Origin of the sequence: Nitratidesulfovibrio termitidis HI1 (genome assembly GCF_000504305.1) — a bacterium.
Lineage (GTDB): Bacteria > Desulfobacterota > Desulfovibrionia > Desulfovibrionales > Desulfovibrionaceae > Cupidesulfovibrio > Cupidesulfovibrio termitidis.
Window position 1 is genome coordinate 861,431 of sequence record NZ_KI632512.1, and the last position, 81,642, is coordinate 943,072.

Here is an 81,642-nt window from a genome sequence, read left to right on the forward strand (position 1 = left end):
CGTTGTTGCAGATGCGCCACCCGCCCGATGAAGGGCACGACCTCGCTGTGCGATTCCGTATACTCATTCGTGGACAAGGCAAGACAGAAGGCTTCCATGAACGTACCATCCCCATTCCCAAGGCTGCCGAGGTCTTCGCCTTCGGGCCCAGAACGCCGGACGCGGCGCGTCTGTGCCAGGCAATGGTCGAGCTTGCTTCTACGGCTCAGAACAAAGTGCTCAAGCCTGCCCTGCTCCGCTTCATGCAAGCCGCGCGCGAACGCATAGAATTCAAACAACCGGAAACCGCCGCCTGGGCAGAGACGTGGACCAGGCGCCTGGATCAGGAGGTTGACCTGCACTTCTTCCCCACTCTGTGGGAATGTCTGCCCCTGCTGAAAGAAGGCGAAGATGCGGTGGTCCAAGCCCCCTGGCGCGAGAGACTGCGAACACTCGCAATGACCGTCTTCACGGAGGCGACACAAGCCTTGCCCGTGCCGCTGACAATGCGGCCACGCGCGGTGGCACTTGCTGAAGAGCAGTTCCAGCGAGCAGTTCGCGAACATCTCGCTCCTAAAAGGATCAAGGAGGACGTCAGGTCATGACGCACGAAACGACTACGGCCCCGGAAACATCCCCCCTGGCCCGGAGCGTTGCGTCCGTGGCTGCAACATTGTCCCACCCGAACTTTCCCAAAGGCGATCTTGCCGCGTTGCGACGCGGCGGTCCGTCCCTCGTCGCCACGCCCGGATTCTGGCGCGTGCTCCTGGACCGTGTGGATGAAGGACTGCGCGCCACTGACCAGGCAGAACGCGCATGGGCCGTCATATTCCAATCCATGTCCATCATGGCCCCGAACATCCACACCCCCAACCGCACCCTTGGCGCGGTGCTGGCGGACATGAGCAAAAGCCTGGAACACAGGTTTCTGCGGTTACTGCGCTGTCGGGGAGAGCAGTTGGAGGACCAGATACGACTGATGGCCCGCCTGCTTGCCTCAAACGGCACTTCCGTGGACTGGGTTTCTCTGGCCGGGCTGTTGCTGCCCGGAAATGATGACGCCAAAGACCGCACCATGCACCGACTTGCCCGCGACTATTACGGAAAGAAATAGAACGGTTCGTACCCCCCCATGACAACGCGAATGCAAAGGAGGACAATCATGCCCCTTCCCCGCTTCATTCAGATATCGACCCTGACCAGCTACCCCGCAGCCCTGCTTAACCGGGACGATTCCGGACTGGCCAAGCGCATTCCCTTTGGCGGTACCGTGCGTACGCGGATCAGTTCCCAATGCCTCAAGCGACATTGGCGGCTGGCCGATGGCGAACACAGCCTGCGAAATGTTTCCCCGGAGCTAGGGCTGGCGATCCGTTCGCGCGCCTTGTTCAGGCTGCGTTTGCAGGAACCGCTTGTCGGCGATGGCGTTCCTGAAAAGGTTGCGGAAACCGTCTTGAGCGCCTTTGCCAAAAGCCTCTATGAGGGCAAGGACAAAGATGGAACAGACGACAAGGACGGCAAGAGCAAGGACGACGCCAAGAGTCCGCTGGACCGCAGCGAACTTGTGGTGCTTGGCGAACCTGAGATCGCCTTTCTCCTGCGTGAGGCACGCGGAATTTGCGCCCAGGCCGGGGGCGACCCCAAGAAGGCAGCCACGCTGGCCAAGGACTACCTGAAGACGCAAAAGGATAATTTTCGGGCCATCACCTGCGGCGCGGGCGTGGACGGCGCCATGTTCGGTCGGTTCATCAGCGGTGATCCCGGCGCGCGCGTTTCGGCGGCGGTGCATGTGGCCCATGCCTTTACCGTGCATCAGGAATCCTCGGAAACCGACTACTTCACCGCCGTGGACGATCTGCTGACGCGAGAGGCGGGGGGCAGCGGGCACCTGGGTGCAACAGAACTGACCAGCGGCCTGTACTATTCCTACGCCGTAATCGACGTGCCACTGCTGGTTTCCAACCTGACCGGATGCCGCCCCGAAGACTGGCTCGACCAGGATCGGACCCTTGCGGGCAAGGTTGCGGCTAACCTCGTGCATCTTATGGCTACGGTCACTCCCGGCGCCAAGCTGGGCTCCACCGCGCCCTACGACTATGCGGCCCTTGTGCTGGCAGAGGCGGGCGAGCGGCAGCCCCGTACGCTGGCCAACGCATTTCTTGATCCCGTCCGGCTCGGCACCCCTGACCTGATGGGCCGCACAGTCGCTTCTCTGGCCAACTACGTTGGTGATGTGGACGCCATGTACGGACCCGGCGAGATGCGCTGGCTTGCCAGTCGGCTGCCCGGCGTTCAGGTACCCGGTGCCGTGCGCACGCCCTTGCCTGAACTGGCGCAGGCCCTGTTGCAGGCCGTGGCCACGGCGGGGAGGTCGTAATGCGCTTCCTCGTTCTGCGCCTGGAGGGGCCGCTTATGTCCTTTGGCGACGCAGCCGTGGACGAATTGCGCCGTACTCGGGAATTACCGGGCCTATCCATGCTCACGGGACTTGCAGCCAATGCCCTGGGGTTGCGTTTTACTGACGATTACAAGTTGGAACGCCTGCAAACGAGGCTGGTTTATGGTGCGCGACTCGATAGGAGTGGAAAATGCCTAGTAGACTACCATACGACTCAACTGGGCAAAAACGACAGCATGTGGCGCACCTCATACGGGCCAGACAAGAGAAAAAGCCAATTCAAAAGTGACACCCTGACCGCCGAAAGCAAACGCCATTACCGCGCCGACTCCCGTGTCTGCGTCGTTCTTTCTCTGGTTCCGGAGGACGAATCGCCAACTCTGGACGACTTGGCCGCCGCCTTTGCCAGGCCGTTCCGTCCGCTCTTTCTGGGCAGGGTGTGTTGCCCTCCTTCCGGCCCCTTGCATCGGGGCGAAGTCGTCGATGCTCCGGATGCATACGACGCTCTTGAACGCGCCGCACCAGGGGAACAAAGCGACCCCGCTCCGCTCACCGCGCTCTGGCCCGCTGATGGTCCGGGCGCACGCCGCCCGGTGGACATGGCCGCAGGCAGGATAGTGGAGCTCCATGATCTTCGCGACTGGCGCAACGATATGCATTCCGGCTCCCGATACGCGGTTTCGGGGCCGGTCCATCCATGCGGAGTGTTCGCCAAGGGGGAGGTACAATCATGACACAAACAATGTCCGAGCCACTACGCATGATCCAACTCGCCATAGTCCCGGTTCGGCTCTATGCATGGGCGCGTCTTTCCGGAATGACACTCCGGGATCAGGGCTATCTGGTGCATGCGGCGTTGCGCAAGGCATTCGGAACGGCGGCCCCACAGCCTTTCGTGGTCCTTGAGCCAAGTCGTTCAGCGAGCGCCCCGGAATTGCTGACGGTACTGGGCTATGGCCGGGCGGATAAACACTTGCTTGCGCAACACATGGCCGAAGTGGCGCAACCGTTGTTGTCCGAGGCTCTGCCGGGCGATTACATGGCGCACAAGGACATGCCCCAGGCTTGGCCTTCCGGCAGCCGATTCGGATTCCGCGTGAGCTGCTGCCCCATCGTTCGAACTTCGGGCGGCGCTGAGAAGGATGTCTACCTTGCAGCAATGGAACGCGCCCAAGACGGGGAACAGCCCGACCGGGAAGCCGCATATACCGCGTGGCTGCGCCGCGAACTGGGCCGAGGCGATGCCGCTGAGCTACTGTCCGCCTCCATGCGGGCCTTTCGCCTGGTGCAGCCCATGCGCCGAAAGGAGCGAGGTGCCCCACCCAGCACCATCAGGACACGCCCGGAAACGGTGCTGGAAGGAACGCTGGCGGTCAGAGACGGAGCAGGGTTTGCCGCCCTGCTGGAACGTGGTGTAGGCCGTCACCGGGCTTTCGGCTACGGCATGCTGCTGCTCTCGCCAAGCAAGGAGTAGTAATGTTTGGGCGCCTGGGGCTTGAAACCGCTCGAATCCCGCATGCGGACCGCCATGGCTTGCTGTGGCTTGGCAGGGGGCAACTTACCGTGCAGGCGGGCACGCTGCGCTTCGCCACAGCGGGCTGCGAGGGGTTGGAGCCTGGGGAATACGACATTCCCTACCAGCAAGTGTCCTGCATACTGCTGGGGCCGGGATGCTCGATGACACACGACGTCCTGCGACTGGCCGCACGCCATGGAACAATGCTGATGGCCGTGGGAGAAGACGGGGTGCGGTGTTATTCCGCGCCGCCGTTCGGTCCGGACGAAAGCCGTCTTGCACGAAAGCAGGCCATTGCATGGGCCGACCCCGACGAGCGCATACGGATTGCCCGGCGTATGTATGCATGGAGGCTGGGGGAGGTTTTGCCCACGCGCGATGTTTCCGCACTGCGGGGCATAGAGGGAGCGCGCATGCGCGAAACATACAAGCTGACCGCCGCGCGCTACGGACTGAACTGGAACGGGCGCCGTTATGATCGACAGAACCCGGAAGCAGCCGACCCACCGAACCAGGCACTGAACCATGCCGCATCAGCCGTCCAGGCGGCTGCCGAGATTGCTGTTGCGTCAACCGCAACCATCGCGCAACTCGGCTTCATCCACGAAGAATCCTCTCGCTCATTCGTTCTGGATATCGCGGATTTGTTCCGTGACAGTCTGACGCTGCCCTGCGCTTTTGAGGCAGTAAAACTCTGGCGCAAACAACCAGATATCGCTCTTGAGCGGCACGTGCGACGACTGACCGGCAGCCGCATGCGCAAGACGGGTACCATCCCGGCCATGATCGACCGCATCAAGGAGTTGTTCGATGCCGATGACCGTGGTGGTGACTCGTAACGTCCCTGATCGCTTCCGGGGCTTTCTGGCCTCTTGCCTTCTAGAGGTGTCGCCCGGAGTATACACCCACCCGCGCCTCTCGCGGGCTGTGCGCGAACGGGTGTGGACAGTGCTGGCAGGATGGTTCGCGGAGGTGGACGGAGCCTCCATCGTCATGGTTTATGCCGATGGGGGCGAAGACACCGGCCAGGCTATTCGTGTTCTCGGCGAGCCTCCGCGTGCGCTTGTAGACGCGGATGGTGTGATCCTGAGTCGAATGCCGCGGCTTGGCACCCCCTGAAGTCCAATTCCGTTATACAACATACGGCAAGATAGATAGCAAGGGTTCCCCCCGCGCCTGCGGGGATAGGCCCAGATCATGGCCCGCGCCGTGCTCGTCGCGCAGGTTCCCCCCGCGCCTGCGGGGATAGGCCCGTTCCAAACGCTTCTGCGGTTGCGGGTGTCCGGTTCCCCCCGCGCCTGCGGGGATAGGCCCCAAAGACTCTTCCGCCATCAATCGACAGCACGGTTCCCCCCGCGCCTGCGGGGATAGGCCCGAGGGGCACGAGGCGGGGTGAGCGAGATCAACGTTCCCCCCGCGCCTGCGGGGATAGGCCCAGTCCCGTGGTGGGGTCAGACGAACGGGACAAGTTCCCCCCGCGCCTGCGGGGATAGGCCCATCAGCCCCTTTTCCGCCTCGATGACGCGGCCGTTCCCCCCGCGCCTGCGGGGATAGGCCCTGCTCGACGGGCGTGTTGGCCACGTTGCCGCCGTTCCCCCCGCGCCTGCGGGGATAGGCCCTCAATGCCATTTTGCGCAAGCGGGGCGCTGCAGTTCCCCCCGCGCCTGCGGGGATAGGCCCGCCGCCGCCTGCGGGGCAACGAGGCCATTGCCGTTCCCCCCGCGCCTGCGGGGATAGGCCCAAGGTGCGCGACCGGCTCGAAGCGGCCCGCAAGTTCCCCCCGCGCCTGCGGGGATAGGCCCGCGCGTCATGCCGGTCGCCTTGTCCGTGACGAGTTCCCCCCGCGCCTGCGGGGATAGGCCCCCGGCCCACCAGGCGCGCACGGTGTCCCAGTTGTTCCCCCCGCGCCTGCGGGGATAGGCCCTGAACAGGAAAGGATGGTGGGAGTACGAGCCTGTTCCCCCCGCGCCTGCGGGGATAGGCCGTATTGCGCCACGCGGTCCAGCAGATCGTCCAGGTTCCCCCCGCGCCTGCGGGGATAGGCCCGCAAGGAGCAAAGCCATGACGAGTCTGACTACGTTCCCCCCGCGCCTGCGGGGATAGGCCCTACCCTCACGGTTCGATCGGCTGTTGATCAGTGTTCCCCCCGCGCCTGCGGGGATAGGCCCTGCGCGGTGGCCGGGACAGCCCCCGGCGTGCTGTTCCCCCCGCGCCTGCGGGGATAGGCCCCACCTTTAACAGGTCATTCGCCATATAGCGGCGTTCCCCCCGCGCCTGCGGGGATAGGCCCCACAGCGCCGCGCCCGCCAGCACGGCCAGCGCGTTCCCCCCGCGCCTGCGGGGATAGGCCCTGGGCCAGCAGGTGCAGCGTTTCGATGCTCAAGTTCCCCCCGCGCCTGCGGGGATAGGCCCTGGCCAGCCGCCCGCCGCAGACGCTACGGGACGTTCCCCCCGCGCCTGCGGGGATAGGCCCCTCGGCGATCTCCAGCGTGGTGGTGAACGTCTGTTCCCCCCGCGCCTGCGGGGATAGGCCCCCCGCCATCATGCGTGCGCCCTCGGACCGCGCGTTCCCCCCGCGCCTGCGGGGATAGGCCCTGCCCGGCGGGGCCGCCAGCGTCGGGGAGCAGGTTCCCCCCGCGCCTGCGGGGATAGGCCCCCGGCCAGCCTGTTCCGCCACGTGCTGCAGGGGTTCCCCCCGCGCCTGCGGGGATAGGCCCTGCTCATACCGCAGGGCCTCCCTGCTTTCCAGGTTCCCCCCGCGCCTGCGGGGATAGGCCCGGTGCAGGCCGGGCTAGGGTCGGGGGCCTTGGGTTCCCCCCGCGCCTGCGGGGATAGGCCCTCTCACGGAGGACACCATGCGCAACATCTGCAGTTCCCCCCGCGCCTGCGGGGATAGGCCCGCCACGGTCTGCTTTTCAAAGGACGCGCCAGGGTTCCCCCCGCGCCTGCGGGGATAGGCCGTCCATGCCTCGCCGTGCGTGTCCAGCGTAATGGTTCCCCCCGCGCCTGCGGGGATAGGCCCATCGTCCTGTCGCGCCTGTACACGCCGGTCAAGTTCCCCCCGCGCCTGCGGGGATAGGCCCTTCCTACGTCGAATGCAGATTCCCCGTGCCCCGTTCCCCCCGCGCCTGCGGGGATAGGCCCATGACCATGGACACGGTGCCGCCGGTGGTCTTGTTCCCCCCGCGCCTGCGGGGATAGGCCCTCGTTGAACGGATTCTCGTCGCCGTCGTGCGTGTTCCCCCCGCGCCTGCGGGGATAGGCCCTGGGCGAGCACCAGCGCGAAACCGCCCAGTACGTTCCCCCCGCGCCTGCGGGGATAGGCCCATGGCCGTGGCCCGCCAGGCGGCGGAGGCCATGTTCCCCCCGCGCCTGCGGGGATAGGCCCTGGGCGAGCACCAGCGCGAAACCGCCCAGTACGTTCCCCCCGCGCCTGCGGGGATAGGCCCTGGAAAAGGGGTTCGCCAAGCTTCAGGATGCCGTTCCCCCCGCGCCTGCGGGGATAGGCCCCCGCGAAGGAGCGCGCGCCATGTACCAGCGTAGTTCCCCCCGCGCCTGCGGGGATAGGCCCTGCGGAATCTTGTTGCGTATCCAGTTCGTGCCGTTCCCCCCGCGCCTGCGGGGATAGGCCCAGACGGCAGTGAACGCGCCCTGCGTGTCGTGCGTTCCCCCCGCGCCTGCGGGGATAGGCCCTGTCCGAATAACCGGAGAGGATTACCCCATGCGTTCCCCCCGCGCCTGCGGGGATAGGCCCTGGCCGACGAGGGCTGGACGGTGTGGGCCCCAGTTCCCCCCGCGCCTGCGGGGATAGGCCCTCGGCCAGTACTCCCGTGGGCTGGGATCGAACGTTCCCCCCGCGCCTGCGGGGATAGGCCCGTGTGCCAGCCGTCGGCCTACTTCCGTTCCAGGTTCCCCCGCAGGCTGGAGCAATGACAAGACCGAAGCGGATCAGCCGGAGAGATGCCTTGCGCGTCGCGTCTCTACGGCTTTTTTGGCTGCTGCGCATCGACGCCACGTGAGAGCGGCTTTTTCCCCGCATCTTTCATGTAGAGAGAATGGTCTGGCTTGGCGCCGTTTTCATACCACGGTTACCAGCGGTCCCACAGCATCTTGACTATTTCGACAGGATACATGCCGCAGTCGAACATTCTGTGATGGGTCTTGCAAAGATATGCTAGGTTGTCAGGGGGGTCATTGCTTGGATCGTGATTCAGGTGCGCCACGTCCAAGGCCACGGCCAGCGTAAAACCGCAAACGGCACAGCAAGTGACGGGTAGGCTGCTTTGGCCATACGGCGTGTGATTGTGCGCCGTTTTCCCATGTTGTTTCCTTTGTCGTGGCCGCTCAATCCAGAATATTACCTACAGGATAATCCGCCATGAGCACACTTGGAGGAGGCGGCCCGACTTTGCTGCTTCCCGCACATAAAACAACCCGGCCTCCCGGACTGATAATTTTTCCACAGGGAGAGGGCATGAAACTCGGCCAAGCAGAAACTCCTGTACAGAAAAGAGCGGCCCCATACCGATTATGCGCGGTACGGGGCCGGTTCCTTTGAGCAAACAGCCTTTGCCAGCACAGTGACGAAACCATGCGACCTGTCTTTCATGTGAATAACGGAAGGCAGGCTTTTTTTTTATTGCCACACCACGCCTGACATTTTTCTTGCAATAAAAATGCGTTGCATTGTGTGCCATGATCTGCTTCAAAGGAATATGTGGTTCCGTGGACGTTGCACACCTCCCGATCCAGTGCATCGTCCGGGTGCCTCCCCCTCCAGGAAGCCCCATGCCCCTTCCCCCCGGTTGCATGGGGCTTCTCTCGTGGCTGTGCAGTCGATGTGGGCTTATCCCCGCGTCTGTGCCGCGACTTGGCCTTGGCCTGCCGATGCCGCATGCCATGATGGAACTGGAATCATGCACCCAGCCTGCCGCGACACTCCGCGCCCCCTGTCCGTCAATGTGCGGAGGATGCCCACAGCCTGTGCGGCAGAGGGACAGAACCCTGTCTCCCGGCAATCGGTCAAGGTGATACGCGGTATACAGTCTGGCGCTGCCCGTTTGGAGTACGTGTTCCTGGGGCTTGCGGTAGCTTGCCCCCCTTGGGGGGGGCACAAAATGGACACACCACATCATTCCACCAGGCGGCGGAAAATACAAAGAGCATGCACGGCCCCTGCGATCCCCTCCGCACTCCGCGCAGCCGCCGCAGCCTGTACGGCACCACCAGAGACGGGACATGACAGATAGGCAAGGCCGGGAAAAATCCCGGCCTTGCCCTTACGCCCTTCCAATCACCAGGGGAACGTTTCGCGTTTTCACCCATGTATGAAAAATGTCAGATGTCCGCACTAAAGTATGCTCGTCAACGACTGGAGCACACATACATGGAAGACACAAGTTTATACTGCGACATCCTGACAGTCCTCAAACCGTACTACAAGCGTACGCCACCAAGTGGTACGTGGCGCAGCCTGCTCTCCCTCCACCCTGCCCCTGCCGTTCTCGCCAGGACCATCATCGCCCTGGAAGACGAAGGCCACCTGGAAAAGAGCGACCTCGAAGGAAATGACTTCGATGATCCCGTGCACAACTGGCGCTTCAACGAGTCCACGCTAGGCATAACGGCCAAGGGCATCGACTTCCTGATACAACACTGCCCGCACCAAGCCACCTACACCGTACAGATACTCAACGCTGCCCAGAGAACCAACAGGACAAAGAAAGGCTGACATGTTTCTCACAGTTCACCAGGCTGCCAAACGTGCCTACCGCACCGAGAGTGCCATCTACAAGGCCGTCCGGAACGGCAAGCTGATGGCTTACCAAACCCGGCGCCACAGAAAAATCAGCATTCATCAGGCCGATCTTGATGCATGGATCGCCGCAACAAAAGTCGGTCGTCCGCGCAAACAGAAAAACACCAAACCGGAAGCCACCACTTCTCTCAAACAAACGGAGCCTGCATGCAACGCGCCCTCCTGCTCCCCCAATTGCTGCTGTTGCTCGGCGTGTTGACACTCACCAACGTCGGGTGCGAACGCGCCCCTGATGCCTCCCCCAAGGCCACCTACGACACATGGGACATGCTGGCGCGCAGTGACTTCCAGCTTGTCAGCCGCAACGGCGGCCAACTATCAGGCAACAGACAGCCAACCCTGTCGTTCCACCGCGACAACCGGGTAAGCGGCAGCATCTGCAATCGCTTCACTGGGCATGGATACGTGGTCAATGATCACCTGATTCTCACCGGCCTGATCTTCAGCAGCATGCTCTGTGCCGATTCGGAATTGAACGCCCTCGAAACGGAATTCGGCGCAGCCCTCAGGCAGGGGGCCCGCATTACCCTGCAAAATGACCAACTCCACCTGTGGGGGGACGGGATAGACCTTGTCTACATCCGCAAGTGGTCCAAGTCGGCAAAGCCATAGCCGCCTGCCCCTCAGCCCGCCAAGCGGCGACGACGGTCTCCGGCCAGATGTGGGCATGGAGCCTCTCCGGGAGATTGGAATGCGTTCACCGGTATACACCTTGCTGCACTATGGCCCCCGTCTCGGCAGCCAGATGCACATATTCGTCGCGGTTCATGACGATGAACTGTACCTGTCTGGCATCTCAAACACTTCGCTCTGCGGCAAGGTCAGCAGCGATGAGGTGCCGTTGGATGTCTTCATGCTGGGCAAACGGGAAATGGCGGCCCACATGCTGCACGAGTTCAAGAACTCGGCAGAACACGTAACTGTTTGCTCCCACTGCGTGAAGGCATTCCAGGGCCAATAGTCCTGTCTGTGCTCACAGCCCCCTTCGGCCTTCTGCGGGATTTTTGTTTCCCATCACAGACGCGCTCTGCCTTGCCAACTGCATATAACGAAAGCCAACGCCTTTGCCCCGTTGAGGACAAAGAGCAGATACTTCTTCGAAGAAGCCAAGCACTGTTGTTCCACACGAAATAAACGGACCCTTAAAACACGAGGGGAGCCCGCCAACTCCGCCGCATAGCTCAGCTGCGCAAAAACGAACACCTCAGGCCACCTTGTGAACGCATTGGCCAGCGGCCCCATAAATCGTTGACGGCTCTTTGGCCTTCAGCGCCCCATGGCAATGCCCCTATTCGTCGCCTGGTGTCTTCACGGTCACATGCAATACAGTTGGCCCGGTTATCAGCTACAAACGCTCCCCCACCGTGCAATTTCACGAGTACTCAATCATGAAGGATTTCGCATCGCGCCCCCTCTTTGTCATGCTGCTTGCTTTCATGTTCACCACTGCGATGATTACCGACATACCCGACTACGATATCATACATATTTGCCGCAAGAAGACAGAAAAAATATCAGCCAACTATGAATCATGTCTGTGGTACGAAGAAGATTCACGAGATATTCTCTTTAACATATGGAATAAATTATGTGTTACGAATTCCATGAAAGCATCATGCAAGGATTCTTGTGACAATTACTCCTGCATATTGAGTTGTATTACTAAAAAAACTGACGTTAGAATATGGAGCCTATTCCCTTAAAGAATGCACAGCGCACCATACTGAAATATATCTCTATTCATATATATCTTCGCACTGCAGCATAAGCGATGGCACAGGAGCATATACATCATCATATTCTGAAAAATTATGGTCTCCCACACCATATCGGACTACTTTATGGACTCCAGATGGAGTCGCCAAATCCCCCTCAGTTGCCAGACTGCCTTCAAAGGGCCTTTGTTACACTTGGGTTCTCCCAGCAAGATGCCTTCTTTTCCGCCCACGGACTCCACAAGATACCTTTAGGCCCTGTAAACGCCACATTGGTTCTAGTTTCGCGGCACCCGTTCCGTTACGACACGCCCACCAGCGCCGCCCTGTCCGCTGGCGACCACCCCCAGAGAGTGGCCGGTGATTTTCGGTACGGCAAGCTACGAAGAATCCGGGCACATCCTACCGCCAACCATCCACGCCCCTGATGCCGCTCATGACAGGCAGCATTGCAGGCTACTTTGACTGCCGGAAGCACACCCCACTTCCCCATGATGCTTCCGGCCACGACTGGAGACAGAGAAAAATCAGGCGTATTGTGTAGACATGACACACGGCGCGCACTCGCCGTTCGGCCTTGGAAACCCCATGGCGAGCAGTAACCAGTGAACAGGCTCCCCGCCGTTGGGGAGCCTGTTCCAGTTTGGCCCGGGACCCCGCCCATCAGCAAAAGACAGCATCGGAGAGAGCCGACACAATTCCATTGCCAACGGCGCAATCTCATCTGACAATTATCCAACACGCGGGCAATGCATAAAATAGTTGCACTCCGCACAGCGATATGGTCTATGGCAATCAAGAGTTTCGCACAGGTGGTGCACACCCCCCCTGATGCATCACCGACAATGCGAACTCCCCCCCCCAGGAAGCCTCATGCCACCCTCTCCAGGCATGAGGCTTCTGCTTTTCGCTTCGTGCCGCATCGTTCCGATCAGCCCAGTCCACGTTTTCGGACACCCGTTACAGCTTTCCAGAGCGATGCCGCGCCTGCGCAACATAACCGCCCGCCCTCCTGTCGCCTCGCTAGGCGCGGCAGGCTCCGTCACGCAATGCCTTCCACCCACCGCCCCGGCCATGCCTGTCCCTACCGCCTGCCGTGTTCCGCAGATCAGGGTGTCTTTCCAGGCAAAGGTCGCAGGACCATCTCCCACAGCACGGCCAAGCGGACGTTAAAGATGTCGCCACGCCGGGGCTTGATGGCGAACGCCTCGATGGGGCAGGACTCCACATCATGGACCTCCGCCACCTGTCGCGCCTTCTCCTCGATTTCAGCCGCAAGTTCCGCCAGTTCCTGCTGCACGAGGGCAAGGGCCTCCCCGGCCCGCTGCACGTCATCCCGCTCCCGCGCCACACGCCCGGCACTTCTGAATCCGGTAGCCACCCGCGAAACATTGCCCGCCGAAAACGTCTTGCGTCCGAAAAAGGCGTCGATCATCGCGGTGCCGAAGGAAATCAAAGCATCGGCGGTCCTGGACTGCACATCGCCCTGCTCGCGCTCCAGCCGCCCCTGGGCCGCCAGCAGTTTCTGCTCCAGGCTTTTCTGGCGCGCAGCGTATTTGCGCCGCAACGCTTCCAGCGCCACACCCCTCCGCCCGCGCAGGGCATCCGCCACACGCACCTTGAAATCGTTCGCGGATTCGCCGGGGCGGGATTCCATCTTGAGCGATGCTGCGCGGTAAAGTTCCAACTGGCGGGACTGATAAAGAAAGTCGCTGAAGGACTTGTGCAACGACTTCATGTCCTTCAGACGGGTAATGGCCACCGGAAGCTCATGGAACCGGCTGCCCGTCGGGGCTCGCGGCAGGCAGTCATCCTCCGCGAAGGGGATGTCCAGCGCCTCCGCCCAATTGGGACGGACAAAACGGTCGTCGAGATACAGCCGCAGGGCGATGTCCTGCTGTTCGTCTATGTTCCTGCCTGAGTCGTGAAAACGCAACGTCGCCCGGGCGGAAAGCCACGGTTCGAACACAGGGGCAGCGCTCGCCATGGGGGGGAGATAGTAGCGCTGCTCAATGGCGTTCGCGACAAAAGGAGGCGCGCCGCCCGCGTCGTCGGCACGCCAACTGGGCGCCGTCGACGCCACGACGGGAACGGCGGCGTCGACATCGTCCGGCGTCACGCGCGTTTCAAGTGCTAGCCGCTTGATGTCTTCGCCCGCGATGGGGCCTTTCAGATAGGACATGGTCCAGCGTGTCTCGAACAGCAACGGCTCTTCCTGGTGCGCCGAAGTCAGCAAGAACTGCCGCCCCTTCAAGCGCGCCAGCAGGCCTTTCACCTGGGTGAGTTCCAGTTTTCCATCGCTTGCCCCGGCAATCCCCCCGGCCACCCGCTCCTGATCCTGAGTGGTTTGCAGCCGCCCGACAAACCATGTGCCGATATTCGCCAATCCCTTGTAGTCAAGATCCACCGGGTTCTGGGTGGAAAGAACCACCCCAAGCCCAAAGGCCCTCGCCTGTTTGAGCAAGACGAGCATCGGCCTTTTGGATGGCGGGTTGGCTATCGGGGGGAAATACCCAAAAATTTCGTCCATGTACAAAATCGCCTTCAGAGACGGCGTGCCCTGCTGCCGCCGCATCCAAGCGATGACATGGTTGAGCAGCATGGTGACGAAGAACATCCGTTCCGCGTCCGAGAGATGGGCGATAGAAAAAATGGCTGTTTGCGGACGCCCCTCCTCGTCATAAAGGATGCGCTGGATATCCAGCGGGCGGCCCTGGGTCCACGCGGCGAAGGAAGGGCTGGCAATGATGTTGTTCAGGCGCATGGCCAGTGCCAGGCGATCGTTCTGCGGAAAAAAGCCATCCATAGGGAAGACCCCGATCCGCGCGAACGGCGGGCTGACGATACCGCCGATGAGGCTTTCCATGGTCAGTCCTTCGCCCTTGCGCCAGTGATGCAGGAACAGCGAACTGACCAGGATGTGCTCCCGGCTTTGCAAGGGGTCTCCGTGCACGTCGATGAGGCTCAGCAGGCTGGTGACGGTGGAACCGACCAACGCGTTCAGGACATCGCCTTCCGCCAGAACATCGGCTGGCGGTGACGCGAAATCGCCCAGCACGGATATCGGCGTGCCCAGACTGGAACCGGGGGTATAGAGGGTGAACCTGGCTTTCCGCCGCAGGATGCCGATGCGTTCCTTTGCCTGGCCGTAGCCGAACAGTCCCTCCTCCCAGGTTTTCGATACCTGCGCGGCGTAGGCCTCGACGGTCAACCCCTTGCGGCTGGCCTCTACCGGATCGACCCAGGGCTGGAAATCCGCGGGGGACAGCGAGGGAAAGGTAAGCAGCAGGTTGGCCATGTCCCCCTTGGGGTCGATGATGATCGAGGGAATGTCATCCATAATGGCTTCCTCGATCAGGCCAATGCCAAGGCCTGTCTTGCCGCTGCCGGTCATGCCTATGATGGCAGCATGCGTAGTGAGGTCCTTGTTCCGGAACAGCAGGGGAGCCCGTGCCGCCGCGCCATCCGTGATATCCAGTTCCCGCCCCAGGTAGAAGAGACCTAGTTGTTCATAACCTTGCGTGACAGCCATGGTGTACCTCCGTGTCAGAAAGACCGGCCTCAAAGAACATGCTGGATATGTTGACGCAAAACGGCTTGCCGCTGCCAAGGTACAAACCGCCACGACCACGGCGCGGCGCGGTGGAGAGCCTTTTACACCGAATCCGCTCCCGCTGGCGGGTAAATGCCGCGCGGCATTTCCGCGCCATGCACCAAGGTCCGCCGAAAAGATGGAGATTCCGCCAACACGTCTGCATACGGGCGATGCGCCTCTTCATGGCCACAGACACCTTGCCACCATGGCGCGGCGCTACCCTTACCCCAACCGATACCCGTACGGTCCATGGAAAAGGCGTGTTCCTTCCCCGTTAGCACCGCATTGTGCGTACACATCATCATGCGGCGACATGTACCGCACGCAGCCATTCCGTCGCAAGTTGATGCACGGAACTATTGCGAACCATGGGAGAAAGCACACCCGCGTGTCTGTTATCCCAAATAACATATTCAACGGAACCTTCAGGTTCCATTGTATTCCTGTACACATGCTCCATGATCGGAATGTGGTCTCCAAACCAGCAGAGGCTTGCGGGAAACCGACAATCACCCAGAACATTACGCAAGGCTGCAATCATTCTGTTTGCATTTCTCAAGTGGCGCAAATATACGGTAAGTTCGTCGCAACCTTCAGGAGGCGGTATGCTGTAGAGTGAGGAAACATCCTTGTCGGTGACCCTTTCCAGATGCAACGGGCCATGGTTCTCCATGGTAATTACGAAGATAAAGACGGGAGCTGTCCTTTCCGCCAGGATTTGCGCGACCTTGTCCGCCACGGCAAGGTCGCTTACGTAGGGCCCGAAACGCTCTGCGCCAGTAAACGCGCGAACATCAAGAAATTCGTCGAATCCCAGCCGAGGATGGACCCGGTCCCGCAGATAAAAACTTGCGGAGTAAGGATGAAGGGAGATAGTGCGGTAGCCAAGCCCCCGAAGAAAGCCGGCAACGGTGGGCACATTCCATCCTCTGACCACGGTGCGGTACGGGTTGAAACGATGCACGCCCAAGCAGTCCTGCCGCAACGCGCTCAAAAAAGCGAACTCTGTACGCACCGTATTGGCGCCCCATGCGGGCACAGTCAGTTTGCCATGCGTCACGGCCTCGACCTTGAGCATATCGAACTCGTCCAGCACCTCCCGTCGAATACCGGCAAAGAGTGGCCGGGGATCGAAAAAAGACTCGCTTTGCACGGCCACAAGATTGGGCAACGGGCTGGCGCCCCCAGGCCGCAACACCACAAAGGGTGAGATGACGACCGGGAGATTGCGCCCCTCGCCAGCGTAACGCCACAAACTGGCGAGCAACCCCAAGGCGGCAACATCCTCCCGGGCATCGCAACGCACTGGCGGCCTGGCATGGCTTGCGGCGGTGATTAGCAACAACGCGACGCCCAGCGCCACGGCGATGCCACCAAACTGCCCCGCCCAAGCGAAGCGGTTCGGCGGCGCCACATCCCCATACAATCCGGCCGCCACCGCCGCGCTGCCTCCAAGTACGGCAAGCGCAAGCCTTCCCCAGCCCAGAAACGGGATATACAGACGCGGGTGCCGCATCGCATCCGTAAAGTACTCGAAGTCCTGCAACACAAACGGCTCGCGCAACACGCGGAATTTGGCGTTGTTCACCAGCACCAGCACCAGCAGAACAGCCGAAACCCCGAACGTGGCGAACCACGGGCGGCCAAGCGGCAGCAAAAGCGCGCCATACGCCAAAAGCCACACGCCGCAGTGAAGGCACCAGGCCGCCGGGGGCCTGGACCATCGGGGCACGGGCGTCAGCAGCCTTTCGATGCCCACCGACAACGCCAGCCCGGCGGACGCGGACGCCAGCACCATGGCGAAGGCGGGTTCAACGGCCATAACCCAGCCTGCGGACGATGCGGGATGAAACAGCGGCGGGCAGTACCGCCAGCCACCATGTTCCCCAGTTCAGCGGAAAGGGGAAGCTGATGCGCGCCCGGTCCCGTTCCAGGCCTTGCCGGATATGCCGGGCCGCTTTTTCGGGCGCCCAGAGAAACGGCTTGGGCCCGGGCATGCCGTCACACATGGCGGATTTGACATAGCCGGGCATGATGACGCTGACGCGTATCCCCCGTGGGGCCAGCCACCCGCGCAGCGACTCGCCATATGCCTTCAGTGCGGCCTTGCTCGCACTGTACGCGGGGGTGAGCGGCAGCCCGAAGTAGCCAGCCAGGGAACTGAAAACGGCGATCTGCCCGCTGCCGCGCTCTAGCATGCCCGGCACCAGGGCGGTGATGACGGAAATGGCGCCCTTGATGTTCACGTCAAGCACCGCTTCGGCCTCGTCGCGGGGCTCGGGTTCGCCGTGCACACCGATGCTGGTGTTCACGCCAGCCGCAAGAATCGCCAGATCCGGTCCCCCCGGCGCACAGTTTTCATGCAGCCAGCGGCACAGTGTCCCTGTCTGGCGGACATCGCAGGCATGGGTCATGACGATGGCGCCGGCACGTCGGCACACCCCGGCAAGGCGTTCCAGCTTCGCGATGTTCCTGCCGTGCAGGTACAGGACGACATCCGGGCCGGCATAGAGTTCCGCCAATGCCGTACCAATGGCCCCGGTTGCGCCTGTGATCAGGATACTCTTCGCAATTGTTTCATTCCGCGCTGTCACGCCGCCTCCTGTCGCGCATGTCCCAGTACAACACCATCCCGAAGGCCATGCATGCCGTCAGACAAATGGGCAGCAGCACGATATTCCCCGTGCTGATGACAGCCGCGGTTGTCAATATGGAATACGCAAAAGAAAAAAACTCGCCATACCGCAGATAGACATCGATCTTCGGCTTGGGAGAACAGGCCTCGTCCGAGGATTTCGGAGTGCGGTTGAATTCCTCGTAAACCCCCAGCAGGGCACGGATGCCGCCGACGAAATAGTACAGGGACATGGGCAAGAAAAGCCCGATGTACATGTACACACACCCAAGCGTCTTCAACACCCCCTTGCCGACGGCGAAATCCCTGCCCATGGGGGAGCCGACGATGTTGGCCACGCCCCAGACGGCGACAAGGACAAAGAACGCCAACGCGGCAACCATGAACCCTGCGCCCTCGAACTGGAAAAAAAGGGCAAGCGGCAGGCTCAGCAGGAACAAGCAATAGATGGAGGCCAGCAACAGCGACGAAAACATCATGGAAACAGCATGCATGCGCTTGAGCATGGGCATCTTCTTCCTGAACATGCCGCCGCAGTGACGGAAGGCGCTGTGGATGAGCCCCCGCCCCCAACGTTCGCGCTGCACCCTGAAGGCGCTGACGGTTTCCGGCAATATGGACATGGAGACGACATCCCGCAGGTACGCATAGTTCCAGTCGTCAAGCTGCGCCTTGTACCCGATGTCCACGTCTTCCGTGGCCGTGGCGGCCTTCCAGCCCCCCAGGGCCTCCATGCAGGCCCTGCGCCAGACACAGGAACTGCCGCTGAGGGATGCCATGTTGCCCGCCTCGCTCAAGCCCACGGTGACGAACTGCTGATGCCCCATTTCCAGCGCCTGGAACTGCGTCAGGAAGGAAGCATTCCGGTTCTCGTAGTCAATGCCGGTTTGCAGGAAGCCAAGGCCAGCATCCCTGAAACAGGGAATGGTCTTGAGCAGGAAGTCGGGCGGCGGGACAAAGTCCGCATCGAAAACCGCCAGAAATTCCGCCTCAATCCGCGCAGCGCCGTAGCTCAGGTTCCCTGCCTTGGCGCAACGGCGCGATTGCCGCTTCAGGTAGCGGATGTTCACGCCCGAGGCCGCGCGCGCCTCTGTCAACGCCCTGGCCATGTCGCTGGTGGCGTCCGTCGAATCGTCCAGAATCGCTATTTCCAGCTGTTCCCTGGGATATTGCAAGCTGCAGACGGCGTCGACAAGCCGCCCGATGACCCCGGATTCGTTGCAAACCGGCAGCAGAACGGCCACCTTGGGATAAAAAGTCTCATCCTTTTCAGGCAGCAGCGCAATCTCCGAAAGTTTGCGCCGTTCAACCCGGCTGGAAATCCCGACCATCCGCAGTTCAAGCAGCACGTAAACCGCAAAGCAACAAATCACGAAGTAAAACATGAACTCCAGTAACAAGGCTAAAAACGGCATCAATACCCCTCAGCAATCGACGATTTCACAAATATCCCGCAGGCGGTGCCCCCAGGTATGGGCGGAACGCACATAGCTGGCCCCTTCTGCGGCACGCTGCATATCCTGTTTGTCCGGACCGTGCCGCATACGCGCGAACGTCTCCCTTGCTTCCTCCTGACTGGATACGATAATGCAGTATGGAGCAAAAAATCTGCTTACACACAGACTTGGATTCGTCATGACAATGCCCCCACACGCAAGTATCTCAAGCAGCCTTCGTGAGCACATCGTCCCGGAATGCACGACGGAATTCACATTGATAGACAAGACATGCGCCTTGTACAACTTTCCCGTCTCCCAATACGGCACGCGCGGATGCACGCAGAGCGCGTCCATTTTCGGAAAGCGGAATTCGAAATATCGCGAAAAACGATCATGGTTACGATCGAAAACATCAATTCTTGCCCGGGCCTCGTGCGCCGCCTGAAAGAGCATATCCAGGTAGGAGCGGCGTTCATTCAATATCTTGCGATAGTAGCTTCCGGTGAAACAGGCGCTCGATGTCGAAAAGCCGAAACCATCAAAGCTGTGAAACATGGGCTGGTAGGCAATCATCAGGGGGGCGACCGTCGTGCTTTCGGGAACGACCGCGCGATAGCGCGGGACACACGTCACGTCCGTCGTGAAGACATGGTCGAAGTGCCTGGCGACATCGATGAAGTGCTCGAAAAAGGCGGCGTCGTCCTTGTTCCAGAACACCGTGGGAATGCCCCGTGAGCGGGCGCACTCCACCACGCGCCGGATGGTTCCGGGCGTCGTGAAGCGCAACCAGCGCGGCTGCCTGGCCAGTTCGTAGCGCCAACTCCCGTTGGAGCCATGGAACGCCGACTCCACGAACAGGAGGTCCGGGCGCCACGACCGCAGCACGTCGCGATAATTATCGGGCGTGACGTTCCTGACCTGGCATTCGATGCTCAGGCAGGTTTCGGTCAGATGGTCCGCGATGAGCGCCACCTTCAACCTGCCGAACTCCCCTCGCCGGTCGGTCACGACCGGCGGCTGGGGATATTTGTAGAAGGTCGTGCTGAATTTCCGGACGAAACGACCGATCACCAGATACACTCGCTTTGATTCCGCGGCCGCACCACATTTTCCACAAACGGCCGCCAGTTTCTATGCAACAACGCGTAGTCACGCGCCTTGCCTCCAAGCTCGACCAGCCTGGCGGGTTGACGCAAGGCCGCTTCAATGACCCCGGCAAGGCTGGCGGCATCGCCAGCCGTGAAAAACCAGCCTGCGGGGTCGCTGCCGAGTTCGTCGCGAAAAACGGGCAAATCCGGCACGATCACCGGTTTGGCCAGGGCCAGGGCCTCCACCAGTTTGATGGGCGGCACGATTTCGCAAACCTTGAACGGCTTGCGGGGAATACAGACAAGGGCGCAGCCACGCAGGATTTCAAGCGCCTTCGCGGGCTCGACCCTGCCCGAAAACTCCACGCTGCCCCCCTGCCCCAACCGGCGCACCTGCTCTTCCAACTCCTTTCTGGCTTCGCCCTCGCCGACGATTTTCAGGCGGATCCGCACGCCCCGCCGCGCCAGCAGCGCCACCGCCTCGATCAGCGTATCGAGGCCTTCGTAAGGCATGATCGACCCCGCATAGCCGATCGTGTCGGCCTGCCCCCCGGAAAAAGCGTGGCCGGGCCGCACGGCCGCGGGGTCGATGCAGTTGGGCAGCAGCGCCATGCGCTCCGGCCGCACGGCCCAATGCGACCGCGCATACCTGCCGAGTTCGCGGGAAATCACGAACAGCCTGTCCGCATGCCGGGCCACCAGCCCTTCCAGTTCCAGCCCCAGTTTGTAGCGCGCGGTATTTGCAAACCACGGCATGCGCGAGGCGCGCGTCAGTTCCCACAGGCCGCGCATTTCATAGTGGAACGGGATGCCCAGGCTGCGGGCGGCCAACAGGGCCGGCAAGGCATTGGCATGATTCGAGGCCGCATGAATGATGCCCACCCGCCTGGCCCTGGCCACCCGGGCGATCACCCTGGACGCCTGAACGGCGAACTGCAGCAGGTGGCGATTGTTCGCCGGCTGCCGGGCATGCGCATAGGCGATGCCGGCGACTATCGTCTCCTGCCCTTGCGGCTGGTCGACGCGGTCTTTCCTGTCCCAGGGGTAGCCGGGCCGCGTCAGCACATGGACGGCGGCCCCCGCATCGCGCAATGCGCAAAGCAATGCCTGGGTTCGCGTGGCATACCCCGAAATGTGATACGGCAACGAACTGGCCGGCACATACAGCAAGCTGTCCGCAACCGGCTCGTAGACCGGCCTTGCGGCCCGTGGCAGATGCCCGCACAGCCAGCCCATGCCCCATGTGGTCACGCGCCGGTCCAGCGCGAAAAACCATTCGCCCTTCTTGAACAGCCCCAAGGTCATCTTCCTTCCGCACGCTGGCGTGCGCCCGCTCACTGCGGCAATTCCGCCCTGGCAAGATCCACGGTGCGCGTGGTCGTGATCTTGCCGTGCGCGTGCAGGTCGAGAAAATCCGCCGTCGTGATGATATCGTAGTCCTTCGCCAAGCGCCGGACCAGCTTCCGGTAGTCTTCCAGCCGCTTGTCGTCCCGATAGACACCATGGCCGTTCTCGTCCCAGTACAACAGCGACCAGGAATGGAGCAGCAGGACAAGAAACGAGCTGTCCCTGCCCAGGGTGTGCGGCCACAGGATACGCCAGGGCGGATTACGGAACCTGTGGGATACGGGAAATTGCAAGCGCCCCCACCAGTTGCGGCAGACGACGGGGTTGAACAGACGCTCCGTTGCCGGAACCTCGATAACCCCGTTGGACCAGCGGTAGGGATGCGGCGTCGGTTCGCCATAGGTACTCAAACCATTGGCAAATGCGTTCATCGAGCCGTTGAACGACAACGCGATGCCCGCGCCCTTCAACGCGCGAATCGTGCTGGCATTCCAGCGGAAGGAACCCGCGCGAAACGCCCTGAGCGGTTTGCCCGTGACATCCGAAATAAACCTGCCGAAGTGGCTGACAACAAACAGGGCCTTTTCCGGCCCGTACTGGTTCATGAAACGCGGTCGATACCTGAAGCCGTGCGGCTTCCAGAAATCTTCGGGAAGATACTCCGGGTGGGCATGCAACTGTACGTCCTGCCCGGCGACATCAAGCCAGCGCACGACATCGCGGATTTCGTCCTGATAGGCATGCGCACCGCAGACATCGACGAAAAAGACATGCCTGGCGTTCACTTCGTCGCCGATGGCGCACATTTCACGAATGCCGGCCGTGCCTCTGGCGTGCTGCCCCCAGACGAGATGCCTGACGTGCTCACCGGAAGCCCGCTTGGGCAGGGCCTCGGTGTCGACGGTGAGCAGGGCAAAGCGACAACCGCAGACACTCATAATGCTGTATATTCCTGTATGATTATCATTTTTTTACACACATCGTCCATGAGCAACGGAAAGAGCTATTTTAGGAACAGTTTTTCTTGCGCACCACGGGCGGCTTGCATCGCCCCGAAAGCAACACACAGTTCAACGGTAAATAGCACCTGCTTCTCTCATAGCCAGACACTCAGCCATGTTCCAAATGCAAAGGCGCTACTACCCAGCACTACCGAATATTTGACACTCCTGCGCTGCCGTACAACACTTGGTCATAGAGTCGCGCCACGAGCGACACATCGAAACTCGACTTCATATAATGAACGCAAACCGCAGAATCCGCCGCCCACAGTCTTGGATTCCTTGAGTATTCAAGAACCTTGGTCGCCATGGCGTTAGTATCTGCATAAATCCAGTCGCTACGATAAACCTCGTCAGCCCCTTCCCAGTTGCGCATAATCGGCAATGCGCCTGAAGCCCCCCCCTCGGCTACAGACTGATGAGTGCCTTCAAAGTCGCTAACCGACAGGATGAAACCTATCTTTCGATACCACTCCCCCATATTGGCGTCCCAGCCATCAAAAACAACCCCTTCCCTCAGAACGGGGTTGGACGTAATGCGATCCAACTGCTCGGTAAAATACTCCAACTCAGCCGGTCTATTTCTAAGCCATGTGTATTCTGTTGGGGACTTCCCCTTAATGAACAATTTAAAACGCTGGTCTCGAGAACGGCATGCTTCCAGCACATCCAGTGCCAAGTCCAATCGTTTACGTTTGGGAGCGATACCAACGATTCCTATATTATATATGCTATGGGCTGTTTTTTGGCGATTATAATACGCACAATCAATTGCATTTGGAATAACAAAAAACCTATCACGCAAACTCTCCCAGCCAAATTTATCAATTGCATCTCGGCATGTATGCTTCGAAACAAACACCACACAGTCTATATTATCCATTTTAGCCTGCTTTGGATATTCTGTCTCCAACTCCTGCAAATGAAAGCGGACAATCAAACGCTGTCCCTGGCGCTTGTACTGCGAATACCACACTGCATTTCCAAGAAACCATTCACAAAAAATAATATCCGCCTTCCCTAGCAGGTCTTCGCTCTCCTTAATGTCATGTTTTTTATGCCCATCCCAATAATGTTGAATGACCTCGTTTGTTAAAGCAAAATGCGCAGATAGCCCTTCCAAAAATTTAAGATCATGCCCAACAATGCCAAGAAGTGGAAATTTATCTGCCATTGCAATCGGCTCCAAGCTTGCATATTCCACTCTCTTCAGCCCCGCACCAAGCCTGGGCACGAGAGATGCTCCACGTCCAACGCTGGCCACGTGCTACAAATTATTCAACCCGCATGGTCCCTTTCAGAAGAAATACCAAGCGTTTCAATTATTTTTTGAGCCATCTCAAACGTTTCCGGACCATGCCCCCCTTTATCGCTATATATCCAACTCGTATGTCTTCCGAATCTGGACAATCCGTAAACAGGCTCACCGCCCAATGAAGCCCAAAAAGGAATAAAATGGGCCTTGTAATGGTGAGCATCTAAATCGTTCTGAACAAGAAACACCCTCGAGTTGCACACATCACTCCAACGGGATGTCATATCAACTCTTCGTGCAAATCCATGACGAATTCTGTCTGCTGACATGTCCCCAAAACATGCCTGCCGCACCAAGGCCACTTGCTGGGATGCCAGATAAGCAAGACAGTCAGTCTGAGCGTTAATCGCGACAGCCAAGGAACCATCTACACTGGCAGCAAGAGCAAGCGCCGCGAACCCTCCTGCGGAAGACCCCCAAAAAACGATTTCATCCCTGGCAACCCCCTTACATTCGGCAAAGTTAGCAATGAGGCAAGCGAGTTCCTCAGTAGCGTCATGAGTCTCACTCCCCAAAAACCACCCTAAACGAAGAGCACTATTGCGCTCTAATGTTGGATCAGCGACGCAAAGCACACTACCTGGAAACAGCCCCCGATGCGCCCACATCCACCTATTGAAGTAAGGCAATGTTATTGCCTTTCTATCAAGCGCACCTGGAAGCATAACAAAAAGTGCGGACGATTGGCCGGGAAAGTACAAGGCGGGGAAACTCCAATACTTTGCACGTAGCATACATGATATTCCGCAACCCTTTTCAGGAAGACAACCCGATGTGATTTCGACAGGATGTGCAAACAAGAGAGGTGATTTGGCCTGCACGACAACACCGTCAAATTTCACAAAACCAACCACACGATAATAACCCGGGATCATATCTGTATTAAATTCATAAGTTGACGACTCAGAATACCCGGTATGCGCCACTCTCTCTCCGCTTCTATACACGTAGAAAGCGAACGAACAGGCACACGCAGCGCCCTCACAAATGATAGTTCTACAAAATAATGTAGAACCTACCAACTCAATCTCTATCCTATCAATAACAACGCCACTCACACCTCACCTCCTTTTCACAAAAAACGTCTTCAATATCTGCAACTGGGCCTGACAAGGCGAAAACATCCGCACACGTCCTAAATTATGCTCCGTAAGGGGATAGCTCGCGAAGACAAGAGACAACAACGCGTGTACTCGCCTCCCATGTCCTTTTATGCTCGACAAATTTCCGCCCATTCGAACCAAGTGCTTGACGAAGCGCAGGATCGGCGACAAGACGTGCCAGACTATCGGCCAGATCCTGCACACTCCCTTTTTTAAACACCAGACCAGTATGCTCATGCGTGACCATCTCCTGAAGCGCGCGAACACTTGAGACAACCACAGCCTTCTCCATAGCAAAAGCTTCTAGAGGCTTCATCGGCGATACCATTTCACAAACAGGCAGCGGCTTCCGTGGAAAGGGAGCAATATCAATCAAAGAATAGTAACGTTCCACTTCCTCATGCGGAACTCGCCCTGCCAGAATCAGCCAGTCTGAAAACGCATACTGCCTGGCAATATCCGACACGGCATGGGAAATCCCCCCCCCCTGCCCCTCTCCAGACGTGTTTTCACTCCCTACGAGCAATAACCGGAAAATACATCCTTGCTCTTTCAGCAAACCGCAAGCGGCAGCAAGATCATCCAAACCTTCATAGTCAACGAATGTCCCAACATACCCGATTACAGGAACACCAGATGGAATACCCAACCGCGCTGCCAAGCCCTTATCTTTCTCTTGAGCCACGAAGCGCTCCGCATCACATGCATTGGGCATAAGATCAATCTTCTCCGCCGTTACCCCTCGGGAAATCAACTCCGCTCGCATAGCTTCGGTCAGCGTAAATACCCGTTCCGCGCTATTTGCGACCCGAGCCTCCATCAATGACTGCACCTTATACGTAGCACTCCGCTCATATCCCTTCTCACGAGACAATCTCGTGACCTCCCAAAATCCACGAACATCGTAGAAAAACGGAATACCTACACGTCGAGCCGCAATCAAAGTCGGCAAGGCAATAATATAATTCGATGCAGACATTACAGCTGTCGGCTCATGAATACGCAGACGCGCCTCAATTGCATCAGCAGACTTCTCTACGTATTCATAGAAAGGAATTCCATTCCTCTTTGGGTCACTAATTCTCTCATAACACACTCCATCAATAGTCACTTTGCTAGCCACGTCAGTTGGTCCGAGTTCCGGTTTTATATCCAGAGGAAATCCAGGCCGAGTCAAAACTACCACTTCCACTCCTGATCGCTGTAGAGCAACCGCGATTCCATGCGACCTAGTTGCATACCCGCCAGACGAAAATGGCAACGAATTATGCAGCACATAACATATTTTATCTTTCTGCGCCGAAAATGCAGGTCTTCTTGGCTCAGGAATGCTATCAAGCAAGGCCAATTGATACGATACGGACCGCTTCAATTGGTCAATCCTCTTCATCTCTACTTCAGAAGGCCTAGCGCCTAACATTTTTTCGATATCATGAATCGCGGCACATGCGCTTTCAACATTTCCAGAATGTTGAGCAGACCAAAAAAAATTTCGCAATGCCGCCTTGGTTGTGTGAATATCCTTGGCAGCCTCTGCCAAAACAAACGCCGCATCCAACATTTCTGCCTTGGCATAATACTTTCCTATACAGATCAATGCAGCAGCACAGCGCTCTAAATTATCAGAAAATTGCAACCTAATTTTCACTACAAACTCTGCAGTACCAATCTTCTTTTGAACCAACTGAGAAACATGGACTAAGAACTCATCCGACAGAATACTAGCATCGCAGCAATATCCAGCAACATCCATAAGAAGGGGATCAAAGCCTTGCTCTACACATTGCTGCCGAGATAGACAGCATATGTTCGCAACAGATATCCTTCTCTCTCTAGCCCTGCGACGTATATCAGCAAGCCGACTCATTTCCGATGGTGAAAACGTCAGCTCAGTAGGCAGCGAGCCCAAAAGTGCATCTGCCTGCAACACATCCCCATCATCAGCAAGGCGAAATGCCATCCACTTTCTCCGAAACGGCCTGGGGTCTACTTCATAAGCACGACGCGCCGACTGAGCAGCGCTAGCAGTATCGCAGCACGCCATTTGATACCGCGCCAGCTCAGTAAATGCATGAGCTTTCATTGTCCGTCCAAATCCCCCCCTAACAAGCAGGGCATCTACTCCATCAAACCCAGACTTAATGTAGGCATTTACTACTGCGCCACATAGATCCTTATTATGATCCTTTCGCTGACAAGGCCTAATGACATCACGCCAAATTTTCCACAAAATATATGGCAACTTCATCACCGCTACAGGAGAAATACAACAGTCCAAGACAGCCTGCCCTAGACGACAGCTCAAAGAATTGGACATCTCAAGCGGCAACATCTGAGCCTGAACCCGCTGAATTGAAGTTAACCGCTTCAACTCAGCCACGCTGCAGGCCAGCTCGGCGGCAAGCGCATCCCGATCTAAAACGGTGGTCGCCAGTTCTTCCGTGGCCTTACACCCAGTCCCCTCCCCTGCATCCCTAACAACAGACACTTTGTCGTCGGCCATCTCCACACCTCTTACGAACAACGATCGTACGTCAATCAACGGCGCCGACGCCAATCCTTCCGCCTGCGCCTCCCTTTGACTTATAAAACCATCAGCAGCACGCATAGTATACCCACCGCAGCGCATCATCCCTTTTTTGCACAACCAGCCTCCGCATGAGCAAATATATTTCTAACATCAATCGAGATGATCACACAGGATACTCTCAAGCAACCTCAACATCCCCACAAGAACGACTGTCAACACTAGCAGAATAGCCATATTATAAACCCTTCTCGGCTCCATTGGATACTCCGGACGCGTTGGATGCTGTAGCACGGAAACTTTTTCTAGCATCCGCGTCGCATCGATCCGCCCCCTTTCCAGTGCAACAAGAGCTGTCTTATACACGTCCTGAGTGAATTCTACTTCCATCTGGAGTCGCTCGAACTCCTCAACAGCATAGTTGAGTGTTTCCCCTGATGGAGCAGCAAGCTTTGCCTTTTCTTGAGCAATTTGCCGGTTCACGGCTACAAGCGATTGCTTGAGCATGACAATAGACGGATGGTTACTGTCCAGTGACATGGGCAACGAGGCCAACTGGGTTTGTATTTGGGTACGTTGACCTTCCAATCTAGCTACAATTTCACCAATACCAGCCGCTGTCGCTTTTGGCGAAACCAATCCCTTTTGGTTCTGAAATGCAAGAAGTGCCTGCCTTGCCGATTGAAAGCGCTGCTGTGCCAAGTCCACTTGGGCCGTCAAGAAACCCGCTTGAGCCTCGGCAAGTTCGTGACCAAGCTGGTTCATATAGCGCTCGCCTTCACGCACAAGCATTTCGGCGATGGCCTGGGCCATCTTGGCATCATAAGCTTGCGCCTGAATGCGCAGGACACCGGAGTAGTCGTCATACACAACATTTATCCGCGACAAATAATGGCGATGAAACCACTCCATGGAGGCATCGCGGAACCACATCCTTGAAATGACATCCTGCCTCTTGTCACTATAGTGCGTGCGCAGATCAAGCGCCGCATCAAGTTTTTTAAGGATATCGACAGACAACAGATATTCCCTCAGCAACAACTGATCCGGGCGATTAGCATTGGCAACGCCCGCAGCAAGCATGGAAATGTCAAAAGTTGGAGCATTCACTGCATTGGTCTTACGAATGATCACATTGGCATCGGATACAAATCGATCAGATGCCCAAAAAGCCCAATATACGCCTGCCACCAGCGCTACTATATATAGCCCAAATATTAAACAACGGAATGGCTTCATTATAGCCGGACCCTCTTGTTTTGAACTATTTCCACATCAAACTGGCGCACTCAACATCAGCAAACCTTGCCACGTAATTCACCGCTCAATGCTGTGCTTGTACGCACTCAACGCATCATCAATCCGATCGAACCAGTAGGCCTTTCCCTCGGTAAGCCAGATACCGCATTGGCAAAATTGCTTGAGTGTGGCTTCATTGTGCGCAACCATAATAAGACCTGCACGGCCAGCCATGTCCTTGAATGCCATGGCTGCTTTCTTGCGGAATGATGCGTCGCCGGCCGAAGTAACCTCGTCCGAGATGTACACATCAAACTCGAAAGCCAAAGACAATGCGAACTGTAGACGAGACTTCATGCCCGACGAATACGTATTGACAGGCTCATCAAAGGCATTTCCAAGTTCGGAAAAATCCTGAACGAACGCGAGGCGGTCTGCCAGATCATCCTGATGCCCATGCACTCTGCAGACAAACTTTGCATTTTGCCGTCCAGAGAGTGTCGCCTCAAGCCCTCCACGCCCCATGGGCCAGGAAACCCTGCACTGCCGTACAATTCGGCCTTTCGTAGGAAAGTCGACGCCACCGATCAGACGTAACAGCGTTGATTTTCCTGCGCCGTTTATACCGATCAAGCCAACGTTGGTGGCGGGGGGAATCATCAAGTTAATGCCCTGAAGAATCCACTTCCCCATTCCATGGTTTGTCTTGTACCGCTTGTGCACATCCTCAATTGTTATCATCGCATCACCAATCGCAACGCATAGCGCCGGTACAGCAACAAGCCGATACAAACGCTAACCAAGGAGAACCCATAAAGGTAGCTCAAGCTTGCACCTGGAACCATATGATAGTGGGCAACAAAGCCCTGCCGCACCACCTCAAGCCCATGCGCGACGGGGTTGACCATCAGATAGTCCCGATACGGCATCGGTACTGAGGATATTGGCCAAATAACCCCCGAAAGCAGGTACAGAGGCATCATCAAAATCTTAAAGATGTGCTCAAGCTCTGGAACAAGCTCCATCAGCACAGAGGTGACAAGACCATACCCCATGCCGAGCAGCCACAAACCGCCGACAGCCATCAGGACCAGCAAGGGATCACCCGGCACCACGTCGTGCCCGAGCAATCCCCCTATGATAATGATAAGCGCGGATATGATCGCCATAAGAAACGCCTCTAAACCTCCACGCACGATAGCCGTATCAAAGGGTTTGACCTGCCGGTAAACAAACAGTGGCTTGTTGCCATCGACAGCGTACATTACTTGAATTCCGGTACGCCGGAACAAAAAGAAGGCCAGCATACCGACCATGGTCCAAACAGCGATGTCGATACCTCCAATGGCCCTTGTGCGGATCACTCTCCACACCAATGAGATAAAACCAATATGCGTCACCGGCTCAACAAGCAGCCAAAGCCACGCCGCCCGCTCGCCGAAAAGGCGATCCAGCGCCTCGCGCAGGAAGATCGCGCGCCAGACGGAAACGGTGATGGCCAGTGGGCTGCGCATGGTCTTGTCCGCTACTGCTGCAAGGTACGTTGCAGCATGTTGTTGATGTTCAGCGCCGGCACGGCAACCGAGATGACAAGCCGCAGGAACTTCTCGAATTCCGCCGCCGGGGAGTTGGCGACATAGATGACGTCCCGGTTCTGGACCGGGAAGTTCTGGGTCACGAAAAAGGACGCCGGGTCGCGCAGATCGATCTGGTAGACCACCGGGACGGCGCCGTTCTCCGGCCCCGCCGGGGTGGGTGCGGGCTCCAGCAGGTGCGCATCCTCGAAGCGAAAGACGAAAACCCCCCGCGCGTCCGCACGGTTGTCGTTCAGCCCGCCGGAACGCGCCAGGGCCTGCGCCAGCGAAATGCCCTGGGCCTCGAAGGGAATTTCCTCGTTCTTGCCGGTGGCCCCCAGCACGGAGAAACTTTGCGGCTGGAACAGCGCCGTGATGACATCACCAGGCCTGAGCGGAATGTTCTGCCTGGGATCGCGGATGACGGCGTCAAGCGGCATGGTGGCGGTGGTGTTCTCGCGGGAAAGCTGCACCGCCATGCGGTTTATGGGGTGCGTTACCCCACCCGCCTCGGCCAGCGCGTCAAGCAGGCGTTCGCCCTTCGGGGTCAACGGCACCAGCGCGCTTTTGTTGACCTCTCCCACGACCGTCACGTTGGACGTGTTGTTCCGGACCACGCGCACCAGCACCTGCGGCTGGTTCGCCTTGCCTTGCAGGCTATTGTCGATATCCGCCTCGATTTCCTGGGTCGTGCGGCCCTCTACGGCAATCCTGCCGGCAAACGGCATGGTGATCATGCCGTCCGGGGCAACCATCTGGGCGGGCAGCGTAACCGCGCGCGAGGCAATCGCCCCGGCATACGAGTCCGTGACGCCGGAACTGAAAAGCATGGCGGGCGGCGCCTCCCATACGGAAATCTCTATGATGTCCCCCGGCCCGATAAGATAATTGTTGCCCGCCGCCACGGGAAAGATATCCGCAAACAGGCCGAGCTTCTTGCTGTCTGCCAGCCTTCGCGCCAGCGCATCGTTGACGTCCACCAGCCGGATGCCCTCTATGCGTCCGGAATCTTGTTTGCTCTCCACCCGCGCCCGGCTTGGACCGGAGGACGACACCGTCGCGCATCCGGACACTGCGACAAGCAGCATGGCGCCGCACAATATATTGCAGGCGTTACGGAACCCGCCATATGACTTCATGAGTGGCTTCCCTGCTAAATCAGCTTTTTTACCGTCTCGCACGCAAGACGGATATCCTGTTCACTGTGCATGGCGGACAAGAAGAACCGCAAGCGCGCCGCCCTCTCCTCCACTGCGGGATAGATGACGGGCTGCACGTTGATGCCCTGCTCGAACAATGCACCGGAAAGCCTTACCGCCTTCAGCGAGCTGCCGGTTATCACCGGGACAATGGCAGTCCCCTGGGCCGTCCCGACATCCAGTCCCGCCTCCTTTGCCAGCGCCAGAAACAGGTGGCCGTTGTCCCGCAGGCGCGCGACGCGCTCCGGTTCTTTCCGCAAGAGTTGCAGGGCGGCAAGCGACGCCGCTGCAAGGGGGGGAGCAATGCCGACGCTGTAGACAAAACCGGCCGCCGCATACTTGAGATGCTCGACCAGCGCGCGCTCGCCGGCGATGTAGCCGCCGCATCCCGCCAGGGTCTTGGAAAGGGTCCCCATCCAGATGTCGACATCCTCGCCGGCAATGCCGTGGTGCTCGCCCGAACCTTTCCCGGTCTCGCCGACAACCCCCAGGGCGTGCGCCTCGTCGACCATCAGGAAGCAGTTGTGCCGACGTTTGACGTCAATGAATGCAGGCAAGTGCGGGATGTCGCCATCCATGCTGTAGTGCCCTTCGATGACGACAAGCACCCGCTCGAACTGGCCGCGGACTTCGGCAAGGACGGCATCGAGCGCGTCCGCGTCGTTGTGGGGAAAACCGCGGCGGGTCGCCCCGGAAAGCCTGATGCCCTCAAGCACGCTGTTGTGGATCAGGCGGTCGTGGACGACGAGGTCCCTGGGGCCGAAAAGGGTCGAGATGGTGAACACGTTCGTGGCATGCCCGCTGACGAAGACCACGCAGTCCTCCACCCCGTAGAACGCGGCCAGTGCATCCTCCAGGGCGCGCTGCACGGGCCGTTCGCCCGCCACGAGGCGGCTTGCGGAGGCGGATGTTCCGTATCGGGCGATGGCGGCCTTGGCGGCCTCGTTCACTTCCGGGTGCCCGTTGAACCCCAGGTAGTTATAGCTTGAAAAATTGAGGTACTCGCGCTCGCCGATGGTGGTGACCGCAGTGGCGAGCCCTTCGTGCGTCCTGAAAAACGGGCTGTCGCAGCCAAATGATTTCGCGGCCGCGATGAGGAATTGCACTTCCTTGTACTTGGGATGGCTGTCGAAACGGCTGAGATGGTCCGGTGCGGCGCCTGCCCCCCGGCTGAGCCATCCGGCAGGCGCAGCGGCCGCCGCAGCCCTGGCCTTTCGCTCAAGCATGCGCCCGATAAGCTGTGATCGCTGCAAAACGCCCATGGCTACTCCCCTGCCGCCGTCATGGGCGGTTTGCCGGTATCGCGGACCACTCGCTCCACATCTTCCATGCTCAGTTGCTCGCCGTGCTTCCGCACGATGTCGTCAACCAGAATGGCCGCCTCGTCCCGCTCCGCCGCCTGCTCTCCCTTGAGCCGCTCTACAATGCGCTCGGCCACCTTGCTGGCTGACGGGGATTCATTGAGCAGCATGACGGGAAACTGCACGCCGAACCGCTTTTCCAGCCCCACCGCCAGTTCCACGGCCATCAGGGAATCCATGCCCGCATCGTGCAGCGGGCGTTCCGGGTCGACACGGTCCACGCCCAGGGAGAAGATGTCCGCCACTTCCTGCAGGACCAACCCGCGCACCATGTCGAGGAGTTCCGACCTGCTTTTCGTGGCGGCAAGGGCCTGGAAGTCGCTCCGGGAGTCGTCCTGCGCGCCGTCTCTGCACGTTGCGTTGATATTCTCGAAACGAGAGGCCTGCGCCGAGGGCAGAAAACGCCGCAGCACGCCCCACTCCATGGTTGCGACCGCGGCATCGCTTCCGGCGGCAAGAGCCGCCTCCAGATGCAGCATGGCTTGCGCCACCGTAAGCGGCGCCCCCCCCAGGCGCTGGACCAGGCTGTCCCGAACAGCGACATTGCGCGTCAGATACCCCGCGTCGCCGATGGGCCCCCAGCCAATGCACACGGCCGGCAACCCCATTTGCCGCCGCAACCTGGCAAGCGCCTCCAGCCCGGCATTGGCGGCAACATAATTGGCCTGGCCGGGATTGCCGATCAGCGTGGTTATGGAAGAGTAGAGAACGAAATGTTCCAGCGGCAGCGCGCGCGTAAGCCTGTGCAGGTTCCACGCGCCCAGCAGTTTGGGCCGCAAGACCGTGGCGATGCTGTCCGCGTCCATGTTCATGACAAGCCGGTCATCGAGCACCATGGCCGCGTGCAGGACGCCACTGAGGGGGGGCAGTTTCCGGGCCGCCAGTTGCAATGCGTTTTCCAGCGCTGCGGCATCGCTTACGTCGCATGCCAGCGCCAGTACGTTGACGCCCCGTTCCGTCAGTTCCGCGATGGCGTCCCGTGCCCCCGGCGCATCCGGACCCCGGCGGCTTACCAGCACGAGGTTGCCGACTCCCCGCCCGGCCAGCCAACGGGCCGTTTCCAGCCCGAAGCCGCCCAGGCCGCCGGTGACAAGCCACGTGGCCTCCGGGGCAAAGCGCGGCAATTCCGCCGCAACGTCCGGAAGCTGCACGCGTTGCCGGTCATCCAGCGTGACCACGATCTTGCCCATGTGACGGGCCTGCTGCATGCAACGAAAGGCCTCGACAACCCTCTCCGCCGGGAACGCCGTGTAGGGCAACGGCGTCAGCACGCCGCTGCTGAACAGCGCCATGACTTCCTCAAGCAGCCGGGCGGCAAGATGGGGGCGGCCAGTCAGGAGTTGGTCGGCATCGATACCGAAATAGCTGATATTGTCCTTGAACGGGCGAAGGCCGATACGGGTGTTCTCGAAAAAGTCGCGCTTGCCGAGTTCCAGAAAACGGCCAAACGGCTTGAGCACACGCAGGTTGCGCCGAATGGCCTCGCCCGACAGCGAATTCAGCACCACATCCACGCCCTGCCCTTCGGTAACGGCAAGGATGTCGTCGGCAAACGTGCCGCCGCGGGAATCGAAAACGTGCGAAGCGCCAAGCAACCGCACCAGATCGCGCTTCACGTCGCTTCCGGCCGTGGCGAAAACCTCCGCCCCCAAATGCCGGGCCAACTGTATGGCCGCCATCCCCACGCCCCCGGCGGCGCCATGGACGAGCACCCGCTCGCCCGGCTGCACGTCGGCCAGGTGCCGGAGCGCATAATACGATGTCAGGAATACCGTGGGCACCGTGGCGGCCGACTCGAACGACCAGCCGCCGGGAAGACGCAGCAAGGCATGCTCGTTCGTGACCACGTGGCTGGAAAAACAGGCGGGACCAAAACCGAAAACCGCATCCCCGGGCCGCACCCCGGCGACCCCTGCGCCCACGCGGGTAACGATGCCGGAAAACTCCAGGCCAAGGCTGGCCCCGGCAAACCCTTTCTCGACGGCCTCATCGGGCAGCAATCCCATGAGGTACATGACATCGCGGAAATTGAGCCCCACCGCCCTGGTGCGCACTTCAACCCCGTCCGCCGGCAGCGCGGGCTCCGGAGCGGGCACCCAGAACAGGTTGCGCAATCGCCCGGGCATGCGGAAATCCAGCCGGAACCGTTCTGCCTTTCCCTGCGCGGCGGACCTTTCATCCCGCGACAGGACAAGGGCACGCCTGCCCGTGGCCGAAAGCACGATTTCGCTTGCGCCGTCGGGCAGAAGCAGTTCGTCGGCAAGCCGCGCGGTTGTCGTCGCCTCGTCCGCACCGCCGCCCAGGTCGACAAGCGTGCATCGAAGGGCCGACGCTTCGTTCATGACCACGCGCCCGAATCCCCACAGGGCCGCCTGCGCCGGATTGTGCACCCAGTCCTCGGGCAAATCGGACGCCAGCGCGCCGCCCTTGGTCACAACCCACACCCTGGGGGGATGAGCACGCCCCCCCATGAATTCCCGCACGTGCCCCTGAACATGGCAAAGCACATCCACGGCGTCTTCCACGGGCCGCTCCCAGCCCAGGAGGAACACCACGTGTGCCACGTCGGGCTCCACGCCATCCAGCAGCGGAGACGGAACTACGACCGCGTGCTGCCCCCGCGCTTCCAGCACGGCGCACAGTGACCGTGCAACCGCCTGCGAGGCGTCATCCGCAACCAGCAGCCAGCGCTCGGCACAGGTCGCCGCCACGTGGCCCGCCGTGTCCCGGGCGCAACGGGCCAGCAGCAAATACGCGCCTTCAGCCAGATCGCCAGCGGCAGGCTCGGTAAAACGCGCGGTATCGGCAAAGCCGCAGTCGCGCAGCGCCTGAAGCCAGGCTTCCGGAGCCTGCAATGAAGAAAACGGCGCCGAAACATCGCAGGTCCCGGCATCGCCCTCGTGCCACCAGCCTTCGTCCAGCCCGGCCAGGAAGTCCACGCTCCAGTCGGGGTACCGTTCCGCCAGCAGCACCGCCCCGCCGGGCGCCAGCCAGCTTCGCACCCGGGCCAGCGCGGCCTGTGGGTTGGGCACGCGGTGCAGCACATGCCCGAGAATGACCACATCGAAATGCCGTGCCGGGCAATCTTCGGTCCCCAGCTTCCACTCCGCGCGGTCCAGGGGTATGCAGGCAACGCAGGCCAGGTCCTGATTCTCCGCCTCCATCCGCTGCATCAGCCTGTCATCGGCGGCCGCAAGCACGTATTCCAGCCTGTCTTCAGCCAGAACACGGCACGCTTCGCGCGCCAGTCCGCTGGTGCCGGCAGAGGCTTCCAGCACGCGCAAACGGCGCCCTGCGGGCAGGGAAGACGCCAGGTCGCGCAGCACCCCCGCGATGGCCGTGTTCACGCCAAGGTAACCAGGATCCGCGTGCAACGATTCCGGCTCGGATGCACGAAGCAGGCTGGCCAGAAAATCCCCGCCCGGCATGCGGCCGGAAAGCAACCGGGGCAAATTCAGGCCCACGCGGCCCAGAAGCGCCAATTGCGGCAGGCACGCGGGATCATCGCGCAGCAGTTCCCGCCAGATTTTCCGCGCGGCGGGCAGAGGTTCCGCCCCCGTCAGCTCCCAGCAGCCATCCCGAAGCCGGAGCAGCCCTTCCCTCTCCAGCAATCCGCACAGCCAGCGGGCGTAACGCGACGGCGTCGCGGCAAGGGACGACATGATGCCGGGCGCGTTGCGCTCCAGATGCTCCAGGCCCTCACGGGCAAACGCCAGCACGAGCAGTTCGAGCATTGGCAACGTTTCTTCGAACCATGTGCGCCGCCGGGGTTCCATGTCGGCAACGGCGGCATGGCAGCTGGCGACAAGTTCTTCGACGGCAGGCAGGAAGCTTGCGCGTTCCTCCGAAGGATGAGGCCGCAAACGCGACGTTATCCGCCAGGAAGCACCGTCCGACACGGCGTCCACGGCAAGTTGCGCCGCGCGGAAACGGCAGCCGCGCATGCTCGCCACGACCGCACCGGCCGCATCCAGCAAATCGAAATCGGCCAGCACGGAGCGCATGGTGCCATGGCGTACCCGCCCCCGGAACGTCCGCGCCCTGCCCTCATGCCGCAGGACGAAACGCCCGACCCGGACAGGCAACAGCGCCGCCCGGTCGTCGGGCCGCATCTTTCCGGCAAAAATACCCAGCAGGGATTGCGCGCACACATCCATCAACGCGGGATGGATGCCATACCCGCCCACGTCTTCCGGAATATCCGCGCGCAGCCTCCCCTCGACCCGCCCCTCTTCCACGCGAGAGCACTCCAGCCCCCGGAAGTCCGGGCCATAGTCAAGCCCAAGGGCCTTCGCCATGCGGTAGTGCGCTTCCGCGGAAATTTCCGTTCCGGATGGCGGCACGCCCGCCAAGGCCTCGGCCCGCTCATCCGCTCCGGCTTCCAGCGCGCGCCCGACGGCATGGAGCGACCACGGCTCGTCACTCAGGCGCTGGCGGCTGCAAATCCGGAAGCCGCCGTCGCGGGGGTCCAGCGCCAGTTGCATGGTGCGGGCATGCTGCCCGTCGAAAACCATCGGCGACACGATATCCAGGTCTTCCAGCACGCCCGCCCTGGTGCCAAGCCACTGCCGGGCCGCGGCCAGCCCCATTTCGACATAGGCCGTTCCGGGAAACACCACCGCTCCGCCGACGACATGATCGCCAAGCCACGGCACCACCTGGGGATCCAGGACATTTTCCCACGCCGTCTCCTGGCCTGGCTGAAGCCAGCCCAACAGGGGGTGCACCCTGCGCCGTTCGATGGCCCTGAGGCTCTCGTTGGTCGTCCGGTGCCAGTACCGCTCATGCTGCCAGGGGTAATTGGGCAAACGGACTTTCCTGCCGGATTTCCGGAAAAAAGCGCCAGGAATCGTTCCATCGGCAAGCAAATGGACACGCAGCGCGGTTTCATGAATGCGCTCCGCCCCATCCGCATTCTTCCGCAATGCCGAAAGCACCCTTCCCTTGACGTTCATGGAAACCAGAATGTCCCGCAAATATCTCTGCAGGATGGCATGTGGTCCTATCTCGACGAAGATACGACAGCCGGATTTCACAAGTTCCGTGACGGCAGCATCGAAACGCACGCACTCGCGCACGTTGCGCCACCAATAACGGGCATCCAGCAACTTTCCGTCGACGGCACAGCCATCAACCGATGAAACGAAAACGGCATTGGCACATGAGTCTGGAGCCAGATCATGCATATCTCGCAACAGGCCGTCCTGCACGGCGTCCATGTGGCGGCTGTGAAAGGCATATTCCAGATTCAGCGGGGTGAAACGCACCTCGCGGGTTTTCAGGTACTCGCCCAGACGGGCCATCCCGTCGAGACTGCCGGAAAACGTCACCATGTGCGGGCTGTTGACGGCCGCCACGGTCACGTCCGCTACGCCATCCAGTTCCGACACGACCTTCGCGGCAGCCTCGCGCGACAGGGATACAGCAGCCATAGTGCCCGTGCCGCGTGTCGCCCCCTGCGCCGCGCTGCGAAAAACGATGACCCTGATGGCCTGGTCCAACGTCAGGGCGCCCGAGGCCCACGCCGCGGCCACCTCTCCCACGCTGTGCCCGGTAACGGCGGCAGGCCTGACTCCGTACTCCGCCAACAGCGCGGTAACCGCCACCTGGATGGCGAAAAGCGCTGGCTGGGCGACGACGGTATCGTCAAGTCGCGTGCTCGTCTCATCGGCGAGCAATTCTTCCCTGACGGAGAAACCCGCAAGGGCACGAATGCCCTCGTCGATTTCCGCAAGAATTCCAGCGAAACGCGGAGAACCCTCCAGCAACGCGCGTCCCATGCCAAGCCACTGGGCGCCATTGCCCGAATAGACGAAAGCCACGGAACCGCTCTCCGGCAACGCGTCTTCAACCAAGAGCGAAGGAGAGCATTCGCCATGGGCATACCGCGCGAGTTCAGCGACGGCATCCGCCTGCGACGGCGCAACCAGCGCCAATCGCTTCTCCAAGCGGTCCCGCCCGCATGCCGCCGAATACGCGATATCGTACATATCCGTCGGCGGAGCACCCTGCAGAAACACGGCATAACGCCCGGCCATCTCGCGCAGGGCAGGCTCCGTACGGGCGGACAGGAACAGGGGAGGCAGGGCATCGCCATGGGATCTGGATTCCACACCCTGAGCACGCGGGTATGCCTGGAGCAATACATGGGCATTGGCCCCGCCGAAGCCAAAGGAATTCACACCGGCCACCAATGGCTTGCCGCTTCCGGGAACAAGAGCCTTGGGTGTGGTGACAAGTTCGAGGTTCAGCGCCGCAAAATCAATATGGGGATTGGGAACAGAACAATGCAGCGAGGGAGGAGCGACATGGTGGCGCAGCGCCAGCACCGCCTTGACAAGACCCGCCATGCCTGAAGCCGCTTCGAGATGTCCGAGATTGGTCTTGACGGACCCGATAGGCAATGGAGCATGCCGTCCCGTGCCATACACTGTACCTATGGCCGACGCTTCAACAGGATCCCCGACGGCCGTTCCCGTGCCGTGCGCCTCAATGAAGTCAACGTCGTGGGGATGCAACCCGCTCTGCGCAAGCACGCCGCGCATAAGCTCGATCTGCCCCTCCTGGCTGGGAATGGTGATGCCCGACTTGCGCGCGCCATCGGCATTGACGCCACTGCCCAAAATGACGGCCTGAATTGTATCGCCATCCGCCAGAGCCTTTTCCAAAGGCTTGAGCAGGAGCACCGCGCTTCCCTCCGCGCGCACATAGCCGTCACCTGTCGCATCAAAAGCCTTGCACCGTCCATCCGCGGAAAGCATGCCGGCTTTCGTGAATCCAACGAAGGACGAGGGATGGAGCAACAGGTTCACCCCTCCGACAAGCGCCACGGATGCTTCACCAACCCGCAAACACATGCATGCATGGTGTAGGGCAACCAGTGAAGAAGAGCATGCCGTATCAATGGACAAGGAAGGACCGTGCAAATCAAAAACATAAGAAATTCTGTTTGCCGCAATGCTCGGAGCACTTCCCGTCATGGAGTGTGAAGACATCACGGCGAGATCATCCATGCCGCGCGTACCATAATCCATTCCTGAAATCCCGATATAAACAGCACAATCCGTCCCCGCCAACACGGAAGGACATATCCCCGCGTTTTCCATGGCCTCCCACGTCAGCTCCAAAAGCAACCGCTGTTGTGGGTCAACAGCACATGCTTCACGGGGTGAAATGCGAAAAAACGCCGCATCAAATTCATCGACACGGGGAAGCACGCCAGCGGCGAATGTGATGCTGCGCCCTGGCTCCGCACGCTTTGCGTGCTGCAATTCCTTGACGGCCCAACGCTCGGCGGGAACGTTGCGCACAACGTCCCGGCCATCCGCCAACGCGGCCCAGAAACTGGCATCGTCGCTTAAATCTCCGGGAAACCGGAATGCCATTCCTATTATTGCAATGCGTTGCAGCACTTGAGTTCCTGATTGGTCATAATTTTTTTCGGCATCATCCAACCGTCACAAAAGAAATGGATTTGTCACGTCAAACCAAAAAACTTTAAGCGACCTCTAAGCATATCACTATTATTGCGCTATAAAACAATCACTCCATCACGAATACATACAAATTGAACCAACGCTATCATTACGCAACAAACACAAACAACATTTACGACAGCAACCCGACAGCATCAACAATCCGTGAATGCGCACGTATATGCTCCAACGCTTCCATAAAAGGATTATGCTTTACAAGAACGCATACGACATCGGAATCGGCAAGCGCACTTTCAAGAGAAGCCAGTGACATATTCTGCTGATTGATTTTTGGGGGCAACGCATCCAGGTACGGCTCCACCGCCAGTACGCCACAACCAAGGTCCGCGATACGCCGCGCAATGGCAACTGCAGGGCTTTCCCGCAAGTCGTCACTATCCGGCTTGAATGCCAAACCAAGACAAGCCACCTTGATATCTTCCATAGTCCTGTCCGGATGTTCCCGCAGCACATCGGCAATGACGCCCTCCACCCTGCGCAACATCCACTCTGGCTTGTAATCGTTCACCTCACGGGCCGTACGAATGATCCGCGCCTCTTCCGGAGCAGTATCGACAATGAACCAAGGGTCTACGGCTATGCAATGCCCACCGACACCGGCACCAGGCTGCAGAATACCCACTCTCGGATGATGATTCGCCAAGCGAATCAACTCCCACACCTCAATGCCAAGCTTGTCGCAAATAATGGAAAGTTCATTGGCAAAAGCGATATTCACGTCACGAAAACTATTTTCCGTCAGCTTGCACATTTCCGCCGTGCGCGCGTTCGTGGCCAGAAGCTCTCCACGGACGAAAATCTTGTACAAGGCAGCCGCCATGTAGCTTGCCGTTCGTGTCATGCCCCCGATGACCCGGTCATTATCAACCAGCTCCTGCACGACGCGACCAGGCAATACCCTTTCTGGACAATAGGCGATCTGAACATCCGCGGCTTCGCCGGCCTGCTGCGGGAAACTCAAGTCGGGCCTGGCCTCCGCCAGCCACACGGCCAGCCGCTCTGTAGTACCGACCGGCGACGTGGACTCCAGCACCACCAGATCATTCTTTTTCAGCACGGGAGCAATCGCCATGGCCGCCGCCTGGATATAACCCAGATCAGGCTTGTAATCGCCCGTAAACGGCGTTGGCACTGCGACAAGAAATGCATCGGCCGGTTCAGGCACGGTCGTCGCGCGAAGATATCCTGAAGCAACGGCAGCCTGAACCAGCATTGCAAGATCAGGCTCGACAATATGAATTTCCCCCCGATTAATGGTATCGACCGCATGTTGATTTATGTCTACGCCAATAACACTCTTCTTTCTGGACGCGAACAACGTTGCGGTCGGCAATCCGATGTAACCAAGGCCGATCATCGAAATCGTAGTAAACATTTCCATCTCCACGGATAAGAACAATTACACGCGGCAAGACTGCGGGCAGCAAGCCGCGATTACACCGCGAGCCCAAAAAACTCGAACTTAAATTCACACCTCACGGCGGTCGCAGGCGCGGCTCGTCAACAGGAGCGCAGGATGTCCTTGATCCGGATCGCAGCCAAACCGTCCCCATACGGATTGTGCGCGCGCGCCATCGCGCCATACGCTATTGGGTCGTCAAGCAGGCGGTTGGCCTCGGTCACGATCCGGCTCCGGTCCGTGCCGACAAGCCTGACAGTGCCTGCGTCCACCGCCTCGGGTCGCTCCGTGGTGTCGCGCATCACCAGAACCGGCTTCCCCAGTGATGGGGCCTCTTCCTGGACCCCACCCGAGTCGGTGATAAGGAGTTCGCAACGGTTCATCAGGAAGACGAAGGGCAGATAATCAAGCGGATCGATCAGGATGACGTTGTCGACATGGCCGAGAATTCTACGGACAGGCTCCTGCACGTATGGATTGAGATGCACGGGATAGACAATCTGGACATCACCTCGCGATGCGATGTCCGCCAAGGCATGGCAGATGCCCTCAAAACCCTTGCCGAAGTTTTCCCTGCGATGCCCCGTCACCAGTACAAGACGCTTCGCATCATCGAAAAACCCGAAATACCTTTCCAAATCACCGCGCAATTTCACATCGCCATTAAGGAGCTCCGTCACTTCCAGCAAAGCGTCTATGACAGTATTTCCCGTAACGTGGATATCGCTGTCAGCTATCCCTTCTTGCAACAAATTCTGCCGCGCTTTTCGGGTTGGCGCGAAGTGAACATCCGCAAGAGCTCCGACGATGCGGCGGTTCATCTCTTCGGGCCACGGAGTATACTTTTTATAAGTCCGCAAACCTGCTTCTACATGACCAACACGCACTTTCGCATAGTACGCGCCCAAGCTTGCGGAAAGCGTTGTCGTCGTATCTCCATGAACAAGCATTATGTCGGGTGTCCACTCCATGCACACCTCACGCACCTTCAACAATACGCTACTTGTGATATCCGTAAGATCTTGTCCAGGCCTCATGAGATTCAAATCGAAGTCTGGTTGAATTCCAAACAGGTCAAGAACCTGATCAAGCATCTGCCTATGCTGTGCAGTTACACAGACTTTTACATCGAAATCCGTGTCTTTCAGGAGGGTTTTCACCACCGGCGCCATTTTGATGGCTTCTGGACGCGTTCCGAAAACCAAAAGAATCTTCATGAAATCCCTCCAAAACATTCTTGCCTTACATCAACAGGAATACATGAAAAACTTGATGCAAGTGCCTACGCGTCAATCCGCGGAACAAAAATAATGCGCCTCACGGGAAGCGCTCATAACATTCATCGCCAAGTTCAAAACATCATCATAACATCGCTTCACGCGCCACGGAACACCAAGCCCATTTTCCCCAACTCACGCCCCCTAAGCGGGACATCTTTTTCTGTATACCCCGCACGACTTGCATTTTTCTTACAACACCCATGGGGAGAAGGAATGCCGTGCACCTCCCGCTACGAAATCGCCAGCAGCAGGCCACGAAGACACCTGCCCCACACCGCGCCGGTACACCATGAGCCATCCATCGCCCCTGTCTCATTTCGCCGGGACAGAGCGGCGCGCCGCCCACCGCAAAAGGTCCCCGGCCCTGCCGACAGCCTCAGCGCACCCGCGACTCGCAGACCGTTCCGCGAAAGAGAGCCGAGAATCCGGCCTCATGGACTGGAAGGAATTGCAAACGCCCCGGATCGACATCACCGCCATGACAGCAAACATGGCGGGCTTGCCCCCGCCCGCGCGACGCCATTGCCGCCATGTCAAAAGCAAGCGCCACCACTGCCGCATGCCGCTTGCCGCTTGCAGCTTGCAGCCCGCCGTGGTGATGGGGGTGGGCCAACGCCCAGCCATTATGCACTCACGGACGTTGACCCACGATTGCGGGCGGTTTAGGTAGAGCTTGCGACAACTTCCCATATCGCCTGCAAGCAAAAAATATCTTTTTGGCGAGTATAAATCAAGCAAAAGCGTACTTGCAGGCTTAATATCTAAAAAACTTGCAAAATCTAGACGGTGTGACGGTAATCACTCTGCCTAGTGTTGCAAGTTAGCTTGCAGGCGCACATCATGGAAGACTCCAGTTGGACCGAGACTCTCAAACGCCTGTACGAGGCCACCAACACAAAAACCGACGCCGCCTTGGCTGCGGCTCTCGGCCTTTCGCATCAGGCGGTCTATAGCGCCAAGTCAAAGTCAAAGATTCCGCCGTCATGGATCTATGAGGCCGCACGGCGCTACTCAGTTTCAGCGGACTGGCTGTTCTTCGGGCGCGGGCCAATGCACCCCGGGGGGCAGCCCACCTCAACAATGCCGCATGCCCCGGAGGTCGCCCGCAGACTGTTGACGCCCTTTGCACAGCCCGACGGACAGGAGACATCGCGACCGGCGCACGCAATCCCGCCCCATTCCGTGACCAGGGGCTCGGAACCCGACTGCGACATGATGCTCGTCACCAAGGTGAAGGCGCGCCTTTCCGCTGGTGGCGGCAGCCTGGAGGTCAATGGAGAATCCGCAGGCCACTATGCGTTCCGCTCCGACTGGCTGTGCCGCAAGGGCTCACCGGCCCAGATGGTGCTCATGAACGTGGTCGGCGACTCCATGGCCCCCGACATCCAGGACGGGGACATGGTGCTCATCGACCAGGGCAGGACCGAGATCATCCCCGGCGCGATCTACGCCGTGGGTGTTGACGACGCCGTGTACGTCAAGCGACTGGAGGTTCTGCCCGGCCGCCTCGTCATATCCAGCGCCAACCCGGCATACGCCCCCATAGAGATTCATCGCGAAAGCCAGGACATGGAAAGCATCCGGGTCATCGGTCGCGTTCTCTGGTGGTGCCGCGAGGCACGTTAGCGGTAAAACCGCCCTTCGTTTCAAGCGCAACGGCGCTGTGTCGCCGCACGGGCGCGGGCGGCCCCGCCGGGTCGCCACCAGCAATCATCCGGGAGAGCGTTGCCCCTGAAAGCGCCGTTCGCTCCAGATGATTGGCGAGAATGCGCCGCTTGCGGAAACCCGCGCAGGCGCGAGGTTCTCTCCAGACAAAACCAGGACCGCCCCTTCAGGGACGGTCCTGGTTTTGCGGACGAAAAAGAGGAGGCCTTGCGGCCTCCTCCCGGTGCATCAATTCCAGACGTGCCTAGAAGCTGTACTTCAGGTTGAAGCCGAGCCGCCAAGCGTCATCGAAATCGTTGTTCCAGACATCTTCGTCAAGATCGGCGTTGATGTAGCTCATTTCGACGAGGAGGTCCAGGTTCTCGTAAATCTTGTAGAAATGATCGAAGTTCACTTCCCAGGCGTGGTCCTTGTCCGTCATGTACAGACCATTGAAAGCCATCACGGGCGAACCCAGGCCAGCGTTGGCGACCATGTCCTCATCGTTGGTGCCGGTCATGTAGACAATGCGCACGGTGTGCTTCAGGTTCTCCATGAAGGAGATGTCGGCAAACTGCACGCCAATGCCCCACATGCCGGTACCGCTGACAGAGGCCAGGGAATCGGTGTTGATGGGCGCGCCCACCTTGTCGAAGCCGAACGAGGTGGGGCCGAAGTCGGGCACGATGTACGGCATGCGCTCGGAGCCGTTGGTTTCGTCGTCGTCGTCACCAGTGGCGTACCACGCGAAAATGCCGGGGGTCACCATGTCCATCTTGTAGTCGACGGCGCCAATCACCATCCAGCCCGAACGATCCATGCCTTCGTCGTCGCTCTCCACATTGCCGTACATGGCATCAAGCTTGAACGACCAAGGCGAGAGCATGCTGACTTCGAACGAAATACCGCCCCACCACGCGTCGGTTTCCTGACCGAAGCTGCCGGTCGGGACATCGCTCGGATTGGGGTTCACGGGGCGCAGGCCATAGGCAGCCTGGTTCAAGGAAGCGGTATTGGCTCCATTTCCGGCAATGTCACGGCCAATGGCGCCGTACATGCCCCACGGGGTGATCTTGGCGCCGTCGAGCGTAACGGGCACCACGATACCGAAGAGGTCGGCCTCGTCGTACCGCGTGTTGCCAGCCTCGCCGCTCTGGTCATCATAGGGGCGCGCCCAGAAGACAGTCACGCCGACCATGTCGCTGGCCTGGTAGGAGAGAGTAAGGGCGGCCACGTCGTCGTCGAGGACCGGAGAACCGGCCACGGCGCCGGGCAGCGCCAGCCCCTGGATACCCATGCGCACCTTGAGGGTGGTATCGGGCACCAGCCAGTCGATGTACGAACGCTTCACTTCCACGGATTTGCCGTCGGCGCCGAGGGCGCCGTCGTTGCGTCCCCAGACAGTATCGCCGATTTCGAAGTAGATCACGCCACGCAGGCTCTCGCTGGCGATGACGTCGATCTGCGTGCGCAGCCGCTGGGCGGCGTGGAAGGTGTCTTCGTTGGGGCCACCGTTTTCAGCGCTCTGGAAGTCGGGGTTATCCAACCATTCGAAGCTGAAGTCCCACTGTCCCTTGGCCTTGATATCGGCAGCCGAAGCGCCGACGGCGCTGCCGCACAGCAGCATGGCTACGGCCACAATCATGATGATGCGTTTCATTGTTCCTCCCTTTCTTTGGAAAACCGCTACGCCTAGCCTGATGCGCCGTAGAACATCTTGTAACGTTACGAATTTACCGCACCTTCCTGCCATTTTCCTTACATGGGCGTTCTCCCGGAAAGCCGAAGCAAAAAGCTGGGGCCCGGACCTCAGGGCGCGCATCCGCCATTCTGAAAATCCGAGTCCCATTCCAGGAAGGGACTACACCGTAACCGCTCCATCTCATTTTTTTCCCACATCCCGCCGTCCTGCGAGACGGCCATAGTGCAGGCTATCCGCCCCCCCTCATTCGCTGCTCGCCCACCGGCAACCACCGAGGGGTTCAGCCTTTTGTTCCCGTTTCTGCCGGGTTTCATGGCCAAAACCACGCGCGAACCTTCCAGGGAGCGGTATCGCTTCATGCAGTATTCGCCGTACCGGGCGCGGAGCTTTCCGCATGCAAAAGGGGAGGCGGCGCGGCCTCCCCTTGAGGGATGCGTGAAAAGCGGTACGTCCCGAGGGCAGCATTCCGCGTTGCGCCAAGCCGCTATGCACCATCCGGCACCTCGCGCCTGCATGTCTCCATCGAAACCAGTGGCGATGCACCCGTCTCGCCCATAACGGCAACGACCAAAAACCATAGCCCCGGGAATGTTCACACCGCCGCGTGTCACGGCAGGCAGGGCAAGCCCTCGTATCCGCCGCGCATGCTCATCCCGCAACCGTGTTCAGCCCGTGCAACATGCAAGGAACATCCTCGGAGTTCCTTTCGGGTCGATACCCATTCCGGCGATTACGGACCCGTCGTCACTGACGCCCCTCGCGTCAAGCAGCCGCCAGCCGCCCGAATCCACCCCTCGTGTCCGCAAAAAGTCCCCTAGTGGCCGCATGCCGCTGTCCGTGCTCCAGCAAAAGGCCTGCCTCCCGGAGGCACTGTCACCCTGCCCGACGACAATGGCTCCATCGGCGCTTACCCCATAGGCATAAGAATAGCTGCCGCCAAACAGCACACCAAGCCGTTCGATCCCGCCGGAACTCGTCCAGCGAAATGCGACATCGTCCCCAAGCACGCCGCTATGCCCCACCACAATAGAACCATCCGCACTGACGGCAGTCGCAGCCGAGTCTTTGGCGCCAGGCAGCACGCCGAGCGGCACCATACCGTCCGCACCTGTCCAACGGTACGCCTGAAAGCCCTCGGCGTACTGGCTCTGCCCCACCACAACGCCGCCATCGGCGCTCACGCCGTAAGCGATCGAGTGAAATCCTCCCGGCAGTGTTCCCAGCCCCTGCATTCCGGAATCCTCCCCCCAGACGAATGCCTGACTGCCAACAACGCACTCACTTTCCCCCACAACCACGGAACCGTCCGCGCTCACTCCATATGCGTAGGAGTTCCCCCCCCAAGCCAAAGCGCCCAGCCCGATCATGCCGGTTTCCTCGGTCCAGAGAAACGCCTGATGCACGGGTGAGGAATAGCACTCGCCCACCACGGTGGTTCCATCCGCGCTCACGGCATATGCGTAGGAATATTCCCCACCGAGTTGCAACCCCAGTCCTGTTATGCCGGTTTCGCGCGTCCAGCGGAATGCCTGCGTCCCGGAGAATGAATCACAGCCCCCTACAGTGACGGAGCCGTCCCTGCTCACTCCATAGGGATACGCGTAGCCTCCTCCAGACAAAAAACCCAGCGGCAGCATGCCCACACGCCGCACCGGGTGACCCGCCACTGAAGGAGAAATGCCCCGCCCGGCATCGTAACGTTCCTGAGTACTTATCATACAGCCTCCGAGACAGGTCTTCGCCGAAAAATTCCTGTTCCGGCAACTCGTGCACGTCCCCCGTGCCGCAGGACCGCACGAATGGAGACAACCGTGACAGCATGAAACCCGCGGCAGTTCCAATGGCATGGTTTTCCACCGTCAGACGCGGAAGACCAAAAACTGCCGTGCGCGTGACTTCTACTACAGAGCTACTGACTTTTTCCTTGCACACACGACCACCCAGAAGACAATTGAGTATAACAATTGATTTTTTTAAAAATTGCAATGTAATCCCTTCAACATGCAGTATAGCCTGCGAAGTGAGCACATACGGGAGGCAGGGCAGTGCCTTACACCCTTGAGCAAGAGGGTGATGCCTCCGAGCGTGCGAACGTTCGAGATGCGCGAGGTGGACAATGAACCCAAAATACCTTTCGCCGCGCCAGCGAGAAGGCCTGCTCAGACGGGATTCAGAGGCATGGCACGCATTCAGGGCTTTGCTGCCAAATGGAATCTCCGATGAAACAGCCACACTACTCGCGTGCTGCATTTCCGAATGCACGCACGTGGAGTGCTCGGCCGCCAGGATACTGGCTCAATGCCCCATGGATTTCATCGTGGAAGCCCTCCCGGACGACATCTGCAGTGCCCCGCCATGGGATATGGACAGACGGGCACGGTGGGTGACCAGAATATTGGCCAGATGCAAAACCACGAATCTCACGGAACTACTCGGTCTCATATCGGGAACTGTCCGGGATATCCGCCTGTTCTGTTTCAGACTTCAATATGAACTGCACCAAGGGCGGGCCATGATGAATGATGACCAGATGAACGATATGTCCGCCAACCCATACAGACCTGGAACGGTCACGAGCCCTCCGACGGCCACGGAATGACCGTATTGCGGCTTCGCCAAGAGCGGGAGCCCAGGGATGGAGCGCTCCGGGGGGGCAAAGGCGGACCGAGGCCCCCCACCGGTTGCCACGGGTTCCAAGCGCACCTTCCCATCCGATGCCCGTACCTGCGGGCAAGCAGGGGAGCCACTCTCGCCTCCCCACCAAAGGTCGCGTGAACCGCACGCACGGGCAATACTGCTATTTTCCCCGAAAAAAACCAGAACACCCAAGCGATGCGAGAGCATCGGCAGTTCCGGGACAGGAAATCCGTATGCAGGCAATAGCACTCACCATGCGGCACCACACACTGCCGCCATCAGAGAAGCAGAGCGAGACCTATCTCACCATTCGTCAAGCGTGCAAGCAGACCGCACGCTCCGTTGACGCGCTCTACAAGGCGATCCAGCGCGGCAGGGTAAAGGGTGCATGCATGTGGCCAAAGCGATTTCTGCTAATCGAAAGGGATACGCTGCTGGCATGGGCCGCCAATGCCAAGCGAGGGCGTCCACGCCGCCACGTCACAGGCTGAGAAAAGGCATGGCCGCCAACAACGAGCGGCGATACTTCCTGAAACAGTCATTTGTCCCACTGCATTCTCTGTACATGGTTCACGAGGCTGATGACCACACGCGACGCCTGCCTTCGGCGCCGTCCTTATCACGTACCTTGCCAGCCGCGAAGCTTGCCGCTTCGCAGTCGCGGTCACTGCATTCGCCCGTCGGCCCAAAAAACGAAAGCTACAGTCTACCCCTCCCGACAATAAAAATCCCCCGGCCTGCCCCCCGCGCATAGCGCGGGATTTTCTACATACAAAGATGGGACCCAGATGTCTCCGGGCCCCTTTTTCGTGGCCGACTGATCCACCTCCGGAGGGCAGAGCCTTTATACGCCCACGACCAATGGGACGGCCAAGGAGCACCGGCCCACGACCACGCTACATCTTCAGGCCCAGGGCCTTGGCCACGCCCGCGCCGTAGGCGGGATCGGCCTTGGCGCAGTTGCCCGCATGGCGGCGCTTGATCTCTTCCGGCGCGTCGCCCATGGCCCGGGCGGTGTTCTGGAACAGTACTTCCTGCTGCTGCGGGGTCATCAGGCGGAACAGGCGTCCCGGCTGGTCGAAGTAGTCCACGTCGTCGCAGGTGTATTCCCAGTGCCCCGCCTCGCCGCTGAGGGCCAGCGGGGGCTCGGCGAAGTCGGGCTGCTGCTGCCACTCACCGTAGCTGTTGGGCTCGTAGGCCAGGGTGCTGCCGTGGTTGCCGTCCACGCGCATCATTCCGTCGCGGTGGTAGCTGTGCATGGGGCAGCGCGCGGCGTTGACCGGGATCAGGTGATGATTCACGCCCAGCCGGTAGCGGTGCGCATCACCGTAGGAGAACAGGCGGCCCTGCAACATCTTGTCGGGCGAAAAGCCGATGCCCGGCACCACGCTGGCGGGGTTGAACGCGGCCTGCTCCACCTCGGCGAAGTAGTTTTCGGGGTTGCGGTTCAGTTCCAGCACGCCCACCTCGATGAGCGGGTAGTCCTTGTGAAACCATACCTTGGTCAGGTCGAAGGGGTGGTAGGGGCAGGTGTCCGCGTCCTTTTCGGGCATGACCTGCACGTACAGGGTCCAGCGGGGGAAGTCGCCGCGCTCGATGCTGTCGTACAGGTCGCGCTGGTGGCTTTCGCGGTCCCTGGCCACGATGGCTTCGGCCTCGGCGTCGGTCAGGTTCTTGATGCCCTGCTGGGTGCGCAGGTGGAACTTTACCCAGTAGCGCTGGTTGTCCGGGCTGATGAAGCTGAAGGTGTGGCTGCCGAAACCGTGCATGTGCCGGTAGCTGGCGGGGATGCCCCGGTCGCTCATGACCACGGTGACCTGATGCAGCGCTTCGGGCAACGAGGACCAGAAATCCCAGTTGTTTTTGGCGCTGCGCATGTTGGTGCGCGGGTCGCGCTTCACGGCGTGGTTCAGGTCGGGGAATTTCAGCGGGTCGCGCAGGAAGAAGACCGGGGTGTTGTTGCCCACCAGGTCCCAGTTGCCCTGTTCCGTGTAGAACTTGATGGCGAAGCCCCGGATGTCGCGTTCCGCGTCGGCCGCGCCGCGTTCGCCCGCCACGGTGGAAAAGCGCACGAAGAGGTCGGTCTTCTTGCCGATTTTCGAGAACAGGGCGGCCTTGGTGAATTTCGTGATGTCGTGGGTGACGGTGAAGGTGCCGTACGCGCCGGACCCCTTGGCGTGCATGCGCCGCTCGGGGATTACCTCCCGGTCGAAGTGGGCCAGCTTTTCCAGAAACCACACGTCCTGCAGCAGCATGGGGCCGCGCGGCCCGGCGGTCATGGCGTTCTGGTTGTCGGGTACCGGGGCGCCTGCGTTGGTGGTGAGCTTGTGCTTGGTCATAGATTTCTCCTTGTTGATATCGCCTCAGGAGTCAGATAAGGCCCTCCCCGCAGGGATGATCCACATATCGCCGAGGCGCACGGGAGCAAACGCCAGAACGTTCGCTCCTGGCCTCGCGGCGTTTACTCCAACATCAACATAACCCCCCTCCCGTTCCCGTCCTTGTCTCCCCCCGCGGGCACGACCTTACCCCCGGACAGGAACACCCGTTCGCCCAGCGCGGGCTCCAGTTCCAGCAGCTTGTCACGCACCGCCCTGGCCCGCGCGACCGCCAGTTCCTTCAGCGACTCGGGCGTCACTTCGTAATGTTCCTTCAGCGCGGCCTCCATCACGTCCGCAGGTTGTGATTTGGTGAAACCGACCACGTTGCGCGGCTTGTCGAAGGGGGCGTCCTTGTACACCTCGTCAAGCAGATCCTCGTATTCGTCCTTGTCGATGGTCACGTCGTCAACGTTCACCCGCGCCCGCTCGGCACGCGACAGCGAGGCGTGCTTGGCCTCGCGCAGGGCGCGCAGCAGGGCCTGTTCCTTCAGGCCGCGCGTGTCGCCATCCGGCTCGGCCGTACCCTGCACTTCCAGCTTCAGGCGCGGGCGCTGCCGCAGCACCTCGACCACCGCGCGCAGGTCCTTGTCCGCCGCCTCGTTCAACGTTGCCACGCCCGGCGCGAACTCGATGTACCGCATGTCCCTGCCGCTGCTGCCCAGGCTAAGCACACTGCCCACCAGCGCAAAGGGCGACGTGACCACCTTGACCATCAGGTTCAGCACGGCCTGCATGACCACCCCGCCCAGACGGAATTCCGGGTCGTCCATCCGTCCCTTCACGGGCAGGCGCAGGTCCACGTTGCCGCTCATGTCCTGCAACAGGGCCAGCCCCAGCTTGACCGGGTAATTGGGGGCATCTGGCCGGTTGTCCTTGTTGCCCAGTTCTATCTGGCTGAGGGTGAAATGGTTGTCGGCATCCAGCACCCAGTTTTCCGCCTTTACGGCCACATCGGCAGAAAAGCGCCCGTGCTCCACGGGGTAGGCGATGTACTGCACCGCGTAGGGCGACAGGGGCACCAGATCCAGTCCGGACATGGTGAAACGCATGTCCGCGAACACGGGATGAATGAGCGGATTCACCGTGCCGCCCACCAGCACCGGCACCCCTTCGATGCCAGCCCGCAGTTGCACCTCGGCCCGCGAGGCCGGGTCCAGCGAAACGCCGGAAATGCGCCCCTCGATGTCGGACATTTCCGCAACATAGGCCGGGGACATGCGCTCATCGCGGAAGCGCAGCGCACCGCCGGAAATGGACAGGCTGCCCACGTCCAGCGTGGTGAACGGCCCGGCATTGGGACGGGCCGCAACCGCCGCGCCGTCACTCTGGGCAGAAGGTGCGGGTGGCGGCGATGCCGAATCCGTGACAGGCCCCGACGCGGCCTTGGCAGGCTGCGCAGCGTCACCCGCCGGGGCCCTGGCGTCCTTGTCCGCTGCCACCGAAGGCTTCGCATCCTCCGTGGTTGCCACCGGGGGCTTCGCGTCCTTCACTGCCGCCGGGGGCTTCGCGTCATTCGCTGCCACCGGGGGCTTCGCCCCCAGGGCCCGCCCGATGCTGGTGGAGCCGTCCTTGAACACCACCACCGAAAGCTTCGGCCTTTCCAGCCCCACCTCCTGCACGCGCAGGGAAAGATCGCCCGAAGGCTGCTGGCCGAAGCGCAACCCGCGCACCGCAAACCGCCGCAGAGAGGCAAGCTCCTGCTTGCCCCCGGCCAGCTTCAGCGACAGGTTGTCCAGACGGGCCGCGCCCTCCACGCTTACCTCAAGAGCCGGTTCCGCCGCCTGTCCGGCGGACGCGGACGTGCGGCGTGCCCTGCCCGTCGGAGCCGCCGACGCAGGTTGCTCGCGCAGGGCCACCTTGAGTTCCGACGATACCTCGCCACTGCCGAACAACAGGTCGCTCACTTCGCCCAGGTACGGGTCCAGCGGGCGCAGGTCCACCTTGGCCAACTTGCTGTCCACGGTCAGGTGCAGCGGCTGCGCCGTACCCTTGGCCTTGATGCCGATGGCGCCCTGCTTCTGCCAGCGCGCGGAAAAATCCATGTCCAGCGGCGCGCCGCGTTGCGGCGACAGCGGACCAGTGACCAGACGCATCCCTTCCAGGGTGAGCACGCCCGCATCCTTGGGTTGCCGGTCCTCGAAGGTCACGCGGCCCTCGTCCATACGCAACGAGGCCACGGATACCTGCCACTCCGGCCCTTCCGGCGCGGGGGCGGTTTTTTGTGCGGCGACACGTGAGGCTTCGCGCGCTGCCGGGCGTTCCTGCCCCCTGCTCATTGCAGATCGAGCCGATCGGGCGGACGCGGGCTGTGCCTTGCCGGACTCTGCGGGGGACGCCCCCCCCGCCAGCGCGGCAAGGTCGATGATGCCGTCCTTGCCGCGCACCACCCGGACGTCCGGCTTCGTCAGCGTCACCGGCCCCACGGCCACGGTGCGCGCCGCAAGGTCCACACTGGTGTCGGACACTTCCAGCTTGCCCAGACTCACGGAAGGCTGCTTCTGCCCGGTCGGCGCCCCGGCCAGGGACAGAATGAGTCCGGACACCTGCGCCGCGCCCTTGCGCAGCACAAGGCCGGGGGCATCGGGCGCGGCCAGGGAAAGATCTATCTCGCCCTGCACGCCCGTGGCCCCTGCGTCCAGCGACAGGGGCAGGGCCTGGGCCACGTAGCCGCGCACCGGCACCAGGGGCAGGTCGCGCGCATCCAGCCGCAGGGCCACGCCCAGCGGTTCCAATGTCAGCGTGCCCTCGGCCTTCAGCGTGCCCGCTGCGGCTCCCGGCTTGGTCGAGGCACCGGACGTGGCGGCATCACCCGCCCCAGCGCCGCCGTCCATGCGCAACGACGCGGTGAACGCCCCGCCGCCCTTGGGCTGCAGCTTGCCGCCGGGCGTGGCGAAATCGGTCAGGGTGGCATCAAGGCCGCTCAGGCGCACCACCGCGCCGCCCGGCACCGAGGCGTCCTTCCAGACCACCGTGGCATCGCGCAGCCCCAGGGTGCGCACGTTGACCACGAACGGCGGCTCGTCCGACGCCACGTTTCTGGCAGAGGCCTTGGCGGGTACGTCGCCTGCCCCGATTCCGCCAGTTCCATTGGTGCCGTCAGTCCCGGTCGCTCCAACAGAAGCGCTGGCGGCCATTGATCCATTCCGCGCCACGTCGGCCTTTCCTGCCTGGTCCTGTTTCGCCCGTTCCGCCGGAAACGGCTGCGTCCGGGTCTGTTCCTGCCGCTTCCCACCTGCCGGGGCCACGAAGCCCAGCCAGTCGATGGAGCCGTCGGCCAGCCGCCCCACCCGCGCCAGCAGCCCGTCCAGGTCCACCCGGCGCACGTCCACGTGCCGGTCCAGCAATGAAAATTGCTCCACCTCCACCACGCCGGAGGTCAGGCCCAGCACCGTGTCCTTGCCGTCGGGCGCATTCACGCGCAGGTCGTTCAGGGTCACGGAACCCGCCAGTCCGAATTCCACGTCGTGCGCAGCGGGCTGCTCCACCACCAGCTTCAGGTTCATCCCCAGCCGCCCCGACTCCAGGCGCAGCGGCGTGAACGCGGCCAGGTATTCGCGGTACCGGGTCAGGTCCACCTCGTCGGTGACCACGTCGAACTCGGTGCGCAGGTGCTCGGCAAAGGGCAGCAGCCGCCCCTGCACAGTCAGCGCCTTGCCGTCCACCGTGGCGTTCAGGCTGGGGGTAATGGCCCGCTCGCGGTCGCGCGCCATGGTTGAGGTGAACGGCACCACGAACTGCAATTCGGTGATGGTATGGATGGTCTTGAGCGGCGCGTCGTGGAAGATCACCGTGCCGTTGACCACCTCGAAGTCGCTGGCCGCGAAGGGGAACAGCGGTTTGTCCACGCCGTCCGATGGGTCGGCGCGGTCCGCTCCGACGGGCTTGCCGCCATCGCCTTCTCCGTCCGGCGGGATGAATTCCGAGAAGGAGTAGCGCCCATCGCCGAAATGGGCCACGTACACCACCGGGTTCACCAGCCGCACGTAGGCCAGCACCGGGGCAAGGCGTAGCGCGGCGGAAAGGCCGGGCGAAAATTCCAGCGCGTCGAAGGTCAGCATGTCGCCGTCGCCCGTGGGATTGGGCACGCGCACGCCCTGAATGGACAACGCCCACGTGTACGGGTTGAAGCGCACCTTTTCCACGGTGCAACGCACCCGCAGTTTGTCGGCCAACTGATTTTCCAACACGCCGCGCAACAGGGGCGGCATGGCCAGCCCGGCCAGCACGCCCCATGCCGTGACGATGCCCGCGATGATGTACGCCCAGCGGCGCACCTTGCTCCCGGACCATCTCCGCCCCTCCCGTACCGCCTGTTCCGTGGGCAGTGGACGCGCATTTTTCCCAAGGGCAAGCTTCATGGCCGGTCACCCGATTCCATCGACTCGCTGACAGTATGCGGCATCCCCCCACGAATGACGAATCCCTGGGGAAGCCCGTCAGGATTGGTGCCGACGCCGGCAATGGTCGCACCATCCGCGCTTATGGCCCGGGCGGTATACAACATCCACCCCTCCGGCATTGCACCCGCCGCCTGCGCATGCTGTTGCAACGAACGCATCCCCTTGCCACTGATCCAAAGAAATGCCTGGTCACCGGAGTGGGAACCACTCTGCCCCACCACCACGGATCCATCTTCGTTCACGCCATATGCAAAGGAACGGTCTCCTCCGGGCAGGCATCCCAACGCCTCCATGCCCACGGGACTGCTCCAACGGAACGCCTGCGGTCCGCTGGGGGTGTCTCCGATACCGACTACGACCTTGCCGTCGGCGCTCACGGCCTGCGCAAACGAATACGCCCCTTCCGGCAACATGCCGAGCGGCTGCATCCCCTTTTCCGGGGTCCAGCGAAATGCCTGAAGCCCTGCAAATGAATCGCTGCCACCAACGATCACCGAACCATCGGCACTCACGCCATAGGCGTACGAATAACTGCCGCCAGGCAAGAAGCCGAGGCCCTGGATTCCGGTCTCCCTGGTCCATCTGAACGCCTGGAGACCGGACGCCGAATCTCCTTCCCCGACCACGGTGGAGCCGTCCGCGCTCACCTGATACCCATACGAATACGTTCCCCGCGCAAGAAGTCCAAGCTGTTGCGCACCGGACGCCAACGTCCACCGAACGGCCTGAATGCCCGCTGGCGATGAACTGCCCCCGGCCACCACCGTGCCATCCATGTTTGCCCCGTACGCATAGGAATAATTACCGTTACGAAGCACACCGAGCCTGCCCGTGCGTTCACCGATCCCCCAGAAGAGGGCTTCGGAATTACGGGCAAGGGCATTGCCTTTTCCCACGACGACGGAGCCATCGCCACTGACTCCATATACTTGCGAAAAACTTCCTCCTGGAGCATTCGGCAACGCACGGAATCCCGATTCCGTGCGTTCCGCTGATATGGCAACGCTACAAGGCAAAAGCCCCACGACCAGCAACAAGGTCACGCATGGCTTACGCAACATGGCCCAAACGAGGGATACTGACATGAAAACTCCTGTACTCGGATCATGCGGCACAGTATATGACCGCCACAGGCGGCCCCAGCATCCGCCTGGCATTCATTCCAATAGCCTTCGCGACCGCCACGCCCGGCACGCACAGCAGGGCAACGCCGCAATCACATGTCGGCATGCCGTGCATGCATCCCGCAAGGCATATACACCCAACTGCCAGTCACCTTTGCCCACGGCCGTGATGCACGACAACTCGCCGCGCCATCGGATACGGACTTGGGAACAGTTTGCCGATCTAGCGCCCGTGTACCCGGTTCCATCCGCGCACGAGGGTGTCAGCGCTGGCCTCCACCCCGCTACGGGCCGCATCCCAGCGCCCGAAGCCCCGGATCGGATCCAGTTCCGTTACGGAGCAACGCTCCATGAACACCAGCAACCGCGCCCCGGTACGGGCATCGGTCAGTTCGCCGCCGATCAGGATACCGCCCATCAACGCCGCCGTCCCCGAATCATCAAGGGATGAAAGGTCGATGCGCCCAAAAGGCGTATCGAATGCTGCATCACTGGGTACGATTTGCGTGGCCTGCATGCCGAAAATCATCAAACGCAGCCTAGCCACCCCTGGTCCCGGAGTTTCCGTCACGTCCCATCCTCCGCAGCGCAATGCTTTCACGAAGATGTCGTGCATCGCGAAAGACATTTCGGCCTTTTCATCAAGGGACGTGTCCCCAAACGTCTCCGGGCGTTCCTCGCGCAGCACCACTGGCGCGACCTGAAATTTCGTATAGCCGCGCAACAGTTCCCTCTCGCGGGAATAGAGCAGCCCTCCGGATGTGGGGCGGGCCGACAACAGCGGTGCGTCTTCGACCGCTCTGGAGAATCTGCCGCCGCATCCAGCCATGCAGGACATGATCAGAGCCAGCAGAACAGCCGAAAACCGAGTTCCCGCGGAACACGCTTGGGGCCGGGGCAGACACAGGTGGGTCAAAACCGCATGCATGCGTTCCTCCAAACGGATAATCAAAAAGTCGGGCCTGGGAGGCCACGTCAACCAGCATGTGACAACCAGAAAAACAGCCGTCTCGTTGCCCACGCGCCGAAGTGAACGTGCGACGGAACGTAACGACCGGAGTCGCATGGCGCCTGTCCTCTCTCGCCTCGCGGCCTCTGACGATACCCGTTATATGTCCTGATACGACGCAAACAGCACCGGTCCGCACGTATGGCGCCAGCCCGCGAGCCTGCCGGAATCACCAGCTATCCCCCGAAACATCTCGCCCGTACACCACGCGTGTTTGGCGGGCCGACAGCACCGACGAAGCCGCATGCTGGAAAGCCACAAGGCGGCATCATCAAGCGATCAAAGACCTTCCAGCGGCAACAGCGCGACAATGGCAAGCAGGCGTGCCGCCTCTCGCGCGAACAACTCCACGCAGCTTTGCAGACCGTCATCTTCCGTCTGCTTGCGAAGGCTGCACAACCCGTCATGGGCAAGGGCCAGAACATTCTCGATGCGCGCCCGGTCTTCTCCCCGCACGCAATTCTGGAGCATGAACTCGCCTGTCGCGATCAGCAGCGCACGGTCGCCCACCAGCGCTTGGCGATCATCATATCTTCCCACATGCGCCATGGCGGCGCCCAACTCCCTGGCCTCGCCTATCAACATGTCGAGACGCGGCATACCTGATACCTCCTGACAGGGGACGTCGAGCATTTTAACGGACATGCCGCCGCAGCACGACGCCCCCGCTCTTCACCCACCGTTACTTCCACCCGGAATACAACGACATTGCAGTCTCATGCCCCCCGGCCCGGCATAACGGAACTACGTAGCGGGGGCATACAAGGGCATCACTGGCGGACAAGCACACCATCCGGAGGCAACGCGGCAAAAGCACAAGCCAGACGCGCCATTTCTCGCGCAAAGACAAGCACGCAACAACGCAATCCCGTTCCGGCCCCCTGAGGTCGACGAAGCCGACACAGGCCTTCCTGTGCTTGGTCCAGCAATTGGCCTACGACATACACCGCCTGACCGGGAACACACTCGCGCGCCAACCGGTTTCCCGTTGCCATTAGCAAGGCACGGTCATGCAGCGGCGCCCTGTAATCCTCGTGCCAGCCCACATACACCATTGCGGCAGCCAACTCCCTCACCTCGGCGATGAGCCTGTCCTTCGATGTCATGCCTTGCCCCTGCGGAATCGACGGAATGAAACCTCAAGTCATTTTTAGTGCAATATCTATCTCACATTTCTGACATTTATCGCACCACAACGGTTCGTTGCAGATCATACACAACCCCACCCAACGCTGGGATCCGGTCCCGATAACGGCGGATCGACGGACGCAAGCCGCACCGCACCTCCCATCTCCCCCTCTCCCGCGTCGCCGCCGGCCACTCGCAGCAGCTTGATGGCGGCATGTCGATAAACAAGCCGCTCAGCGCATCCCCATGCCTGCCAACGCGTCATACGCCACGAGAGCGTTTCACGCTCCCACCGACCGGCGGCGTGCCGATTCGGCTGAAAGGAACAGAATCGCCGTGCGCCGCCCTGAAGGCTCCACAGGCGGTGCGGCGGCGGCATGACATGGGAGAGACAGGGATAATTCAGACACGCAGACTGACGATACACCTCGGTGCGCGGCGGAAACGCATCTGCAGCCTGGCGGAATGTCATGCAGGCCGCATGGACTCGCTACCCGGTGACGACGTGGTCAGTCGGATCGGACTGGTGGTACGACGAAGCATTCCGCAACAGCCACAACCCCACCGACTTTCTACCGACGGGTTTGCGGAACCGAGCGCGGTCGAAGGAGATTATCCGGCAAGCACTATGCAGCGTGCTTGCCACAGCGAAGCATTGCCCCCCCTGAACAGTCGCACGCCGGGATGCGAAGCCCATCGGCCCGGTCGAGTCGGCAGCGCGGGCCAAGGACACGGAACAGCAAAAGCCCGCGTCAAATTCATACGCACCGACGGGCGACACTCCCGACTGATGTGCCGCCGCCGGGACAGAACAATAGCCTGACACAGGTGGCGCGCTTCGGCGCCGTATCCTGCAACGGTGCACATCCAAGACGCACAATGCGTCCAGCGAAGCACCCCGCAGGGAAGCACCCTTCCGTCCGCAACTGGCGGTGCAGTGTTCCGAAACAGCGCGTCTGGCACGCGATACCCGGCGCCCACTACATCCCCACATCAAAAAACATCCGCCGTACAAGGCGCGAAGGAGGCACGGCGCCTTTCTCCCACGTCACGCCGTCCGTTGCGGGGAAATACACGGACCTGCCATACGGGTTGACCGGCAACACTCCAGCGACATCCCTCGCCAGAAAAAACACGGAGGCACGGAGCACCATGCCATCCGTGACCGGATTTCTTCCCGCTGACCTAACGGCCTTCACCGCAGAACGTATGGCCGCGCCCGATATCGCCTCCGATGCCGCCATGGTAATCTTGTCATCATAAACTATCTCGATAGCACACAATTTCCTGGTGTATTCAGAAATAACTATCTGGTACGGGCCATAATCCTCGCCTCTCCCAATCGCCATGACCACGGCCTCGAGAATGTCATCCTGCTCTTCTTCCAGCTTCGCTTGTTCTGCATGTAGCCGTTCCGTCCGCGCGCCCTGCGCGTCGGCAGCGCAAGCAGTCGCAGCCCCGCCCAAAGGCATTGGCACACCGGCGGCACAGGCAATCATCAACATGAGAGCGGCAACCATCGCCAGCATCGGGCTTTTCGCCCTGTTCCTTGCAGCAGGCGCATCTACTTGCCGTTGCGTCCGCTGCACATGATATCCCTGAACCACCCACCTCAGCCCAAAATGCGGCCCCTCGTATTTCGGGGAAACAAGCGCAACACCGCCCCCCCCCTTTCCCTCCAATTCATGCAGCACAGTCACAACACCTCCTTATGGGCGAACTCCATCTCCCTCTACATACTGCCATCAGTCTGATTATTAAATTGCACCTTGCGTGTATCACTTAAAAACGGAGCAACGACTGATATTTTCCTTACATAAAAAACATCTGACACTCTACCGCAGTACAATTTTTAGAAATAACACAGAGCGACGGCTCACGACAGCACCACAAATATTTTAAGACAGGAAAATGTAAGCTATGCGCATTGCCATGTCGCGCACAAAAGGTAAGTAAAAAGTCAGTAGCGGCCTGACGTTATTCTGCAACCCAGCAACCCGCCATAAGCATCCGGAGGATATTGGCATGAAAAAAGCGTGTCTTGCAGAATTTTTTGGAACATTCTGGCTGGTCTTTGGAGGGTGCGGCGCGGCGGTTTTTGCTGGTGGGGCAATCGGCCCGGTTGGCGTATCTCTGGCTTTCGGACTTTCTGTACTGGCAATGGCCTGTGCTGTCGGGCATGTTTCAGGCGGGCATTTCAACCCGGCTGTTTCCGTGGGGCTTTTGGCGGCTGGACAGTTCCCCCCAAAGCAACTCGTCCCTTACATCCTTGCGCAGACCATTGGCGCCATAGCGGCCGCCACCGCGATATACCTCATCTATCGCGGCGCACATCCTGTCGGCAGCCTGAATGGCTTCGCCGCCAATGGCTACGGGCAACTCTCTCCGCAAGGGTATCCCATGCTTTCCGCCATACTCGTCGAATTCATACTAACGTGTGCCTTTCTGCTGGTAATCCTGGGGGCCACGGACTACCGCGCTCCTGTCGGCTTTGCCCCAATTGCCATCGGACTTTGTCTCACCCTGATCCATCTGGTCGGCATCCCCATCACGAACACCTCCGTCAATCCAGCCAGAAGCCTCAGCCAGGCCCTTTTTGCCGGCCCCGAATACCTGGAGCAGGTATGGCTGTTCTGGCTTGCCCCGCTTGCGGGCGCCATCACTGCCGGACTTCTCTACAGGATATCTTTCATCACAAAATAGTGTAATACCCCACCGTGCTGGGCCTGCCTCACGCAGTCCCAGCACGGATATCGCCTGATTCACCATGCACACATATTTTAGTATAACTTCAAAAACAATCACAAACACACGCTTTAACATCAAAACAAAAAGACATCCATTCGCTTTAGGACTCCAACTACTCCCGTCGAATATTCGCACGACACTCTGCCACATCCAAACCATGGCCACTTGCAGCGCAGCACAATACGTGATGCTATACTTTAAAACAAGTATAGAACACAAAGAAATAGCACCAACACTACAGCAAATACCCAAAACTGCGCAACACGGCACACACTACACTACATCCTATCTACCTTCGAACACGCTGGCCATTGCAAAAATGCACAAAAATCCGCTACACCTGAACATTATCTCAACATATAAAACTTTATTCCAAAGAGGTGAGCCATGTCGTTCGTACGACGGTCGGAATGCCTTACGCATTGCAGTTTTCTTTTTGAATCAAACTTACGCATACTTCTTATTGAAGCCCAGGCAGGACAGGGAAAAACAACACTTGCAAGACAATTTACACAAGAGATAAAATTCGATTTCATATGGCACACCTGCCAAACACCTGATGAAGATCCTGTGGTATTTTTTGAAAATATTGCCAAAAAGCTACATCATGCAATACCAACACTTCCAACGAAAGAAGCCCTTGTGGCATTCACGCAAACCGGAGCAATCCGCACGCTGCTTGAAATAGCCATTGCCCGCCTTGGCAACGCGTTGACCACAGTGAACGCGCCAATACTCATGGTGTTTGACGATGTGCACACACTCGCAGCATCCCCATCAAGCCTCATCGTGTTGCAGGAACTTGTTAAACGAACTCCTCACAACTTCCGCTTCATGCTGCTAACGCGCTACACACTCACCCTGGAGGACGCGCCCCTCTTCCCTCCCTCCCAATGCCTCATTCTCGACAACGAGCTTCTTGCATTCAACAGCGAGGAAACCTCCACCCTTTACAATGAAATACTCAAAACACCGCGCTCCAGCGAACAAATTACAGATCTGTTGTCCGCAACGGGCGGGTGGGTGACAGGGCTTATTCTGTTGCGTAGAGAAAACGCCGTCTCCGGAATACCTCTAAAGAATCAAACGCTTGCGATGCTTGATAAATATTTTTCACGCTTTTTTTTCTCCGACTTCAAGGAAGAGCAAATTCGTGAATTGTCGCTGCTCGCATTGCTTCCTGATATTCCTAAGGACTTCTTTACCTCGATTGCATCCGCAACAACGCGAAAATTGATCGACACCCTGCTCCAGAACAACGTCTTCATACGAGAAGACAGGGACAATGATCTGCATATAATCAGTTTCCATCATCTATTACGAGAACACCTGAGGCAGCAAGCACTGACATGCTGCACGCAAGATGAACGCAGAGAAATACGCCTCGCCGCTGGAGAATGGTGCCTGAAAAATGGGCATACTATCTCCGCGCTTGAAAATTTTGCCTTGGCATCTCACTGGAGACGGATATCAATTCTATTAAGCTCAAAATGCCAAATTTTGCTGGCGCAAAATAAACATCGCAGTCTAAGGCGCATCCTGAACATGATACCGCAGCAAACCATCGAAGCATTTGCCTGGCTATCCTATTGTGAGGGTGTAACCAGACAAGCTTTGCTACAGCAAGACGCGGATCATTACATCCTGAATGCGGTGAACCTGTTCAAGCACTCCGGCGAAGAGGCTGGCGAACTGCAGGCTTTGGGAGCCCTGTTCTATTATCATATATTCTATGCATACAACAGCAACAGACAATCATTGCTGCGCAGGGCAATAGACCTGTTCCACAGAAGGAGCAACGAACTCCCACCATTGACAGGGATACACATTTCCCAATCATTAGCAAAAATAGTCTATTACAATATGGCTGACTTTTCTGAGTCCATGAAATACATAGAATATGCGAATAAAATATCAAAAGCAGAAAAATTACCCCAGCCTTATCTAGAGCTACAAATAACATCATCTTTACTACAATCAGCACACGGCGACACCATTGCGGCGTCTTATACCCTTGACAGTCTTTTTTCAGTCTCAAACTCGCCTTCTGTATCCCCATTCACTCGCTTTTGCATCAAGCTTGTTCAGGCGAATGTACTCTCCGGCAGCGGATCGATCAGTAATTACATTGAATGCGTAAACGATATCAAATGCAGCCATGCCACAGAGATGACAAACACTCTTCTGGGACTGAACCTGCCCCTTCGAGACATAGAAATGCTGTTTGCCCAAGGGGAATATGCTCAGGCCCTGACCACGATAGACACGCATCTCGGCACCCCCCTCGGCGTTGAAAATCTCCACAGCAACAGCCAGCTAAGGCGATACAGGGCTCTTGCCCTCGCACACCTGGATAGAACGGATGAAGTGCTGGACGAGACACGTCAAGCCTTGGTTACACGGGCCAAGGCTGGCGGCCTATACTTCGCGGTCCTCAGCCTGGCCCTGCTTGGCGGCGCCCTGTCCCGCTGTCCGCAGCACCACGCCACGGCGCGCCGCATGCTAGATAACGCCGTTCGCAAGGCCCAAAACACAAACAACCCCTATCTGTTGCCCACGGCATACGCCTACCGCGCCTCGCTCAACCTTGCAGCCGGGAAAGACGCCGAGGCCGCAAGCGACGTCGACGCCATGCTCACGATCCTTCAGACCTCTGGCAATCTGTATTTTTTCGGATGCACCCCTCTTCTCTTGAGCCGGTTGCTTCCCTTTGCCGCCATGCGCTCCGCGCACTTCAAGACCGCGCAACAACTGGCCCACAGCCGGTTGAAACTCCACTTGCTGCAAGACGGCAGCACCCTGCCGTTACTCCATATCGAAACCGTAAGCGGTGTGGTTCTACGCATGGCGAAATCTGATGCGACCCTGGCTGAGAGGGACATCACCCCCTTGCAGTCCAAATTGCTGACGATACTGGCGGGGGCCAACGACATGGAGATTTCCTTTGAGCAAATGCAACAGGAGCTTTGGCCAGACCCCCATCAGGATGCCGACAGATCCAAGTTGGACACCTTGCTCTCCAGGTTGCGCAAGAGCCTTATGGCAGCCTTTGGCCGAGACGCAGCCAAACGCTACCTGGAGTTGAAGGCCGGAAGCCTCAGGCTGCGCTACTGCACATCCGACGTAGCCGACGCCGCACGCGAGGCATCGCGCGGGCTTCACCTTGCGCAATCCGGGAAAGTTTGGCAGGCGCATTGCGCGTTCGTTCGGATGTCCGTCGCATTGGGCAGCGCACCAGGTGAGGGTTTGTGCCGTATGGATGCAAGGCTTCCCGCAAACATTTCGTATACCATAATCAACGCCGCGACGGAGTGGGTAGCCATTCTTCTTGACGCAGGCAGGCTGCAGATGGGCATCACCGTTGCGATACAAGCCCTGCGCATCGATCCCATCAATGACAGATTACAGCGCACCTACTATAACCTACTGACCGCATTGCGCCGCCCCGGCGAAGCCATGGCGGCGCTGCATGCATACCGGGAATACCTTTCCGATGCCGGCTTCGACCAGACAGAAGTCAGCGACGCCATTGAAGCCGTGCTGGCACACTGAACGGAATAACAACACAACCTGTGCAACTCCGGACGCCGCCGCACTACGGCGTAAGGCTAACAGCACCCCCCGGAATGGATATCCACTCCGGGGGGCTTCTCCACTCAGACCACACAGGTTCGACTCTGTCGGATCACTCTCCCCACTTGACCAGGAAAACCTGCAAACACTCGTCCGGCCCCACGCCCATGCCCACAATGACGCTGCCGTCGGCACTCACGCTCCTGGCGACAAGCAGGTCCCACTCCTGCAAATGCACTCCCCGGTTACGCAGCACGTCCGCAAGCGCAACCATGCCTGTCTGCCGCGTCCAGCAGAACGCCCGGCGGCCGAACTCGGAATCGCTCTGCCCCACCACTACACTCCCGTCCGCGCTCACACCGTACGCATAGGAATAGTGCCCTCCGGGCAGAACCCCCAGGTCCTCTGCCGCCACGCCCTGCTCCCAACGCACGGCCCGCTCGCCGAAAGGCGAAGCGCTGTACCCCACAATGACCGCACCGTCGCCGTTGACCGCAACCGCCATGGAATCACGCCCCTCGGGCAGAAACCCCAAACCTTCCAGGCCAGCCGAGGCTGTCCAGCGAAACGCCTGAACGCCCCCCGCGTATTGACTTTGACCGACAACCACCGCGCCGTCAGCGCTCACGTCATAGGCGGACGAATTGCTTCCGCCGCGCAAAAAACCCAGCCCTTGCATGCCCGAGGCGCTTGTCCACCGGAAGGCCTGATGCCCCAGCGCGTGCTCACTTTCACCGACCACCACGGCCCCGACCGCGCAAACGCCATAAGCGTACGAGGCCCCGCCACGCCTGAGTCCACCCAACCCGGCCATCCCTGTGACGTCATCCCAGCGAAATGCCTGATAGTTTGAGTGCACATAACTTTCGCCCACGATCACCGAGCCGTCCGCGCTCACGTCATAAGCGTACGAGTACGTGTTTTCCTTGCCTAAAAAACCAATCCCCAGCATGCCCGTATCCAAGGCCCAGCGGAAGGCCTGACTGCCCGAGGCGCAATCGCTGCCTCCCACGGCCACCGTTCCGTCTTTATTGATTCCGTATGGATAGGCATACCCTCCTCCCGACAGGCACCCCAGCCATTGCATTTCGTTGCTTCTAGGCCAACCGCTTTCCATGCATTGGTGATGCCGCTCATGCTGTATCATCGCATACCCCCGTCGTTGCAGATGAAATACAATAAAAACCACCTCCTGATCGCCAGACCTGCCAGTAACGGCCCGTTCGTCAGAGGGCATCGCAATTATTTTCCTATATCACCTGCAAACTGATATTATTCTTACATTGCGGAGCGCGCGAATGAAGAAAAAACAAAAAGCACATATTTTGCGAGTAATTCCAAATAAAATATCCAATCTGCGGCAGAAGAATAAAAATAGCGAATCGCCTCAACCGTTCCTGATGCCATCGCCTTGCCATCCCGAGGCGTGTGCACCCGGACATATCCGAAAGGGCCTGCCATCACGGCCCCTTACGGTTTAGCTCACCACTGCAAGCACCCCCCAAAAGGCGTTCCTAAGCGCACCCCTCCGCTCATGCCGCCCACAAATGTCTGGCTCGCCGGGCCAACGGCCCGCTCAGCCGCACGAAACTGCCCACGGACAACGCGGAAACCACCGTACCCTCGCGAAGCCCCAGAATGTCGCCCGCGAAAATCAGACTCACCATGGCGGCAACAGCAACGTGCCCGCAGTCGAACAGAGTCTTCACGTTGCCCACGAGCAGCCTGGCCCTGTAGGCGATGGCAACCACAAGCCCCTCACCGGGCAGAATGCTCACCTGGCAAACGATCTGGAATGCGATACCCATCCCCAAAATGGCACTGCCGACGATCACAGCGGCCATTTGCTGTGGATAGCCGTTCAGGGGCAACAGCTTCATCAGAAGCATGGCCACGTCGATGAACGCACCGAACAGCACGGCCACGGGCACCTGCACCAGATACTTGCGCGAAGGCCCCTCGCGCATCACCCACATCTGCAAGCCGACGAACAGGACATTCACCAAGAGGGTAAGCATACCCAATGACAGGCCGGAAAGCCGGGACAGCACATACGGCACGCTGGTTACCGGCGTGGTGCCCAGTCGGGCGCTGGTGACAAGGGCGATCCCGAGGGCACTCAGAAACAGGGCGAATCCGAAAAACAGATAGCGGCTGGCGAAATTCGTGCGAGACATGGAACCTTCCATAAAAACGACAGGGAAAAATGCTCAACGGGGCGGGAGATGTGCATCGCCGCTGCCTGGCGCGAGGCCGAATCAAAAAGCATTGACAAAACGCAGCCCGCCCGCTCCGCAAAGACCTTCCAGCCAGGCATCCACAAGAGAAAATCCACACGCATCAGCACTCATTGCGTTCATTGCGTTCATTGCGTTCATTGCGTTCATTGCGTTCATTGCGTTCATTGCACATATCACACAAAGACTTTCTTCAACTACACATCTTTTTCTTACATCACGCCTTTTCAACACGGAGCAGACAACACCAGATGCATGTGTAAAAAATACAAGCAAATAGCAACACAACACTAATACAATAATGCCACTTCAACATGCACGAAAAATACAAAGTTGCACCAAATCATAACTCATAACCTGCATCACAGTGTCCCTTACGACACTGCCCAACCCCGCAACGTCATGCAAAATAAAAACTCCTGACAGCAAAGGTGCCAGGAGTTTTCGAAAAGCTGCGACATGCCCACAACTGCCAACTTCAGCATCAACGTTCCCGCAGTGCCTCCGACGCCCGCCGCAAGGGTTTGAGCAGGTACTCCAACACGGTCTTTTTCCCCGTACGGATTTCCGTCGTCGTGACCATGCCGGGCATAATCGGATGCCGTTTGCCATCCTTGGTTTCAAGGTAGGCCTGCGAGGTCAGCACATACACCCTGTAATAGTAGACACGCCTGTCCACCTGATCTTCTATGGTATCGGGGGAAACACGTTCCACCGTTGCGGGCAGCGTTCCGTAGATGGCCGAATCGTAGGCGGTGATTTTCACCGTGGCCTCCTGCCCCGGATGAATGAAGGCGATATCCCTGGGACTCACCCGCGCCTCGATCAGCAATTGGTCACCCAGCGGCACGATTTCCATCAGCACGCCGCCCGATCCGACCACGCCTCCGATTGTCGAAATGCGGATGTCCTTGACGACACCACGTGTCGGTGAGGTGAGCACCGTGCGGCGCAACTGGTCGGCCCGGCCCTCACGGATCTTCAGCAACGGCTCCAGGTCCGCCATGGTCTTGGCGTAATCCGCCTTCAGGGCAACCTGGTATTCGTTTTGCGTCGCCGCCAGCTTTGCCGTGAACTCGGCAACCTTCTGCCGCAGCCGCAGCACTTCCACCTCGTTGGCGGCGCCGGTACGCAGCAACGGCACCGATATTTTCAGTTCGTCATCGGCCAAACGCAATTGCGTGCGCAGATTGGTGACATTCTCGAAAAAAGCGGCCCTGTTCGCGATAAAGAGTTCGCGCTCACGCTCCACCACAGAAATATCTCCCGCTATATCAGCGGGAAACGTTATCGACGACTGGCCATCCATTTCAGCCTGCAAACGCGCCGCCCGCGCCTGCAACGCGGCAATCCGTGCCAACGCCTCTTCCATGGAAGCCCGAGCCTGAACCGGATCAAGCGTCGCGATCTTTTGCCCGACCTCCACAATATCGCCTTCGCGCACCGGCAGTTCGGACAGGATGCCGCCTTCAAAACTCTGGATGATCTGCCCCTTCGACGCGGGGGTAACCTTGCCCTCCCCCACGGCAACCTCGTCCAGTTGCGCGAAAGCGGCCCAGATGACGAACGCCGTTACCGCCATGACTATCAACCCGAGCAACAGCGACGAAGACCGGGAGCCAAACCGGTAGCCCGGAATATGCAACTCAGTCATGACGTTCCACCTTTCCTTCCACGGCGGGCGGCTGTTCCTCCTTCTTGACCGCGGGCTTCTGCGCCTCGCGCAAAGGAGGACCGCCTCCGGTCATGGCGCGCAGCACTTCGTCTTTCGGGCCATCGCGCACGATGCGCCCCCCGTCTATGAGTATGATGCGGTCCACCAGGGAGAGCACGGGATACCGATGAGTGGCCACGACCAGGGTCCGCTGCCCCAGCCATGCCTGCATGCGCCGAATGATCGCCACTTCGGTCATCTCGTCGAGTGACGCGGTGGGTTCGTCCAGCAGCAGGATGTTGGGGTTGCGCAGGAACAGGCGCGCCAGCATCAGCGACTGCTTCTGTCCGCCAGAAAGCCCCTGGCCGTTTTCACGCAGTTTCATGTCCAGCGCGTGCGGCTGGGTGAGCAGCAACTGGTCGGCACAGGACAGACGCATGGCTTCCAGAATCTGTTCATCCGTCGCCAGCGGGTTGGCGATCAGCAGGTTCTCGCGCAACGTACCGTAAAACAGCCCCGATTCCTGCAACATCACACCCAGGTCGCGCCGTATGTCGGCCACGTCGATGAGGTTCATGGGGGTGTTGTTGAACAGGATGCGCCCTTGCACAGGGCTGGCCAGGCCGGCCGCCAGCCGCAGGAATGTCGACTTGCCAGCCCCCACCTTGCCCAGCACGGCAATGCGCTCTCCGGGCGTGATCCCCAGTCTGGGAATGATCAACGCGGGCTTCTCGTCGGGGCCGTACAGATACACCACGTTTTCGAACTGGTAGCTGCCCACGAGTACCGGCTTGTGATAGGCGTCCTTGTCCGGATCGTGGTCCAGCGGCAGGGTCAGCAGGCTGTCCAGGGCCTTCTTGCCCACCTTGGCGTTCTGCAGCCGCCCCAGCACGGCGGCGATCTGCCCCAGGGGGGCTATCGTGCGGCTGGTGAGGATGGAGCACGCCAGTACGGAACCGAAGGACAGTCCCCCTTCCAGAATGCCGTACACCCCGGCGATGACCACCCCCACATAGGCCAGTTGCTGCACCATCTGGGAAAAGTTGACCAGCAACGCCCCCAGGCGGCGCTGCTTCAGCCCTATCTCGCCGCTGATGGTGTTGACCTCGTTCCAGGACGCGCGAAAGCGCGGTTCGGCCTGCAGTATCTTGATATCCTCGACCCGGAAGACGGATTCCATCAACAGGGCGTTGCGCAAGGCGGTTTCGGCCAGCCCCTCGTTGGAAAGACGGGCGAGCGGGATCTGCGCCAGAAGCCCCGGCAGGATCAGCAGCGGTATGGCCGCAAGCGGCACGTACACCAACTGCCCGCCAAGCAGCCAGATGATGGCCAGAAATCCGATGACGAACGGCATGTCGATGAGCACCCCGATGGTGCTCGATGTCATCAACTCGCGCAGTTGCTCCAGATCGCGCAGTTGCGAAATGAGCGTTCCGGGCGAGCGGGGCCGGGCATCGTTGCGGATGTCCAGAACCCGCGCGAAAAACATGGCCGAAAGCTTCAGGTCCGCCTGCTTGCCGAAATGGTCGGCGATGGAGACACGGGCCGTACGGATCAGCAGTTCCAGCATGAGCGCCAGCGCCACGCCCGACGCCAGCACCCACAGCGTGCCAGTGGAGCGCGCCGGAACCACGCGGTCCCAGACCTGCATGGCGAACAGCGAGGTGCCGATGGCCAGCATGTTGCCGCACAGCGAGCCCATCCCCAGCTCCAGCAACACCCGCCAATTACTTGAAAAAATGCTCGAAAGCCACGCATCGGGCAGCGCGCGCAGGTGATTGTCCACACGCTTGTCATGCACCTTGTCGAACGGGCGTACGAGAAACAGCCGCCGCCCGAAAAGCCCCTCGCACTGCTCCTTGGAAAGCACCCGCTCCACGGGGCTGTCGCCCACGGGTATCACCAGGCGCACGCTCGAATCGGAAGCGCCGACGATGACGCCGACATGCTGCCCCTCCACCAGGACCAGGGCGGGCAGCATGACCGACGAAATGGCCTCGCCGGGCATATCGACGAACTGCCCCACCAGTCCGGCGGAAAGGGCGATATTCGTGACGGCATGCTCGGTGGTGGCATGCCCGGCCCACGCCGAGGCGCTGCGCACCTGTTCAGGCGACGCGGCAACTCCCTGCAGGCGCGCGGCGAACAGAATAGCCCGAAGCCAACTCCGCGATGCCTGCGACTGCTTCTGTTCCGCCCGCGCGGGCGCCGGGTGTGGCTGTTGCTCCCGGACCGGCTGCGGCGGCGGGGGCATTGCCGACTGCCCCGGCTGGTCACTCATTGTCCGTCCCCTCGGCGTCGGCACGCCCCAGCATCGGCACCAGCATGCCGACCGCCGCATGCCTGCGGATGTCGGCGAGAACGCCATCGGCAACAGCACTGATGCTTGCCACTTCCGAGGAATAGATTTCACGCTCCGCGTCTATCACTTCGGTCAGCGGTCGCTTGTTCAGCGTGTATTCCTGCCAGTACAACCCACGGGACGAGCGCGTGAGCCTGATGACCTTGTTGTAGCTTTCCTGGCGCGCAACGGCGCCTTCGGCCTCCGTTTCCGAAGAATGCAGCATGGAACGGGCCACGAGCAGCCTGTTCTCCAGTTCCTGCAACGCCGCGACCCGTTCCGCTTTCGCCGATGCCACGCGGTGCTTCGCAAGCCCCCCCAGTGAAAAACTTCCGCTGAGGGACAGCCCGAAAAAGGTGCTGTCGTCAAAATCGTCATTGGTGGATGCGCTCCGGCTGACACCGACGCCGATGGACGGATACTGATCGGCCTTGGCCAGGTCGACCTTGGCGTCGGCCACCTGCAGCGCGGCCTGCGCGGCCAGCACGCCAGGGGTCTGCCCGATGTCGTCATCGTCCCACATGTCGGCGCTGACCACCAACTTGGCGGACTCCACCAGCGTGGCCACCCGGCTCGGACGCACGCCGATCAGTTCCACCAGCTTGCTGGCGGCCACGTCATACCGCGTCTGCGCCGACAGCGCCTCCGCTTCGGCCCGCTGGATGGCGGTTTCCGCCCTGTTCAGGTCCGTCGTGCTGGAAAGACCGGCTTTCACCCGCTGGCGGATCATGGAGCCCAGTTCAGCAAGCGCCCGGCGCTGCCGCTGCGCCGCCGCGATGATGTCCTGGCTTGTGGCCAGGTCTATGAAGATGGTCGCCGTGTTGTAGGCGACGCTTTCCACGGTGTCGGCCTGCTGGTAGCGCTGCCGGACCAGCGAGGCCTCCGCTATGGCCTCCCGGCTCGGCGTGCGTCCGAAATCGTACACCAGTTGATTGAGTCCCACGGTTCCGCGCACCTCGCCACTGTCCCCGCCGTTTCCGGGGCCGATGCCGTAGCCGGGCCGCACGCCGTAGTCCAGCGTGGGGTACCACGCGGATCTGGCCACTTCCACATCCGCCTCGCCTTGCAGCACCAAGGCGCCCGCCCGCTGGATTTCGGGATGGCGCGCGATGGACAGCCCGACGGCATCCGCCAGCCCCAGTCCTTCTATGGTAACCCGGCGCGCTTGGCCAGGTTCCGACGCGGCGGCGGGCGCTGCCGTCCGTCGCGCTTCCGCCAGAGCCTTGCCGACGACACTGCCCAGCCTGGTCCCGCCAGTTGCATCCTCGGGAGCATCGTTGGGGATTTCCACTCCGGCTGCATCAGGAGTCTCATCGGGGGTCTCGTCAAGGGTCTCGTCAAGGAGTTCGTCAGGAGCCGCAGTCGACGCCGAGGCCAGCGTCTCCGGTTCCGGCGTGGGCGTGGGCTCCATCAACCGGGGTTCCGGTTCGACCGCAGGCCCCGATTCGTCCGGCCCCCCGGTACTGTCCGCCTCCTGCCTGATGCTGGCATCGCCCGCGATTTCCGTCCCGGCCGTCATGGCAGTGCCATTCCCCGCAGGTGGAGATGCCGTTTGCCCCCCTGCGGCGCCCGCCGCCACCGACGACATGGCCGCGTCCCTGGACGCAAAATAGGCAGCCCGTGCTGCGCGCTCCTCCTCGCTGGTGGCAAGCCGCACACCGCAGCCCACAAGCCCTGGCAGGCAAAGCGCCGACACTGTCACCACGATGCGTAACCGCGTGACCAATCTATATGCCTTCATCCCGTTTATACCCATGTTATCCTACGCGATATTCATGTTTCATGTATGCTTTACGCCATAACAATGGCCTCTACGGCCGCGCGAACACGCGTGTGTTCCGCTTCCGCAACAGCTTTGCCGAAAGTTTCACCGTATAATATACGCCACCATTCCTGATATTTTTCTTGCAACATCACCCGTGCGTTCAGCAGGAACGGGGCGGTGGAAGCGACGGGCCAGGGCCATGCCCTTCGCGTTTTCCGCCCCAAAGCACGCGAGCGCCCGGCGGAGTGCGGGGCGCTCGGTGGAAAGAAACGCGGATCATTGCATGGAGTGCGCGAACCGTGCGGGCGTTCCCTTCCGGAACATGCCCCGCCGCGCTGGCGGCGCCGGGGCGGGAAGGGGCGGCCCCGCCCTGCGACCGCGCGGGGCCTGCGGCGGCGGCGGGACTAAAGCCCCCCGTCGCCGCAGGGATATTGCCGCTACACGACGATCTGGTGGTTCGCCAGCAGGGTTTCCAGATCGGTCGAGGTGTCCTTCAGGGTGACCATTTCCGTCATGGCGAAGGCCGTTCCGGCGCCGTCGCGGTCGATGCTGATGATCGTGTCCGCACCGCTCTTGGTCACCGAGATGTAGTCGGTGATCGTCTCGCCCGCATCGATGGTGGGAACGCCGTCGATGTAGTGGGCCGCGCCGTCGGCATCCTTCGCGTACCCCACCAGCAGTTCGGAGATATCGATCCTGTCGGAGTCCGGGGTTGCCTCGAAGGTGCCCACCCACCAGTCGTGCACCGTGTCGTGTCCGTTGCCGCCGGTGGCGTCGCCAGCGTCCAGCAGCTTGTAGAGCAGCGTGTCGTGTCCGCCATCCTGCCGCAGGTGGAAGATGTCGTTGCCGCCCCGGCCTTCGAGGATGTTGTCGGCAGAGCTGCCCCAGAAGGTATCGGTCCCTCCGCCTCCGGCCACGCCTTCGATGTTGATGAAGGTCGCCGTGCCGAAGCCGGTGTTCTGCGCCCCGCTGAGCGACAGATCCACCGTGACGGGAGTATTCCCCGCCAACTTGTAGTCCACGATGTCCTGCCCGCCCACGTCATGCCACGAGGTGACGCCGGATATGGTTTCCGTGCCGCCGCCGCCGTTGTACACGTCGTTCCCCTGCGTGGCGAAGAAGGTATCGTTGTACCCGGTACCCACGATGCCCGCGGTGTTCGTGCCGCCGTTGGTGCTGGCGTTGGCCACGTTGTTCTCGGCCTCGGCGGTCAGCACATAGGCATGGTTGGCGTCCGTCGCCTTCAGGCCATGCCATGCGGCGTTCTGGATTTCCACCGTGTTGGTCCCCACGCTGGCGACGCCGCCCACATCCGCGGCCACGTCGTGGTCGTACCGCAGGATGACCGCGCTGTAGCTGTGACTGGCGTCCAGGTTGTAGAAGTCCACGATGGCGGAGGTGTCGCCGGTCTGGCTGCCGGGCTGGGGATTGATGATCTGCGTGCTCACCACCAGCCCCGTGACGTCGTCGATCAGTTGCACGGTGTTACCGTAGAAGACGTTGATGCCCTCCGCGTCCAGAATCCGCAAATGGAGGCTGGTCCCGTACGCGACCTGATTCTGGTTGGCGATGTAAGTGGTCGTGCCGCCCAGGGTGAAGGCCAGCAGGTCGCGGTCGCCGTCCCAGTCAAGGTCGATGGCCAGGGCGCCGGACACCTGGGCGCTATGGTTGCTGGTGCTGGTGCTGCCGATGGTCGTACGGCCTATCTGCGTAAGCAGGTTGGTGGTGGTGAAGCCGACCACGCCTCCCGTAGTCGTGTTGGTATACAGGTTGATCGGCCCCTGCGCGTGGTCGCCATTGATACCGCCGGTGTCGCTCTGGATGCCGGGCAGTTCGATTATGTCCATCAGGCCGTCATGGTTCCAGTCCACCGCCATGGACGCCGACCCGGCCAGCGTGTCGGTGAACCAGTACATCCCGGACGACGAGGTGTCCGCATTGCCGATGCCGTCGTTGTTGGGATCGAGGAAGGCCAGCTGCCCCGTGCCGTCGTTGAAGTGGATGCGGCTGGCGTATTCCTGGTCGTTGTTGCCCACGCCGCTTGCGGAGCCGCTGGCCACGTTGGTCTGTTCGTTGCCCCGGCCCATGAACAGGTCCATGTAGCCGTCGCCGTTGAAGTCCGCCCAGGTCATGGAGGCCACGTTGTTCACGCTCGGATCGTTGTCCACGCCGCGCTGGAACACGCCGTTGACGACCTGCTGCACCACCCATGTGCCGTTGTCGGTCCCGTTCACCACCACCAGCCGGGCCAGGTTGGTGCTGATATTCGTACTCCCGTTCTTGGTGATCCGTGTGCCGTCCGCCACGATGTCCTGGGCGTGCATGACGAAATCGATCAAACCGTCGTTGTTGATGTCCACGCCGGACAGGGACATGTCAGGCTGGGACTGGTCGAGCCCGATGGGCCGATGGCTGCTGTCCGTTGCATAATCCGTAGCGAAGTTGCCGTCCTTGTCCATGCCGACAATGGTGCCGTCATGATTGAGGACGATCTGAGAACCGTAGCCGTCCTGAATGCCGGAGTCGTTCGGGGTCCGGTCGCCGTAGATGATGTCAACCCAGCCGTCGCCGTCCTTGTCGATGCCGATGATGCCGCCGTACCAGGACCAGACGTTGGCGCTGCCGTCCGTATCGGCATCGCCCGCGAAGTCGCCGGACTGGGCAGTGCTGGTGTTGGCGCCGACCTGGTACGGCACCCAGCCGCTGCCGGTGTTGTAGAACATCTGCTGGCCATCGTCATAGTCGGAGTCCGCCGCGAACAGGTCCGGTCTGCCGTCGCGGTTGTAGTCGATGAACACCGCGTTCTGGACGTAGTTGTTGGAATCGTAGCCGGTACCGCCCCGGTTGCCGGTGAGTTGCACCACGGTGAAGCTCCCCAGGGTGGCGGAGGATGTGGCCGAGGATGTGAGCATGGCCTGGTTGGTGTGGATGAGCCACATCCCCTCCTTGTTGATGGTAACGGCGGTGCCCTTCTGGTTCACGTCGTTGCCCCCGGCGCCAACGGTGATTGCCGGCGTGGGCGCCACCACCAGTTCGTTGCTGGTGTCGTCGTGCACGATGACCGTGCCGTCGCTTTGCTTGAGCACCGCCTGAACGTCGTAGGTACCTTCGGCCAGGGCGGCCGCGTCCGGAATCTGCACGTACCAGGTGGCGTTCTGCGGGTCGACGACCACGGCCCCGTTCCGCGAACTGTAGGTAACGCCGTTGATCGTCACCTCCACGTATTCGCCAGGCTGGATATCGAAGGCCACATGGCCGACCACGATGGGGGTATGATCCAGCGTGCTCTGGCTGTCGACGAACATCTGCAGGTCGACGTTGAAGCTGAACGAAGAGGAGGCGACGCCTTCGTTGCCGGCGGCGTCCGCCACCACGGCCCGGTAGCTCACCGTGGAGCCGTCGAGCAGCGGCTCCGTGATCTCGTAGTGCCAGTTCGTGCCGTTCACGACGGCTTCGCCCAGCAGGGTGTTGGTTGCCGCGTCGTAGACGCGCACGCGTTCTCCGGCCTCGAGCGGCATGTTCAGCGTGCCGTTGAGCGTCGGCGTGCGGTCGTCGGTGGTGGTCCCGGCCAGGAAGTCGCCCTGCGCCGCACCCACGTTGTCGGTGTAGTTGCTGATCGCCACGGTCTGCGTGGGCGCCGTGGTGTCCACCGTCAGGGTGAATCCTGCCGAATGCGACCCTTCGTTGCCCGCCTGGTCGACCATGGTCGCCGTGAAGGTATAGGTGCCTTCCGCCAGTTCCTGCTCGGGTATCAGGTCGTAGTACCAGCTGGTGTCGGTAACCGTTGCGATGCCGAGGTACGCGCCGTCCATGTAGACGTTCACCCGCTCGCCGTACAACAGCGGAGAGCCGATGGTGCCGTTGAGCACCGGCAGCGTGTCGTCCGTTGTCGAGCCGGAGGCGAAGGTGCCGGTATCGGTGCCCACGTCATCCGTGAACGAGATGATGTTGATGGGTTCCTGCGGCGGCGTCATGTCCACGCGCAGGGTCACCACCGTGGAATCCGTGCTGTGGTTGCCCGCAAGGTCTTCCACCCGCGCCATGTAGCTGTAGCTGGTGCCGTCGGAAAGGCCGCCCCAGTCCTGATACGTCCAGTTCGTGCCGCCCGTTACCGTGGCCGTGCCCAGACGCGCGCCGTCGCGATAGATGACCACCACCTCGTCCGCGCCAAGCGTGGCGGAGATCGTGCCCACGATCGTCGGGTTGTTGTCGTTGGTCGGCACGTAGAACTCGAAGGTGCCGGTCTGCGGCGGCTGGTCGTCCGTGTAGCCGGTGATGGTCGTGGTTTGCGACGGAACCGCCGTATCCAGGTGGATGGTGTAGGGATCGCTGGCCTGGCCCGTCACCTGGGCCGCGTTGATGCCCCGCACCTCATAGGTGTGTTCGCCGTCGGCAAGGGCCGCATCCGGCTCCTGATACGTCCAGGTCGTGCCCGTCACCGTGGCGGTGCCCACCAGAGCGCCGTCACGCAGCACCTGGAGCGATTCGCCGGAGGACAACGCCCTGGAAAGCGTGCCGCTGAGCAGTGGCGAGGTGTCGTTGGTGTAGCCGCCGTTGGTCACGGAACCCGTCACCGGGGCCTGGTTGTCCGTCACGTCGGTAATGGTCCCGACCACGTCGACGGGGGCGGTGTCCACCATGAAGCGGATGCTGTTCGATTCCGCGCCGGCATTGCCCGCGCGGTCCACCACCTTGGCCGTGTACACGTAGTAGCTGCCGCTCGCCAGCCCGACGTCCGTGAAGGTCCAGTTGGTGCCGCTCACCGTGGCCGTGCCCACGTCCGCGCCGTCGCGGAACACGTGCACTTCCTCCGTGGAGGACAGGACGGCGGAGATGGTGCCCTGGATTTCCGGAGAATCGTCGTCCGTCACGCCGTTGTCCGGAATCTGGCCCGTCAAGGTTCCCACGTCGTCCATGGCCCGGGTGACCACCACCGTCTGCGGGGGCACCGAGGTGTCCAGGTTGATCGTCCAGGTGGTCGAGGCCGTGCCCGGGTTACCCGCGCCGTCGATGATCACCGCGTAGTAGGTGTAGTTGCCGTCGGCGGGCAGGCCGGGATCCTCGAAGGTCCAGGTGGTGCTGAAGTTCGTGGCGGTGCCGATGTCCACCCCGTTACGGAACACGTGCACCCGTTCCGTACCTGTGAGCGGCGCGGAAAGGCTGCCCTGGAGCAACGGCGTGGTGTCGTTGGTGTACCCGTTGTCGGACAGGTACCCCATCTCCGGCAGTTGGTCGTCTATCACATCGGTGAGGGTCACCGTGGTGGGCGAAGGCTGGGTCTTCACCGTGATGGAGTACCCCGAGGAGTAGCTGCCGGCGTTACCCGCCCGGTCCTCCACGCGCGCCGTGTATTCGTAGGTCGTGCCGTTGGACAGGCCGCTGTCGGTGTACTCCCAGTTGGTGCCGGTCACCGTGGCCGTGCCCGCGTACGCGCCGTCGCGGTACACCGCCACCACTTCGTCGGCCGCAAGCGCCGCCGAAAGCGAGCCGCGGATTTCCGGGGTGGAGTCGTTGGTTTCCGCGCCGTTGGCCACCGCGCCCTGCACCGGATCCACGTTGTCCCACACCTGGGTGATGGTCACCGTCTGCGGGGGCGCGGTGGTGTCGACGATGATCGTACGGTCGACGCCGGTAAACACCCCGTTGCCGTTTTCCAGGATCGTCCTGATGCTGTAGGCATGCTCGCCGTCCGTCACGCCGGTATCCTGGAATGTCCAGCTGCCGTCGCTGAGCACCGTGACTTCCCCGATATCCACTCCGTCACGGAACATGTGCACTTCCAGGAACGAGGGCGGCACCTGCGTGTACGATCCCAGGTTCCCCTCGAGCATGGGCGAGGCGTCGTTCGTGTAGCCTCCATTGGGTATCGTGCCCTGCACCGGATCCACGTCGTCGATGATGCTCGTGATCACCGGCGTCATGTTTTCCACGATCAGGTAGATATCGTGGTGCGCCGACACCGCGCCGGGGTTGCCCGCCGAGTCCTCGACCCGCGCCTCGTAGTCGTAGTGTCCGGTCGTCAGGCCGGTATCCTGGTATGTCCAGTTGGTGCCCGTCACAGAGGCTTCGCCTATCTTCGCGCCGTTGCGGTAGATGGCCACCACTTCACCGGTCGCCAGGGCCATCCCGAGCGAGCCGCGCAGTTCCGGCGAGGAATCGTCCGTATAGGTGCCGCTCGGCACGGCCAGATTGATGGGCGGAGAGACGTTGTCATACACCACGTCGATGGACACCGTCTGCGTCCCGGTGGTGATGTTGATGGTCCAGGCACTGGATGCGCCGCTCGTGTTGCCCGCGACGTCCGTCGCCGTGACCGTGAAGCTGTGGCTGCCGCCCGCCAGGCTGCTGCCCGGCGTGTAGGTCCAGTTGCCGCCGGAATCCGCCGTGGTGGCGCCCAGCAGGGTCGCGCCGTCGTAGATGGAAACCGTGGCGTTCGCTTCCGCCGTGCCGCTGAGCGTCGGCGTGGTATCGTTGGTCGTGCTGCCGCTGGCCACCGTGCCTATTACCGGAGCCAGGTCGTCATACACATCGGTGATCGCGGGTGCGCCGGGCGCCGCCGTATCTATGGTGATGGCCAGCGCGCCGCTCTGCGTGCTTTCGTTGCCCGCCGTGTCGGTCAGCGTGTAGGTGAAGTCGTGCAACCCGTCCGCGATGTTCGCGTTGGGCGTCAGGGTGCCCGTCACCGCATCGTAGGTCGCGGCAACCTTCACCCCGTCCACGTACAGCGACACCGTGTCCGTATGGCCCGTCCCCACGTTGACGCCGGGCCGCGCGTCGTTGGTCACCGGCGCGGTGCTGTTGGCGTCGACCACCGGGGCCACGTCGTCATTGTAGTCCAGCGGCGCGGTGGGCGTCGCCGGGGCCGTGGTGTCCACGCGCAGGGTCACCGTCGTGGAACTCGCGCCCCGGTTGCCCGCAAGGTCTTCCACCCGTGCATAGTAGCTGTAGCTGGTGCCGTCGGCCAGGCCGGAATCCTGGAATATCCAGTCCGTGCCGCCCACCACCGACGCCGTGCCAAGGCGCACGTTGTCGCGGTAGATGGCCACCACCTCGTCCGCCGCAAGCGTGGCGGAAAGGGTGCCTTGCAGCATCGGGGTGGTGTCGTTGGTCGGCACGCTGAACGCGAAGGTGCCCTCCTTCGGCGCCTCGTTGTCCACGTACCCGGTGATGTCCACCGTCTGCGCCGGGATCGCCGTATCCACGTGGATGGTGTACTGGTTGCTCTCGCCGCCAGTCACCGTGGCCGCGTTGATGATCCGCGCCTGGTAGGTGTAGTCGCCGTCGGCAAGGGCCGAGGTCTCCGCGAACGTCCAGGTCGTGCCCGTCACCGTGGCGGTGCCCACCACCACGCCGCCGCGCAGCACCTGCACCGTCTCCCCGGTGTTCAGCGGCGCGGTAAGCGTGCCGAACACCGTGGGCGTGGTGTCGTTGGTGTACCCGTTGTCGGCCACCGTGCCCGTGACCGGGGCTTGGTCGTCCGTCACGCCCCCGATGATCGCCTGCTGGCCCACGCCGCTCGTGTCCACCGTGAAGCCGATGGAGTTCGATTCCGCGCTGGTGTTGCCCGCCTGGTCCACCACCTTGGCCGTGTACGTGTAGGAACTGCCGCTCGACAGCCCGCCGTCCGTGTACGTCCAGGTCGTGCCCGTCACCGTGGCCGTGCCCACGTCCACGCCGTCGCGGAACACGTGCACCGCTTCCGTGGCGGACAGGACCGAGGAGATGGTGCCCCGGATTTCCGGCGTGTCGTCGTTGGTCACCCCGTTGTTCGGGATCGCACCCGTCGTGGGCTCAAGGCTGTCCCACGCCAGGGTGATGGTCACCGTCTGCGTGGGCGGGGTGGCGTCCAGGCGGATCGAGTAGCTGTTCGAGGCCGTGCCCTGGTTGTTCGCGCCGTCGATGACCACCGCAGAGTAGGTGTAGTTGCCGTCGACCGACAGGGTGTCCGTGTACGTCCAGGTCGTGCCCGTCACCGTGGCGGTGCCGATGTCCGTGCCGCCCCGGAAGATGTGCACGGCCTCGGTCCCGACCAGCGCCGCCGACAGGGTGCCGGAAAGCGTGGGCGTGGTGTCGTTGGTGTACCCGTTGTTCGCCACCGTGCCCTGCACAGGATCCAGGTCGTCCGTGATCGCGTCGATGGTCACCGTGGTGGACGAGCCGGAGGTCTTCACCGTGATCGAGTACGGCCCGGAGAACCCGCCGGTGTTGCCCGACCTGTCCTCAACGCGCGCCGTGTACGCATAGGTCGTGTCGTTGGTCAGGCCGCTGTCCCCGT

Annotated in this window: 47 protein-coding genes, 1 pseudogene and 1 CRISPR repeat array (1 of these 49 running past the window's edge); of the genes and pseudogenes, 15 read left to right on the forward strand and 33 right to left on the reverse strand. The window is 60.6% G+C overall.

What is annotated here, in order from left to right; all coding sequences use genetic code 11:
- From DESTE_RS17095 to DESTE_RS03750, 11 genes are all read left to right on the forward strand, one after another.
- Positions 1-584 carry the end of a type I-E CRISPR-associated protein Cse1/CasA gene (locus DESTE_RS17095; protein WP_051384290.1) on the forward strand. It extends 1,015 nt beyond the left edge of the window, so only the last 584 of its 1,599 coding nucleotides appear in the window; its start codon lies beyond the left edge, outside the window; it ends in the stop codon at positions 582-584.
- Complete coding sequence (gene casB, locus DESTE_RS03710; RefSeq protein ID WP_084559336.1) at positions 581-1,093, forward strand: type I-E CRISPR-associated protein Cse2/CasB; 513 nt, start codon at positions 581-583, stop codon at positions 1,091-1,093. The genes DESTE_RS17095 and casB overlap by 4 nt, the downstream gene beginning before the upstream one ends.
- Positions 1,094-1,141: 48 nt before the next feature.
- Complete coding sequence (cas7e, locus tag DESTE_RS03715; RefSeq protein ID WP_035065178.1) at positions 1,142-2,356, forward strand: type I-E CRISPR-associated protein Cas7/Cse4/CasC; 1,215 nt, start codon at positions 1,142-1,144, stop codon at positions 2,354-2,356.
- Positions 2,356-3,111, forward strand: coding sequence for a type I-E CRISPR-associated protein Cas5/CasD (gene cas5e, locus DESTE_RS17435; protein WP_084559337.1), 756 nt, complete (start codon positions 2,356-2,358; stop codon positions 3,109-3,111). The genes cas7e and cas5e overlap by 1 nt, the downstream gene beginning before the upstream one ends.
- Before the next feature lie 26 nt (positions 3,112-3,137).
- Positions 3,138-3,851 (forward strand): type I-E CRISPR-associated protein Cas6/Cse3/CasE, encoded by a 714-nt coding sequence (locus tag DESTE_RS03725; protein ID WP_198015314.1) that lies wholly within the window; start codon positions 3,138-3,140, stop codon positions 3,849-3,851.
- Positions 3,852-3,853: 2 nt separating this feature from the next.
- On the forward strand, positions 3,854-4,732 hold the full coding sequence (cas1e, locus tag DESTE_RS03730) for a type I-E CRISPR-associated endonuclease Cas1e (RefSeq protein WP_007525978.1): 879 nt from the start codon (positions 3,854-3,856) through the stop codon (positions 4,730-4,732).
- Positions 4,710-5,012 (forward strand): type I-E CRISPR-associated endoribonuclease Cas2e, encoded by a 303-nt coding sequence (cas2e, locus tag DESTE_RS03735; RefSeq protein ID WP_245590899.1) that lies wholly within the window; start codon positions 4,710-4,712, stop codon positions 5,010-5,012. Before cas1e ends, cas2e begins: the two co-directional genes overlap by 23 nt.
- Positions 5,013-5,056: 44 nt before the next feature.
- Positions 5,057-7,769: a CRISPR direct-repeat array (repeat unit 29 nt; unit sequence GTTCCCCCCGCGCCTGCGGGGATAGGCCC).
- 1,510 nt (positions 7,770-9,279) lie between these two features.
- Positions 9,280-9,624 (forward strand): hypothetical protein, encoded by a 345-nt coding sequence (locus DESTE_RS03740; protein ID WP_035065191.1) that lies wholly within the window; start codon positions 9,280-9,282, stop codon positions 9,622-9,624.
- A gap of 1 nt (position 9,625) precedes the next feature.
- A complete protein-coding gene (locus tag DESTE_RS17440; RefSeq protein ID WP_084559339.1) occupies positions 9,626-9,910 on the forward strand; it encodes an excisionase family DNA-binding protein in 285 nt (94 codons plus the stop codon).
- Entirely contained in the window at positions 9,859-10,323 is a 465-nt protein-coding gene (locus DESTE_RS17100) for an META domain-containing protein (protein ID WP_051384291.1), read from the forward strand. The genes DESTE_RS17440 and DESTE_RS17100 overlap by 52 nt, the downstream gene beginning before the upstream one ends.
- A gap of 79 nt (positions 10,324-10,402) precedes the next feature.
- Positions 10,403-10,672 carry a hypothetical protein gene (locus DESTE_RS03750; RefSeq protein ID WP_035065194.1) on the forward strand — a complete coding sequence of 90 codons (270 nt, stop codon included), beginning with the start codon at positions 10,403-10,405 and terminating at the stop codon, positions 10,670-10,672.
- A 1,862-nt stretch (positions 10,673-12,534) separates the two neighbouring features.
- On the opposite strand, the gene DESTE_RS03755 is transcribed toward DESTE_RS03750, so the two are convergent.
- The 18 genes from DESTE_RS03755 to wecB all read right to left on the reverse strand — a co-directional run bounded on the left by DESTE_RS03755 (position 12,535) and on the right by wecB (position 42,961).
- On the reverse strand, positions 12,535-14,958 hold the full coding sequence (locus tag DESTE_RS03755) for an ATP-binding protein (protein ID WP_035065198.1): 2,424 nt from the start codon (positions 14,956-14,958) through the stop codon (positions 12,535-12,537).
- Positions 14,959-15,322: 364 nt separating this feature from the next.
- Positions 15,323-16,843, reverse strand: coding sequence for an LTA synthase family protein (locus tag DESTE_RS03760; protein ID WP_051384292.1), 1,521 nt, complete (start codon positions 16,841-16,843; stop codon positions 15,323-15,325).
- On the reverse strand, positions 16,833-17,615 hold the full coding sequence (locus tag DESTE_RS03765) for an SDR family NAD(P)-dependent oxidoreductase (RefSeq protein ID WP_035065201.1): 783 nt from the start codon (positions 17,613-17,615) through the stop codon (positions 16,833-16,835). The genes DESTE_RS03760 and DESTE_RS03765 overlap by 11 nt, the downstream gene beginning before the upstream one ends.
- On the reverse strand, positions 17,599-19,071 hold the full coding sequence (locus DESTE_RS03770; protein ID WP_035065203.1) for a glycosyltransferase: 1,473 nt from the start codon (positions 19,069-19,071) through the stop codon (positions 17,599-17,601). The genes DESTE_RS03765 and DESTE_RS03770 overlap by 17 nt, the downstream gene beginning before the upstream one ends.
- 9 nt (positions 19,072-19,080) lie before the next feature.
- Positions 19,081-20,175, reverse strand: a complete 1,095-nt coding sequence (locus DESTE_RS03775) for a CgeB family protein (protein ID WP_198015316.1) — start codon at positions 20,173-20,175, stop codon at positions 19,081-19,083.
- Complete coding sequence (locus DESTE_RS03780; RefSeq protein ID WP_035065206.1) at positions 20,163-21,488, reverse strand: glycosyltransferase family 4 protein; 1,326 nt, start codon at positions 21,486-21,488, stop codon at positions 20,163-20,165. The genes DESTE_RS03775 and DESTE_RS03780 overlap by 13 nt, the downstream gene beginning before the upstream one ends.
- Positions 21,489-21,517: 29 nt before the next feature.
- Complete coding sequence (locus DESTE_RS03785; RefSeq protein WP_035065208.1) at positions 21,518-22,468, reverse strand: polysaccharide deacetylase family protein; 951 nt, start codon at positions 22,466-22,468, stop codon at positions 21,518-21,520.
- A gap of 211 nt (positions 22,469-22,679) precedes the next feature.
- Entirely contained in the window at positions 22,680-23,765 is a 1,086-nt protein-coding gene (locus DESTE_RS17855; protein ID WP_156925255.1) for a glycosyltransferase, read from the reverse strand.
- Positions 23,766-23,809: 44 nt separating this feature from the next.
- Complete coding sequence (locus DESTE_RS17860) at positions 23,810-24,772, reverse strand: hypothetical protein (protein ID WP_156925256.1); 963 nt, start codon at positions 24,770-24,772, stop codon at positions 23,810-23,812.
- A gap of 214 nt (positions 24,773-24,986) precedes the next feature.
- Positions 24,987-27,452, reverse strand: coding sequence for a glycosyltransferase (locus DESTE_RS17445; RefSeq protein ID WP_198015317.1), 2,466 nt, complete (start codon positions 27,450-27,452; stop codon positions 24,987-24,989).
- 177 nt (positions 27,453-27,629) lie between these two features.
- Positions 27,630-28,715 (reverse strand): KpsE/RkpR family capsule polysaccharide export protein, encoded by a 1,086-nt coding sequence (locus DESTE_RS03795; RefSeq protein WP_035065210.1) that lies wholly within the window; start codon positions 28,713-28,715, stop codon positions 27,630-27,632.
- A 78-nt stretch (positions 28,716-28,793) separates the two neighbouring features.
- The gene (locus DESTE_RS03800; RefSeq protein ID WP_035065212.1) at positions 28,794-29,456 is read right to left on the reverse strand and encodes an ABC transporter ATP-binding protein; all 663 of its coding nucleotides are present in this window, start codon (positions 29,454-29,456) and stop codon (positions 28,794-28,796) included.
- Complete coding sequence (locus DESTE_RS03805; protein WP_035065214.1) at positions 29,453-30,229, reverse strand: ABC transporter permease; 777 nt, start codon at positions 30,227-30,229, stop codon at positions 29,453-29,455. The genes DESTE_RS03800 and DESTE_RS03805 overlap by 4 nt, the downstream gene beginning before the upstream one ends.
- Before the next feature lie 11 nt (positions 30,230-30,240).
- Entirely contained in the window at positions 30,241-31,314 is a 1,074-nt protein-coding gene (locus DESTE_RS03810) for a polysaccharide biosynthesis/export family protein (protein WP_198015318.1), read from the reverse strand.
- A 128-nt stretch (positions 31,315-31,442) separates the two neighbouring features.
- The gene (locus DESTE_RS03815; protein WP_035065216.1) at positions 31,443-32,750 is read right to left on the reverse strand and encodes an aminotransferase class I/II-fold pyridoxal phosphate-dependent enzyme; all 1,308 of its coding nucleotides are present in this window, start codon (positions 32,748-32,750) and stop codon (positions 31,443-31,445) included.
- 2 nt (positions 32,751-32,752) lie between these two features.
- On the reverse strand, positions 32,753-40,261 hold the full coding sequence (locus DESTE_RS03820) for a type I polyketide synthase (protein ID WP_198015319.1): 7,509 nt from the start codon (positions 40,259-40,261) through the stop codon (positions 32,753-32,755).
- 196 nt (positions 40,262-40,457) lie between these two features.
- Positions 40,458-41,720, reverse strand: a complete 1,263-nt coding sequence (wecC, locus tag DESTE_RS03825) for a UDP-N-acetyl-D-mannosamine dehydrogenase (RefSeq protein ID WP_035065221.1) — start codon at positions 41,718-41,720, stop codon at positions 40,458-40,460.
- A 125-nt stretch (positions 41,721-41,845) separates the two neighbouring features.
- Positions 41,846-42,961: a non-hydrolyzing UDP-N-acetylglucosamine 2-epimerase gene (gene wecB, locus DESTE_RS03830; RefSeq protein ID WP_035069609.1), complete on the reverse strand. Its 1,116-nt coding sequence runs from the start codon at positions 42,959-42,961 to the stop codon at positions 41,846-41,848.
- Between the two features lie 903 nt (positions 42,962-43,864).
- Between wecB and DESTE_RS18655 the strand changes: the two are divergent.
- Positions 43,865-44,065 (forward strand): annotated as a pseudogene (locus tag DESTE_RS18655) (helix-turn-helix domain-containing protein); the annotation flags it as partial.
- Positions 44,066-44,236: 171 nt separating this feature from the next.
- Entirely contained in the window at positions 44,237-44,650 is a 414-nt protein-coding gene (locus tag DESTE_RS18320; protein ID WP_245590718.1) for a S24 family peptidase, read from the forward strand.
- A 283-nt stretch (positions 44,651-44,933) separates the two neighbouring features.
- On the opposite strand, the gene DESTE_RS03840 is transcribed toward DESTE_RS18320, so the two are convergent.
- From DESTE_RS03840 to DESTE_RS03890, 9 genes are all read right to left on the reverse strand, one after another.
- Positions 44,934-46,328, reverse strand: a complete 1,395-nt coding sequence (locus DESTE_RS03840; protein WP_035065225.1) for an outer membrane homotrimeric porin — start codon at positions 46,326-46,328, stop codon at positions 44,934-44,936.
- 707 nt (positions 46,329-47,035) lie between these two features.
- A complete protein-coding gene (locus DESTE_RS03845) occupies positions 47,036-48,088 on the reverse strand; it encodes a hypothetical protein (protein WP_198015320.1) in 1,053 nt (350 codons plus the stop codon).
- A gap of 1,815 nt (positions 48,089-49,903) precedes the next feature.
- Entirely contained in the window at positions 49,904-51,346 is a 1,443-nt protein-coding gene (locus DESTE_RS03860) for a catalase (RefSeq protein WP_035065231.1), read from the reverse strand.
- A gap of 122 nt (positions 51,347-51,468) precedes the next feature.
- Complete coding sequence (locus tag DESTE_RS03865; protein ID WP_035065233.1) at positions 51,469-55,662, reverse strand: DUF748 domain-containing protein; 4,194 nt, start codon at positions 55,660-55,662, stop codon at positions 51,469-51,471.
- An 80-nt stretch (positions 55,663-55,742) separates the two neighbouring features.
- Positions 55,743-56,873, reverse strand: a complete 1,131-nt coding sequence (locus tag DESTE_RS03870; protein WP_198015321.1) for a hypothetical protein — start codon at positions 56,871-56,873, stop codon at positions 55,743-55,745.
- 262 nt (positions 56,874-57,135) lie between these two features.
- Positions 57,136-57,840, reverse strand: coding sequence for a DUF3313 domain-containing protein (locus tag DESTE_RS03875; RefSeq protein WP_051384297.1), 705 nt, complete (start codon positions 57,838-57,840; stop codon positions 57,136-57,138).
- Between the two features lie 360 nt (positions 57,841-58,200).
- Positions 58,201-58,521, reverse strand: coding sequence for a hypothetical protein (locus DESTE_RS03880; RefSeq protein WP_035065236.1), 321 nt, complete (start codon positions 58,519-58,521; stop codon positions 58,201-58,203).
- A gap of 170 nt (positions 58,522-58,691) precedes the next feature.
- Positions 58,692-59,027, reverse strand: coding sequence for a hypothetical protein (locus tag DESTE_RS03885; protein WP_035065238.1), 336 nt, complete (start codon positions 59,025-59,027; stop codon positions 58,692-58,694).
- Between the two features lie 1,002 nt (positions 59,028-60,029).
- The gene (locus tag DESTE_RS03890) at positions 60,030-60,749 is read right to left on the reverse strand and encodes a hypothetical protein (RefSeq protein WP_156925259.1); all 720 of its coding nucleotides are present in this window, start codon (positions 60,747-60,749) and stop codon (positions 60,030-60,032) included.
- A 325-nt stretch (positions 60,750-61,074) separates the two neighbouring features.
- Between DESTE_RS03890 and aqpZ the strand changes: the two genes are divergently transcribed.
- Together aqpZ and DESTE_RS17865 are read left to right on the forward strand one after the other, a co-directional pair.
- Entirely contained in the window at positions 61,075-61,752 is a 678-nt protein-coding gene (gene aqpZ, locus DESTE_RS03895) for an aquaporin Z (RefSeq protein ID WP_035065242.1), read from the forward strand.
- A gap of 432 nt (positions 61,753-62,184) precedes the next feature.
- Positions 62,185-65,349 carry an AfsR/SARP family transcriptional regulator gene (locus DESTE_RS17865; protein ID WP_156925260.1) on the forward strand — a complete coding sequence of 1,055 codons (3,165 nt, stop codon included), beginning with the start codon at positions 62,185-62,187 and terminating at the stop codon, positions 65,347-65,349.
- A 133-nt stretch (positions 65,350-65,482) separates the two neighbouring features.
- Here the strand turns inward: DESTE_RS17865 and DESTE_RS03905 are convergent, their stop codons facing one another.
- The 6 genes from DESTE_RS03905 to DESTE_RS03930 all read right to left on the reverse strand — a co-directional run bounded on the left by DESTE_RS03905 (position 65,483) and on the right by DESTE_RS03930 (position 81,463).
- Positions 65,483-66,607 carry a hypothetical protein gene (locus DESTE_RS03905; RefSeq protein WP_084559344.1) on the reverse strand — a complete coding sequence of 375 codons (1,125 nt, stop codon included), beginning with the start codon at positions 66,605-66,607 and terminating at the stop codon, positions 65,483-65,485.
- 295 nt (positions 66,608-66,902) lie between these two features.
- Positions 66,903-67,547: a YczE/YyaS/YitT family protein gene (locus DESTE_RS03910; protein ID WP_035065248.1), complete on the reverse strand. Its 645-nt coding sequence runs from the start codon at positions 67,545-67,547 to the stop codon at positions 66,903-66,905.
- Between the two features lie 544 nt (positions 67,548-68,091).
- Complete coding sequence (locus DESTE_RS03915; protein ID WP_051384299.1) at positions 68,092-69,261, reverse strand: beta-barrel domain-containing protein; 1,170 nt, start codon at positions 69,259-69,261, stop codon at positions 68,092-68,094.
- Positions 69,254-71,542 carry a type I secretion system permease/ATPase gene (locus tag DESTE_RS03920; RefSeq protein ID WP_198015322.1) on the reverse strand — a complete coding sequence of 763 codons (2,289 nt, stop codon included), beginning with the start codon at positions 71,540-71,542 and terminating at the stop codon, positions 69,254-69,256. The genes DESTE_RS03915 and DESTE_RS03920 overlap by 8 nt, the downstream gene beginning before the upstream one ends.
- Positions 71,535-73,121: a TolC family protein gene (locus DESTE_RS03925; protein ID WP_051384300.1), complete on the reverse strand. Its 1,587-nt coding sequence runs from the start codon at positions 73,119-73,121 to the stop codon at positions 71,535-71,537. Before DESTE_RS03925 ends, DESTE_RS03920 begins: the two co-directional genes overlap by 8 nt.
- 683 nt (positions 73,122-73,804) lie before the next feature.
- A complete protein-coding gene (locus tag DESTE_RS03930; RefSeq protein ID WP_219729293.1) occupies positions 73,805-81,463 on the reverse strand; it encodes an Ig-like domain-containing protein in 7,659 nt (2,552 codons plus the stop codon).
- Between the last annotated feature and the right edge of the window lie 179 nt (positions 81,464-81,642).

Coding starts and splice junctions, on each gene's coding strand:
- wecC (WP_035065221.1), bottom strand. CDS start 41,720: ATGTTTACTACGATTTCGATGATCGGCCTTGGTTACATCGGATTGCCG.
- DESTE_RS03870 (WP_198015321.1), bottom strand. CDS start 56,873: ATGTCAGTATCCCTCGTTTGGGCCATGTTGCGTAAGCCATGCGTGACC.
- DESTE_RS03725 (WP_198015314.1), top strand. CDS start 3,138: ATGATCCAACTCGCCATAGTCCCGGTTCGGCTCTATGCATGGGCGCGT.
- DESTE_RS03905 (WP_084559344.1), bottom strand. CDS start 66,607: ATGCCCTCTGACGAACGGGCCGTTACTGGCAGGTCTGGCGATCAGGAG.
- DESTE_RS03910 (WP_035065248.1), bottom strand. CDS start 67,547: ATGTCTCGCACGAATTTCGCCAGCCGCTATCTGTTTTTCGGATTCGCC.
- DESTE_RS03840 (WP_035065225.1), bottom strand. CDS start 46,328: ATGAAACGCATCATCATGATTGTGGCCGTAGCCATGCTGCTGTGCGGC.
- DESTE_RS17865 (WP_156925260.1), top strand. CDS start 62,185: ATGTCGTTCGTACGACGGTCGGAATGCCTTACGCATTGCAGTTTTCTT.
- cas7e (WP_035065178.1), top strand. CDS start 1,142: ATGCCCCTTCCCCGCTTCATTCAGATATCGACCCTGACCAGCTACCCC.
- DESTE_RS03750 (WP_035065194.1), top strand. CDS start 10,403: ATGCGTTCACCGGTATACACCTTGCTGCACTATGGCCCCCGTCTCGGC.
- DESTE_RS03795 (WP_035065210.1), bottom strand. CDS start 28,715: ATGAAGCCATTCCGTTGTTTAATATTTGGGCTATATATAGTAGCGCTG.
- DESTE_RS03885 (WP_035065238.1), bottom strand. CDS start 59,027: ATGACATCGAAGGACAGGCTCATCGCCGAGGTGAGGGAGTTGGCTGCC.
- cas5e (WP_084559337.1), top strand. CDS start 2,356: ATGCGCTTCCTCGTTCTGCGCCTGGAGGGGCCGCTTATGTCCTTTGGC.
- DESTE_RS03845 (WP_198015320.1), bottom strand. CDS start 48,088: ATGATAAGTACTCAGGAACGTTACGATGCCGGGCGGGGCATTTCTCCT.
- aqpZ (WP_035065242.1), top strand. CDS start 61,075: ATGAAAAAAGCGTGTCTTGCAGAATTTTTTGGAACATTCTGGCTGGTC.
- DESTE_RS03815 (WP_035065216.1), bottom strand. CDS start 32,750: ATGGGCGTTTTGCAGCGATCACAGCTTATCGGGCGCATGCTTGAGCGA.
- DESTE_RS17445 (WP_198015317.1), bottom strand. CDS start 27,452: ATGGCCGACGACAAAGTGTCTGTTGTTAGGGATGCAGGGGAGGGGACT.
- DESTE_RS03915 (WP_051384299.1), bottom strand. CDS start 69,261: ATGACTGAGTTGCATATTCCGGGCTACCGGTTTGGCTCCCGGTCTTCG.
- DESTE_RS03755 (WP_035065198.1), bottom strand. CDS start 14,958: ATGGCTGTCACGCAAGGTTATGAACAACTAGGTCTCTTCTACCTGGGG.
- DESTE_RS18320 (WP_245590718.1), top strand. CDS start 44,237: ATGATGCTCGTCACCAAGGTGAAGGCGCGCCTTTCCGCTGGTGGCGGC.
- DESTE_RS03760 (WP_051384292.1), bottom strand. CDS start 16,843: ATGGCCGTTGAACCCGCCTTCGCCATGGTGCTGGCGTCCGCGTCCGCC.
- DESTE_RS03785 (WP_035065208.1), bottom strand. CDS start 22,468: ATGAGTGTCTGCGGTTGTCGCTTTGCCCTGCTCACCGTCGACACCGAG.
- DESTE_RS03875 (WP_051384297.1), bottom strand. CDS start 57,840: ATGCATGCGGTTTTGACCCACCTGTGTCTGCCCCGGCCCCAAGCGTGT.
- DESTE_RS03740 (WP_035065191.1), top strand. CDS start 9,280: ATGGAAGACACAAGTTTATACTGCGACATCCTGACAGTCCTCAAACCG.
- wecB (WP_035069609.1), bottom strand. CDS start 42,961: ATGAAGATTCTTTTGGTTTTCGGAACGCGTCCAGAAGCCATCAAAATG.
- cas2e (WP_245590899.1), top strand. CDS start 4,710: ATGACCGTGGTGGTGACTCGTAACGTCCCTGATCGCTTCCGGGGCTTT.
- DESTE_RS17100 (WP_051384291.1), top strand. CDS start 9,859: ATGCAACGCGCCCTCCTGCTCCCCCAATTGCTGCTGTTGCTCGGCGTG.
- DESTE_RS03925 (WP_051384300.1), bottom strand. CDS start 73,121: ATGACGGCCGGGACGGAAATCGCGGGCGATGCCAGCATCAGGCAGGAG.
- DESTE_RS03880 (WP_035065236.1), bottom strand. CDS start 58,521: ATGCCGCGTCTCGACATGTTGATAGGCGAGGCCAGGGAGTTGGGCGCC.
- DESTE_RS03805 (WP_035065214.1), bottom strand. CDS start 30,229: ATGCGCAGCCCACTGGCCATCACCGTTTCCGTCTGGCGCGCGATCTTC.
- DESTE_RS03800 (WP_035065212.1), bottom strand. CDS start 29,456: ATGATAACAATTGAGGATGTGCACAAGCGGTACAAGACAAACCATGGA.
- DESTE_RS03770 (WP_035065203.1), bottom strand. CDS start 19,071: ATGCCGTTTTTAGCCTTGTTACTGGAGTTCATGTTTTACTTCGTGATT.
- casB (WP_084559336.1), top strand. CDS start 581: ATGACGCACGAAACGACTACGGCCCCGGAAACATCCCCCCTGGCCCGG.
- DESTE_RS03860 (WP_035065231.1), bottom strand. CDS start 51,346: ATGACCAAGCACAAGCTCACCACCAACGCAGGCGCCCCGGTACCCGAC.
- cas1e (WP_007525978.1), top strand. CDS start 3,854: ATGTTTGGGCGCCTGGGGCTTGAAACCGCTCGAATCCCGCATGCGGAC.
- DESTE_RS17440 (WP_084559339.1), top strand. CDS start 9,626: ATGTTTCTCACAGTTCACCAGGCTGCCAAACGTGCCTACCGCACCGAG.
- DESTE_RS03780 (WP_035065206.1), bottom strand. CDS start 21,488: ATGACCTTGGGGCTGTTCAAGAAGGGCGAATGGTTTTTCGCGCTGGAC.
- DESTE_RS03920 (WP_198015322.1), bottom strand. CDS start 71,542: ATGAGTGACCAGCCGGGGCAGTCGGCAATGCCCCCGCCGCCGCAGCCG.